This window comes from Candidatus Pantoea bituminis, assembly GCF_018842675.1.
Lineage (GTDB): Bacteria > Pseudomonadota > Gammaproteobacteria > Enterobacterales > Enterobacteriaceae > Pantoea > Pantoea phytostimulans.
In genome coordinates this window covers 115,343-230,685 of record NZ_JAGTWO010000004.1, presented here as the reverse complement: position 1 = coordinate 230,685, position 115,343 = coordinate 115,343, and the positions used below count along the sequence as shown (strand labels likewise).

Genomic DNA, 115,343 nt, shown 5'->3' with positions numbered 1-115,343 from the left:
GGTGCAGTGTTCGGAATTCGATCCGCTGATTCAGGCTTCTTCTGTCACCATCGATCATCTTGGTGCCGCACGTGACACCGTGCATTATCTGGCAGGCAAAGGGCGTAAACGCATCGGGCTGGTAAACGGCGATATGCGCTATCTCTACTCACATCATCGTGAAAAAGGGTATCGCCAGGCGATTGAAGAACTGGGTTTGGATTGGATGGGCGTGGCCTATGCCGAAAATATCTCCTGCGAAGCGGGTAGCAAAGCGTTACGCGAACTGATGACGAAGCCGGAACCACCGGATGCGGTGTTTGCCGTTTCTGACGTATTAGCGGTTGGCGTGATTCATACCGCGCTGGAAGCCGGGTTTCGGATACCCGAAGATTTAGCCGTTGTGGGCTTTGACGGTATTCCTTTTACCAGCAGCCTGAATCCGCCGTTGACCACTATCGAACAGCCGATGTATCAGCTCGGCGCGCGCAGCGTGCAGCTGCTGCTGGAAAAAATTCGCCATCCACGTGCGCCGATTATTCGGGAAGTGTTGCCCTGGAAGCGCGTTGAACGCGCTTCCAGTTAACTCAATGCCAGATCAACAGCACGCAGGCTGCGGTTAATGCGCCCATTGCCACGTTGAAAATTGTCCAAGCCCGGCGGCTGCGAAGGATGCGGCCAATCATCGCGCCAAACCCCATCCAGATTACCCCTGACAGCAAATTCACAATGAACATTCCAAGGCTAATTGCCATCACGGAATGGCGATACGCCTCGCCCGCCAGACTAAAGCTGGCTACCGCGCCCAACGCCATTAACCAGGCTTTGGGATTGATTAACTGTAATAATCCGCCCTGCCAAAATGGCATGGGTGCTGCGGGTGCATCATCGGTTTCCAGTTTTTCATAAGCTGCGGTCGCAATCTTCCACGCCAGCCACAAGAGATAGAGGCTACCGGCAATCTTAAGGAATAAATGCAGTGAAGGATAAAGCACGATCAGGCCGCCCACACCGAACGCCACCATCAGTAACATGACCTGCATGCCGATCATGATGCCAATCATCAGCGGAATGGTGCGCATAAAGCCAAAATTGGCGCCCGAGGCGGTGAGTAACATATTATTAGGGCCAGGCGTGATCGCGGCGACCCAGAGAAAACCCAACATCGATAAAAAAGGCTCAGTTCCATGAAAATCGGGTGCTCCTCACCCCATCAAGCAAAAACCTATCGAAGCTAACAGTGTGATATGGAACAGACAAGCCTTTACGACATGAAATTTACTGGCAGTGCAGATGAACGTTTTAACGCACCCGCGGGCTTACGCAACCCGCATCTGCAAACCGTGCTGCCGCGCCTGCTCAGACGCCATGTAACGTTGCAGCCACACTGGCAGCGGCTCGATCTGCCGGATGGCGATTTTGTTGATCTGGCGTGGAGTGAAGATCCGCAGCAAGCGCAGCACAAGCCGCGCGTGGTTCTGTTTCATGGCCTTGAGGGGAGTTTTACCAGCCCTTATGTACATGGTTTGATGCAGATGTGTCAGGCGCGCGGTTGGCTGGCGGTGGTCATGCATTTTCGCGGTTGCAGTGGCGAGCCAAATCGCCTGAACCGTATTTATCACTCCGGTGAAACCGGCGACGCCAGCTTTTTCCTGCACTGGTTACGCGCGCGCTGGGGCCATGTTCCCACCGTGGCGGTCGGTTTCTCGCTTGGCGGTAATATGCTGGGCTGTCTGCTGGGTCAACAAGGCAACGAGGCCGCACTGGATGCAGGCGTAATTGTTTCGGCCCCACTGATGCTTGAGCCCTGTAGCCTCCGGCTGGAGCGAGGTTTGTCACGCTTCTATCAATATTACCTGCTCGCTCAACTCAAGAAAAACGCTGAACGCAAGCTGCTTGCCTGGCCGGAAACGCTGCCGGTGGATTTAACTCAATTGAAGGCGTTGCGCCGTTTACGTGATTTTGATGATGCAATCACCGCACGCGCCCACGGCTTTACGGATGCCAGCGACTATTATCGTCGTGCCAGTGCTTTGCCTTTATTAAAGGCGGTGCGTAAACCGCTGCTGATCATTCATGCCAAAGACGATCCGTTTATGAGCGATGAAGTGATACCGCGCAAAGAACAATTATCTGCCACTATTACTTATCAGCTGACGTCACATGGCGGCCATGTTGGTTTTGTCGGTGGTACGCTGCGTCAACCGCAACTGTGGCTGGAACAGCGCGTGCCGCAATGGATTTCCCCTTTTTGGATTGCTAACCCGTGATTATTCCCTGGCAAGATGTTTCGCCCGAAACACTCGAAAATCTGATTGAAACCTTTGTCCTGCGAGAAGGTACCGACTACGGCGAGCATGAGCGCAGTCTGGAAGACAAAGTTGCTGATGTGCGCCGCCAGCTTGAGCGTGGCGATGTTGTGCTGGTGTGGTCTGAACTGCATGAAACGGTAAATATCATGCCGCGCAATGAATTTCGCAGCTAATGCGCTAACGAGAAATTCATGCTAACAATGCTCTTCGCCCGACCTCACAGGGAGTTTTTTATGTCTGCTCGGCATCCAATTATCGCGGTGACCGGCTCCAGCGGAGCCGGAACCACCACCACCAGCCTCGCCTTTCGTAAGATTTTTCAGCAGCTGGATCTGCACGCGGCAGAGCTTGAAGGCGACAGTTTTCACCGCTTTACCCGCCCGGAAATGGACATGGCGATCCGCAAAGCGCGCGATCTTGGACGTCATGTCAGCTATTTCGGTCCCGAAGCCAATGACTTCGGCCTGCTAGAACACTCTTTTATCGAATACGGTAAAAGTGGTCAGGGTGAGTCGCGCAAATATCTGCATACCTATGATGAAGCGGTGCCGTGGAATCAAGTGCCCGGCACGTTTACACCCTGGCAGCCGCTGCCGTCGAATACGGATATTTTATTTTACGAAGGCCTGCACGGCGGCGTGATGACAGCGCAACACAATGTGGCTGAAAACGTCGATTTACTGGTTGGCGTAGTGCCGATTGTGAATCTGGAATGGATTCAGAAGCTGGTGCGTGATACCAGCGAACGTGGGCATTCACGTGAAGCGGTGATGGATTCAGTGGTGCGTTCAATGGAGGATTACATCAATTTCATTACCCCACAGTTTTCCCGCACGCATATCAACTTCCAGCGCGTTCCTACCGTAGACACGTCAAACCCGTTTGCCGCACGCACCATTCCGTCGCTGGATGAGAGCTTTGTGGTGATCCATTTTCAGGCGTTGGAAGATATCGATTTTCCTTATCTGCTGGCGATGCTACAGGGATCGTTCATTTCGCACATTAATACGCTGGTGGTGCCGGGCGGCAAGATGGGATTAGCGATGGAATTGATTATGGGGCCATTGGTAAAACGATTAATGGAAGGTAAGCGGATTGAATAAATATCTACCCTAAATAATTCGAATCGCAGGGAGATGGCAACGAATCAATCCTGATGAGCTGATTAAAGTAGATGATACCGGTGAATGCGGGCAGTCAACGCACCAGCAATTTGAAAAATGATGAATAGAGAGGCCGAGAGTCGGCCTCCAGCAATTACCGTTCTTTCACTTCATAGCTGTGGGTCATTTCTACCCCTTTACCCAACATGATCGCGACTGAGCAATACTTCTCAGCCGAAAGATCGACAGCACGTGCAACCGCTTTGTCAGCCAGCGCTTTGCCGCTGACAATAAAGTGCAAATTAATATGCGTAAAAATACGCGGCGCTTCTTCGCGACGTTCGGACGTCAGCTTCACCTCGCAATCCACTACATCATTGCGGCCTTTCTGCAAAATGGTGACTACATCAATCGCGCTGCAACCGCCCGCTGCCATCAACACCATTTCCATTGGGCTAGGGGCTTTATCGCCGGCGTTGCCGTCCATCAAAACCTGATGACCAGAAGAGGATTCGCCAAGAAACGTTAGACCTTCAACCCATTTCACTCTTGCCTGCATGATTTAGCTCCCAGAATATGCTGATTTGCCGCCAGAGTACGCTTTCACCTGGTAAACAGCAATCCAGAGAAATCCGCACTTTGCTGAAGCGAGACAACACAAGACAGTCGGCAAAAGCTGTGCTACAAACAGAGCTGAAAATATTTTTCGTCACTCGATGACGGAGCCGGGAAGAATTAAGCGCACTGCGCCAAATGCAGCCCGAATAATTTCCAAAATGGAAAATGCTTTACGCTTTCATCGCCTGACAGGGAAACTGTCCCCTGTATTTTGGGCACGATTACAACAGAGGATAATAGCGAATGGTTCTCGGCAAACCGCAAACAGACCCTACACTCGAATGGTTCCTGTCCCATTGCCATATTCACAAATATCCATCCAAAAGTACGCTGATTCACCAAGGTGAAAAAGCTGAAACGCTTTACTACATCGTGAAAGGTTCCGTTGCGGTTCTGATCAAAGATGAAGAAGGCAAAGAGATGATTCTCTCCTATCTGAATCAAGGCGATTTTATCGGCGAGCTTGGCCTGTTTGAAGAAGGTCAGGAACGCAGCGCTTGGGTACGTGCGAAAACCGCGTGCGAAGTGGCGGAAATTTCTTACAAGAAATTCCGTCAGTTGATTCAGGTAAACCCGGATATTTTGATGCGACTGTCGTCGCAGATGGCGCGTCGCTTACAGGTAACGTCAGAAAAAGTGGGTAACCTCGCTTTCCTCGACGTGACTGGACGCATTGCACAAACACTGCTTAATCTGGCCAAACAGCCAGACGCCATGACGCATCCCGACGGCATGCAAATTAAAATTACTCGTCAGGAAATTGGCCAAATTGTTGGTTGTTCACGTGAAACCGTGGGCCGTATTTTGAAGATGCTGGAGGATCAGAACCTGATCTCAGCACACGGCAAAACCATCGTCGTTTACGGCACCCGCTAATTCCTGTCACTCCCGGCGTGATGGCAACATCACGCCGTTATTATTTGCGCTGAGCTGATGTGGCGTCGAATCATTTATCATCCTGAGATCAATTATGCCCTGCGGCAAACGCTGGTCCTTTGCGTGCCCGTTGCGCTCGGCTGGCTGTTTGGCGATCTGCAAAAAGGTCTGCTGTTCTCACTGGTTCCCGCTTGCTGCAATATTGCTGGCCTTGACACGCCCCACAAACGCTTCTTCAAACGCCTGATTGTTGGCGGCGGACTGTTTGCACTTGGCAGCTTTCTTATTCAGTGGCTTACGCTGAAAGGCATTCCCCTGCCCGCGATTCTGTTTGTCGTGCCGCTTTTGCTGGGTGTAACGGGTGAGATCAGTCCACTTCACGGGCGTTTACTGCCCGGCGCGCTGATCGCCTCAATCTTCACCTTAAGCCTGATGGGTCACATGCCTATCTGGGTTCCGCCGCTGCTCTACATTGGCGGTACGCTGTGGTATGGCCTGTTTAACTGGTTCTGGTTTTGGTTGTGGAAAGAGCAACCAATGCGTGAAAGCCTGAGTCTGGTCTATCGCGAGCTGGCAAATTATTGCGACGCGAAATACACCCTGCTGACACAACTCACCGATCCTGAAAAGGCGCTGCCACCTCTGCTGGCGCGTCAGCAAAAAGCGGTGGATTTGATTAATATCTGCTATCAGCAGATGCATATGCTGTCTGCCAACGGTGATGAAACCCATAAACGCCTGAAGCGGGCTTTTCAGGTTGCGTTGGATTTACAAGAGCATATTTCGGTCAGTCTGCATCAGCCGGAAGAAGTGCAAAAGCTGGTTGAGCAAAGCCATGCCGAAGCGGTGATCCGCTGGAACGCTAAAACCATTTCTGCACGGCTGCGCGTCTTAGCTGACAACATCCTTTATCACCAGCTTCCCGATCGTTTCTCAATGGATAAGCAACTGGGCGCACTGGAAAAAATTACGCGCCAGCATCCCGATAACCCGGTCGGCAATTTTTGCCTTTACCATTTCAACCGCATCGCCCGCGTGTTACGTACGCAAAAGCCGCTCTATCAACGTGACTTAATGGCCGATCGTCAACGTCGCCTTCCACTTCTGTCTGCGTTGCGTAGCTATCTAAGATTCAGATCCGCCGCACTGCGCACCGCCGGACGTTTTTCTGTGATGCTGATGTTTGGCAGCGCGTTGGCGATGTTTTTCAATATCCCCAAACCCTACTGGATTTTGATGACTATTATGTTCGTCAGCCAGAACAGTTACAGCGCCACGCGGGTTCGTATTCAGCACCGTGCGCTGGGTACTTTTGCTGGATTGGTGATTGCGGCCGCCACGCTGCGCTTCGCCGTCCCGGAATCGCTGGTGCTGTTGATCATGCTGGCCATTACTTTTATCAGTTATGTCTTCACTCGCCAGTTTTATGGCTGGGCAACAATTGGTTTTACCGTCACAGCGGTTTATTCGTTGCAGTTGCTGTCACTGAATGGCGCGCAATTTCTGCTGCCGCGCCTGATGGATACCATAATGGGCTGCCTGATCGCCTTTGGCGGTATGGTGTGGCTGTGGCCACAATGGCAGAGCGGTTTATTGCGTCAAAATGCGCATGATGCGCTGGAAACTTACCAGGATGCGCTGCGCATGTTGCTGGGGCCTGAACAATCGGCTGAAAAACTGGCTTATCAGCGGGTGCTGGTTAATCAGGCACATAACGCCTTGTTCAACTCGCTCAATCAGGCGATGCAGGAGCCGGGTTTTAATTCGCAATATTTAAAAGATATGCGCATGTGGGTGACACACAGTCAGTTCATCGTTGAACACATTAACGCCATGACCATTCTGGCGCGTGAACATACCATGTTGCCCCCTTCACTGGCGGAGAGCTATTTGCAGTCGTGTGAAATTGCCTTGCAGCGTTGTCAGCAGCGGCTGGAGTATGACGGGAACAGTTCTCAGACCAACGTGCTGGAAGCCGCAGAGAACATCAACGAAGGCCCGATTACGGTGTTAGAGCAGCATGTTAAACGCATTCAGGCCCATCTGAGCGTGATGCATACCATCTCGTCCCTGGCCTGGAGCCAGCGCCCGCAACACGGTCGCTGGCTGGTGAGGCATTTGCGGAAAAGCTAATTCACGGAAAAGGCGTTACGCGTTAAGTACCTTTTCTACCGCTTTGGCGAAACGCATCATGCCTTCTTCAATATCGGCGGGCTCGATCACCAGCGATGGCGCAAAACGAATCACGTCGGTGCCAGCCACCAAAATCATCAAACCTTCTGCCGCAGCAGCATTCAGGATGTCTCGCGCTTTGCCTGCGTGCTGCGGTTTCAGCGCCGCACCAATCAGCAAACCTTTACCGCGAATATCTGAGAACAGATCGTGCTTCGCATCAATAGCCTTCAGCGCTTCAACATATTGCTGACGGCGCGTTTCAACCCCGTCCAGGACTTCCGGCGTGTTGATGATGTCCAGCGCGGTTTCGGCAATGGCGCACGCCAGCGGATTACCGCCGTAAGTGGTGCCGTGCACGCCCGGTGCCATGGTCGACGCGATTTCATTGGTGGTCAGCATCGCGCTTACCGGAAAACCGCCGCCCAGCGCTTTGGCCGAGGTCAGAATATCTGGCGTCACGCCATAATGTTCATAGGCAAATAGCTTGCCGCTGCGGCCCATACCGCTTTGTACTTCGTCCAACACCAGCAGCGCCTGATGTTGATCGCACAATGCGCGTAGGCCTTGCATAAATTCCGGCGTGGCGGGCATCACGCCGCCCTCACCCTGGATCGGCTCAACCACGATGGCGCAGGTGTGATCGTCAATCACCGCTTTGACAGCGTCCAAATCGTTGAAAGGCACATGCACAATATCCGCCGGTTTTGGACCAAAGCCATCGGAATACTTCGGCTGCCCGCCAACCGATACGGTAAACAGCGTACGGCCATGAAAAGCATTGTGGAAAGCGATGATTTTGCTTTTGAAAGGACTATGACGCTTATAGGCATAATAACGCGCCAGCTTGAAGGCGGCTTCGTTAGCTTCTGCGCCAGAGTTGGCGAAAAAACGCGGTCAGCAAAGGTGGCGTTGATTAACTTGCTGGCAAGACGCAGCGCCGGTTCGTTAGTAAAAACATTGCTGGTATGCCACAGCGTTTCACCCTGGCTTTTCAGCGTTTCTACCAGCGCCGGATGGCAGTGGCCCAACGCGGTCACTGCGATGCCGCCTGAAAAGTCGATATACTCTTTGCCTTGCTGGTCCCATACGCGACTGCCTTTGCCTTTCACCGGCACAAACTGCGCTGGTGCATAAACAGGCAAAATAACGTTATCGAACGTTTCCCGCGTTACCGCAATTTTTTCCGCTGCCATTGACGACCTCATTTGATTGTTTGTTGAGCCAATGTGAAATAATAATCACAAAATATGCATAAAAAATCATTCAAAGGCAAACAGTGTTTTACTGATCAAGAAAATTGCGCAGCAGTTGATGCCCTTGTTCGCTAAGAATGCTTTCTGGATGGAACTGTACGCCTTCCAGTGCCAGGGTTTTGTGGCGGAACCCCATAATTTCATCGGGTTGCCCATCGCGCAGGCTCCAGGCGGTAATCTCAAATTCGTCTGGCAACGTATCACGCTGGACGATCAAAGAGTGATAACGCGTTACGGTAAGGGGATTATTCAGATGGCGGAACACGCCGCAGCTGGTGTGTTGAATGGCAGAGGTTTTCCCGTGCATCACCTGACGCGCGCGCACCACTTTGGCTCCATATGCTTGCGCGATAGCCTGATGACCCAGACAGACGCCCAGTATCGGTATACGTCCGGCAAAATGGCGAATCGCCGCCAGCGAAATCCCCGATTCATCCGGTGTACAAGGGCCGGGCGAAATCACCAGATGCGTCAAAGGCAGCGCCTCTATCTCTTCCAGCGTGATGGCGTCATTGCGCACCACGCTGACTTCTGCGCCGAGTTCGCAAAAGTATTGGTAGAGATTCCAGGTGAAAGAGTCGTAGTTGTCGATGAGCAGCAGCATGACCAATCCTGAGTGGTTAAAAGCGCCGCCATTCTACAGCTGTTACGCTATCTCACTCACCACTTTCGTAAAGACCTTCTCAAGCGGCTTGAGGTCGCCGGAAGCACCCGCCTGATTTGCAGCGTTCCATGCTTCAGACTCGATTTTTCCCCACTCCAGCAAATAACCTGCATGCAGCGCTAACTGTTCGAAGAAGATGCGTTGCGCGCGGCCATTTCCCTCACGGAAAGGATGCAGCACATTGATCTCGCAATAATAATGCGCCATACGCTGCACAAACGCTTCTGGGGAAAGATCGGCTAAACCATTCTCCTCCTCCAATGCGCTCATGAGGGTATTCCCCTCTTTTTCGATATATTCGAAATGGCAAAATGGCGTATCGCCGCGCCAGATATCGATAGTACGTAGCTCGCCTGCCCAGCTGTACACATCCTGGAAGAGGGTGCGGTGAATATAACAAAGATAGGGCAAACCCAGCGTATAGGTGCTGAGCTCTAACGTAGCAAGCCGCGCTGCGCTGAAGCTTAACTCCGCTTTGCGTAGCTGAGCGGCATCGTGAATATCAAGACGATTTTTCAGCACATCATCGTTATGCCACAGATAAGGATCGCGGGCGGCAGCAATATTATTGGCCATATTGCCTCCTCAACGATTCTAGTCGCGCCTGAGCATCTTCACCTTTCAAAGCCAGCTCATTTAACGTGAAGCCTTCCAGCCGACAGCTCGCCTGATAGCTGGCAGCACGCCGCTGTTGCCAGAGCGCAGATTTTTGTTTGTCTGTGAGTTTATGTGCCATGTCGCCTCCTGCTGGGATTTGCCCTAAGTATAAGAGCAAAATTTTCCTTTGCCGGAGGCGGATAGGGTTCGCCATCGGGAGATGGCGATATAAGTGCGTTAAGGCAGGACTTTCGCGGAAATGATAACTACCGGTTTTGACGGTACATTCTGGTATGGGCCTACATCTTTCGTTGGCACCTGAGAAATTTTATCGGCCACTTCAATGCCTTTCACAATTTTACCAAATACCGCATAACCAAAATCACGCTGGCCGTGATCGAGGAAGGCGTTATCTGCCACGTTCAGGAAGAACTGGCTGGTGGCGCTGTCTTTATCAGCCGTACGCGCCATTGAAATAGTGCCACGCAGGTTACGCAAGCCATTGTCCGCTTCATTTTTGATTGGCGCATTGGTCTGTTTCTGCTGCATATCCGTGGTGAAGCCGCCACCCTGAACCATAAAGCTCGGGATCACACGGTGGAAAATAGTATTGTTATAAAAACCGTTGTTCACATAATCGACAAAGTTTTTCACTGAAACCGGCGCTTTTTGGTCGTTCAGTTCGAGTTCGATATTGCCGGCAGAAGTAGTAAGCAGAACGTGTGTATCGCCTTTAGCGGCTAATGCCGAGGCGGAAACTGAGGAGAGCGCTAACAGGGCAACTGCCGCTGTCAAAGTACGTTTAAACATGAAAGATTCCTTACCTTGGAGAGCGAGCTCAAAACGTGATTGATTGTAAAGAGCATGTAATACAAGAGCCAGCGTTTTACCTTAATTTACGCTGAGCTCAACGAAACAGCGCAAACGTTAAACCCAACGTCTTACGTGACTAAAATCACACATTCAATGAAATATGGATCATGATTTTCACTGGTTGTTTATTAAGATCACAGTTGCGTTTACACTTTCTGACACTTTTGCCGACCTTCCGGTTCTTAACAGGTTCAGAACATGACAAACCGAAATCGACTAGGCCTTACCTGGATCAGCTTCTTTTCGTATGCGCTTACCGGCGCGCTGGTGATCGTCACCGGCATGGTAATGGGTGATATTGCGAAAGATTTCCAGATCCCTATTTCTAGCATGAGTAATACGTTTACCTTCCTTAATACCGGCATCCTGGCGGCAGTTTTTCTTAACGCCTGGTTGATGGTTATTATCCCGCTGAAGCGCCAGTTGATTTTCGGCTTCATATTAATGGTGTTTGCCATCATTGGCCTGATGACCAGCCGCGATCTCAGCATCTTCTCACTATGCATGTTCGTGCTGGGTGTGGTCAGCGGCATTACCATGTCGATTGGTACTTTCCTGATTACCCATATGTACGAAGGTCGTCAACGCGGTTCACGCCTGCTGTTTACCGACTCCTTTTTCAGCATGGCAGGCACGCTGTTTCCGGTGCTGGCAGGGATTCTGCTGGCGCGTCAGTTGCCATGGTACTGGGTTTATGTCTGCATCGGCGTTATCTATGTGGCTATTTTTGTTCTGGCGATGTTTATTGAATTCCCCGTGCTGCGCAAACCAGAAAACAGCCCAACCGTAGAAAAAGAGAAATGGGGCGTGGGCGTGCTGCTGCTTTCCGTTGCCGCGCTGTGCTACATCCTCGGCCAGCTTGGCTTTATCTCTTGGGTGCCAGAATACGCGACCAAAACCATGGGCATGGATATCGCCAGCGCAGGTCAGTTGGTCGGTAACTTCTGGACAGCCTACATGGTTGGCATGTGGGTGTTCAGCTTCCTGCTGCGTTTCTTCGACCTGCAACGCATTCTGATGGTATTAGCGGGCCTCGCCACGGTATTGATGTACTGGTTTGTCAGCAGCAACGACGCCAGCATGTTGAGTTGGATCATCATGATTCTGGGCTTCAGCTCCAGCGCAATTTACACCACCATCATCACGCTGGGTTCGCTGCAAACCAAAGTCGCTTCACCGAAGCTGGTGAACTTTATCCTGACCTGCGGCACCGTTGGCACCATGTTGACCTTTGTGGTTACCGGTCCGATTGTTGAAAAGAGTGGCGTACACACTGCGCTCTCTACCGCGAATGGCTTGTATGCTGTGGTGTTCGTCATGTGTGTGCTGCTGGGTTTTGTTACCAAGCATCGCCAGCATGGTCACGTTACGCATTAATCCCCGAGGGCGGCGTTACGGCGCCGCCCTGCCTCGTTCAGCGTTTAAAATCTACCCGCTCTGCTTCCCGTAAATAAATCTCGCTCTGCGCCGGTTGGGTCGCCGCAATCAGTGCGCCACCACGAATCGAATAGCGTACGGGAACCTGCCGCCTTACCGCATCAAAACCGTTCTCTGCCGGTAGAATAATCAGGTTGGCATCATTACCGACCTCAAGACCGTAACCGCTGAGATTCATGGTCTTTGCGCTGTTGTGAGTAATCAGCTTCAGTCCTGCATCAATCTGTTCATATCCCATTAGCTGACAAACATGCAGACCCATGTGCAGCACCTGCAGCATGTTGGCGGTGCCAAGCGGATACCAGGGATCAAACACATCATCATGGCCAAAGCAGACATTAATATCCGCTTCCAGCAGCTCTTTTACCCGCGTAATACCGCGTCTTTTGGGATAGGTGTCGAAGCGTCCTTGCAGATGAATATTCACCAGCGGATTTGCCACAAAGTTAATGCCTGAAAGGCTGAGCAAACGAAACAAGCGTGAAGCATAAGCGCCGTTATAAGAGTGCATTGCCGTGGTATGACTGGCGGTTACGCGCGCGCACATGCCATCTCGATGTGCCAGCGCCGCCACGGTTTCAACAAAGCGCGACTGCTCATCATCAATCTCATCGCAGTGCACATCCACCAGCTTGTCGTAACGATTAGCAAGGGCAAATGCCTTATGCAGCGACTCCACGCCATATTCGCGGGTAAATTCATAATGGGGGATCGCGCCGACCACATCCGCGCCCATGCGCATCGCCTCTTCCAGCAACGCTTCACCATTGGGATAAGAGAGAATCCCTCCTGTGGAAACGCCACAATCTGGATATCAATCCACGGCGCCATGTCCGCTTTCAACGCCAGCATGGCTTTCAGCGCGGTCAAGGTGGGATCAGAAACATCTACGTGGGTACGCACAAACTGAATGCCATTCGCGATTTGCCACTTCAGCGTTTGCATCGCGCGCTGCTTTACATCTTCATGGCTGAGCAACGCTTTGCGCTCAGCCCAGCGCTCAATGCCTTCAAACAGCGTGCCGGATTGATTCCACGCCGGTTCGCCCGCCGTTTGCGTGGTATCGAGGTGAATATGCGGCTCAATAAATGGCGCACTGGCTAATCCGCCTTCTGCATCCAGCACCGCATTCATCTGCTCGGTGTGCTGCGACTGCTGATGAATAGCGGCGATCTTGCCTTCAGCAATATCGATCTGCCACTCTCCATCACGCCCGGGCAGGCGCAAATTGATAATCGACTTCAGGGACGGTTTGGTCATAGCGATGCGTTCTCCATTCAGACGTATTCGCTTAAAGCTAGCACGATTCAGCTTCATGATGAGAGCGAGCCAGATAACGCTTTTTTCAGCAATATAAGCGGGTTAGATAAACTCTTTCAAAATCAGCCATATAACTCTAAATAGGTATATAAAGCCCTTATTGATATACATCAATAAGGGCTAAAAACGTCGCGCTATTGTAGCCGCAGATATCGCAAATTTGAGGCAACAATGAGCAAGCACAATGTCGTCATTATTGGTAACGGCATGGTCGGCCACCGCTTCATAGAAGAGCTGATCGACAAAGCTGATCCTGGCCAGTTTTCGTTGACCGTTTTTTGTGAAGAACCCCGCGTCGCCTATGATCGCGTTCACCTTTCTGCATACTTCTCCCACCACACCGCCGAAGAACTTTCCCTGGTTCGCGAAGGCTTTTACGAAAAACATCAGGTCAAGCTGCTGCTTGGTGAACGCGCCATTACCCTCAACCGGGAAGAGAAGCTGATTCACTCCAACACCGGTCGCGCCGTTCATTACGATACGCTGATTTTTGCCACCGGTTCTTATCCCTGGATTCCGCCCATCAAAGGGGCCGAGGGCAGCAACTGCTTTGTTTATCGCACGATTGAAGATCTCAACGCTATCGAAGCCTGTTCACGTCGCAGCAAACGTGGCGCGGTGATTGGCGGTGGATTACTGGGTTTAGAAGCCGCAGGTGCGCTGAAAAATCTGGGTATCGAGACGCACGTTATTGAGTTTGCGCCCGTCTTAATGGCGGAACAGCTCGACAAACAGGGCGGCGAACAGCTGCGTCGCAAGATTGAAGAGATGGGCGTGCAGGTACATACCGGCAAAAATACCCAACAGATTCTTCATCATGACAAAGGCGGCAAAACGCTGCAGTTTGCGGATGGCAGCGAGTTGCAGGTCGATTTTATTGTCTTCTCAACCGGTATTCGTCCGCAGGACAAACTGGCGAAGCAGTGCGGACTTTCAATCGGTACGCGCGGTGGCATTGCCATTAATAACCGCTGCCAAACCAGCGATCCCACCATTTACGCCATCGGTGAATGCGCCGCCTGGCAAGATCGTGTATTTGGCCTGGTTGCGCCGGGCTATAAAATGGCCCAGGTCGCCTGCGATACGCTATTGGGCCGTGATAACGCTTTTTCTGGCGCGGACATGAGCGCCAAATTAAAACTGCTGGGCGTAGATGTCGGCGGCATTGGCGATGCTCGTGGCAACACGCCGGGCGCGAAAAGTGTTGTCTGGCTGGATGAAAGCAAATCTATCTACAAGCGCCTGATCCTCAGCGAAGATCAGAAAACGCTGCTTGGCGCAGTGCTGGTCGGTGATACCAGCGATTATGGCAATCTACTGCAACTGGTCCTGAATGCGATTCCTTTACCTGGCAATCCTGAAGCGTTGATTCTTCCGACCGGCAGCGGCGAAAAGCCGTCAATTGGCGTGGATGCGCTGCCTGACAGCGCGCAGATTTGTTCCTGTTTTGACGTCACTAAAGGCGACATCATCACAGCAGTAAAAGGCGGATGTCACACCGTGGCGGCGTTAAAGGGGAAACCCGTGCCGGCACCGGATGTGGCGGCTGCATACCGCTGATTACGCAGGTGCTTAACAGCGAGCTTAGCCGTCAGGGCATTGAAGTGAATAATCATCTTTGCGCCCACTTCCCTTATTCGCGCCAGGAGTTGTATCACCTGATTCGGGTAGACGAAATTAAAAGCTTTGATGCGCTGTTGGCTAAATATGGTCAGGGTTACGGCTGCGAAGTGTGTAAACCCACGGTGGGATCGCTGCTGGCTTCTTGCTGGAATGATTATGTCCTGAAACCGCAACATACGCCGTTGCAGGACAGCAATGATGTTTTCCTTGGCAATATTCAGAAAGACGGCACTTATTCAGTGATCCCGCGTTCACCGGGCGGCGAAATCACCCCGCAAGGTCTGCAAGTGATTGGCGAAGTCGCACAGCAGTACAACCTCTACACCAAAATCACCGGTTCACAACGTATTGGCCTGTTTGGTGCCCAGAAAGATGATCTTCCAGCGATTTGGTCCAAGCTGGTTGCTGCGGGCTTTGAAACCGGTCACGCCTATGCGAAAGCATTGCGCATGGCGAAAACCTGCATTGGCAGCACCTGGTGCCGCTTTGGCGTCGGCGACAGCTTGGGCTTTGGCGTGATGCTGGAAAATCGTTACAAAGGTATTCGTACGCCTCACAAAATGAAATTTGGCGTGTCGGGTTGTACCCGTGAATGTGCTGAAGCTCAAGGCAAAGATGTCGGCGTGATTGCGACTGAGAAAGGCTGGAATCTCTATATCTGCGGCAATGGCGGCATGAAACCCCGCCATGCAGATCTGCTGGCAGCCGATCTCGATCAAGCCACCTTAGTGACCTACCTCGATCGTTTCATGATGTTTTACATCCGTACCGGCGATCGCCTTCAACGCACGTCGTTGTGGCTAGAGAGTCTGGAAGGCGGCGTTGAGTATCTGCGCAGCGTGATCGTTGACGACAAATTAGGCATCAATGCGCAGCTGGAAAGTGAATTGAATCGCCTGCGCGGCAGCGTGAGTTGTGAATGGACCGCCACGCTACAGGATCAACAAAGCCAGGCGCGCTTCGCCCACTTTATCAATTCGCCGCAACGCGATCCCAATGTACAAATCGTGACTGAACGCGATCAACATCGCCCGGCGCGCCCATCTGAACGTATTGCCGTCACGCTAATTGAGGAGAGTGAAGCATGAACCAGTGGACTGTCGTGTGTCAGTTGACACAAATCTTACCCGCGACCGGCGTCTGTGCGTTGGTCAATGGTCAGCAGATTGCCATTTTCCGTCCACGTGATGATGAGCAGCTGTTTGCCATCAGCAATATCGATCCTTTTGCCGATGCCAGCGTGCTGTCGCGCGGCATTATCGCCGAGCATCAGGATGCATTGTGGGTGGCGAGTCCGCTAAAAAAGCAGCGATTTCGCCTCTATGATGGCCACTGTATGGAAGATGAAGCACGCTCGGTCGCTGCGTATCCGGTGCGCGTTAGCGCGGGCCAGGTCGAAGTTTGCGCCTGAATTTCACTTTATGAGACAACACCATGTTTACTGACACACTGAATAAAAGCGCGGCCAACGCGGCGCGTATTGTCCGTACTGCGCAGGAGAGCCCGCTGGCTTTCTGGATTAGCTCGGCGATGGCGGGTGCTTACGTCGGTTTAGCGATCATTTTTATCTTCACGCTGGGTAATCTTGTCGATCCTGCCCTGCGGCCGTTGGTGATGGGCGCCACTTTTGGCATCGCGCTGACGCTGGTGATCGTTGCGGGTTCGGAACTTTTCACCGGCCATACGATGTTCCTGACGATCGGTGTTAAAGCAGGCAGCATCTCGCAAGGCCAGTTGTGGTGTGTTTTGCCGCAAACCTGGTTGGGTAATTTAGTCGGCTCCGTTGCGGTTGCCCTGATTTACTACTTTGCCGCTGGCCCGCTGCTGCCTAATGCTAATTCGCTTATCCACGCGGCTGCACTGGCGAAAACTGCCCAACCCGCCATGGCCCTGTTCTTCAAAGGCGCACTCTGTAACTGGTTAGTTTGCCTGGCGATTTGGATGGCATTGCGTACTGAAGGCGCAGCGAAAATGATTGCGATTTGGTGGTGCCTGCTGGCGTTTATTGCTTCCGGTTTCGAGCACTCCGTGGCTAACATGACGGTTTTTGCACTCTCCTGGTTCGGTCAGCATAATGAGAGCCTGACATTGGGCGGCATCGGCCACAATCTGCTTTGGGTGACGTTGGGTAACATGCTTTCCGGCATGGTGTTTATGGGGCTCGGTTACTGGTATGCCACACCGCGTGCACAGCGCCCACAACCTGATCTTTCAGTCGGATCGGTTAAAACAGCTTAATCCCCCTATTTCAGCCCGCTTAACGCGGGCTTTTTTCAGGAGTTTTCATGGAGTATTTCCCCTGTTTTGTCGTCTACAAGGTAAACGTTGTTTACTGGTGGGCGGCGGTGATGTCGCAGAACGCAAAGCGCGTTTGCTGCTGGCAGCGGGCGCAGACCTGTATGTCGGCGCGCTGGATTTCTCTCCGGCTTTCCAACATTGGGCGCAACAGGGAGAGCTGACTTTACTGGATGGCCATTTTGATCCCCGCTGGTTAAAAAATTGCTGGCTGGTTGTCGCAGCGACTAATGACAACAACATCAATCAGCAGGTGGCAGATACCGCTGAAGCCCAACAAATTTTCTGCAATCTGGTCGATGCCCCCGAACAGGCCAGCGCCATCATGCCATCAATTATTGATCGCTCACCGCTGATGGTTGCGGTGTCGTCGGGTGGATCTGCCCCGGTGTTGGCTCGCTTGTTGCGCGAAAAACTCGAAGCGATGCTGCCTCAGCACCTTGGTCAACTTGCGCAGTTCGCCGGTAAACTACGCGTTCGAGTAAAAACAGAATTTCATTCAATGGGTCAGCGCCGCCATTTTTGGGAGCGCTTTTTCAATAGCGATCGTCTGGCGCAAACCCTGGCGAATGGCGACAACCCGCGCGCTCAACAAATAACGGAAACGTTATTCAATGCCGCGCCCGAAGCGCTAGGTGAAGTCGCTTTGGTCGGTGCCGGACCGGGCGATGCGGGATTGTTAACGCTGAAAGGTTTGCAACAGATTCAGCAGGCCGATGTCATTGTTTATGATCGGCTGGTATCAGACGACATTCTCAATCTGGTACGCCGTGACGCTGAGCGGGTATTCGTGGGTAAGCGCGCCGGATATCACTGCGTTCCACAGGATCAGATCAATCAGCTGCTGTTGGAGCAGGCGCAGCGCGGTAAACGCGTGGTGCGATTAAAAGGCGGCGATCCGTTTATCTTTGGTCGAGGCGGTGAAGAGTTGGAAGTACTGGCGCAACATAAGATCCCGTTTAGCGTGGTGCCTGGTATCACGGCTGCGTCAGGCTGCGCAGCGTATAGCGGCATTCCACTTACCCATCGCGATCATGCGCAAAGCGTACGGCTGGTCACTGGACATCTACAAAAAGAGGGCAAACTCGGCTGGCAAAAACTGGCTGCCGAGCAACAGACGCTGGTGTTTTACATGGGGCTGGTGCAAGCCCCGGAAATTCAGCGGCAATTGTTAACGCACGGAATGCGCGCCGATATGCCTGTTGCCTTGGTGGAAAACGGCACCAGTGCTCGCCAACGCGTTGTGACCGGCACGCTGGCACAGTTGGGTGAACTGTCGCAGCAGGTGATCAGCCCGAGCCTGATTATTGTGGGCAGCGTAGTGAGTTTACGCGAAACATTGCGTTGGTTTTAAGCACGACAAAATGCTGTAAAGAAAGAGGATGATGCGCGCCTGTTCTGGCAGAGTGCTGAGTTTTCGCTGTATCGAATAAAATCGGAATAAATAAAAACGGCGGGCTATTTCAGCCCGCCGTTTCTGTTTTTACCGATGAACGCTTATGGCTGCGCAACAAACCCCACAGCCTGATACACCTTTTTCAATGTCTCTTGTGCCTGCGCGCGCGCTTTGCTCGCGCCATCACGCATGATCTGTTCAAGCAGCGCTTCATCATTACGGAAATGGTTATAACGCTCCTGCAACTCTGTAAGCATGCCAGAAACCGCATCAGCAACCGCGCCTTTCAGATGGCCATACATTTTGCCTTCGAACTCTTGTTCCAGCTCGGCGATGGTTTTGCCGGTGACGCCGGACAAGATATCCAGCAGGTTAGAAACGCCCGCTTTCTCTTTAATGTCATAACGCACCACTGGCGGTTCTGCTGAGTCGGTCATTGCACGTTTGATCTTTTTCACCACCGACTTAGGATCTTCCAGCAGACCGATAACGTTGTTACGGTTTTCGTCAGACTTGGACATTTTCTTGGTCGGCTCAAGCAGCGACATAACGCGCGCGCCCGATTTTGGAATAAACGGCTCAGGCACTTTGAAGATATCACCATACAGCGCGTTAAAGCGGCTCGCGATGTCGCGGCTCAGCTCAAGATGCTGTTTCTGATCTTCGCCTACTGGCACCTGATTAGTTTGATAAAGCAGAATGTCTGCTGCCATCAACACCGGATAATCGAACAAGCCCGCATTGATGTTTTCTTCGTAGCGCGCCGATTTATCTTTGAACTGCGTCATACGGCTGAGTTCGCCGAAGTAGGCATAGCAGTTCAGGATCCAGCTCAGCTGAGTGTGTTCTGGCACATGCGACTGAACAAAAATGGTGCTTTTCTCAGGATCAATACCGCAGGCGAGATAAAGCGCCAGCGTATCCAGCGTGGCTTTACGCAGCGCTGTAGGATCCTGACGAACGGTGATGGCGTGCAGATCGACGATGCAGTAAATGCAGTGGAAATCATCCTGCATCTGCACCCACTGACGCAGCGCACCCATATAGTTGCCAATGGTCAGTTCGCCGGACGGCTGTGCGCCGCTGAAAACAATGGGTTTGCTCATGCTTATGTCCTGATAATTACAGCCCGATAGCGGGCAAAAGTTCTTCGAAAGAGTCGAGTGTTAAATCGGGCTGGCTAGTGGCAATGGGTTCACCATAGTTGTAGCCAAACGTCATGCCGATATTCGGTACGCCAGCCGCCTGGGCAGCGAGAATATCATTGCGAGAATCGCCGACAAACAGCAATTGTCCGGGAAGTACACCGAATTTGCCCAGCACCAGGAAAATGGCTGCGGGATGCGGTTTTTTCACAATCACATCATCACCGCCAATCACCAGCGGAAACGCATCGGCAATACCCAGGGATGCCAGCAAAGGCGCAACAAAAGGCGTTGGCTTGTTAGTCACGATTGCCATCGGAATCCCTTTGGCTTGCAGCGCTTCCAGGGTCGCTTTTACTTGTGGAAACAGCGTACTGCCCGCTTCCACCGTGTCAGCATAATGCTTGTCAAACAGCGCACGCGCATCACGTTGTTCATCGGGTTGCGGCTCGCGGCCCAACGCATAGGTCAGCGCGCGCGACATCATCACGTCGGCCCCATTACCAATCCAGGTTGATACGCGCTCAATACCTGCGGCAGGCAATTTTAAATCGGCCAGCGCAAGATCGATGGCATCCGCCAGACCAGGCGCGCTGTGCACCAGAGTGCCGTCAAGATCAAAGGCCAGCGCACGAATATCAGTGAAATGAGCCATTGGCTTTCTCCAGTTCATTGCGCATGTCATCAATCACTTTTTGTAATCGGGATGACCAAAAATGGCAGAACCCGCGACAAACATGTCGGCACCCGCCGCAGCGATTTGTCCAATGTTATCAATCTTTACGCCACCATCAACTTCCAGGCGGATGTTGTAGCCGCTCTGGTCGATGCGTTTACGTGCTTCGCGCAGCTTGTCTAGCGTACCAGGAATAAAGGATTGCCCACCAAAGCCTGGATTCACTGACATCAACAGAATGATGTCTAGCTTATCCATTACATAATCGAGATAGCTAAGTGGCGTTGCCGGATTAAACACCAGACCCGCTTTACAGCCATGTTCTTTGATTATCTGTAGCGTACGGTCAACGTGCTCGCTGGCTTCCGGATGAAATGTGATGTAGGTAGCGCCGGCTTTGGCAAAGTCAGGGATCAGAGAATCGACCGGTTTCACCATCAGATGCACATCGATAGGTGCGGTGATGCCATAGTCGCGCAGCGCTTTTAGCACCATCGGCCCCATGGTCAGATTGGGAACGTAATGGTTATCCATGACGTCGAAGTGAACCACGTCGCCGCCAGCCGCCAGGGCTTTTGCGGTATCTTCACCCAGACGGGCAAAATCCGCCGAAAGGATTGAAGGGGCCAGCAAATATTGTTTCATCCGATTCTCCCACTGTTGTGGCCAACCATACGGTTGGCGTAATGCGTTGGTCGCGGACGAAACAGACTAGCTATAGAGCGCCAGCAGTTCGTCGACCTTCGTGCGACCGCTTATGCTTCGGCTAATAGAACGCCGGGCTTTAACCACATGTAACACTGCATCCTGATACCACAAACGCGTTAGCGCAGTATCGTGATTGGAAATCAATACAGGAATTTGGCTTTCAGTCGCCAGTTTGCCCGCCAACTCCGCCAGATGCTGCTGTTCACGCAGGCTAAAACTGTTGGTGTGATACGCCGTAAAATTAGCCGTTGTCGAGAGCGGTGCATACGGTGGATCACAATACACCACGGAGCCTTTAAGGGCATTGGTCAGGGTAACATCGTATGACTCACAGACAAATGTCGCTTTCTGTGAGCGTTCGGCAAACCATAACAGTTCCGCTTCAGGAAAGTAGGGTTTGCGATAACGACCAAAGGGCACGTTGAATTCGCCGCGCAGGTTATAACGGCACAAACCGTTGTAGCAGTGGCGATTCAGATAGAGGAACAGCAGCGCACGCTGATAGCTGTCAGTGCTGAGATTAAATTCGGTACGGCGCAGGTAATAACAGACTTCGCTGTTCCCTTCTGGGGTGAATAACAGCTGTGCATCACGAATAAATTCTGCCGTGCGGTTTTTGACAATGTTGTAGAGATTGATTAAGTCGTTGTTGATATCAGCAAGGATGTAGCGATCAAATTCAGTGTTAAGAAACACCGATCCGGCACCAACAAAGGGTTCAATCAGGCAGTCGCCTTGCGGCAAGTAGCGATGAATCTCTTCTACTAAGGGAAATTTTCCTCCCGCCCATTTCAGGAAAGCGCGATTTTTCTTCATGCTGTCGTGGTAATACATCTTATGGTAAGGCTGTGGCTGGACCGACAGCAGATCTGCGCTTAAAACGGGGCCAACATCGCTGGCCCCACATCTATTATTGGGCTTCTTTCTTAACCTGGCTCAGCGGTTTGACCCATGGATTCTGCGCACGCACACCGGCTGGCAGCGAGGCAACGGCACGTTTGGCATCGGCTGGTGTCGCATACGATCCACTCACCAGTACGAACCACGACTGACCGTTACGGGTAGTTTTGTATACGTGATAACTGCTTAAATTCTGCTTTTTCGCCCAGGCATTTAGGCTGTCAGCTCGCGATGCCCCGCTCAACTGCAAGGTGTAATTGCCGCCCGGCAGCGATGTGCTGCTCGCGCTATTTGCCGTGCTGCTGGTGCCCGAACCGCTGGTTACTGGACGCGCTGGCGTGGTGTGTGTTTTGCTTTCGCTGGTCGCAGGTTTCGAAGCAGTTCTGTGCGGCTGCTGCTGCTGAGCACGCGCTGGCGTGCTGTTTTTTACCGGTGCTGGACGGATAGCAGGCGCTGCTGTTCCACTATTTGCGTTACCGCTTACCGTCGCAGGCGCCGTTGGCAAAGAGCTGGTAGCGCTCTGGGTAGCATTATCAACTTGCTGCTGCTGATTGCTCAGCGCACTGTTGAGATCGCCTGGCAAAGTAACACGCTGCTGGTTCGCAGGCGCTTCTACCGGTGCGGCTTGCGTGGGTGTAGAGGAGACCGCTGGCATGGAGACATCACGTGGCGCGCTGCTGGCATTATCCGCCACAGGCGCGCTGTTTTCCGCGGGTGCCTCGGTCGCAGGCGTGTTTTGTCCGCCCGCCATGGAGGTTGATTCGGTAAGATCGATATTCCTGTCACCCGTAGCGTTAGAGCCGCCAGAAGATGCAGGATTGTTTCCAGTCGACGCCGGTTTGCTCTCGTCTGAACCGTTTAACGCCGAGCCAATGCCCAACACTAACAGCAGCAAAACCAAAATGCCGATACCCATCATCATGTGTTGACGGGAAACCGGCACTTTAGGTGCAGAAGACGACTTGCGTGGACGCGAGGGACGGCGGTCACTGGCGTCAGGTTTTAACTCATCTTCCGGTTTGAACTCATCCATTTTGCCTCCTCCGTAAAGCGGTTATCGCGTTACGCTTTTACGCGCCGCTTTACCGCTTAACTGCTAAATATCAAGATTTCTGGCAATCGTTAATTGCAGCCAGCACCCTATCATGTGTCACGCCACTACGCACTTCAGAGCGGCCGATCGACAAAGGCAACACCAGACGCAATTCGCCGGCGAGCACTTTCTTGTCGCGCATCATATGGGGCAAATAATCTTCCGCTTTCATCTCTTCTGGGCCGTGCACGGGTAAACCAGCGCGCTGCAGTAAAGCGATAACACGATCGACATCGTCTGTTTTGAACTGACCTAAACGTTCAGCAGTACGTGCGGCCATCACCATGCCTGCCGCAATCGCTTCGCCGTGTAGCCAGTTGCCGTAACCCATGTGCGCTTCAATCGCGTGGCCATAGGTATGGCCCAGATTCAACAGCGCACGCTGACCATTTTCACGTTCATCAGCCGCAACGACTTCTGCTTTTAACTCACAGCAGCGGCGAATACAGTAAGCCATAGCTTGCGTATCCAGCGTCAACAGCAAGTCAAGATTGCGCTCCAGCCACGTGAAAAATTCGCCATCAAGAATGATGCCGTACTTAATGACTTCCGCCAGACCCGACGCCAGTTCACGAGGCGGCAGTGAGTGCAAACAGTCGGTATCAATCACCACCGAAGCGGGCTGATAAAATGCCCCGATCATGTTTTTGCCGAGCGGATGATTAACAGCGGTTTTGCCGCCTACCGAGGAGTCAACCTGCGACAGCAAGGTGGTCGGCACCTGAATAAAGCGCACGCCACGTTGATAGCTGGCGGCGGCGAAACCGGTTAGATCGCCAATCACGCCGCCGCCTAAGGCGATGAGCGTGGTGTCGCGACCATGCGGTTTTTGCAGCAATGCTGTAAAGACTTGATCCATCACGGCGAGCGTTTTGTATTGCTCGCCGTCGGGTAAAATCACCTGATCCACTTTCACGCCCGCCGCTGTCAACAGCGTCGACAGTTTCTCAAGGTAGAGCGGTGCCAATGTCTGGTTAGTTACCAGCATGACATTATCGCCTGCCTTTAACGGCCAAAAGAAGCCGGATCGTTAAACAGTCCGGCGGCGATAGTGATGGGGTAACTACGTTCCCCCAATGAAACAGTGATCTTCTCCATGATGCTCAATACCTGTTACAGAGCTTTTGGGTGTTGGATCAACTTTTTCCAACATGTGGATAATCTGATTCGCCACCACTTTCGCACTCTGATCATCAGTACGGATGGTGACATCAGCGATCTCTTCATACAGCGGATTACGTTCGCCAGCCAGCGCTTCAAGCACTTCGCGTGGCGGTGAATCCACCTGCAACAGCGGACGTTTTTTGTCACGCTGCGTGCGCGCCAGTTGCTTCTCGATAGTGGTTTCTAAATACACCACGACACCGCGGGCGGAGAGACGATTACGGGTTTCTCGGGATTTAACGGAACCACCGCCCGTCGCCAGGACAATGCCTTGCTTCTCGGTCAGTTCATTAATGATTTTTTCTTCGCGATCGCGAAAGCCATCTTCGCCTTCGACATCAAAAACCCAGCCCACATCCGCTCCGGTGCGTCGCTCAATTTCCTGATCGGAATCGAAAAACTCCATATTGAGTTGCTGAGCCAACTGACGGCCAATAGTGCTTTTGCCGGCACCCATCGGCCCAACCAGAAAGATATTGCGTTTCTCTGCCATTTTGTCGGTATTACTAAGAATTCGTTAATGATACCCCGCGTTCAGCTTCTCGCTGGCGGGACAGGAACTGAGACCTCATGAGCATTAGCAAGAGTCAGATGGAAAATTATCTCAACACTCAAGGCTGTTTGGCAACCGATTATATTGCTTGCAGCACATCCATTTCTGAATTGGCCTGTCGTTCGCGAAACTGTAACGCGTCAGCACTGCGTTTTTACAACGCGGCTTTCAGAGGAGATTTCTGATTCCTTTGCTGGATTTTAACCAACATGGACGGTTACAACGTATTGAAAATCGCTAAACCTTGTATGCTAATTCCTGCGCTGCGTCAACGTAGATGGCATTTAGGGCGCTATTTTCCGGTTTATCCGGCGGTAAGCGCTGCTTCCCTGACCAATCGCGGTGTAATAAAGATAACCAGCTCCTTTTTTTACGCTCTTCCGTTTGTTGACGAAACAGCGCGCCTAATAGCGGTATATCACCGAGTAGTGGCAGCTGATTTTGCCCTCGGCTTCGCTGCTGCTGAAAAATACCACCGAGCGCTAGCGTCTGGCCATCTTTCAACGTCACTTGCGTTTCAATCTCTTGTTTATCAATGGAAAGCACCTCGGTTTCACCCGTTTTAATGCTGCGGCCCGGCACATTCTGACTGATGCGAATTTTCAGCTGAATGCGCCCATTGCCCAACACTGTCGGCGTGACTTCCATGCCCAGCACCGCTTCTTTGAACTCAATGCTGGTTGCACCGCTGTTTCCCGCTGATACTTCATAAGGAATTTCAGTGCCCTGCTTAATAGAAGCGGTTTGCTGATGAGACGTAAACAAACGTGGACTGGCAATGATTTCGATTTGATTCTCTTGTTCCAGCGCGCTTAGCTCCAGGTCAAGCAATTGTCCACCGATTCGTGCCAGCGTAACGCCGACGCTTACGCCAGCCGCATTGATAGCAAGGGGTATATTCAGTTGAGGATTGCGTAAGGCATTAATCACAGCACCTTCGGCAGTGTGCAAACCCCAGTTCACACCCAACTCATGCAAATGCTCCTCACTGATGGTCACAATATGCGCGGCCAGTTCTACCTGCTCCAGCGGCACATCCAGCGCTTGCAGCCAGCGCTCAGTTTCTTTCAACGCCGCCTCGGTATCGCGTAACAGCAACGTGTTAGTACGACTATCGACGGTGGCGCTGCCGCGCAGCGTCATCAATGACTGGCGTTCCCCCAGCAGGCTGCGATGCACATCGCTGGCGTTAGCGTAATGCAGCACGACACGACGCTGTTTCAAGGGTAGCTGATGTTGCTTCTCTTCCTGCTGCGCTTTTTCCTCTTTCTGCTGTTGCTGCTGCCAGCTTTCGGGATAAACCAGTAGGACGTTCTCCTCTTCAATCAGCGTCAGGCGCGCCATACGTGAAACCAGATCCAACGCCTGGGACCAAGGCATATCATCCAGCCGCAGCGTGAGAGCACCTTGTACGTCGGGTGCGATCAGCAGATTGATACCTTGATAATCAGCCAGCGCCTGTAAAATGCGCTCCACCGGCGTATCATCAAAGGCAAGGCTGAGTTTTTCATCATTGGCGAAGGCTGGCGTCAGACAACACAAGGCCAACGTTAAAATGATCGTCCTTATCACGTGCGCGTCCTTTTAATTGGAATGAGATTGTTTGCCTTGAGCAGCTGTTTTCAACGCTCAGCGAGACGCTATGCCGCGTTAATGTCTTCACTCTCCACGGCACAAGCGGAAAAGGATCATCTGTATGTACTTTGACGGCTTTTCCCTGTGGGGCGAGAAGCCATGCCTGGAAATGGTTGTCACGGCCAATGATGCCCTGCAAGCGCCAGCCCGCTAGCGGTTCAATGGGCTGAACACAGGCTGCACCAAGAACAGGTTGAAACGGATCGCGTGCCAACACGCTGCAACAACACAGCAGTAAAAGGAGCAGGCTACGGTGCATCTTCATGCTCCAGCCAAAGTTCAGCCACTAAGTGCGTCTGCTGCATAGCCAACTGAAAACGCTGAGGAAACGGCGCAGAAGATGTAGCCATTTCGGCGAACAGCGGCTGAAATTGCGCCCACTGAAGATGCAATGTTAACGCTCGCGGTTGAGCATCCGGCTGCCATTGTTCCAGTTGCTGACCCCGCGCCGCTAAAAGAGCTTCTAACGCGGGGACTGAAGAAGCGGAACGCAACTGCGCCGATGCTTGCACCCACTGTTGTTGCAATGTTTCCAGTGAGGGATTTTGCGCAAGCTGGTGTTGGCGCCGTTGCAAGCTATGTTGCTGCTGTTCCAGAGAAAGCAGCAATGCGCTCTGGGCTACTTTTAGCGGACGCAATATCGCTATCCAGCAAATGAGTAGCAAACTCAGCGCTGCCGCCATTAACAGGATATAGCGCGGCAATGTACTCAGATTTAACCAGCGCTGTATCCACTCATTCATCGGTTATCTCCTGCAGTTGCGCCCGCAATGAGAAACGATAATGTCCTTCTGACTGGCGCTTTACGCTGCCCTGCTGCACTAAAGTGAAAAGTGGATAATTCGCCAGTTGATGACGGAAAGCGCGAATTGCCTGCATATCCTGCGCATGCCCCTCTAAAAATAGCTGGAGGTCGCGCTTTTCCAGCCGTTGAAGCCAGAGCGTGTCAGGCAGTAAGGCCGGTAAATCGAGCCAAAATTGTTGCCAGCGGGCAAGCTGTTGAATCTGAATTTGCTGGTTATCCAGCCGCTTTTGCTGCGTAGCCAGCCGTTGCATCGCCTGTTTTTGCAGCGTCAGGCGTTGAGCGATCTCATCCAATGCCGTGCGTAGCGTCTCTTGTTGCTGAAGCGCGGCTTGCGAAATCGAATGCGTACGCCACGCCTGTAGCGCAACGAGTAACACAATGGCAGACAGCAGCAGCGAAACAATACTGAAGCTTTGTCGCCGCTGACGCTGCCAGTGCAACTGACGCCAGGGCAGAAGATTCACTGCGACCATCAGCGATCCTCCGCACGTAAAGCAAGTCCAGCAGCGAGCGTAAAATCGCTGGCGTATTCCGGCATTGGTGGCTGCTTATAGTGAAACAAATCGAAGGGGAAAACGGCTCTGCGCCAGCAGAAAGGGCATTTTCTCTGTTATCACATAATCGGATATTGATACCTTGCGGCAGTAACTGCTGTTGCAGTTCTGCCAGCGTGGCGAGTTCGCTAGTGCCGTGGCTTGCGGCGCCATCGCTCCACAGCCAGCGCGTCTCATGACGTAAAACCAGTACGCCATTTACAGGTAACCTGGCGGCTTTAGCTGTCACATTAAATGCCTGAGAAGTCAGTTCAAATACTGCGGGTTGTAACCCTGCCTGGTGTAACGGTGCATACCACTGTTCAACCACGGCTTGCCGCGCCGCCGTGACGCAGAGCTGGCCGCTCGCGGGATCGGCACGGTAATCCAGCGCCAGCGCCTCCGGCTCAATGGGAAACAGTTTTCGCGCCGCGGCCTGAACGTAACGCTGCATTGCGGGTTCTCGCAGCAATTGTGTTGGCAGCGGCAAAGGCCGTTGCAGTATCAGATGATCAGGCAGTGCAACGCGTAGCGAATAGCGCTGCGGTAAGCGCTTGCGCCATGTGGTTAACGCCGCGACTAATTCAGGCGAAGATTGCAGCACGCCGTTTCTTAACGTATCTTGCGGCAGCCGCTGCTGCCACCAGTGGCACAACTTCCAGCCTTCTCGATGAGGCTGGATGGCGAGGGCACAAAGCTGCCTATTCTGAATATCCAGTCCAATTTGCCATGTGTGAAAAGCCATGCGCGCGATCTCCTTATCGTCAGGGAAAATGGACATATCAAAGCGTCTGGCTTGCCTTTATACTACCGCGCGGTTGTTTATAAACTGCCCAATTGACAACAGATGGGAAATCTCAGGTGAAGTTCGTAAAGTATTTATTGATCCTTGCAGTGTGTTGCATTTTGCTGGGAGTCGGCTCGGTTTATGGTCTTTTTAAGTACATAGAGCCGCAGTTACCCGACGTAAACACACTGAAAGATGTGCGCCTGCAAACTCCAATGCAGGTTTACAGCGCAGACGGCGAATTGATGGCTCAATATGGTGAGATGCGCCGTATTCCACTGAGCTTGCAACAGGTGCCGCCTGAGATGGTAAAAGCGTTTATCGCGACCGAAGACAGCCGCTTTTATGAGCATCATGGCGTCGATCCGATCGGGATATTTCGTGCCGTCAGCATTGCGCTGGTCTCTGGCCACGCTTCGCAAGGTGCAAGTACCATTACTCAGCAGCTCGCCCGTAACTTTTTCCTTAGCCCTGAACGCACCTTGATGCGTAAAATCAAAGAAGCATTTCTGGCGATCCGCATTGAACAGCTGCTGACGAAAGATGAAATCCTTGAGCTTTACCTGAATAAGATCTACCTCGGCTATCGCGCGTATGGCGTGGGTGCTGCTGCACAGGTCTATTTCGGTAAGCCAGTGGATCAGCTTTCCTTGAGCGAAATGGCGATGATTGCCGGTTTGCCGAAAGCGCCCTCTACTTTTAACCCGCTCTACTCTCACAGCCGCGCGCTGTCGCGCCGCAACGTGGTGCTGGCCCGTATGCTGGATCAGCATTACATCACCCAGCAGCAGTATGATGAAGCGCACAACACACCGCTGGTGGCCAAATATCACGGACCGGAAATCGCCTTCTCCGCACCCTATCTCAGCGAAATGGTGCGTCAGGAAATGGTGAAGCGGTACGGCGAAAATGCCTATACCGAAGGATTCAAGGTTTACACCACCGTGACGCGTCGACTGCAGCAGGCTGCGCAGGAATCGGTGCGCAACAACGTGATGGCTTACGATATGCGTCATGGCTATCGCGGCCCAACCAATGTGTTGTGGCGAGTGGGTGAACCCGCACTGAACCAGACGGAAATCGAAAAAGCACTGAAAAAGTTGCCGGTTTACGGTCCGCTGATTCCGGCGGTGGTCACCAATGCGAACAGCGATGAAGCCACAGCCATAATGAAAGACGGCACCAACGTGTCGTTAACGCTGGCCAGCGTGCGCTGGGCGCGTCCTTATAAATCAGACACGCTGCAAGGGCCAACGCCGAAGAGCGTGACGCAAGTGTTACAGGCCGGGCAGCAAATCTGGGTACGCAAAGTCGGTGACAGCTGGTGGCTGGGACAGGTACCAGATGTGAACTCTGCGCTGGTTTCACTCGATCCGACGGACGGTTCAGTTCGCGCACTGGTGGGTGGATTTGACTTCAATCAGAGCATGTTTAACCGCGCAACTCAGGCGCTGCGTCAGGTCGGTTCAAACATCAAACCGTTCTTGTATACCGCAGCGATGGATCGCGGTTTAACGCTGGCTTCAATTCTGAATGACGTACCGATTTCGCGCTGGGATGCAGGCGCAGGTGCGGACTGGCGTCCGAAAAACTCACCGCCAACCTACGACGGCCCGATTCGTCTGCGTCAGGGTTTAGGTCAGTCGAAAAACGTCGTGATGGTGCGAGCAATGCGTGCAATGGGTGTTGATTATGCTGCTGAGTATTTACAGCGCTTCGGCTTCCCTGCACAAAACATTGTTCATACCGAATCGCTGGCGTTGGGTGCAGCCTCGTTTACGCCTCTGCAGGTGGTACGTGGATATTCAGTCATGGCGAACGGCGGCTTCCTGATCAATCCTTATTTCATCAAAAAGATTGAGGATGCACAGGGACAAACCCTGTTTGAAGAGAAGCCAAAAATTGCCTGTCCGCAGTGCAATCTGCCGGTGATTTATGGTGATACGAAGAAAGCCCTCGCGTTAAACGAGGAGAGCGTCGAAAACGTCGCGGCTTCCGACCAGAATCAAAACAGTGCAGTGCCGCAGCCGGAACTGGAGCAGGTTCCCACTCAGTCACAGCAAAATGGCGATCAGCAATATGCGCCACATGTGGTTAATACCCCGCTGTCGTTCCTGATCAAGAGCGCGCTCAACACCAATATATTTGGCGAACCGGGCTGGATGGGAACGGGCTGGCGCGCCTCACGCGATCTGAAGCGTAATGATATCGGCGGTAAAACGGGTACCACTAACAGCTCAAAAGATGCGTGGTTCTCAGGGTACGGCCCGGGCGTAGTCACGTCGGTGTGGATTGGCTTTGATGATGCACGTCGCGATTTGGGTCGTAGCACCTTGTCTGGTGCGATTCCCGATCAGATTTCTGGTTATGAAGGCGGCGCGAAGAGTGCGCAACCGGCGTGGGACGACTATATGAAAGCCGCGCTGGATGGCGTACCGGTGCAACCGTTAACACCTCCCGATGGCGTGGTTACGGTCACTATCGACCGTAACACCGGCAAACTGGCTAACGGCGGAAATACGCGTCAGGAATTCTTCATTAATGGCACGCAGCCTACTGAGTATTCTGTCCATGATGTTGGTACTACCATCATGGATAATGGTCAAAGTCATGAGCTGTTCTGATGTAAAAGGGACGACTAACGTCGTCCCTTCCGAATGCCGAGGCTGACGATGTCAGCCTTTTTTATGCCTTAGCTTTTTGAAGTTTCGTATTGAATACGGCCCTGCTTCACCAGCCATTCACGCACCATAAACAGTGCGCTGACGTTGCGTGCTTCGCGGAAGTCGGGCTCCTGCAACAGTGAAAGCATGTCGCTCAGAGGCCAGCGGCGCACGATTAACGGTTCCGGCTCATCCCCTTCCAGCTTCTCTTCATACAAGCCTTCCGCCACCACAATATTCATTTTGCTGGAGAAGTAAGAAGGTGCCATGGTGAGTTTGCCAAGCGACGTCAGCTCACCCGCGCCAAAGCCTACTTCTTCTTTCAACTCTCGATCGGCCGCTTCATTCACCGACTCGCCCGGATCAATTAAGCCTTTAGGAAAACCGAGCTCGTAGCTTTCCAGCCCGACGGCATATTCCTCAATCAAAATCAGATGATCATCCACGATGGGCACGATCATTACGGCTTCACGTTCCGAAGGTTTCATGCGTTCGTAAACACGATGAGCACCGTTACTGAAGGTTAAATTGACCGCTTCGATCGTGAATAGCCGCGAGCGCGCCACAGTTTCCACCTTGAGGATGTCAGGTTTTTTAACGTATTTTTCATATCAGCCTCAAACATTGCTGCACTAGCGGTCAGGAGCGGATCAGCATACCTAACCGCGTCCAAATGTGCGACAGTCAGTTAATCGGGGGAAGCAGGAAGCATCAGCACAATGCCATAAACCTCTTAGGTTACTACTGAACACTATTTTTAATTAGTCAATGCTCCACTTTAAAATTCAGATAATACCGATATTTAATTAAGCATTTGCCAGTTACCATTCCGACAAGGCATGTTGTAAAAACTTCTAATTAAATGATTTGCAGCAGTATTTCATCTGGTGTTTAACTTGTCAGCGTTGTTTATTCCCGCATAATTTGTCTTAACTTGTGGGAGCATCCAGGAGTGCGTATTTAACGTGAAGGCAGTATTTTGGCTGAATTGAGCAAAGCATGAGCACAATAATTACCCTATTGGCCGTAGTGCTAACCTGTTCAATTTTGGCAGGCATCGGATTTTGGTACGCTATGCGGCATCGCCCGCCGTTGGCGAAACCACTGCCATTTATCAGTCCGCCTTGCAGAAAACTCTCTGATGAAGAACGCATCGCCGTTGAAAAATATGTCGCGACGCTGGAAAAGCAGCCGCGCGATGCTTTGCCCGGCGAGAAACGCCCTAGCAATGGCAAAATCGCGCTAACCGCGCAAAGCAATAATGTCTATCCCGTTACCCGTGCAATTACGCGCTACGGTTTATCGACCGACGATCCGCACAAGTGGCGTTATTATCTGGATGAAGTCGAAGTTCATCTGCCGCCATTATGGGAACAATACATCGCCGACGAGAACTACGTTGAGCTGATTCGCACCCAATCCATTCCTTTGGTTATTTCGCTTAATGGCCACTCGCTGATTGATTACGCCTTAAATCAATCTGCCTTGCCGACGTTGATGCGGCCCATGTCCACCAACGCCTCCATTCGTAAAGCGGAAAGTGAGAACGTTGAGCTACTGCAGGTGCGCAAAGAGACGCCGGAAGAGTATCGCCTCTCCCGCCCGGATGGCACACGCGAAGCCGTGACTATCTCGTTGGCCTTTTTGCTGTTTTTTGTCAGTCTGCTGCTTCCCACGAGTTTGATGATCTGGCTGCTGCTGGCTGGATGCGCCATGATTGGCGTCAGCCTGTGGTTGTTGTATCGCTTTCCCGCTGAAAGTCGCCTGCGTGACATTCACTGTTTGCGTGGCGCACCTAAACGCTGGGGCTTGTTTGGCGAATCTAATCAAGAGCAGAGCAACATCACGCTAGGCATTATTGATTTAACCTATCCGCCACACTGGCAGCCTTACGTCGCCCACGATTTGGGCCAGGTTACTGATGTCGAGATCTACCTCAATCGACAAGTCGTGCGTCAGGGACGTTTTCTTTCTCTGCAGGACGAAGTCAAAAATTTTCCGATTCAACGCTGGCGTAAGAACGTGGTACTGGCATGCGGGTCTCTGCTGGTGCTGACGCTACTGGTAACCTGGGTTCCACTTAGCATGCCGATCAAGCTCAGCCTTGCCTGGGCGAAAGGCACCGATAGCCTGCAAGTCAGCAGCGTAGATAAACTTAATGGCGTTGCTCTCAATATTGGTGACAGCCTGAAGGTCAGCGGTACAGGCATGTGTTCAGTACCTGATAATTATCAAAGCAATCGCAGCTACGCTTACATGCCATTCGATTGCTCAGCCGTTTACTGGAACAACGCCACGCCGTTACCCCAGCCGCAATCAGATATTATTGATAAAGCGGCCGCGCTGCTGGATACCACTACCCGACAGTTGCACCCGGAAACCAATACCGATCCCAAACTCAACCCGCAACTGGCTTCAGCCATTCAAAAATCGGGCATGATTTTGTTAGACGATTTCTCAGATTTAGTCCTGAAAACACAAGATCTCTGCAGTCAGCAGCAAGATTGCGTACGTCTGAAAAATGCGCTGGTTAACCTGGGCAATGCAAAAGACTGGGAAGCGCTGGTACGTCGCGCGGACTCGGGTCAGTTGAATGGGATGAACGTGCTGCTGCGTCCGGTCAGCGCTGAAGCGCTGGAAAACCTGGTTAATACCGCCACATCGACTTTCTTCTTCCGTGAAACGCGTCGTGCGTCTGAAAATCTGAATAGCCCGCCGCCGGGTGGTTTCTTGATTGTCAGCGATGAAGGTCGTCAGTTAGTGAATCAGCCGCAGCCGGGTGTGTCACTGTTTGATCTGGATGCACCTTCGCAGTGGAATGAGCTGCAGCGTTTGTCCGCTATGTTGCTGCACACTCCCTTTAGCGCCAATGGTATTATTACCAGCATCACCACCGATGCGAACGGCACGCGTCACATTGCCCTGCATAACGAACCTGACGCGATGGCGCAGTGGCGCTATCTCGGCACCGCGCTGCTGCTGCTGGTGCTGGTGACTTGCGGGATCATTAACGGTTTGCTGGCGCTACGCCGCATGCACCTTAATCGACAGCGCATGACCGACATCCAGCACTATTACGATAAGTGCTTCAATCATAACCTCGGCTCTATACAGAGCGTGCGCTCGTTATTCTGAGCCCTCTCCTTCTGTGCTACCCTGTTGCCCAATTTTTTCGGGTAAAGCTTCGGGGTTAAACCAATGACGTTCGACTGGTCTGAAATTGATACCGTGCTGCTCGATATGGACGGCACGCTGCTTGATCTGGCGTTTGATCGCCATTTTTGGCTGGAGCATGTACCGGAAGCACTCAGCCTGCAACGCGGTATTACGCTGGCGCAGGCCGAGCAGATCATTGCGGAAAAGTATCAGGCCGTCGCGCATACGCTAAACTGGTATTGTCTGGATTATTGGGCGCAGGAGCTGGCGCTGGATATTCGTGCCATGACCTGGGAGAAGCGCAGCCGCGCTAAGATGCGCGAAGATACGCTGCCTTTTTTGCAGGCTCTTCGTCGCGCCGGCAAGCGCACCATTTTGCTCACCAATGCGCATCCTTACAATCTGGACGTCAAACTGGCTCAAACCGGTTTAGCGCCACACCTTGATTTATTACTTTCTACCCACACCTTTGGGTATCCGAAAGAAGACCAACGTTTATGGCAAGCGGTACAACAGCAAACCGGATTTATTAATCCGCGTACGCTGTTTATTGATGACAACGAAGCGATTCTGGATGCCGCAAAGGTTTGGGGCATTGGCTGGTGCTTAGGCGTGAGTAATCCCGATTCGGGTCGACCTGAGCAACTCTTTCAGCGTCATGTCGCAGTAAGCGATTACCGCACGCTGATTTGATTCAGGAGCAGCGATGAAAGAAAAAGTTAGCGAGGGCGTGCGCCTCGACAAATGGTTATGGGCCGCGCGCTTTTATAAAACCCGCTCAATCGCGCGTGAAATGATTGAAGGCGGCAAAGTGCATTACAACGGCCAGCGCAGCAAACCCAGCAAACTGGTTGAGCTGAATGCTGAATTGACGCTGCGCCAGGGCAATGACGAACGCACCGTGGTGATTATGGACGTAAGCGATCAGCGTCGTCCCGCCAGTGAAGCACAACAACTGTATCGTGAAACCGACGCCAGCATTGAGAAGCGCGAGAAAATGGCGCAGGCGCGCAAAATGAATGCACTCACGATGCCACATCCCGATCGCCGACCAGATAAAAAAGAGCGTCGCGATCTGATGAAATTTAAATTATCGGGCGATGAGTAGCGCTACACCTTTCAGGCGCTGAAACGCCTCGCCCTCACCGAGAGAAAACCTATGTCTGTACAAGATCAACTGCATCGTTACCTGTTTGAAAACGCGGCCGTGCGCGGCGAGTTGGTGAACGTCTCCAATACCTGGCATGAGACCGTTAAAAATCATGATTATCCTGCGCCAGTGCAGACGCTATTGGGCGAAATGCTGGTTGCAACCAGCCTGCTGACCGCAACGCTGAAATTTGACGGTGAAATTACCGTACAGCTGCAGGGCGATGGCCCGCTGTCGCTGGCGGTGATCAACGGCAACAATAACCAGGAACTGCGCGGCGTGGCACGTTTTAAAGGTGAAATCCCCGATGACAGCACACTGAAAAGCATGGTGGGCAACGGTTATCTGGTCATCACTATTTCGCCAGAAAAAGGCGAGCGTTATCAAGGCGTAGTGGGTCTGGAAGGTGAAACGCTGGCCGAGTGTCTGGAAGATTATTTCATGCGTTCTGAACAGCTGCCTACGCGTCTGTTTATTCGTACCAATGAAAAAGGCGCGGCAGGCATCCTGCTACAAGTCATGCCTGCACAAGAGACCAATAAAGACGATTTTGATCATCTTGCGGCGCTCACCGAAACCATCAAAACCGAAGAGCTGATTGACCTGCCAGCCAACGACGTGCTGTGGCGTTTATATCATCAGGAAGAAGCCACCGTTTATGAACCGCAGCCAGTCGTTTACAAATGTACCTGTTCGCGCGAGCGTTGTGGTGATGTGTTAAAAACGCTGCCACAGGAAGAAGTCGATGAGATCATTGAAGAAGATGGCAAAATCGACATGCACTGTGATTATTGCGGGTCGCATTACATTTTTGATGCAGTAGACATTGCGGCTATCCGCACCAATACGGTCGAAAACAGCGATCGTTTGCACTAATTTTTTGCGGGCGGCCTTGCCGCCCTTTTCAATTCCTGCCACCTATCCCCATAATTTTCAAAGCAAATTATCTTTTTTTACTTTCTTAACAACTTCAAAACGTTCGAAATATCGCCTTAACGCGCCCTGCGTCGCATTTCTGAGGAACAAGACTTTTACCGAGGTTTCAGAAGAGTAAACTGCGCGCGATCGTGCAGTTGCCTGAAAAATGACGGCATGAAAACTGCATGACTCCAACCTTTCTCTGCCTTTGCAGAACAGATACTGATTTGAGGAGCAGTAAAATGCGCGTTAACGGCCTGACCTCGCAAGACCTTGCCGACATGGGCATCATTGATACTACGGAAGTGGTTTATAACCCTGATTACGACACGCTATTTCAGGAAGAGACTCGCCCGGAACTCGAAGGTTTTGAACGTGGCACCCTGACGCACAGCGGCGCAATTGCGGTGGATACGGGTATTTTCACCGGTCGCTCGCCCAAGGATAAGTACATCGTTCGTGATGACACCACGCGCGATACCCTGTGGTGGAACGATCAGGGAACCGGCAAAAATGACAACCAGCCGCTTTCTCAGGAAACCTGGCAAGCGTTGAAAACCTGTGTCACGCAGCAGCTGTCCGGGAAACGTTTATTTGTCATTGATGCCTTTTGTGGTGCCAACCCCGATTCACGTTTAAGCGTACGCTTTATTACCGAAGTCGCGTGGCAAGCGCACTTTGTTAAGAACATGTTCATTCAGCCAAATGAAGAGGAATTGGCGACCTTTAAGCCCGATTTCGTGGTCATGAATGGCGCTAAATGTACCAATCCAAACTGGCAAGAACAGGGCCTGAACTCTGAGAATTTCATTGCTTTCAATCTCACTGAACGCATGCAACTGATTGGCGGAAGCTGGTACGGTGGCGAGATGAAGAAAGGCCTGTTTGCGGTAATGAACTATCTGCTGCCACTCAAGGGTATTGCTTCTATGCACTGTTCGGCAAACGTCGGCAAAGCGGGCGATGTAGCGGTGTTCTTTGGTCTTTCCGGTACCGGTAAAACGACGCTGTCGACCGATCCTGATCGCCAACTGATTGGTGATGATGAACATGGCTGGGATGATGACGGCGTGTTTAACTTCGAAGGGGTTGCTACGCCAAAACCATCAACCTTTCTGAGCAGGCCGAGCCGGAAATTTACCGTGCTATTCGCCGCAATGCCTTGCTGGAAAACGTGGTGGTACGCGCCGATGGCAGCGTGGACTATGCCGACGGCAGCAAAACGGAGAATACCCGCGTCTCCTACCCGATCAATCACATCGACAACATCGTTCAACCCGTATCTAAAGCGGGACACGCAAAGAAAGTGATCTTCCTGACGGCTGATGCCTTCGGCGTTCTGCCAGCCGTTTCGCGCTTAACGCCAGAGCAAACGCAGTATCACTTCCTTTCTGGCTTTACCGCTAAGCTGGCGGGTACGGAACGCGGCGTCACGCAGCCGACACCCACCTTCTCTGCTTGTTTTGGTGCCGCCTTTCTGATGTTGCATCCCACTCAGTACGCTGAGGTGCTGGTGAAGCGCATGGAAGCCGCGGGCGCCCAGGCTTATCTGGTCAATACCGGCTGGAACGGCAGCGGTAAACGCATCTCGCTGAAAGATACCCGCGCCATCATCAACGCGATTTTGGCCGGCGAGCTGGATGATGCACCCACTGAAACACTGCCGATTTTCAATCTGCAGATGCCGAAAAGCTTGGGTGATCTGGATGCCTCGAAGCTGGATCCCCGCAGCAGTTGGGAAAGCGAAGAGAAATGGCATGAAGCCGCGCAGGATCTGGCGCAGCGCTTTATTGTTAACTTCGAGAAATATACCGATAACGCGGCAGGCGCCGCATTGGTAAACGCGGGTCCACAACGCTAAAAGCAGAGGCGCGGCGATCATTGCCGCGCCTGATTTAGCTTGGTACGCTCAGGCTGGTGACGGCCGGAGCGGGTGTTTCGACTAACGGCAACCAGGCTCGAATGCGTAATCCCCCGCGTTCGCTTTCACCAATTTCCAGTGAACCCTGATGCGCATCAATAATGCGCTGTACAATCGCTAAGCCTAAACCGGTGCCGCTGGTGCTGCGTGCACTGTCACCGCGTACAAAGGGCTGGAACAGATGCGCAAGCTGATCGGGCTTAATGCCTGGACCATCATCTTCAACCTGAAACCACGCGCGATGCAGTTCATGGCCACTACTCACTTTTATCCAGCCGTTGCCATAGCGTGCCGCATTCACCACCAGATTCGCTAATGCACGCTTAATCGAAAGTGGGTTGATATTGAGCATCAGCTCTTCTGGCATCACCGCATTTTCAATCTCGCGCTCGTAGCCGCTTTCTGCTGCGACCACTTCACCTAACACGCTGTTCAAATCGGCGCGCTCGGTTTGCATCTCCTGACCCGTGCGAAGGTAGTCGATGAACTGTTCGATGATGGCATTACACTCTTCGATGTCTTTGTTAATCGACTCGGCAAGGTAACCATCCTGCTCGCTCATCATCTCGGTTGCGAGACGAATACGCGTCAGCGGCGTACGTAGATCGTGGCTGACACCCGCCATCAGTAATGTGCGATCGTCAGCCAGCTGCTTCACGCCCGCCGCCATTTGGTTAAAAGCACGCGTCACCGAACGCACTTCTGAAGCGCCATATTCGCGCAGCGGCGGCGGAATCATGCCTTTACCCACCTGCAACGCGGCGTGTTCCAAATCGACCAAGGGTCGGTTCTGAATACGAATAAACAGCCAGGCGCCGCCAATCGCCAGCAGCATGATGGCTAAGGTGTAACGGAACAGTGGCGAGAAGTCGCCTTGATGGATCTCGGTCAGCGGCACACGCACCCAGATATCGGGCGACAGCCAGGTTTTCAGCCACACGACCGGCGAATTTTTGTTAACTTCAACCCGCACATCGGTTGGACCACCGAGTTGCTGGCCCATTTGTTCACTGAGAAATTCATAGTGCTGCGCCCAACGCAATCCGCTCTCCTCTGCTGCCGCGTTGGTGTAGAGCGAAATACCCAGCTCGCGATAGATTTCCCGACGAAACGCCGGTGGCACTTCTAACTGCGTTCCATCTTCCAGCTGCAATCGGTCTGTCATCAACATACGAACTTCGTAAGCGAGGACTTTATTGAACTGCTGCAAACTTGGCAGAATGGCGAAGTTAAGCACCACCAGATAGGTCGTTACCAGGCTGACAAACAGCAAGGTAACGATCAACAGCAAAGTGCGGGCAAAAGAACTGCGGGGCGAGAAGCGCAGCCGCCTCATGCTTTACTGCCGTCCGGCACAAAGACGTAGCCCAAACCCCAAACGGTCTGGATATAGCGCGGGTGCGCCGGATCTTCTTCCACCATGCGGCGCAGGCGGGAGATTTGTACGTCGATAGAACGTTCCATGGCGCTGTATTCACGGCCACGCGCCAGGTTCATCAACTTATCACGCGATAGCGGTTCACGCGGGTGGCTCACCAGCGCTTTCAGTACTGCAAACTCACCGCTGGTTAATGGCATCGGCTCATCTTCACGGAACATTTCGCGCGTACCCAGGTTCAGCTTGAATTTACCAAAGGCGATAACGGCTTCTTCCTGCGAAGGCGCGCCCGGCAATTCGTTGGCCTGACGACGCAGCACAGCACGAATACGCGCCAGCAATTCACGTGGATTAAACGGTTTTGGAATGTAGTCATCCGCGCCAATTTCTAATCCAACGATGCGATCAACCTCTTCCCCTTTTGCCGTCACCATAATGATCGGCATTGGATTACTTTGGCTGCGCAAACGGCGGCAGATCGACAAACCATCTTCGCCCGGCAGCATTAAATCCAGCACCATCAGGTGAAAAGATTCGCGGGTTAACAAACGATCCATCTGTTCGGCGTTAGCGACACTGCGCACCTGAAAGCCCTGCTCGGTGAGATAGCGTTCGAGCAGCGCGCGCAAACGCATATCATCATCCACGACCAGAATTTTGTAGTTCTCTTGCATTTTTGTACTCCCAAAGGCGCTATTGCCTGAACCGATATTGTTAAAAAAACATGCCTTATAGTGACAGTCATTAATGGTTTATATTCTAGCCGAAATTGTTACAAAGCATATTAAACAGGAGGTTATATTTAAATTTACCGCTTCGCTGGAGCGTAAAAAGCTCGTTTAACAGCGGGTTGAGATGTTTCCAACAATTCCGAAATTTCGCCAAATTTTCTTTGATTCACTGGCGCCATAATGAAGCCGATTTTTATTCGAGCATGAAATTCAGCGAGTTAGCAGATAATTTGACTTAAACGCGAGCTTTCGATCCCTGTGAACTCCATTTAAGCCACTTCTGAAGCAAAATATCAGCATAAAATCCCGCTAATTAGCGCTTATTCACATTTCCCTCTCGGATTAATTTCAACGCCTTGCCCTTCAAGACCAATATCGGTTAAAGCCCAATAAATCAATCAGTAAAGCCATCTTTTCGCCCTGAATAATTTCACTCAGACTGCATTGGCATCACGCTTTGCGATGTCATTACGGGGATAAAACTATGAAAAAAATCGTATTACTGCTGAGTGCGCTGGCGCTGACCAGTGTTAACCCGGTTTTTGCCGCTACGGCAACAGGTGAAGCCGCAGGTGCACAAGCGTCGACCACGGCACAAGGGAACTCAAACGCTATTGGCGTGGGTGCAGTAGCCGCACTGTTTGGCGTTGCGCTCGCAACCGCGGGCGGCGGCGGTGATGGCCACGGTAATGGCACATCAACCACCACGTCGACTCAGGCCGGAAAATAATTTAACAACGTTTAGAATACCCTTTCTGTGTTAGCCAGTTTCGCCACCGGGGAAGTCAACGTGGGTTTTTAACCTTTAAAAACCCTTTCCCCGACTCTTTTTGCCAGCCCGCATTTGTTTTACACTGCGCTTCTTTAGACACTTTTGGCTGCTGCTGTATGAAAACCCGACTTATTACCCGCGAAGGCTTTAACCAGCTGAAAGCTGAACTCGATTATCTCTGGCGCGAAGAGCGACCCGAAGTTACTAAGAAAGTGACCTGGGCCGCCAGCTTGGGCGATCGCAGCGAAAACGCTGATTATCAATACAACAAAAAACGCCTGCGTGAAATTGATCGTCGAGTCCGTTATCTCACCAAAAGCATTGAGCAGTTACGCATCGTAGATTATTCACCGCAGCAGGATGGCAAAGTCTTTTTGGCGCGTGGGTAGAAGTTGAGAATGATGCCGGTGAGACGAAACGCTTTCGTATCGTCGGTTACGACGAGATTTTTGGCCGCAAAGATTACATCTCTATCGACTCCCCAATGGCGCGCGCGTTGCTGAAAAAAGAGGTCGGTGATGCCGCAACGGTAGAGACGCCAATCGGCCCCGCGTTGTGGTACGTCAACGAAATTAATTATCTGGAATAGCGATTCAGAATATCGCCTAAAGCCGCCCGCATCGCTGGCAATTTCAACCATCAATCCGTATAACTGTCCGCTATTTCTTAACCCTGTAAGCAAGACAGTTGATGATGATGAAAGATACGCTGAGCCACATAATTGCAAGTGAGCTGCAGGCGCGAGCAGAGCAAGTTGATGCCGCCGTTCGCCTGTTGGACGAAGGGAATACCGTGCCGTTTATTGCACGTTATCGTAAAGAGGTGACCGGCGGATTGGATGATACCCAACTGCGCCAGCTGGAAACCCGCCTCAGCTATCTGCGTGAACTGGAAGAGCGCCGCCAGTCGATTCTTAAATCGATTGATGAGCAGGGTAAACTCACCGACGACCTCGCTAAATCCATCAACACCACGCTCAGCAAAACCGAACTCGAAGACCTTTACCTGCCTTATAAACCCAAGCGCCGTACGCGTGGGCAGATAGCGATTGAAGCCGGGCTGACGCCGCTGGCTGAGACTTTATGGCAAGATCCTTCTCACGATCCTGAGCAGTTAGCCGCAGGTTACGTTGATGCCGACAAAGGCGTCGCAGATGTTCGTGCTGCGCTGGATGGCGCACGCTATATTTTGATGGAACGCTTCGCTGAAGACGCCACGCTGTTGGCTAAAGTGCGTAATTACCTGTGGAAAAATGCGCATCTGGTCTCACGCGTGGTCGAAGGTAAAGAAGAAGCGGGTGCAAAATTCCGTGACTATTTCGATCATCATGAAGCGCTAAACAGCGTACCTTCACACCGGGCACTGGCGATGCTGCGTGGACGTAATGAAGGCGTATTACAGCTGTCGCTGAATGCCGATCCACAGTTTGACGAAGCCCCACGTGAAAGCCACGGCGAAACGCTAATTGCTGAGCACCTAAACCTGCGATTGAATAACGCGCCAGCCGATACCTGGCGCAAAGCGGTGGTGAGCTGGACGTGGCGCATCAAAGTGATGCTGCACCTTGAAACAGAATTGATGGGCACGGTGCGCGAGCGCGCAGAAGACGAAGCCATCAATGTGTTTGCCCGCAACATGCATGACCTGCTGATGGCTGCGCCCGCAGGTATGCGTTCCACCATGGGCCTTGATCCAGGCCTGCGTACGGGTGTGAAAGTGGCGGTTGTTGATGCCACCGGCAAGCTGGTCGCGACTGATACGATTTATCCCCATACCGGCCAGACCGCGAAAGCCGCTGCCGCTGTTGCCGCGCTTTGTGCGAAACATCAGGTTGAACTGGTGGCGATTGGTAATGGCACCGCTTCACGTGAGACCGAACGCTTCTTCCTGGACGTACAAAAACAGTTTCCACACATCACCGCACAGAAAGTGATCGTCAGCGAAGCGGGTGCATCCGTCTATTCCGCATCAGAACTGGCGGCGTTGGAGTTCCTGATTTAGATGTGTCCATTCGTGGTGCGGTTTCCATCGCTCGCCGTTTGCAAGATCCGCTGGCTGAGTTGGTGAAGATTGATCCGAAATCGATTGGTGTCGGTCAGTATCAACATGACGTCAGCCAAAGTCAGTTAGCGAAAAAGCTGGACGCCGTAGTAGAAGATTGCGTGAACGCCGTAGGCGTTGACCTGAATACGGCTTCGGTGCCGCTGCTCACTCGTGTAGCGGGTTTGACACGCATGATGGCGCAAAACATTGTCAGCTGGCGTGATGAAAATGGCCGTTTCCAAAACCGTCAACAGCTGTTGAAAGTCAGCCGTTTAGGGCCGAAAGCCTTTGAGCAATGTGCAGGATTCTTGCGCATTAATCATGGCGACAATCCGCTTGATGCTTCAACGGTTCACCCGGAAGCCTATCCCGTGGTGGAGCGCATTCTGGCCGCCACTGAGCAAGCGCTGAGCGATCTGATGGGAAATCCATCTGGCCTGCGCGACATCAAAGCCGTGGATTTTACCGATGCGCGGTTTGGTCTGCCGACCGTCACTGACATCATTAAAGAGTTGGAAAAACCGGGCCGCGATCCCCGTCCAGAGTTTAAAACAGCGCAGTTTGCTGAGGGCGTTGAAACCCTGAACGATTTGATGCCAGGCATGGTGCTGGAAGGCGCAGTAACCAACGTGACCAACTTTGGCGCTTTCGTTGATATTGGCGTCCATCAGGATGGTTTAGTGCATATCTCTTCGCTTTCCGACAAGTTCGTGGACGATCCTCACAAGGTGGTCAAAGCCGGTGATATCGTTAAAGTGAAAGTGATGGAAGTGGATTTGCAGCGCAAACGTATCGCGCTGACCATGCGTCTTGATGAGCAGCCAGGTGAAAGCAATGCGCGCAGCAGTAACCGCAGCGCACCGCGTGAAAACGCTCGACCAGCGGCGGCAAAAGGACGCTCACGTCCTGCCAACTCGCCGGCGGGTAATAGCGCAATGGGTGATGCATTAGCGGCGGCTTTCGGTAAGAAGTAGTCGCATCGGAAGCCTTGTTAGATTAACGCCGTTTGTCCCCCATCCCCGCCTTCTCCCGCTTTACGGGGAAGGCGACGCTGCCACATGTTGACACCGAATTCGCATGTTGCAGCGTCTTCCTCCCCATGTATGGGGGAGGACCGAGGTGGGGACAAACGACCCCGCACAATAAAGGACCGAGGTGGGGGACAATTCCAACACCCAATCCAACCCAAATCTCATTGCCGAAGTGGAAAATCCTCGCTAGCACACTACGCTAAAAACACGCCTGTCATAAAAACAACACCTGCTGTGGCACCCAATTTGCGATGGAAACGATCACTGCTTTAATCGATAAGATTTATGCTGACACCTTTCCACAGGCCTCGCGTGAGCGCCTGCTTGCCAATATTGCCGAGGCGCGCGACGCAGTAAAGTTGCCGCGAAAAGCGCATTGGGATGAACAGGATGTGGTGTTAATTACCTACGCCGATCAGTTTCGCGAGCCGGATAAACCTACGCTCAGCAGTTTCTCACACTTTTATCAGCAGCATCTGCAATCCACTTTTCCGCTGGTGCATCTGCTGCCATTTTTTCCTTACTCTTCCGACGATGGTTTTTCAGTGATTGATTATCACCAGGTTAACCCGCTGTGTGGCGAATGGTCGGATGTCGCCACGCTGCATCAGGAAACCCGGTTGATGTTTGATTTCGTCTGCAACCATATGTCGGCGCACAGTGCGTGGTTTAAACACTTCCTGGCGCAGGATCCCGGTTGGGACAACTTCTTTATCAGCATGCCGCCCGCCACCGATCTCAGCGCCGTAACGCGGCCACGAACGTCACCATTGCTCACACCGTTTGAGATGGCGGATGGCGAAACACGCTACATTTGGACCACTTTCAGCGCCGACCAAATCGATCTCAATTTCGCCAATCCCGAAGTATTGATCCGTATGGTGAATGTCCTGCTCGATTATTTGGCGCGCGGTGCCGATTACGTGCGGCTGGACGCGGTGGGCTATATGTGGAAAACACCTGGCACCAACTGCATCCATCTGGAAAAAACGCATCAACTGGTTAAGCTGTTCCGTGCAATTTCCAATGTGGTCGCGCCAGGCACGGTGATCATCACTGAAACTAACGTGCCGCATAAAGATAACATCAGCTATCTCGGTAACGGCCAAGATGAAGCGCAGATGGTGTATCAATTTTCACTCCCGCCACTGGTGCTGCATGCGATCCATTCTGGCTCAGGTCGTGCGCTGCGTCAGTGGGCTGGCACGCTCGATTTAAGTCATCGCGGTACAACTTTTTTAACTTTCTGGCTTCGCATGATGGGATTGGTTTGAACCCAGCTCGTGGCATTTTGACGGAGATAGAGATCGTAGCGCTGGTGCGCGATCTGGCACTGGAAGGCGCCTTGGTCTCGTATAAAAACAATGCTGATGGCACCACCAGCCCCTATGAAATCAATGTTACCTATCTCGATGCGTTGAATCGTCAGGAAGATAACGACGAAACTCGCCTCAAACGCTTCCTGCTGGCACACGCTATTTTATTGGCATTTCCTGGCGTGCCGGCGATCTACATTCAAAGCATGTTGGGGTCGCGAAATGATTACGACGGCGTGCGGGCAGCAGGTCATAACCGCGCCATCAATCGTCAAAAGTATGATTTGCACGAGATCGAATCGGCGCTGGTGGGTGGCGACTGGTTGCGGCAGCAGGTTTATACCCAACTCAGCCAGCTGATTCAGTTGCGCCGACGCCAACCCGCCTTTCATCCCGATAACGCCATGACGCTGTTCGACAGTGAAAATGCTTTACTGGTGCTGAAACGCCATCTGCCTGATAGCGAAGCGGGTTTACTGTGCGTGTTCAATCTCAGCAGTCGAAAAGTAGAAACGCGTTTGCCAGAGGCACGTACATTGCAGGACGTAATCAGCGGGGAAAAATAGAAGGCACCCAGCCTTTAACGCTGGATGCCTGGCAGTTTATGTGGCTACGAGGTTAATTATTTATAGACGTCAGCAACGGCGCTGAATTTGCCATGTTCACGACCCGCAATCACCAGATAATAGCGACCACCCTTTTCGTCAGCCATTTTAGAGAGTTCTTTTTTGCATCCATCGGCGAAGTGGTTTCTGCCGTAGTGGTTACCGTAGCAATTTTCTCAAGATTCATTTTCTGCACATCTTCTTTGGTTACTTCTTTAGCCGCCAGAGCAGAAAACGAAACGGCACTCATCATCACTGAAGCCAAAACCCATTTCATAACCTTCATTTGTTTACCCTCATTCATTATCCATTGTTGAGATGTAAGCAGCCGCAAAATGCGATAAGGCAATATGGAACGGCATAGTCCAATCCATGACTATTCACATATAAATACTCTTCATATTTCGAACTGCAGGCGCGTTGGCTGTTCTCGCTCACCCGAATCACTGACTTTAGTCAGTGCATCGCGATTCACTTCATTGCCGCCTTCCTGCAATTCGAATTATTTAGGGTATAAGTGCAGCGGCTGTGCTCACGAATGAAGTATTGCCGCTACCTGCGATTTTGCCAGTTTTGTAACACGTTATGTCGGCAAATCTTTGATGAAACACAGGATATGTTGAACGAAAGTGTCGGGATGGGAAATAAAAGGAGCATGGGACGCCTTCTCCATCACGATAGAAGGTGACGCGGGCAGCGCGTCGTCTAGCGGCTGCGCAATACGGCGCGGCACCAGGCCATCCAGCGATCCGTAAAGGCGCAGGAACGGCACATTAATCTCAGGTAATGCGCTGCGCAGATCCACGTGATGCAGAATCTCCAGTCCACCTTCAAGCACCTCTACTGCGGGCATCGGTTGCGACAATACAATCTCTTTGAGCTGACGTGCGTCGGCGCGTGCGCTTTCACTTCCCAGCGTCTGCAGCGCTAAAAATCGTTCAACAGTGCGTTGAAAATTATGACTCAACTGCTGTTGAAAGCTCTGAAGCGTTTCTGGTTTGATGCCTGGCCATTCATCGTTGGCGGTAAAACAAGGTGAGGAGGCAACGGTAATCAACGCACGTAGCCGCTCCGGCGCAGTTAATGCTAGCTGCGTCGCTACTAAGCCGCCTAATGACCAACCCAGCACCACAGCGCGTGGCGGCAGCAACGGCAGCAGCTGTTGCACCATCTCATCCAACGTTAGCGCGGAAAAACCCTGACTGCGGCCATATCCCGGCAGATCCACCAGATGCAGGCGAAATTGTGCACTGAGCCGCGGAACAATGCTTTGCCACACTTCCGCATTCAGTCCCCAGCCGTGCAGCAGCACAAGATCTGCATCCCCTTCTCCGCAGGTGTGCCAGTAAAGCGACGTCATCAGTTACTATCCCAAAATTGATAAGGAGGTCGCTATGCTACCAATGCCCGCCCTTTGTTGGCTATGCGCATTACCGCTGCGTTTTGCCCATCACGGTATTTGCAGTTGCTGCTTACGCGGTTTACCGAAGCTGCCCATGCTTTGCCCGCGCTGTGGATTACCCGCTTCCTCCCTGCGTTCGCCTTGTGGCCGATGCCTGCGTGAGCCGCCCGCGTGGCAAGCCTTGGTGTGCGTTACCGGCTATCACGCGCCGCTGAGTCACTGGATACATCAGCTGAAATTTTCTCGCGTTACCGCACTCAAGGTGATGCTGGCGCGGCTGCTTTTGCTAAGCTGGTTGTATGCATACCGCACACGCTTACTCACGCGGCCCGATTTGCTGCTGTGCGTGCCGCTGCATCATCGACGTGGCTGGCAGCGTGGTTACAATCAAACTGCCCTGTTAGCTCAACCGCTGGCGCGCTGGCTGGGATGTGAATTTAGCCAAGGCTTGCGGCGTCATTATCAAGGCGCATTGCAGCATCAACTCAGCGCAAAGCAGCGCCGCACCAATTTGCGAGGTGCATTCGGTCTTGAAATTGCGGTACGCGGACGCCATATCGCCCTTATCGACGATGTGATCACCACAGGCAGCACGGTAGAAGAAATCAGCCGTTTTTTACTGGCGCAGGGCGCGGCCAGTGTGCAGGTTTGGTGCCTGTGCCGTACCTTGTAGAGCATCCGTGATGGGCGTATTATAACCAACTAAATTAGTCAACTATTGAGCAATCGACATGATCCGAATTACTGATTCTGCCCAAGAGCACTTTTCAAAACTGCTGTCCAAACAAGAAGACGGCACCCAGATTCGCGTATTCGTGATTAACCCGGGTACGCCAACAGCGGAGTGCGGTGTTTCCTACTGCCCGCCAGATGCCGTTGAATCTACTGATACCGAACTCAAGTTCGAAAAACTTTCTGCCTATGTAGACGAGCTGAGCAAACCTTATTTAGAAGATGCCGAAATTGACTTCGTTACCGATAACCTCGGTTCGCAGTTAACGCTGAAAGCGCCAAACGCCAAAATGCGTAAAGTCTCTGACGATGCGCCGATGATTGAGCGCGTTGAATACCTGCTGCAGGCGCAGATCAACCCGCAGCTCGCCGGTCACGGTGGCCAGGTTTCATTGATGGAAATTACTGAAGATGGTTATGCGATTCTGCAATTTGGCGGCGGCTGTAACGGCTGTTCAATGATCGACGTGACGCTGAAAGATGGCATTGAGAAAGAGCTGCTGGCGGCTTTCCCAGAGTTAAAAGGCGTGCGTGATCTGACCGAACACCAGCGTGGCGAACACTCTTATTACTGATCAGATTTAACGATCATTAAGCGCGACAGTTTAGCTGTCGCGCTTTCATTTTCAGTTCGCTTTACGTCGCTGACTCACCGTTTTCAGCAATTTCTGCACCTCTTTATCCGCAAAGATTTCCTCTAACGGCTGCGTCAATTTGCGTCGCCAGTTGGGATATTGCTCAACCGTGCCCGGCACATTGACCGGCGTGGTCATTCCCAACCAATCTTCCGGCTGCAATCCCAGTAATGCACTTTGGGTATCGGCCAAAAATCGATGAATCGCCTGATTAAGCTGCGGCGACATCGCTAATTTATCTGCCTGTTTTGCACTGCGTGCCGGCAGTGATCCCGCTTTATGCAGCGCATTCAGCAGCGCCTGTTTCTGCGCCGTTCGCTGTTCATGCAGCGGCTGCACCGCGTCAGCGGGATACAAACCTATCTTTTCGCCCAACTGCAAATCACCGGCATCCCAAAAACCGCTTAACGTCGGCAGATCGTGGGTGCTGGCGCTGGAGATCGACTGCCGTGGATATTCCTCGGGTGAGCGATACTCCCCGTCGCGCTGTTGTTCAAACCACAGTACCTTCCAGGAGAAAATACCGCTGTTGCGCAGCAGGCTGATAATCTCTTTCGGCACGGTGCCAAGATCTTCTCCAATCACCATGCAGCGCAAGCGCTGGCTTTCCAGCGCTAAAATGCCCAGCAAATCGTCTACGGGATAGGCGACGTAAGCGCCTTTATCCGCGGTTTCTCCAGCGGGCACCCACCAGAGCCGCAGTAGCGACATGACGTGATCAATACGCAGCGCCCCACAATCGCGCATATTAGCGCGCAGCATATCGATAAACGGCTGATAACCCCGCGCTTTCATCACATGCGGATCCATCGGCGGTAATCCCCAATATTGACCCAGCGGCCCCAGCCGATCGGGCGGCGCGCCGATGGAAGCTTTCAGGCGATAGAGCTCCGGGTCGTGCCAGGTTTCCGCGCTGCCTTCCGCCACGCCAACGGCTAAATCCCGGTACAGCCCAACGCTCATGCCCAATGTCTGACTGACTTGCCAGCATTGGGAAAACTGTTGCTGCGCCAAAAATTGCAGCCATTGCCAGAAAGCGATTTCATCTTCATTCTGTTCACACCAATGTTGCACGTCAGGAAGCTGGCTGTTGCGCCACCCTTCTGGCCAGGCCGGCCAGCCCCAATGCTGTGCATTGCCTGCACGACGCTCTGCCTGCACACCTTCGTATACCGCCTGATAACGTAGGCTATCTCCGCCTTCACGCACGAAAGCCGCAAAGGCGCGCTTCTCTTCATTTTCTTCATCACGTGGCTGAAATTCTGTCCACGCATGGCGCAGCGCCGTCAGTTTCAGCGCCATCACCGCCTCGTAATCAACCAAATCATTTTCACGGGCTTCAGCCAGCGCACGCTGTGTTTTGGCGCTTTTCCACCACTTTTGTGCCGCCGCGCTCTGCTGGAAATCCACCACTTGCGACACGTCGATATAGATGATGTTCAGCCAGCGTCGTGAAGAAGGACTGTAAGGGCTGGCGAAGTCGGGACTGGCGGGATAGAGCGCATGCAGTGGATTCAACCCTACAAAGTCGCCGCCGTTTGCAGCAAGCTGTTGCACCAACTGCTGTAAATCACCGAAATCGCCGATACCCCAGTTTTTAGCTGAGCGCACGGTATATAACTGCACCAGCGCGCCCCAACGCTTTTCACCGTCACGCAGTGCTGGCGGCAGATAACAACGGCGCGGCGTAACGATAATACGCGTTTGCCATTGCTGCTTGCCCTTGCTAAGTGTCAGCTGGTGATAACCCTGTCCGAGCGGCGAAGGCAGGGTAAAAAGTTCACCGCCAACAAGTGTTCCCTCAAACTTCTTCCCTGCTTCACTGCGCAGCTGCCAGTGATACTCGCCCCGCCCTTGCGGTGTCAGCTGACGTTTGCGACTACCACTGAATACCGCAACCGGCGGTAAGGGCGTTTTTTTGCCTTTATCGGGGTTATCCATCACCGCCAGTAAAGCGCGTTTGGTTTCATCGCTGATCGCTTCGGGTTGACCTTTGGCATTGATATATTCCAGCGAAATTCCAGCAGCACGCGCTGCCTTATCAAGTGCATTTTCTTTCATCGCCGCTCCTTAGCATTTAGCGTGCTTTGAGTGTTGCCATTGATGGATTAGAGCGGCTTCAAAATGTGCTTTTTCGAGATTTTGCAGCGACATATCACTCCCTTCTGAATCCGTTGGAGGTTACGCGAAACCGGCATGCGCACGAGCTGACCACAACGAGCCAGCGAAGAGTTAAGTAAAGACGCGAGTGCAAAAAAAGCGACAGTAATCAAAGAAAAACGCCAGCATTATGCTGGCGCTGAGGGGATTAGCAGAGTTCGAGGTGAACTTCGTGTTGTTCAATCACTTTTAATACGCTGGCAGGTGGCGCTTGGTCAGTGTAGAGATAATCGAGCAGGCTCATATTGCCCAGATTAACCATCGCGTTGCGACCGAATTTAGAGTGATCCACCACCAGCATGACGCAGCGTGAGTTCTCAATGATGGCACGCTTGGTACGGACTTCATGATAATCAAACTCCAGCAGCGAGCCATCCATATCAATGCCGCTGATACCGAGAATGCCGTAATCGAGGCGGAACTGCGAAATGAAGTCCAGCGTGGCTTCACCCATGACCGCACCGTCGCGGGTGCGCACTTCGCCACCCGCAATAATCACCCGGAAATCAGGTTTGCCCATTAACAGCATCGCTACGTTAAGGTTGTTGGTCACAACCCGCAAATCGTTATGGTTGAGTAGCGCATGCGCTACCGCTTCCGGCGTGGTACCGATGTCGATAAACAGCGTAGCGCCGTCCGGGATCTGGCTAGCAACACGCTGAGCAATACGCGCTTTTTCTTCCGACAACATCATTTTACGATCTTGCCAGGCGGTATTTTCAGAGCTGGAAGGCAGCGCCGCGCCACCATGATGGCGTTGAATTTTGTTTTGATCGGCAAGGTCGTTCAAATCGCGACGAATGGTTTGCGGGCTCACTTCGAAGTGATCGACCAGCTCTTCGGTACTGACATAACCCTGGCGCCGAACCAGATCGATAATGGCGTCATGACGTTGCGTCTGCTTCACATTGCTCTCCTGTTTTCGGCCAGTGGCCGCTGTTCTTTTTATTACGCCTGACGGCGCTTTGTTTTGCGCGTATCAACAAAAGCCATGGCTAATCCCACCACTAAACCGGCAACGTGCGCCGCGTTGGCAATGGCCAGACCCAATGCGCCAAACCAGCCAATCACTAGCCAGACAAGGGCGAATCCAATCAAACCTCGTTCGAGGTAAATACCGCTGTCGGGATCGCGTTCGCCGCGTAGCCAGCAATATCCCATCAAGGCGTAAACCACACCCGACAAACCACCAAACCAGATACCGCTGAATTTAGCCTGCATCCAGCCACTAAGCAGGGCGGAAATCAGCAGGATGACAAACAGCTTACCGCTGCCTAGCCGTTTTTCGACGGCGCCGCCGAGATACCACCACCACATCAGGTTGAACAAAATGTGCAGCAGCGAAAAATGCAAAAAGGCGTGGCTGAACCAACGCCACACTTCCAGATATTGATCCGGGCCATCTGGCCAGGCGAGCCAGTACATTACGGTACGGTCGCCAACGATCTGCATCAGAATAAACACCGCAATACAGACCACCATTCCAGTAAGCGTTAGCGGCCCCGCTCGCTCGCGGATATTCGCCCAGAAGTTAGTGCGCTCATAGCGCAAACCGCTGTCGGTTTTGCCGCTGTGCCAACTGGCTGCTCGATACCGTGGATGATTCGGATCGTGCACAAACTGTTGAAGTTCGTTTTCGACCATCGACAGTTTGCTTTCATCATCCAACATGATGACGTAATGGCTTTCGTGCTCAATACGCAGCGTAACGCCGCGCGTTGCCATGTAATCGACGAACGCCTGCGCCATGCGCGGCTGGTTGAATTGGGTAATGCGCATGATACGTAACTCTCCATGTGACGATGTGCTGTTTAAACGCTGCCGTTAGCGACCTGCATCGGGAAAGCAGCACGCCAGGCATCAAAACCGCCATCAATGCTATAAGCCGCCGCAAATCCCTGACTCAACAAATATTGTGCTGCGCTTTTGCTGCTGTTGCCGTGATAACACATCACCAACACCGGTAATGTTTGATCGGCATCCGCAATAAAGGCGTTGAGGTTGCTGTTTGACAGGTGCAAGGCTCCCGCAGCGTGGCCAAGCGCGAAACTTTGTGGATCGCGTATATCCACCAGCAGCGCGCCCTGCTCCAGCTGCGCCTGTGCCTGCTGAACATCAATACATTCGAAGGTTTCCATGGTGTCTCTCATTACTGCGTCACAATTAGCGCTTAGTGTAACCCGAGAATTAGCGCCAATAACCTGACAAACACTGCGGACTTGTATTTTTTTCACGTTCAGAATGTTAGCTATATCACGCAAAAATGTTTTTACCGGGTTAAAAGCTGGCATCAATGTTGGTTTACGATTATTATTATGCTCGAAAACGAACATTAATGAACTATTCCGAACATCGGAGGAGATGACGTGGAAACCAAAGACCTGATCGTGATCGGCGGCGGCATCAACGGTGCCGGCATTGCAGCGGATGCTGCAGGACGCGGACTGTCGGTGCTGATGCTGGAGGCGCGGGATCTGGCTTGCGCGACCTCTTCTGCCAGTTCAAAACTGATTCACGGTGGCCTGCGCTACCTTGAGCACTACGAGTTTCGCTTAGTGAGCGAAGCGCTGGCTGAGCGTGAAGTGCTATTGAAAATGGCGCCACACATTGCGTTTCCAATGCGCTTTCGTCTGCCGCATCGCCCGCACCTGCGTCCAGCATGGATGATTCGTACCGGCCTGTTTATGTACGATCACCTCGGTAAGCGCACCAGCTTACCCAGCAGCAAAAGCCTGCGTTTTGGCGCGGATTCCGCCCTGAAGCCTGAGATCACGCGCGGATTCGAATATTCCGACTGTTGGGTTGATGATGCGCGCATGGTTGTCTTAAATGCGCAGGAAGTGGTGAAGCACGGCGGTGAAGTTAAAACGCGTACTCGTGTGACGCGTGCCTGGCGTGAAGGCGGTTTGTGGATGGTAGAAGCTGAAGATGTCGACAGCGGAAAAACCTTCACCTGGCGCGCTAAAGGATTAGTGAACGCGGCGGGTCCGTGGGTGAAACAGTTCTTTGACGACGGCCTGAAGCTAAAATCGCCTTACGGTATTCGCTTAATCAAAGGCAGCCACATTGTGGTGCCGCGCGTTCATACTGAGAAACAGGCTTATATCCTGCAGAACGAAGATAACCGCATTGTGTTTGTCATTCCGTGGATGGATGAGTTCTCGATTGTCGGCACCACCGACGTCGAATACAAAGGCGATCCGAAAAACGTCAAGATCGATGATAACGAGATCGATTATCTGTTGAAGGTGTACAACGGTCACTTCAAAAACAGCTGGTTGCTGACGATATCGTTTGGACTTATTCCGGTGTGCGTCCGTTATGTGATGATGAATCTGATTCACCGCAGGCCATCACTCGCGACTATACGCTGGACGTGCGTGATGAAAATGGCCAGGCGCCGTTGCTGTCAGTGTTTGGTGGCAAGCTGACCACCTATCGCAAACTGGCGGAGCATGCGCTGGAAAAACTGACCAAGTATTTCCCGAATGCGGGTCCAGCCTGGACCAAAACCTGCGTATTGCCAGGCGGTAACATCGCGGGAACGCGTGAAGATTATGCAGCTAGCCTGCGTCGTCGTTATCCGTTTATCAGTGAAAACATGGCGCGTCATTATTCACGTACCTATGGCAGCAATACTGAAGTTTTGTTAGAAGGCGCGAAAAGCCGGGAAGATTTAGGTGAGAACTTTGGTCATGAGTTCTATGAAGCAGAGCTGCGTTATTTAGTGCAGAACGAATGGGTTCGCGAACTGGATGATGCAATCTGGCGCCGCACCAAGCAAGGCATGTGGCTGACCAAAGAGCAGCAGGCGCGTGTGGCTGAGTGGCTGGCGGCTAAACCGGCGTTGTCGCTGGCTTCATGATAATGTGAGTCGTCCACTCTTCGGTTAGCCGAAGAGTATTCAGACGATAAAAAAACGCAGAGGACGCTTTTTGTCCTCTGCGTTTTGCATTTTACGCTTCTGGATTCTCATCCACGCGGCAAGATTACAACCTTACCGGCGCAATGTGCCAAATCTCATCCGCATATTCCTGAATCGTTCTGTCCGACGAGAAGTAACCCATCCCAGCAATATTTAACGCGGCGCGACGTTGCCATTCATCCGGCTGACGATACAGCGCATCCACTTTGTCCTGCGTATCCACATAGCTACGATAATCGGCCAGGAGTTGATAGTGGTCGCCGAAATTCACTAACGAGTCGAACAGATTACGATAGCGACCCGGATCGGAAGGGCTAAATACACCCGAGGCAATTTGGGTCAGCACCTGATGCAGCTCCGCATCCTCTTCATAATATTTACGCGGGTTATAACCTCCCCGGCGCAACGCTTCGACCTGCGGTGTAGTGTTACCGAAAATAAAGATATTCTCTTCACCAACATGGTCGAGCATTTCAACATTGGCGCCATCCAGCGTCCCAATGGTCAGCGCGCCGTTGAGTGCGAACTTCATGTTACTGGTGCCCGAGGCTTCTGTTCCTGCGGTAGAGATCTGCTCAGAGAGATCGGCGGCGGGAATAATGATCTGCGCCAGACTCACGCTGTAGTTGGGAATAAACACCACTTTCAGCTTGTTCTTTACCTGCGGATCGTTGTTGATCACTTTCGCGACATCGTTGATCAAATGGATAATGTGCTTCGCGACGTAATAGGCCGACGCGGCTTTACCGGCGAAGATATTGACGCGCGGCACCCAATCTCCATCCGGCTCAGCTTTAATTCGGTTGTAACGGGTAATCACGTGCAACACGTTGAGCAACTGACGTTTGTATTCGTGAATACGCTTGATCTGCACATCAAACAGCGCATTAGGATCGAGCACCACATCAAGATTTTTGGCAACCCAATCCGCTAAGCGACGCTTGTTCTGGTATTTGGCATCAGCCACTTTTTTGATAAAGGCCGGGTAATCAATCTGCGCTTTCAACTCATTTAACTGGCTCAGTTCGGTACGCCAGTTACGACCAATCTCGTCATCTAACACGTCAGACAGCGCTGGGTTAGCCAACGCCAGCCAGCGACGCGGCGTCACACCATTGGTTTTATTGCAGAAACGGCCAGGGAACAGACGCGAGAAATCAGCAAACAGCGACTGCACCATCAGGTTAGAGTGCAATTCCGAGACGCCGTTAACCTTATGGCTCACTATCACCGCCAGCCACGCCATACGAATTCGTCGGCCATCTTTTTCATCGATAATGGAGATGCGCGACAGCAATTCCCAGTCATCCGGGTAATAGTCCTGAATGGTTTTCAGGAAGTAATCGTTGATCTCAAAGATGATGCCGAGATGGCGCGGCAGAATTTTGCCGATCATGTCCACTGGCCAGGTTTCCAGCGCTTCCGTCATCAACGTATGGTTGGTGTAGGAGAAGACCTGACAAATCACTTCAAACGCATTGTCCCACGTGAACTTGTGCTCATCAATTAACAGGCGCATCAGTTCAGGAATCGCTAACACGGGATGCGTGTCATTGAGGTGAATGGCGATTTTATCCGCGAGATTGTCCCACGTTTGATGCATGCGCCAGTGACGATTAAGAATATCCTGCACCGTTGCCGACACCAGGAAATACTCCTGACGTAAACGCAGCTCACGCCCAGAATAGGTTGAATCATCGGGATAGAGCACGCGCGAGACGTTTTCTGAATGGTTCTTATCTTCAACTGCCGCAAAGTAATCGCCCTGATTGAACTTACCCAGGTTGATTTCATTACTGGCCTGCGCTCCCCACAATCGCAGCGTGTTGGTCGCGTCGGTGTCAAAACCAGGAATGATTTGATCGTAAGCCATCGCCAGGATCTCTTCCGTTTCCAGCCAGCGCACCTTGGTGCCCTCATGCTGAATACGTCCACCGAAACGCACTTTGTATCGGGTGTTGAAACGTTGAAATTCCCACGGATTACCATATTCCAGCCAGTAATCGGGCGACTCTTTCTGCTCGCCATCCACAATGTTCTGTTTGAACATGCCGTAATCGTAGCGAATGCCATAACCGCGGCCTGGCATGCCCAAAGTGGCGAGAGAATCGAGGAAGCAAGCGGCCAAACGGCCTAACCCGCCATTACCTAAGCCCGGATCGTTCTCCTCTTCCATGAGTTCAGCCAGATCGAGACCCATTTCGTCTAATGCTTGGTTAAGATCGTCATAAATGCCCATCGACAACAGCGCATTCCCCAACGTGCGGCCCATCAGAAACTCCATCGACAGGTAATAAACCTGGCGCACATCCTGCGATAGCTGAGCACGGCTGGAACGCAGCCAGCGTTCAACCATGCGATCGCGTACCGCCAGCAGCGCGGCGTTGAGCCACTCATGCTTATTGGCAATGGAAGGATCTTTACCAATGGTGAACATCAGCTTATAGGCAATCGAGTGCTTTAAAGCATCAACCGTCAACGTCGGTGAGGCGTAAGTGAAAGGTGCATTCATATCCAGTATCCCATCCGTTACAACAAACGTTGGTAAAGGTCGCGGTAGGCTTGCGCTGCCACCTGCCAGCTAAAATCCATTCCCATCGCCTGACGCTGGACATAACGCCAGAGCGAGGGACGGGACCACAGTACAAAAGCGCGTCTAATCGCCCGTAAAAGTGACCAGGCGTTACTGTCTTCAAAACTAAAACCGCTGGCGATGCCGTCTGCCAGATTTTCCAGAGAACTGTCGTTAACCGTATCCGCCAAACCACCGGTTCTTCTTACCAGCGGCAAGGTGCCATATTTCAATCCATAAAGTTGCGTAAGTCCGCAGGGTTCGAAACGGCTTGGCACCATGATGACGTCTGCACCGCCAACAATGCGGTGGGAGAAGGCTTCGTGATAACCAATTTGTACCCCTACGCTGCCAGGATGCTCCGCTGCCGCCGCTAAAAAGCCCTGCTGCAATTCCGCATCGCCCTGACCAAGCAGCACCAGCTGTCCACCCTGCGCCAGCAGGCCGGGCAACGCTTCGAGCACTAAATCCAGCCCTTTCTGCCGCGTCAGGCGGCTGATGACGGCAAACACCGGGGCTTTTTCATCCACTTTCAACCCCATCGCGACCTGCAACTGGCGCTTGTTTTCCGCTTTGGCTTCCAGCGTGTCGCGGTTGTAGCGGGCACTGAGCAGCAGATCGTGCGCCGGATCCCAAATGGAGGGATCCACGCCATTTAAGATGCCACTCAACCGCCCTTCGAGCATACGCTGCGCCAGCAAGGTTTCCATGCCGTAACCAAACTCTGCCGAGGTAATCTCATGCGCATAAGTTGGACTCACTGCCGTAATATGATCGGCATAAAACAGCCCAGCTTTAAGAAAAGAAATTTGGCCAAAAAATTCAAGGCCGTGCATGTTGAAAAACGACTGCGGCAGCTGAATCTCAGCCATGTGATGCGCAGAGAACAAGCCTTGATACGCCAGGTTGTGCACCGTAAACACCGATTTTGCCGGACGCCCGCGCGCTTCCATGTAGGCGCAGGTGAGTCCCGCATGCCAGTCGTGCGCATGCACAATGTCAGGACGCCAGTAAGGATCAAGCCCACACGCCAGCTCGCACCCCATCCAACCCAGTAGCGCAAAACGCATATAGTTATCAACATAGGCGAACTGCGATTCGTCGTGATACGGACTTCCCGGTCGGTTATAAAGTCCGGGCGCATCGATTAAATAAATACCCACACCATCGAACTGTCCAAAAAGTAAGCTTACAGGACCCGCAAAGGTCTGTAGCTCGGCAACGACTTGTGTATCAGGAATGCCTTTACGCAATGCAGGAAACGCGGGAAGCAGCACCCGCGTATCCGTTCCACCTGCAATTTGTGCTTGAGGTAATGCCCCGACTACATCAGCCAACCCGCCAGTTTTTAGCAGCGGAAAAAGTTCTGAACAGACATGTAAAACCTGCATCCTCGACCTCATTAAGTTATCAGACACGATCCGCGTGCCGATTGCGTGTGCCGCTTATCGCTTACTGCCCCGCAGTAGCCAATTTGGCCAACATGGCGCGGGTAACCAGTACGATGCCCTCTTCCGAACGGTGAAACCGGCGGCTGTCTTCATCTGGATTTTCACCAATCACCATCCCTTCTGGCAGCACGCAGGCGCGGTCAATCACACAGCGGCGCAGACGACAGGATCGGCTCACTACCACATCAGGCAGCAGCACGGTGGAATCGATATTGCAAAAAGAATTAACGCGCACGCGTGGGAAAAGCACGGAGTTCACCACCACTGAGCCGGAGATAATGCAGCCGCCGGAGACCAACGAATTCATGGTCATGCCGTGGCTACCGGATCGATCCTGCACAAACTTGGCAGGCGGCAGCGGTTCCATATGCGTGCGTATTGGCCAGGTAGAGTCATACATATCCAACTCAGGTGTTACCGAAGCCAGGTCGAGGTTGGCACGCCAGTAAGCTTCCAGCGTCCCCACATCGCGCCAATAAGGCGGCGCGTTGTCATCGTTTTGCACACAGGAGAGCACAAACGAATGGGCATAACCTTCGCCGCTCGCCACGATTTTTGGCAAAATATCCTTACCAAAATCGTGATTCGAATTAGGTTCCTGTAAGTCTTCTTCTAGCAGTTGATAAAGATAATCTGCGTTAAAAACGTAGACACCCATGCTGGCCAGTGCCTTGGTGTCATCACCCGGCATGGTCGGCGGTTTTGGCGGTTTCTCAACAAAATCCACCACCATATTCTCTTCATCTACCGCCATCACGCCGAATGCCGTCGCTTCATGCACCGGCACCGGTAAACAGGCGATGGTGCATTTCGCCTCTTTGCCCACGTGATCCAACAGCATGCGTGAGTAATCCATTTTATAAATATGGTCCCCGGCAAGAATCACGATGTATTGCGCCTGATAGCGACGAATGACGTCAAGATTTTGGGTCACAGCATCGGCGGTGCCGCGATACCATTGGTCGGTGGCTAAACGCTGCTGCGCTGGCAGCAAATCCACAAACTCATTCATCTCTTCGTTGAAGATCGACCAGCCACGCTGAATATGCTGGGTTAGCGTATGCGACTGGTATTGAGTGATAACGCCAATGCGGCGGATGCCGGAGTTGACGCAGTTGGAAAGCGCAAAGTCGATGATGCGAAACTTGCCACCGAAATGCACTGCGGGTTTGGCACGTTTTGCCGTCAGATCGACCAGGCGCGTACCGCGTCCTCCCGCGAGGATCAGGGCCACCGTTTGTGAAGGGAGTTGGCGGGCCAACATCAGGTGTTCTGTTCTATCTAATTTAACCATGTCTGACTCCTTATGATTGCTTTTGGAACACGCACACACCGTGTGCGGGACCATGCCAGACAGTTAACAAAATGGGGTTATCGTCCCCGGCGAAAGGAGGAAGGGCACGCCATTCTCCGTCTGGTAAGGCGATATCACTCACCGATTCCGTGGCGTTTATTGTTATTAACCAGCGGCCGGAGAGCAGGATCTGCAATCTATGCGCCCCCTGCGTCCATTCTTCGTGCTGCAGTGGTTTGCCGCTGGCATTGAGCCACTGCACATTGTCGTCACCCGGCTGCCACCAGCGATCCTTGGTCAGCGCGGGAATGCGCTGGCGCAGATGGATCAATGCAGCGGTGAAATCGACCAAGCCGTTATCGCCTTCCTGCCAGTCAAGCCAACTGAGCGCGTTGTCCTGACAATAAGCGTTGTTGTTTCCGTGTTGGCTGTTGCCACGCTCATCGCCAGCCAACAGCATAGGTGTGCCTTGCGACAGCAGCAGCGTGGTGAGTAAGCCATGCACGCTGAGGCGTCGGCGCTCAATGACATCGAAGCTAACGCTAAGCCCTTCTTTGCCGTGATTGTTACTAAAGTTACTGCCATGACCGTCGCGGTTGTCTTCGCCGTTGGCTTCGTTATGTTTATTGTTGAAGCTCACCAGATCGCACAGCGTAAAACCGTCATGGGCGGTAATGAGATTAATCGTGGCATGAGGTTGCCTTGCCTCACGCTGATAAAGATCGCTGGAAGCCGCAAAGCGCCGGACAAAATCACTGTTGCTCATTTCGCCGCGTAGCCAATAGCGGCGCGCAGTATCACGAAACTGATCGTTCCATTCAGCAAAGGGCTGCGGATAGTTACCCACCTGATAACCGTGGGGACCGATATCCCAAGGCTCGGCAATCAATTTGCACGTCGACAGCAGCGGGCAAGCGCGTATCGCCTCGAATAGCGGCGCATCGCGCTGGTAATCGGGTGTGCGGCCCATTACCGTAGCGAGGTCAAAACGGAAACCATCAACGTGGCAAACGCGTACCCAATAGCGCAGCGCTTCCAGCGTCCATTCCATTACCCGCGGATGATTAAGGTTGACTGTGTTGCCACAGCCGGTCCAGTTTTCGTAATCGCCCTGCTCGTTGAGCCAGTAATAGCTGGCATTGTCGATACCACGCATCGAGATCGTTGGGCCCGCCTCGTGCAGTTCTGCGGTGTGGTTAAACACCACGTCCAGCAGCACTTCAATACCTGCGGCGTGCAGATTTTTCACCGCCTGTTGGAACTCCTGCAAAGGCGTTACACCATCCTGCCCAGCGGCGTAACGTGGGTCGACAGCCCAAAGTGCAAACGGGTTGTAGCCCCAATAATTGCTTAATCCAAGCCGCAGCAAACGCGGCTCGCTGGCAAAGTGGGCAATCGGCAGCAGTTCGATGGCGGAGATGCCAAGGTGGCTGAGATAATCCACCATAACAGGATGGCCTAGCGCCGCGTAAGTCCCGCGCAGCGTTTCCGGAATATCCGGGTGCTGGAGGGTTAACCCACGCACGTGAGCTTCATAAATAACCGTTTTTCCCCACGGCGTGCGCGGTGCAATATCATCTTCCCAGTCAAAATCTTCCGCCACCACCAGCGACTTAGGCGCTATCGCCGCGTTATCCAAGGGATCGGGTTCAACTTCACCACTTTGAAAACGCGGATCATCCGGTACATCGCCCACCACCTCGCGGGCACAAGGATCCACCAACAGCTTGGCCGGATTAAAGCGATGCCCTTTTTGCGGTGCCCAAGGGCCATGAACGCGATAGCCATAGCGCTGGCCTGGTTTAAGCGCAGGAAAATAGCCGTGCCAGATATCTTCAGTGCGGCCCGGCAAGTCAAAACGGTGTTCAACGCCATGATCATCAAACAGACAAAGTTCGACGCGTTCGGCATGCTGTGAAAACAGGGTAAAATTAACCCCTTTACCATCGTAAACAGCACCTAACGGTTCAGGCTGACCGGGTTTTAATGTCATTCGGCCTCCCGCACCAGCCACACAGTAGCAAGCGGTGGCAGACTCAGACTCAGCGATTGTGGTCGTCCATGGCTTTCAATCTGATCGGTATGCACTAAATGGTTACGTACATCGCTGCCATGATATTCGTGCTGGTCGGTGTTAAGCACCTCGCGCCAGTTGCCCGCTTGATTCACACCAAAACGGTAACCGGGACGCGTAACTGGCGTGAAGTTACTGGCAACAATCATCTCGTTGCCTTCACGATCGCGGCGGATAAACACAAATACCGAATTTTCAGCGTCATCAACCACTAGCCACTCAAAGCCTGCCGGATCGTAGTCAAGCTGATAGAGCTGCGTGTAGTGGCGATAAGTGAAGTTAAGGTCGCGCACCAGGCGATGTACGCCGTGGTGCCAGTTGTCTTCGCCTTCCAGCAGATGCCAGTCGAGGCTGGTATCGTGATTCCACTCTCTGCCTTGGGCAAATTCATTGCCCATGAACTGCAGCTTTTTACCGGGAAACGCCCACATCCAGCCGTAATAAGCCCGCAGATTGGCAAATTTTTGCCATGCATCGCCCGGCATGCGATCCAGAATAGAGCGCTTGCCATGTACCACTTCATCGTGCGACAGCGGCAACACAAAGTTTTCGGTGTAGTTGTACATCATGCCGAAACTCATCAGATTGTGATGAAAACGGCGATGCACCGGATCGAGTTTCATGTAGTCCAGCGTGTCGTGCATCCAACCGAGATTCCATTTGAACCAGAAGCCCAATCCGCCGCTTTCCGGTGGACGCGAAACGCCAGGGAAATCGGTGGACTCTTCCGCCATGGTGATCGTGCCTTCTGCCGCATGGCCCAAAGTACGGTTGGTGTAACGTAAGAAGGTAATGGCTTCGAGGTTTTCACGGCCGCCGAAATGATTGGGAACCCATTCACCTTCAGCGCGGCTGTAGTCGCGGTAAATCATTGATGCCACCGCATCTACACGCAATCCATCAATGCCAAACCGCTCCAGCCAGTACAGCGCGTTGCCAGAGAGGTAATTACTGACTTCTCGGCGACCGAAGTTATAAATCAGCGTGTTCCAGTCCTGATGATAGCCTTCACGCGGATCGCTGTGCTCGTAGAGTTCGGTGCCGTCAAATTTCGCTAAACCAAAATCATCGCTAGGGAAATGGCCCGGCACCCAATCCAGCAGCACGTTCAAGCCCGCCTCATGAGCGCTGGCGATGAAGTCACGGAATTCATCGCGCGCACCAAAGCGACGCGTGGGTGCGTACATACCCAGCGGCTGATAACCCCAACTTCCATCAAACGGATGTTCGTTAATCGGCAGCAATTCAAGGTGAGTAAAACCCATCTCTTTGACGTAAGGAATCAGCTGCTCAGAGAGCTCTTTGTAACTCAGCCAGAAATTGTTGTCGGTGTGACGACGCCAGGAGCCCAGATGCACTTCATAGATTGAGATAGGCTGGTCGAAAGCATTGGCGGCTTTGCGCTCGGCACTCATCTCCACTTTGTTGGGCAGGCCACAAATCATTGACGCGGTTTCTGGACGCATCTGCGCTTCAAAGGCAAAGGGATCAGCTTTGATGCGCAGCTTGTCGTTGGCATCGATGATTTCAAATTTGTAGAGCTGACCGTTAAACGCGCCGGGGACAAACAGTTCCCAGATGCCCATCTCCTGACGCAGGCGCATCGGGTGACGACGTCCATCCCAGAAGTTGAAATCGCCTACCACCGAAACGCGGCGTGCATTCGGCGCCCAGACGCAAAAGCGCGTACCGTTAACGCCATCTATCACCGCGCCGTGTGCGCCTAAGGTTTCATAAGGACGTAAATGCGTCCCTTCCGCCAGCAACCACGCATCCATCTCTTCCAGCAGCGGGCCAAAGCGATAAGCATCATCCAGTAAATTTTGCTGGCCGTGCCAGTTTACCGCCAGCTGATAGCGAAACGGCTTTTTACGACGCGGAATCACGCCGCTAAAAAAGCCACGCGAATCGACACATTTCAGTTGGGCCAGTTTGCGCCCGGTGTTGGTTTCAATAACCCAGACTTCCGAGGCTTCGGGTAGCAAGGCTCGCACTTCAAGTCCTTGCTCAGTCTGGTGCATCCCTAATAACGAAAAGGGATCGGCGTAATTACCCGCAAACAGGGCATTGATCGCCTGGCGATCGGGAAGCTCTGACATGACTTTCTTCCTGTGATATTTGGCAGGCGAAATGGATGCGACTTGTCTCGCGCAACAGATGCACTGCTCTTCATTGAGCCATGAGTACAACGGCAAGGGAGATAAGCCAGTCCGTGGGAAAGAGTCTTTGCCGTGTACAACAACCATTCAGTTCAAAAATCAAAACAGTTTACTAGCGGCACATCATTGTTAAATCATAGCTTGGCGAGAGAAGTTGCCAGGGAAGAAACCAAAAAAATTATTAACTAACAGACAAAAAGGGGAAGCGGATCACTTCCGGGAGGCAAGCTAATTGACTTATTACAGGATAAAAAGAGAAAAGGCCGAAGTTTTTCGGCCTTTGAAAGAGGTTTTCAGAATTAGTCGACCAGCAGGCGCAGCATACGACGCAGCGGCTCAGCAGCGCCCCACAACAGTTGATCGCCAACCGTAAAGGCGGAAAGGTATTCCGGCCCCATATTGAGCTTGCGCAAGCGACCCACTGGCGTAGTCAGCGTGCCGGTGACAGCGGCAGGCGTGAGTTCACGCATCGTTAATTCACGATCGTTTGGCACGACTTTTACCCATTCATTGTGCGAAGCCAGCAGTTGTTCAATGTCGGCCAGCGGCAGGTCTTTTTTCAGCTTCAGGGTAAATGCCTGACTGTGGCAGCGCAGCGCGCCTACGCGCACGCACAAGCCATCGACTGGAATAGTGTGCTGCGTACCCAGAATCTTGTTGGTTTCGGCCTGGCCTTTCCACTCTTCGCGGCTCTGACCATTGTCCAACTGCTTGTCGATCCATGGAATCAGGCTGCCCGCCAGCGGCACGCCGAAGTTATCGGTTGGCAGCGTGCCGGAGCGAGTGAAGTCAGTCACGCTGCGTTCGATATCAAGAATCGCTGAGGCGGGATTCTGCAGCGATTTCGCTACGTGATCGTGCAACATGCCCATTTGTGTCAGCAGTTCGCGCATGTGACGCGCACCGCCACCTGATGCAGCTTGATATGTCGCCACCGAGGCCCACTCAACCAGATTTTGCGTAAACAGACCGCCGAGCGACATTAGCATCAGGCTTACGGTACAGTTCCCGCCGACAAAGGTATTGAGACCACTGTCAATGCCCTGACGAATAACCTGTTGGTTTACCGGATCGAGGATGATGATGGCATCCTCTTTCATACGCAGCGTGGACGCCGCATCAATCCAGTAACCTTTCCAGCCGCTGGCGCGCAGCTTAGGATAAACTTCACTGGTATAGTCGCCGCCCTGGCAGGTAATAATGATATCCAGCGCCTTTAGTGCATCGATATCAAACGCATCCTGCAGCGTGCCATGGTGTTTACCGCCAAACTCTGGCGCCGCCTGACCATGCTGCGAGGTAGAGAAGAAGACCGGATTGATGACATCAAAATCGCGTTCTTCGATCATGCGGGACATCAGCACAGAGCCGACCATACCGCGCCAACCAACTAAACCTACATTCTTCATGTTGTGTCCGTCTCAGGCGGTGTTAACGACCTGACTTTTATCGATGGGAAGAGCGGAATGCCACTTTCACTCCACTCTGCGTAATAATGAGAATTACCGTTACTCTACAGACTTCGCGTTGCAGGAAGGCGGCAAGCTGATTCAGCCCCAAGCGCTTACTCTGGTAAGTAACTGGGGTGAAGTCGTGCAGCCAACGCACCGGCGGCGTGAAGTCTGTGGGGTATATGACGACCAACTCTACAAAATGCAGCACATCTGGCAAGTGAATTAATTCGATGGCGCTAACTTTTTCAGCAGCGCACCTAATAACAGTAATTTATCGACAATAAGATGATGTAAAACGAATGACTGAAATGATCTCTGCGACAATATTATTGTTGCTAATTATGGATCCGCTGGGCAATTTACCGATTTTTATGTCGGTTTTGAAGCATCTGGAACCCAAGCGGCGGCGTATTGTGTTGATCCGCGAAATGCTGATCGCCCTGGCAATTATGTTGCTGTTTCTGTTTGCGGGTGAACGCATCCTGGCGTTTTTGAATCTGCGTACGGAAACCGTTTCAATTTCGGGTGGCGTGATCCTGTTCCTGATCGCAATAAAAATGATTTTCCCTTCTCCTGAAAGCAGCAGTACCGGTTTGTCTGCGGGAGAAGAACCTTTTCTGGTACCGCTGGCGATTCCGCTGGTTGCAGGCCCTTCATTGCTGGCAACCTTGATGCTGTTATCGCATCAATATCCCCATCAAATGTCGTATCTGGTAGGCGCGCTGCTGATCGCCTGGGGCGCTACGGTGGTAATTCTGCTGCTGTCAGGCCTGTTTCTGCGGTTACTGGGTGATAAAGGCGTAAATGCGCTGGAACGTCTGATGGGATTAATTCTGATCATGCTGGCAACGCAGATGTTTTTGGATGGGATTCGGGTTTATTTAAAGTTGTAGTTTGGGTAGGTTTTGCTTACTGCGCGTTATTGGCCTCTGCGCGCTGTCCCCCACCTCAGTCCTCCCCCATAAATGGGGGAGGAAGATGCTGCTTTATGTTAGTGATGAGACGGCATGTGGCAGCGTCTCCTTCCCCGCGATGCGGGGAAGGCCGAGATGGGGGACAAACGACCTCGCACTTGAGAGGACAAACGACGCCTCACCAAAAAATTAAGACAACAACGTAAACGCGATCATACCGACAATGGCACCGACCGTGCCGAGGATGGTTTCCATCAACGTCCACGTTTTCAATGTTTCCGCTTCGCTGGCACCGGTAAAGCGCCCGAACAGCCAGAAACCCGCATCATTCACGTGGCTGATAATGATCGACCCGCCGCCAATACAAATCGACAACGCAGCCAGCTGCGCGCCACTGTAATGCAGCGGCTCAATCACCGGCATGATCAACCCCACCGTGGTTAAGCACGCGACGGTCGCCGAACCTTGAATCACACGTACCGCGCCAGAGAGAATAAAACAGGCCAGCGCGATCGGCAGACCAGCTCCGGTCAGCGCATTGCCCAACACCGGGCCCACGCCAGAATCGACCAGTACCTGCTTAAATACACCGCCCGCACCAATCACCAGCAGAATAATCCCCGCCGGTTGCAGCGCACTGCCGCATACCTGCATCACCTTCTCTTTGTCCATGCCCTGACGATAAGCCAGACCATAAATCGCCACCAGGCAAGCCAGTAAAATCGCAATAAACGGATGGCCAATAAACTCCAGCCATTGATACAGCGAAGTGCCTTCGGTGGTAAAGCGCGCGCCAATGGTTTTCAGGCCAACCAACACCAGCGGAAACAAAATCAGCGACAGGCTAAAACCAAAGGATGGTAGCTTGTTTTCATCAACATCAGGTTGATGATCTTCCGGCGGCGAACTGAAGGTTACGTGATTACCGATGAAGTTGCCGAACAGCGGACCAGCAATCAACATGCCCGGAATGGCGGCGCACAGGCCCAGCAAAATCATCCAGCCGAAATCGGCGTGCATCTGTGAAGCCAGCAACATTGGTGCAGGTCCCGGCAGTAGAAAAGCTGCCGCCGCCGCAACGCCCGCAAACAGCGGGATCACCAGTTTCACCAGATTACCTTGAGTGCGACGTGCCACCGCGAAAGCGATGCTGATCAGCAACACCACCGCGACTTCAAAAACAGCGGCAGCGCACAGATCAATCCTGCGATACCCATCGCGTAGTGCGCACGGCTTTCGCCAAAAGCTTTCAACATGCGAATGGCGATTTGGTCAACTGCGCCAGTTTCATGCAAAATTTTGCCGAACATTGCGCCCAACGCCACGACAATAGCCAAAAAACCGAGCGTACCGCCCATCCCTTTCTGCATGGTTTCAGCGATTTGATCCAGCGGCATGCCGGAAAACAAACCCGCCCCCACAGAGACAATCATCAAAGCAACAAAAGCATGCATGCGGGCTTTCATCACCAAAAACAGCAGCAGCAGGACTGAGCCTGCTGCCGTCAAAACGAGTGTTGCGGTATTCATTGCCTAGCCTTGATTGATTGCTTCCTTGATGGTCGCAACCGTAGCCGCTACAACCTCGTCGAGTGAATGATCAATATTCACTGATAGTACGTCCGGCTCGTCACTGCCCGGCTCTTCCAGCGTGGCGAACTGCGTCACCAGCATTTGCGGCTTGAAGAAGTGGCCTTTGCGCGCTTTCAGGCGTGACTCGATGGTGTCGAAATCCCCTTTCAGGTAGACAAAACTCAGGTTGGCATTGCCCTGACGCAGGATGTCACGGTAACGCTTTTTCAGCGCGGAGCAGACAATAATGGAGATCTCTTGGGTGCGCTGCATCGCAAACGCTGCATCATTAAGGGCTTGTAGCCACGGCTGGCGATCGTTGTCATCCAGCGGATGACCCTCTGCCATTTTCATGATGTTGGCACGCGGATGGAGAAAATCACCGTCGAGAAAGGCGGTATTCAGTTGATGCGAAACCTGGTTGGCGACGGCAGATTTGCCGCTGCCTGAAACGCCCATCAGGATAAAGACGTGATGCGACGGGGAGTGCGTTGTCATTTTTCTTCTCCGGCAGGTGGAATTGCCAATGTTACCGATAACAATGTCATTTCTCATTGTCTTGACCGCTTAACAGCCTGGCAACCCTTTTACCCGGAAAAGCACAAAAGTGTGAACTGACTCAAAGATTCGACAGAATCAGATGCTGCCGCCTTCCGCTATTTCAAAACCCACATCCAGCGGCTGGCTTACACTGTGATCGCCCGCAATACGCGCCAGTAACAGCGCGGCAGCTTCACGTCCCATACGGTCGCGTGGCGTCAGCACTGTCGCTAAAGGCGGCGTCACCACTAGCGCAATATCATGTCCGTGGAATCCAGCAATCGCCATTTGCGTCGGCACGTGTAATCCCTGACGCTGGCACTCAAACATCGCACCAACCGCCAGGTCATCATTGGTACAAAACAGGCTGTCTGTTTCAGGGTAAAGACGTTGCGCTTCACATAACAACTCACCACCGGCACTGAACGAAGAGGCATCTTCCATCATCACGCTGTGCGGCGTGAGCCCCGCTTCCTGCATCGCTTTTTCGTAGCCACGCTGCTTTTGCAACGTACGTTCATCAAGGCGAGCACCTAAATAGACGGTGTGTCGATGGCCTTTATTCAGGATAGCCTGTGTCATCTGACGTGCCGCTTCGACATTGTCAAAACCCACCGCCATATCCAAACAAGGCGTAACGCTGTCCATTACTTCTATGACCGGGATCCCCGCCACTTCAAGCATGCGCAGCGTGCCCGGCGTATGGCTGCGTTCCGTCAGGATCACCCCATCAATATTCCAGCCCAACAGCGATCGTAGCTGCAACTCCTCTTTTGCGGGTTATAGCCAAAGTGCGCCACCAGCGTCTGGTAGCCCGCTTCATCGGTAACGGCTTCGATGCCACGCAGTACATCGGCAAATACCTGATTGGTCAGCGAAGGCAGCAGCACGCCGATGGCGCGACTGGTGGCGTTAGAAAGCATATCGGGGGCGCGATTGGGGATATAACCGAGCTCATCCAGCGCCACGGCGATCTTCTCGCCCAGCGCAGCGGAGACCTGCTGGGGATTGCGCAGGTAGCGGCTGACGGTCATTTTAGTAATGCCGACGCGATCGGCAACGTCCTGTAATACCGGTCTTTTTTCTTCATCGTAAGCGCCTGGAGTCAGCTGAAAGCTAATTTACGATGAGTCTAACATTAAATTGTCATGGAATTGCCAACGGGGCACGACGATGCGCGCCCCTTAACGTTTTAGACTGGCGGCAGATCAAACAGCAGCACTTCGGCAGCGCTGTCCGCTTCAATTGTCAGTGTATTTTCATCCCAAATAGCAAACGCATCGCTGGTTCCAGCGGGCTGACCATTGACCTTTACATCGCCCTTCACCACTTGGATCCAGACGCGGCGACCCGCTTCAATCTCCACGCTGTCGCTATCCCCGGCGGCAAACAGCCAACGCGATAGCGTCATATCCTGATAAACCTTCAACGAGCCGTCACGCGCATCCGGTGTCAGGACAAATTGGCGACCTTTTATATCCGGGAACCGGCGCTGATCGTAGCGCGGTTCAATGCCGGTGCGCTCAGGGATAATCCAGATCTGATACAGGTGCAGCGCATCCGTTTTGCTGGCGTTGTATTCCGAATGACGCACACCGGTACCGGCGCTCATGATCTGGAATTCACCAGTGGGAATCTGCTCTTTATTGCCCATGCTGTCTTGGTGCTCAACGGTGCCGGACAACACATAAGTCAGAATTTCCATGTCTCTGTGCGGATGAGTGCCAAAACCCTGCCCTCCATCGATCACATCTTCGTTGATCACGCGCAGCGCCGAGAAGCCCATAAAGTTGGCATCGTAATAGTCGGCAAAGGAGAAAGTGTGCCAGCTATCCAGCCAACCGTGATTGGCATGGCCGCGTTCTTCAGCTTTACGTAAATAGATCATGTTCAAATCTCCTCAATGTTTTATGTAGTCTGTGCCTGAGGGGAAAAGATTGATAGCTGAAAAACTTCATTCCTCTGTTCAAAAAAAATGATGAAGATGGCGTCCCGTAGACGCGCTTTTTGTACGATACCGTCATTGGGGCTGGCGGGTGGGAACGAAGGTCAGAAACCGCTTATACGCAGTAAAAAAAGCCAGCACCCGGGCTGGCTAAATAATACTGGAAGCAATGTGAGCAATGTCGTGCTTTCTAAGGACGTCGTTGGAGTCCCGAGAACGCATGGCAATAATAATCATTATCATTCGCGTCTGTAAAGTGTTTTTGAGAATAATTTTCATTTAATTAATTCAAAAAACCCTTGATGTTAAAAGGGATTATTCGAATCCAAACGAAAACCTTTCTGTTATTCCCCATAAAAAAGGCACCTAACCGGTGCCTTAAAGACTTAATAACCTGCGCTGAGATCGTCCACGCTGCGCGGATCGGATGCGCCATATAATGTGCCATCTGGCCCAATCATAATGCTCTGGGTGCTGCCCATAGCGGGCAGAACTTTTACGTGCTGACCTTTATTCTCCAGCAGGCGCAGCGTATCCGGGCTAAAGCCTTTTTCAACGCGTAGCTGATCCGGCAACCATTGATGATGGAAGCGCGGCGCGTTAGTCGCTTCTGCCACATTCATGCCAAAATCGATACTGTTAACCACCATTTGCAGCACAGTTGTGATGATTCGACTACCGCCTGGACTACCAGTAACCAGCCAGGTTTTACCCTCTTTCGCCACAATGGTCGGAGACATCGACGAGAGCGGACGTTTTGCCGGTTGTACAGCATTCGCTTCTCCGCCAACCAATCCGTAAACGTTTGGCGTACCGGGTTTGGCAGAGAAATCATCCATTTCGTTGTTCATCAGGATGCCGCTGTTGCCCGCCACGATGCCGCTGCCGAAATAGGTGTTGAGCGTGTAGGTTACTGCGACCGCGTTGCCGTTCTTGTCCACCACCGAGAAATGGGTGGTCTGATTGCTTTCATAAGGCGCGAGTTTGCCGGGTTTGATCTCACTGGAAGGACGCGCTTTTGCCACATCAATCTGCTGCGCCAGCGACTTCGCATAGGCTTTGCTGGTCAATGCCTGCCAAGGAACTCTGACGAAATCTGGGTCGCCAAGATATTCAGAGCGGTCAGCGTAAGCGTATTTCTCCGCTTCAGCCATTACCTGCATCGCATCGGCGCTGCCAAAGCCCATCTTCGCTAAATCAAAGTTTTCCAAAATATTGAGGATTTGAACGATGTGAATGCCACCGGAAGAAGGAGGCGGCATCGAAAAGACCTCATAACCGCGATAGGTGCCACTAACGGGCTTGCGCTCAACCGCGCGGTAAGCCGCTAAATCCGCTTTGTTGATCAGACCACCGTGCTGCGCCATTTCTCCGGCGATTTCGTCGGCAATATTGCCTTTGTAAAATGCATCCGGTCCCTGCTGCGCAATTAACGTTAAGCTACGCGCCAGATTCTTCTGCACCAGACGATCGCCCTTCTGCCACGGCGTACCGTCCGGCTTGTAGAAAATAGCTTTGCTGTTGGCGTGGGTGATCAAGACTTCTTTGCCGTAGGTTTTCAGATCATCAGCCAGCGCATCGTTAACCACAATGCCGTCGCGCGCCAGTTTAATGGCCGGTGCCAGCAAGGTGCTCAGTGGCAATGTGCCATATTTTTGCGCAGCTAAGGCAAAACCGGCCACGGTGCCTGGCGTACCAGACGCGAGATGAGAAGTCAGTGAAAGCTTGCTATCAGCGTTGCCTTGCTTGTCGAGGAACATATCGCGTGAAGCGTGGCCCGGCGCCATTTCACGAAAATCGATGGCAGTGGTGCGGCCTGATGCAGTGCGCAGCAGCATAAAACCTCCGCCCCCAGGTTACCCGCCTGCGGATGCGTCACGGCTAAGGCGAATCCCACGGCAACGGCCGCATCAACGGCATTGCCGCCCTGACGCAGAATATCAACGCCGACGTTTGTCGCCATCGCATCTACTGAGGCCACCATGCCGTGCTGCGCTTTTACCGGGTGAAAGGTGTCACTGTCGACGCCATACGAAACCGGTGGCGTCGAACCAGGGGCTGCGCTGGCCCCACTCATCACCACAAAACTCATTAACAACGACCAGCCGAGCTGGCGCACCTTGCCTTGAATTTTCATCCTGCCACCATCCTCTGTTATTTACATTTTTTTATCATTTCTTCAAGTGATTACAAATACAGCAAATTATTGAGGGTTAAGTCAAATTCGGCACACTCTTAAATGTGGAGTTTGTGATATCTAATAAACTAGAAGAGGCAATCTAAAGGTTGATTTCAGCCTATTGCACACAGCAGCGATCGCGCTTACGGAGGGTTTTTTATGAAGAGATGGCTAATTGTTTTTGCGGCGCTCTTGCCGTTAACCAGCATGGCGAACACGCTGAACAGCACTAATGATCCGAACAAACCGGGCTACAATCCGAGCCAGCAGCGGATGCAGTCGCAGATGCAGAACCAGCAGCAACAGCAAAAAATGAAGTTGCAGCAGGAGCAGCAGCGGCAAAATCAGGACGTGCAGCGCAAAATGCAGGAACAGCGTGACAGTGCCCAGCAGCGTGTGATTAGAACGCAGCCGGGCCAGCAGCAGAATCAGAACTAAGTAAAATCGGGGCCAATGATGTCGATGCGATCGGTACAGATGGCATCGACGCCCCACTTCAGCAACGCCCGCGCCCGCTCTGGGTTATTTACGGTATAAGCCAAAATGCGTAAGCCTGCTGCTTTGAGTTCAGCAACGCGAGCTGCACTCAACACCTTGTGATTAAGGTGTATCGACACGCAATCCAGCGCGGTGGTCTTCTCCTGCCACTGTTTATCCCAACTGTGCAACAACAATCCGCGCGGCAGCTCAGGTTCAACCTGCATGGCGGCTTCCAGCGCTTCATAAGAGAAAGAAGAAAGTAACGGTGCGGTTTGACCTTGCCACAGTTGCGCCGCAGCCTGTGCGATAGCGCGACCGGTTTCAACTTCGCTGTTAGTTGTAGGTTTGATTTCGATATTCGCCATCATCTGATGCTGACGGCAGCGCGCGGCGACGTCGGCCAACAGCGCCAGCGGTTCACCGTTAAAGTCGCGGCTAAACCAGCTGCCCGCATCGAGTTTCGCCAGCTTGTCCCAGGACAACTCTCCGGCGATGCCCCAACCGTTACTGGTTCGATCAAGCGTGTCGTCGTGCAGCAGAAAAATTTGCGCATCGTTCGACAGTTTGGCATCGAACTCAATCATCAAATGACCATATTTCGCACCGATATCAATCGCCGCTAAGGTGTTTTCCGGTGCCAGTTTACCGCCACCGCGATGCGCGACGATGTGCGGGTAAGGCCAGTTTTTTGACTCATTCCAGACGCTTTCCATGGGTTGAATCGAAGAAGTGTAACGCATCTGCTGGCAGATGCAGCCACAGCGTGCTGCCCACCTTGGGACGTTCGCTGTAGGGCAAGCGCACCACTAAACGTGACTCGCCAATACGCCCATGTACCAGGTTGTCCGCGCCCAGCATCTCCAGCGTTTCGACCACCATCGGAATGCCTGCCTGCTCGCGGCTGCTGATCTGAATGTGTTCCGGGCGAATGCCGAGTACCATTGGCCGGTTTGCCCATTTCGCTTTATTTATGCCAAGCGGCAGCGCGCAGGAGGCATTAAGGGTGAAACGCGTGCCGTCGCTGTTGATGTCTCCTTTCAGCAGATTCATGGCCGGCGAACCGATAAACGCGGCAACGAATTGGCTGGCAGGCCGTTCATAGACATCAACCGGCGTGCCGATCTGCTCGACAATGCCTTTGTTCATCACCATTACTCTTTGCGCCAGCGTCATCGCTTCCACTTGATCGTGCGTGACATACAGGCTGGTGGTTTTCAGGCGGCGATGCAACTGTTGCAGTTCCAACCGCATCTGCACACGCAGCCGCGCATCTAAATTGGACAGCGGTTCATCAAACAAAAATACCGCCGGTTCGCGCACAATCGCCCGGCCCATCGCAACGCGCTGACGCTGCCCACCAGAAAGCTCACGCGGACGACGGCTTAAAAGCGGATCCAGCTCAAGACTGCGTGCGGCATCCAGTACGCGCTGACGGATCTGCTCTTTGCCCATACCGCGAATCTTTAAGCCATACGCCATGTTCTCTTCTACCGACATGTGCGGATAGAGCGCGTAATTCTGAAACACCATCGCGATGCCGCGATCTTTCGGTTCTTCGTGGGTGACACGTTTGCCATCGATATAAATATCGCCTGAGCTGACGCGCTCCAGCCCAGCGACCATGCGCAGCAGGGTTGATTTGCCGCAGCCGGACGGCCCCACCATTACCATAAATTCGCCCTCATTCACCGTGACATTCAGCGGTTGAATGACCTGATTTTTTCCATCGTAGGATTTTGTCACCGCCTGAAGCGTTACACCTGCCATCTCTTATTTCTCACTCTCAACCAGGCCACGCACAAAGGCGCGCTGCATGACGAATACCACCACCACCGGTGGGATCAGGGTTAATAACATTGCTGCCATGACTTCGTTCCACTGCGTGGGCGAACCGCTGCTGGAGATCATGCTTTTTATCCCGGCTACTGCTGTTCCCAGGCTGGCGTCGTTGATCACCAGCAACGGCCAAAGATATTGGTTCCAGCCGTAGATAAAGGTGATGACGAACAGCGCTGCCAGATTGGTTTTGGAGAGCGGCAGTACGATGTCCCAGAAAAAGCGCATCGGGCTGGCGCCATCAATGCGTGCCGCTTCAACCAGCTCATCGGGTAATGACATAAAAAACTGGCGAAACAGGAATGTCGCGGTAGCAGATGCCATCAGCGGCAGCGTTAAACCGCTGTAGCTGTCGAGCATGTTCAGATCCGCGATCACCTGCACAGTGGGGAAAATACGCACTTCAACCGGCAACATCAGGGTGATGAAAATCAGCCAGAAGAACAGCGTGCGCAGCGGAAAGCGAAACCACACCAGCGCAAAAGCGGAGAGAATCGACACCACGATTTTGCCGAAGGTGATGCCGAGCGCCATGATCATGCTGTTGAGCAACATCATGCCAAAAGCCGGACCGTTACCGTTGACGCCCTGTGTCCAGATGCGCGAGACGTTCTCCCATAAATGCGTGCCGGGAATCAGCGTCATTGGCACCTGATAAACTGCTTCGTTATCCAGCGTGGCGGCCACGAAAGCGACATACAGCGGAAACAGAATGGTCAGCACGCCAAGCACCAAAACGATGTGGCTAAAGATATCCAGCCCGCGTCGATTTTCAATCATTGGTATTGCACCTTACGCTCCACAAAGCGGAACTGAATCACCGTTAAGCCAATCACCAGCAGCATCAGCACCACGGATTGCGCCGCCGAGGACGACAGATCCAGGCCGGTAAATCCTTCGCGATAAATTTTGTAGATCAGCGTGGTAGTGGCCTGAACCGGACCGCCGCCGGTGGCGGCATCGATCACCGGGAAGGTATCGAAGAAGGCGTAAATCAGATTCACGACCAGCAGGAAGAAACTCACTGGTGTTATCAGCGGCAGCGATAAATTAAAGAAGCGGCGCACCGGACCTGCGCCATCGATTGCCGCCGCTTCCACCAGCGACTTAGGGATAGATTGCAGTGCAGCGAAGAAAAACAGGAAGTTATAGCTCATCTGCTGCCAGATAGAGGCCAGCACAATCAGGAACATCGCCTGTCCGCTGTTTTGCGCGTAGTTCCAGTTATAACCGACATGGTTCAGCAGGTAGCTGAACAGGCCAAGCCCAGGATTAAACAGGAACATCCACAATACCGCTGCGACAACCGGCGCGACGGCATAGGGCAGCAGCAGCAGCATTTGATAGAGCTTGCGCAGGCGAATGACGTAATCCACCAGCGCCGCCAGCAGCAGCGAAAAGGTCATGCCGCACACCGTGACCAATCCACTGAATTTTATCGTGGTCCAAAACGACGCCAGGTAATACGCATCAGCGAACAGGCGCTTGAAATTATCTAAACCGACAAAAGTGCTGGAGAGGCCAAAAGGATCGAGGTTTTGTAGCGAATACCACAGCGCTTCTCCGGCAGGCCAGAGAAAGAAAATAGCCGTAATCAGCAATTGCGGCAGCACCAGAAGATAGGGCAACGCGCTGGTGCGAAATACCGGACGAGATGAAGACATAGCGTGCTCTGCGTAAAGGAGAACAAGGGCCAGGATAAGCTGGCCCTGAAGGGCAATTACTTAACTTGCTGTTCGAAGCGACGCAGCAGATCGTTGCCACGTTTCACGGCGTTATCCAGCGCGTTTTGTGGTGACTGCTTGCCGGTCCAGACGCCTTCCAGCTCCTCGTCAATCACGGTACGGATCTGCGGCATGTTGCCCAGACGCATACCTTGGGTAAACGGCAATGGCGGTTTGTTCAGCATCTGACGTGTGGCGATATCGGCACCTGGATTTTTGTCATAAAAACCCTGCTGCTTGCTCAGTGTATAAGCCGCGGTGGTAATAGGCAGATAACCGGTTTTCTGATGCCATTCGGCTGCAATTTCTGGCTGCGCGAGGAACTGCATGAATTCCGCAACGCCTTTATAAGTGCCTGCATCTTTGCCCTTCATCACCCACAAACTCGCCCCGCCGATGATGGCATTTTGCGGCGCGTTCGCGACCGTTTCGTCATACGGCATCATGCCTACGCCGAAATTGAATTTCGCATAATGGCGGATGTCGGCCAGCGAGCCGGAAGAAGCGGTGGTGATAGCGCAATCGCCGTTATAAAACTTGGCGGTGGATTCGTCTTTACGACCAAAGTAGGTGAAGTCACCTTTTTGTTCATCTCTTCCAGCATCTGGATATGACGAACCTGAACCGGTTTGTTGAACTCCAGTACCGTGTCAGTGCCATCGAAACCGTTGTTTTTGGTTGCAACCGGCAACGCGTGCCAGGCGCTGAAGTTTTCAATTTGGATCCAGCCCTGCCAACCGCTGGCGTAGCCACAGCTCATGCCCGCTTTACGCAGCGCATCGGCGCTTTTCGCCAGTTCTTGCCAGGTTTTTGGCGGTTGATCGGGATTCAAACCCGCTTTTTTAAACGCGTCTTTGTTGTAGTAAAGCACCGGCGTAGAGCTGTTAAACGGTTGTGAGATCAGATGGCCGCTTGAGTCACTGTAATAGCCGGAAACGGTAGGAACGAACTGTTTTTCATCAAACGCGATGCCTGCATCCTGGAAGAGCTGATGCACGGGCACAATGGCTTTCGATGCCATCATGGTGGCAGTGCCGACTTCATAAACCTGCAAAATCGCCGGCGCTTTGCCGGTACGCACCGCCGCAATGCCAGCGGCCAGGCTCTGCTCGTAGTTACCTTTGTAGGTCGGAACAATTTTGTAATCGGGGTGCGCCTGGTTAAAACGCTGCGCCAAAGAGTCAACTTCTTTGCCCAACTCGCCCTCCATTGAGTGCCAGAAAGGAATTTCAGTGGCGGCGAGCGCATTGCCGCTGAGCGTCAGGCCCAGCACCGCACTCATCAGGCTACGACGAAAAGTAAACACGGACATATTGTTTTCCTGTGCAGGTAAGTACGCGCAAGATCGCGCATTTTTTTGTTCGCGACGTAACATGACACGGGAAAATGACGGATAAATAACGGCTTAATGACAGAGAGGTTACAGCGGGATTTCAGGATTTAAGCAGAGTGAAGTGGATCGAAGCGTTTTTTGATGGTGCGCGCTGTCCCCCATCCCGGCCTTCCCCGCAAAGCAGGGGAAGGAGACGCTGCCATATGCAATTTCAGAGCGAGCATATTGCAGCGTCTTCCTCCCCCATGTATGGGGGAGGACTGAGGTGGGGGGCAACGACCTCGCACCTGAGAGGATTGAGGTGGGGGGCCGGCGGCTCCGTACTTAGCTGACTGAGGTGCACGCTGCTTTGGTGAGGTACTCGCTGTCCCCCATCCCGGCCTTCCCCCGCAAAGCAGGGGAAGGAGACGCTGCCATATGCAGGTAAGGAGCTGCTACAGGCAATTTCAGAGCGAGCATATTGCAGCGTCTTCCTCCCCCATGTATGGGGGAGGACTGAGGTGGGGGGCAAACGACCTCGCACCTGAGAGGATTGAGGTGGGGGACAAACGACCTCATCTGCGCGCTGTCCCCCATCCCGGCCTTCCCCCGCGAAGCGGGGAAGGAGACGCTGCCATATGCCGCTTCCTCACTAACATAGAGCAGCGTCTTCCTCCCCCATGTATGGGGGAGGATTGAGGTGGGGGCAAACGACCTCGCACCTGAGAGGATTGAGGTGGGGGACAAACGACCTCATCTGCGCGCTGTCCCCCATCCCGGCCTTCCCCCGCAAAGCAGGGGAAGGAGACGCTGCCATATGCCGCTTCCTCACTAACATAGAGCAGCGTCTTCCTCCCCCATGTATGGGGGAGGACTGAGGTGGGGGCAACGACCTCGTACTTGAGTTAGAGCAACAGGAAAACTAGGCGCCTAAATAAGCACTGCGTACCGCTTCATTGGATAACAACGCAGCGCCGGTATCTTCCAGCACCACATGGCCGTTTTCCAACACGTAACCCCGATCGGCCAGTTTCAATGCCTGATTCGCATTCTGCTCCACAAGGAAAATGGTCATCCCTTCGCTACGCAGCTGCTCAATGGTATCGAAAATTTGCTGAATAATAATCGGAGCCAGACCGAGTGAAGGCTCATCCAGCAGTAACAGACGCGGCTGGCTCATCAATGCACGACCAATCGCTAACATCTGCTGTTCGCCACCGGACATGGTTCCTGCGCGCTGTAATCTGCGCTCATCCAGACGCGGAAACAGCGCATAAACGCGCTTGATGCGCTCCTGATACTGCTGACGGCTGGCAAAAAAACCACCCATCGCCAGATTTTCTTCCACCGTCATGCGTGAAAAGACGCGACGCCCTTCCGGCACAATCGCAATCGCTTCACGCATGATGCGTGCAGTTTGCCAGTCGGTTATGGCTTTACCGTCAAAGGTGATGGAGCCCTGCGTGGCGCGAGGTTCGCCACACAACGTGCCGAGCAGCGTGGTTTTACCTGCGCCGTTCGCGCCAATCAAGGTGACGATTTCGCCTTGGTTGATATACAGGCTGACATTGTGCAGCGCCTGGATTTTGCCGTAATGCGCGCTGACGTTCTCAATGGTTAACATCGTGTTGGCCATGTTACGCCTCTCCTAAATAGGCACGGATCACATCCGGGTTATTGCGAATCTCTTCCGGCGTGCCGTTGGCTAATGGCGTTCCTTGGTTCACCACGTAAATACGATCGGAAATACCCATTACCAGCTTCATATCGTGTTCAATCAACAACACGGAAACCTTGTGATCACCGCGCAGTTCAGCAATCAACTCATCCAGTTCGTGGGTTTCTTTGGGGTTCAAACCCGCCGCGGGTTCATCCAGCATCAGAATTTCTGGGCGTGTCACCATGCAGCGGGCGATTTCCAGACGACGCTGCTGACCATACGCCAGATTGCCCGCCTGCCGGTTTGCCATTTCCAGCAAGCCCACGCGATCCAGCCAGGTTGCGGCGCGATCCAACGCTTCACTTTCGCTGCGGCGAAACGCTGGCGTTTTCAATAATCCAGAGAACACGCCACTTTTCAGGTGCTGATGCTGCGCCACTAACAGGTTTTCAATCACCGTCATTTCGCGGAACAGACGCACATGTTGGAAGGTGCGAACGATGCCCATGCGCGCAATCTTTTGGCCCGGCAACCCTTCAAGATGCTGATCGCGCAACTTGATGCTGCCGCCGGTGGGTTTGTAGAAACCGGTCAGGCAGTTAAAAACGGTGGTTTTGCCGGCGCCATTTGGGCCAATCAAAGAAACGATCTCTTGCGGACGCAGTTCCAGCGCCACGTTATTCACGGCTAACAGGCCGCCGAAGCGCATCATCAGGCCTTCAACGGCTAACAAAGGCTGACTCATGCCTGCTCTCCTTTTTTACCCTGCTTGAGTTTCAGGTGTGGACGCTTCATCGGCAGCAGACCTTGCGGGCGCCAAATCATCATTAGCACCATTAATCCACCCAGCACCAACATGCTGTATTCATTGAGATCGCGCATAAGTTCACGCGAAACCACCAGCAGAATGGCGGCGAGAATCACGGCAAACTGCGAACCCATGCCGCCCAACACCACAATCGCCAGTACAAAGGCGGATTCAACAAAGGTAAAGGATTCGGGGCTAACAAAGCCCTGTCGTGCTGCAAACAGGCTACCGGCAAACCCGGCAAAGGCGGCGCTGATGGTAAAAGCGGTGAGCTTGATGCGCGTTGGGCTGAGGCCCAGCGAGCGGCAGGCAATTTCATCTTCACGCAGCGCTTCCCACGCACGGCCCAGCGGCATGCGCAGCAGACGATTGATCACAAACAGCGTGAGCACCACCAGCAGTAGCGCAACCAAATAGAGGAAAATGATGCGGTCGCTGGGATCGTATTTCAGGCCAAAGACGTTATGGAAGGTATCCCAGCCGCCATCACGCGGGGTGCGGTTAAACTCCAGCCCGAAAAAGGTGGGTTTGGGGATCTGGCTGATGCCGTTTGGACCACCGGTGATGTCGGTGTTATTGAGCAGCAAAATACGCACAATTTCGCCAAAGCCAAGCGTCACAATCGCCAAATAGTCGCCACGCAAGCGCAGCACCGGGAAACCCAGCAGTAGACCAAACATCGCTGCCACAATGCCCGCCAGCGGCAGACATTCCCAGAAACCTAAACCGAAATAGTGATTAAGCAGCGCGAAAGTGTAAGCGCCAATCGCATAGAAACCGCCGTAGCCCAATACTAACAGGCCAGAAAGGCCAACCACTACATTGAGGCCAAGGCCAAGCATGATGTAAATCAACGTCATGGTGGCGATATCGACGGTGCCGCGTGAGACCAAAAACGGCCAGGCAACAGCGGCCAGGATCATGATCCCCATCACCAGTTTCTGCTTTGGCGTGGAACCATCAATGCCGGGTAATACGAACGCGGGCAACGAAACTTTCTTCATGCCGCTCTGCCACACTGGGCGCATCAGCTGGAATAAGAATACCACCACGCAGGCGACAGCGATCCATTCCCACCGCAGACTACCGGCGTTCTGTACTATCAAATTCGTGCCATCCAGGTTCAGGCGCAACCCCATGAAAAAGGTGGCGAGAACCAGCAGCATCAGCGAGGAGATAAGTGCATTAACGAAGGAAGACTTCATACTTTTTCGACCTCCGGGCGCCCCAGAATTCCGGTCGGCATCACCAACAGCACCACAATCAGCAAGGCAAACGAAACCACATCTTTGTATTCAGTGCTGAGGTAGGCCGATGTCAGTGCTTCAGCAATACCCAATACTAATCCGCCAATCATCGCGCCGGGAATGCTGCCAATGCCGCCTAAAACCGCCGCGGTAAACGCTTTCATCCCCGCCATAAAGCCGATAAAGGGGTTGATTGAACCGTAGAACTGGCCTAACAGCACACCTGCAACTGCCGCCATCGCCGCACCGATCACAAAGGTTAGCGAAATCACGCGGTCAGTGTTGATCCCCAACAGGCTGGCCATTTTCAGGTCTTCAGCGCAGGCGCGACAGGCGCGGCCCATGCGGGAATAGCGGATAAACGTGGTCAACGCCAGCATCGCCAGGAAGGTCACAATCCAAATAACAATTTGCATGGTTGAAATGGTGGCGGCAAAGCCGTTGCTTTCGCCTACCGTCCATTGCCCGGTAATCAAGCTTGGCAGCGCGAGGTCGCGGGAACCTTGCGTCAGGCTGACGTAGTTTTGCAGAAAGATCGACATACCGATCGCGGAGATCAGCGCGATCAATCGCTTAGAAGAGCGCACCGGCTTATATGCCACGCGCTCAATGCTCCAGCCGTAAGCGCTGGAAATGATCACCGCCATCACGAAACCGGCGGCAATCATTAGCCACGTAGTGTCGATGCCCATCATCATCAGGGCGGCAATCACGATGAAGGAGACATAGCTACCGATCATGTAGACCTCGCCGTGGGCGAAGTTAATCATGCCGATAATGCCGTAAACCATGGTGTAACCGATGGCGATCAGCGCGTAGGTGCTGCCAAGGGTAACACCGTTGAACATTTGCTGAAGGAAATAGAGGAATTGCTCGGACATAGAATGTACCTTAAAAAAACGTCCGTGAACTGAATGCGTTAGCGTGAATCTTTGACAGCCAGGCGGAAAGTAAAGCCGTGTTGATAAAGGCGGCATTAAAGCCGCCCCTAAAACTTATTTCACCGCAGTAGACGTACCGTCGGCATGCCACTTGAACACACCAAATTCGAAGCCTTTCAGGTCGCCCTTCTCATCCCAGCTCAGGTCGCCCATCACGGTCGGCACGGCTGCGCCCTCTTTCAGGTTCTTCACAATATCTTCTGGCTCTGCGCTCTTGCTGCGCTCCATACCAGCCACCAGCGATTGCAATGCCGCGTAGGTGGTCCAGACAAAGGGGCCGGTTGGATCGAGCTTTTTGGCTTTCAGCGCATCAACAATGGTTTTGTTGGTTGGCACTTGATCGTAACGCTTCGGTAACGTCACCAGCATGCCTTCAGAGGCAGCACCAGCAATGTTCGACAGCGAGGCATTGCCCACGCCTTCTGGCCCCATAAACTGGGTTTTCAGGCCCGCTGCACGCGCCTGGCGTACGATCTGGCCCATTTCTGGGTAGTAACCGCCGAAGTAGACGAAATCGACGTTATCTTTTTTCAGGCGGGCCACCAGCGTAGAAAAATCTTTATCGCCTGCGGTGATACCTTCAAACATCACAATGTTAGCGCCTGCGTCTTTCAGACTTTTTTGTACCGAACGCGCCAGGCCTTCGCCATATTGCTGTTTGTCATGAACGATAGCGATACGCTGTGGTTTGATCTCGCTCATCGCATATTTTGCCGCCGTAGGGCCTTGGTCAGAATCGAGGCCGGTGGTACGCATAATCAGCTTGTATCCGCGAGAGGTTAAGTCTGGCGCGGTAGCGGCTGGCGTAATCATCAGTACGCCTTCGTCTTCATAGATGTCAGAAGCGGGCTGAGTTGAAGAGGAGCAAAGATGGCCAATCACATAGCGGATGCCATCGTTAATCACTTTGTTCGCCACGGCGACCGCTTGTTTTGGGTCACAGGCATCGTCATATTTTACCGCAACCAGCTTGTCACCGTTGATGCCGCCTTTCGCGTTGATGTCTTCAATGGCCTGCGTTGCGCCTGCGAACTGCATATCGCCATATTGTGCAACCGGACCTGACATCGCCCCAACGATGGCCACTTTAATGTCTTTTGCCAGCGCAGCATGGCTCATCGCCAGTGCAACGCATCCTGCCAGTAACGCGCGACCTTTCATCTTCATCCGAACTACCCCATCTGTTATGTCGTGTTTGTTGTGAGTTGCTTTATTTTCTGCCAGATAAAGTTGAAAACTGATTAAACAATAATGAGTTAGCACGCTTTTCTGGCATTTATTGGTAATAAGGCTTTATTTTTCAGCTCATTAAACAGGATGTTTCTTCGGTAAATCAACTGACATATTCAGTAACGGCAGGGTTACGCAGCATAATCTACTGGATGCAATGGCCGTATTTTCACCATTTCTCCAGCGCATTATGCTGGTTTATGCCTCAGGTTTACTTGTTTACAACTATCATTCTGGCATCCAGGCCAACTTTTGACCTGTTTTATTCAGGAAAATCTGCTGGCGCTGTGGTTGTATAATTTCGCTACACTTCCTCTTTTAAACCAACAGGTGTTTGCCATGAAACTCACTATCCTGCGCTTAACAGCGTTTACAACGCAGGACCGCATCGACTTAGGCAAAGTTTGGCCTGAACTGGACATAGAAAAGTTAGAGCAGTCGCTGAGCGAGAATCATCGGCTGTATGCGGCGCGTTTTAATGACCGCTTATTAGCTGCGCTGCAACTGGAAATTTCGGGGATACACGGAAAGGTACATCGCTTAAGGGTGCGAGATGCCACGCGGCGTCGCGGCGTTGGGCAATATCTGCTGGAAGAGACCATGGCGCAGAATCCGTCGCTGGCGGATTGGTGGATTGCGGATGATGGCAGTGATGATCAAAGGATTCGTGCGGCGTTTATGCAGGCCTGTGGATTCAGGGCGCAAACCGACGGCTGGGTGAAGTGAGTTTCAGACTATAAACCGCAGGCAACAAAAAGGGCGACATGTTGTCGCCCTCTTTCATTAACGCTTCGCGTTATTACGCTTCGATCGCCATACGCAGTTTTTTCATGGCATTCTTCTCGAGCTGTCGCACACGTTCTGCTGACACGCCGTACTGATCGGCTAACTCTTGCAGCGTGGTTTTGTTGTCTTCATCTAACCAACGTGCACGGATAATGTGCTGGCTGCGTTCGTCGAGGCCTTCCATCGCATAGCTCAGCTTGTCTGCCGCATGCGAATCCCAGTTATCCTCTTCGATGCCGTCCGCGAAGTCTGAGGTTTTATCCTGCAGATACAACACGGGTGCCATGGATTTACCTTCACCGCTTTCATCGTCTGCGGACATATCGAAGGTCATATCCTGTGCGGCCATACGTGATTCCATTTCACGCACGTCTTTACTGCTTACGCCCAGTTCACGCGCAACCATTTCAACTTCATCCTGGTTAAACCAGCCCAGACGCTGCTTGGTTTTACGCAGGTTAAAGAACAACTTACGTTGTGCTTTCGTGGTAGCGACTTTCACGATACGCCAGTTACGCAGCACGTATTCGTGAATCTCGGCTTTAATCCAGTGCACGGCAAAAGAAACCAGACGCACACCCACTTCAGGGTTGAAGCGACGCACGGCTTTCATTAAGCCGATGTTGCCCTCCTGAATCAGGTCCGCTTGCGGCAGGCCGTAACCGGAATAATTACGAGCGATATGAACTACAAAGCGTAGGTGAGACAGGATCAGCGTCTTTGCCGCATCCAGATCGCCCTGGTAATGCAGCCGTTCAGCCAACGCTTTTTCCTCTTCTGCCGACAGCATCGGCCAGACATTGGCAGCCCGAATGTATGATTCCAGGTTACCAAGAGGAGCAATAGCTAAAGTTTGCATTTCTTTGGTCATTCAAACCCTCACAAATCAAGTGGAATAGCTGCACAGTTCTTTGAACCGTCGTCCTTGAGCAGACGCTACAGTATGTCAACGCCGCTAAAAGTTCGAAAGCAATCTGTGCTACTTATTGGATGATAAAGTTATCCACAAGTTCAATATTAGCGGTGCATATTTTACACACAGATGACAAGAAGGAAAGCGGGGAAAAGATCCTCTGCTTTCCCTTGTCGATAGCAGAGGACCATTATAGCAAAAAATGTTGCAGGCGTTTACTGGGGCGTAAAACGACGTAAATGTTGAACTGTCGCCAGCCAGGCGGCGATCCAACCAATGATCGCGGCAATCAGTAATAGCAGCAACGCTTCATCCCAGGAAAAACCTTCCAGCAAGAATGTGGTGCCAAACACCGATGCAACGTTAGCCACTACCGATTGCAGCCTTAACACCAATACTTCCGACAGGATCAAGGATAATACCGCGCCGCTTAGGCCTAACAATGCGCCGCCGTATAAAAACGGACGCAGAATAAAGCCGTCGGTAGCGCCTATCAGTTTCTGCACATTGATGGTGTCGCGCCGGGCAAAGATGCTGAGCCGCACGCTGTTGCCTATCACAAGGAACACCGCGATGATCATCAGGATGCCAATCATCGACGCAATTTGACCGACTAATCCTGTTAATGCCGCTAACCTGGCAAACCAGCTGTCATCCATACGCACTTCATCCACGCCCTGCACTTTCGCCACGCTGTCGCGCAGATTTTGCATGGTGTCTGAATTTTGGAAATTAAGTTTCGGCGTGATGATAGCCACTGCCGGCAGCGGATTTTGCTCCAGCATATCCATTGCACCACCAAACCCAGACCAGTTGCGGAACTCGTTCAACGCTTCTTCGCGGGTCAGATAATTGACGTTATCCACACCATCGACTTGCTTAAGCTGTGCCACCACGTTTTCTGCTGCTGTATCATCCAACGTTTTGGAGAGATAAACCGTCAACTGCGGCGCGGGATACCATTGCGTCGCGGCCTGACTCACGTTTTTCCATACCATGTAACAGACGCTGGGCAAGGTAAGCGAAATCGCAATGACCATCACCGTTAACAGCGTTGCCAGCGGTTGACGCCACATATCTGACAGCGTGCCGCGCAGGGCATAACGCCACTGTTCCTGCCAGCCGCCTTTCAGCGCTTTGCTTTTTGACGGCTGCTTCGCTTTTGGCGCCGCTGGGCGTTTATTGCGTTTATTGACCATCGTGGCCTCCATGCAAACGTCCCTGATTCAGCGTCATGACACGATACTGACGACGCGCAATCAAGCCGCTGTCGTGCGTTGCCATCAACACCGTTACGCCAACGCGATTAAACTCCTCGAACAGCCGAAGAATATCTTCCGACAGTGCATCGTCAAGGTTACCGGTGGGCTCATCCGCCAGCAGTACAGCAGGTTTGTTAACCACTGCGCGCGCAATACCAACACGCTGCTGTTCACCACCAGAAAGCTGAATCGGAAAACTTTTCGCTTTGTCGAGTAAGCCGACTTTATCCAGTGCCGCTGACACGCGACGACGAATATCTTCGCCGCTGGCACCCGAAATGATCAGCGGAATCGCCACGTTTTCATAAACGGAACGATCCATCAGCAGATGGTGATCCTGGAAAATCATGCCGATTTGGCGACGCAGGAATGGCACCTCGCTGTTGCGCAGGCGAGAAATATCATGTCCGCTAAACCAAATTTGTCCGGCGCTTGGACGTTCAATGCCGCATATCAACTTCAGCAACGTACTTTTACCGGCACCAGAATGGCCGGTCAGGAACGCCATTTCGCCGGGACGCAGATGAAAATCCACGCCCTGCAACGCCTGACGTCCACCGAGATATGCCTTACTCACCTCTTGAAAGCGAATCATCCCAATTAGTCCTCTCGGGCAAACAGTGCCTCAATAAAATCTTCAGCCTTGAACGGCCGTAAATCCTCAATGCCTTCCCCAACACCGATATAGCGAATCGGAATACTGAACTGATCGGCTATCGAGAAGATCACGCCGCCTTTGGCCGTACCATCCAGCTTGGTGAGGGTAATACCGGTTAAACCCACCGCTTCATGGAACAGTTTGGCTTGGCTAACGGCGTTCTGCCCAGTGCTGGCGTCCAGCGTCAGCATCACTTCGTGCGGCGCAGAATCATCCAGCTTCTTCATGACGCGAGTGATTTTCTTTAGTTCTTCCATGAGATGCGCTTTATTCTGCAAGCGACCCGCAGTATCGGCAATCAACACATCTACGCCGCGTGATTTGGCAGCCTGAATCGCGTCAAAAATCACCGAGGCGGAATCAGCGCCGGTATGCTGAGCAATAACAGGAATGTTGTTGCGTTGGCCCCAAACCTGAAGCTGTTCAACAGCAGCGGCACGGAAGGTGTCACCCGCCGCCAGCATCACTGATTTGCCTTCGGCCTGATACTGGCGCGCCATCTTACCGATGGTGGTGGTTTTACCCACGCCGTTCACGCCAACCATCAGGATGACGAAAGGTGTTTGACCGGTCACATCCAGCGGCGCATCAACTTTAGCCAGAATATCGGCCATTTCAGTTTTCAGCAGACCGTATAGCGCTTCAGCGTCACGCAGCTGTTTGCGGTTTGCCTGTTGCGTCAGATTGGTGATGATGCGACGCGTGGTTTCCACGCCAACATCAGCGATCAGCAGTTGCTCTTCCAGTTCTTCAAACAGCTCGTCATCAATTTTCTTGCCGCGGAACAGACTGATAAAGCCCGAGCCAAGATTCTGACGGGTTTTAACCAGGCTACGCTTCAGGCGCGCAAAAAAGCCCTCTTTAGTAGGACGTTCCTGCTCGTGGGAAATGATGGGTGCGGCCGCTAACGGCAGATCGCTGACGGTATCTTCCGGCTCAACGACTTCCGCCTCTTCGATGATGCCTGCATCGGCGAGTGCCAGCGCTTCCAGCTCTTCGTCGCTGAGTGGCGCGTCGTCTTCGATGTCTTCCACGTCGATGTCGACAACTTCAGCCACGTCTGGCTCTGGCTCAAGTTCAACTTCTGGCTCAACTTCAAGCAGCGCTTCAGGATCGGCTTTAACCGCTTCTGGTGTCGCCAAAACGTCGGGTTCAGCGACGATCAGTTGAGGTTCTGGTTCAGATTCAGTTTCGAGTTCAGGTTCAGTTTCCGCTTCGCGTTGCTGTTCGGCCACCGCTTCGGTAATGGCGACAGTCTCTTCCGCGTCCGCTTCGGCCTCGTTGAGCGCCTGGGATGGATGTTCCGGCTGCTGAACCTCAGCTTCAGCAGGCTGTTGTTCCTGCTCCTGCTCTGGCGTCTCAACCGGTTTTTGCGTTTCTTCCTCTTTGCCAAATCCTAGCCAGGAAAAAAAGCCACGTTTTTTCTCTTTTGCCATTGTGTGACTACACTCCTCGATGGCTTTATCCCGGTCGCACACTGTTCCCAGGTGTAAAATCAGTAGTGGTATTAAACGCCAGACCGGCGCAAAACCGCAGAATTATGCATGACTTCAGCAACTCAGTAGTCTAACACTTTCCAGCCAGCTCACCACAGCACCCTTTTTTAACGTTTCTTCTCATCGTTTCGCCCGTTAAACTACGCAACAAATTATGACGAGTTGTGAGCAAGATGATAAAAAATCCCCGCAATACGGGCGGTGCCGGGCAGATCCGCATTATTGGCGGTCAATGGCGCGGACGTAAATTGCCGGTGCCAGACAGCGCCGGTCTGCGCCCCACCACCGATCGCGTGCGTGAAACGCTGTTCAACTGGCTGGCGCCCGTGATTCAACAGGCTAATTGCCTGGACTGTTTTGCCGGCAGCGGCGCACTGGGCCTTGAAGCGCTGTCGCGCTATGCAGGTGCGGCAACACTGCTTGAGCTAGAACGTCCGGTCGCGCAGCAGTTGGAAAAAACCTGCAAACGCTGCGTGCCACTCACGGCAAGGTGATTCAAACCAACGCGTTGACCTGGCTCGATCAGCCCGGCCAGCCTTTTGATGTGGTGTTTATCGATCCGCCGTTTCGTAAAGGCTTGCTGGAGCAAACATTACTGCTGCTGGAGCAAAACGGTTGGCTGGCAGAAGAGGCGCTGATTTACGTCGAAAGCGAAGTAGAAAATGGCACGCCGCCAGTACCGGCGAACTGGGATTTGCACCGCGAAAAAATTGCAGGTCAGGTAGCTTATCGTTTATATCAACGTCAACAGGAGACGCATGATGTTACTTAATTTAGGGCGCCTGTTGATGCTGTGCGTTTGGGGATTTCTACTGTTCAACGTGATACATCCGTATCCGAAGCCGTTGACCTATTTCATTAACGTCGCACTGTTTTTCATGATTATGATGCACGGCTTGCAGTTGGTGTTACTGCGCGCAACGCAAACCAAAGATGCGCCGCCCATTGACCGCTTAACGCAGGCAAAAGTTTTCCTGTTTGGCGTGTTTGAACTGGTGGCCTGGCAGAAGAAGCACTTTCCACGTAAAAAGTGACGGTAAGCGGGCGCAATGCCCGCTTTTTAATGCACAGGCGTAAAACTCACAAAACGCGAACCCTGCATTTTTAGCTCGCCTTTCGATCCTTTATCCATTTGATGATAATCATCTTCTTTTACCTGCACTTTTATATCACTTGCCCCGTTCAGTGGGTGAAACCAGGCTTCGTAACGCATCTCTTCACCAGCAATCACTTCTCGCTGACGTGAGCGGCGATTAGGTGCTGGAAATTCGCGTTTAGTCTTCACTTCAACCGTCAGACTGCGGATCGGTGAAACATCATTCACGGCAGCTTCACGCCGTTGCTTAATGAACTGACGGGTCGCCAACACGGCGATAATGGCCAGGACGATAAAAAGAGTAGCGGTGGTTTGCTCATATTTTCGCTCGTTCTTAATCGGTTACAGGAGAGATTTATTGCGCGGCAAGCATACAACCAGAGTTGCCTGATTGTCACATTGCTGAGGCGTAACCTAAACTGAGATCGACATTTTGGGAACATTCACCATTTTTGGTTAAAAGGGAGAAACAATGCTCTGGTCTTTCCTCGCTGTACTTTTCTCCGGTTGGCTGTATGTCGATGCCTCATATCGTGGTCCACAATGGCAACGCTGGCTGTTTAAACCGGTTACGCTTCTGCTGCTGGTTGGCCTGGCATGGCAAGCACCTACGCTTAACACCACCGATTATCTGATCCTTGCCGGGTTAATCGCTACCTTGGTTGGCGATGCTCTTACACTGCTGCCGCGTCAGAAAATGCTCTATGCGCTGGGTGCGTTCTTTCTTTCGCATCTGCTTTATACGCTGAGTTTTGCCGCTAACATGACGATGAGCTTCTTCTGGCCGATTCCCCTTACGCTGCTGATTATTGGCGTGGTGGTGATTGGTGTTCTTTGGAACAAGCTGGCCGATTTGCGGTGGCCAATCTGTACCTTTATTGGCATGACATTGGTCATGACCTGGATGGCGACCGAGCAATATTTCTTCCGTCCAACCGATTACAGCTTTTCGATCATGGTCGGTGCCGGCCTGTTGCTGTTAGCCAATATTATTTGGTTTATCTCTCATTATCGCCGCCGTTTCAGCGCCGATAGCGCCATCATCGCAGCCTGCTATTTCGCCGGTCACTTCATGATTGTGCGTTCACTGTGGCTCTACTGAAGAAAAAATGACCAAAGGCTTGACTCTGGAGTTGACTCCAGAGTGTAGGATATCAGAGCGGGCACTTCCGCCCGCTTCTGGAGGTCATATGCATCAACATCAATCCTGTGGCTGCGGTAAATCCCGCACCATGCATGCTGCATCAAAGCCCCTTTGCAACCTAAGCAACCTTCGCCCGACAACACTTTCTATTAGCGCTGCCACGCCGATTTCATCAGATACGCCTGCCTGCTGTTCTGGCGATAGCCCTTCCGGCCCCGCTAGCGAAGCTGAAGAGGAAAGCGACCGGCGAGTCGCCAGAACGCAGCAAAGTACGCAACAATTCAGCTGGCGCGTAAGCGGCATGGATTGTCCCAGCTGTGCCCGCACGATTGAAACCGCCGTTCGCCATTTACCTGACGTTGCCGCCGCCCGCATCCTTTTTCCAGTGAAAAGCTGGTGGTCGATGCCTATCGTGATGTGCAAATTACCGTTGAAAATGCAGTAAAAAAGCCGGTTTCACACTGACATCATCTCAAACCCAGACGTCTCCCCTTCGCACTGGCAAGCCAATCGCAGTTTCATTCTGCTTGGTGTATTGATGGTTGTCAGCGCGTTAGTTAGCCACTTTGACGCCGTTTGGGGCGATCGCCTGTTTGTTATCACCACACTGATTGGGCTAGGCCCAGTAGCATACAGCGCCTGGCTTCGACTGCGCAGCGGCTCTGCCTTTACGATTGAAATGTTAATGACGCTGGCCTCTGCGGGCGCATTAATCATTGGCGCGCATATAGAGGCAGCCATGGTACTGCTGCTGTTCCAGCTGGGTGAACGCCTGGAAGCTTATGCTGCCTCACGCGCGCGCAGCGGCGTCACTAGCCTGATGGCGCTGCGCCCAGAATTCGCCATGCGTATTCACGGCAGCACGCGCTCGCAGATTGCACTGGATGCGTTGCAACCCGGCGATGTGATTGAAGTTGCTGCGGGCGGGCGTTTACCGGTCGATGCGCGATTGTTAAGCGGCAGCGCCAGCTTTGATGAAAGCGCATTAACCGGAGAATCATTGCCGGTCTCGCACGAAAGGGGCGAAAAAATTATGGCGGGTGCCACCAGCGTAGATCGACTGGTGACAATGGAAGTCACGTCGAAACCCGGCGAAAGTGCCATTGACCGCATTCTGCAACTGATCGAAGAAGCCGAAAGCCATCGCGCGCCCGTGGAGCGTTTTATCGACGCTTTCAGCCGCATTTATACGCCCGCCATTATGTTGTTATCGCTACTGGTGATGGTGCTACCGCCGCTGCTGGGCTACGGCGACTGGCAACCCTGGATTTATAAAGGGCTTACGTTATTGCTGATTGGCTGTCCTTGCGCGCTGGTGATCTCAACGCCCGCCGCCATTACTTCTGGGTTAGCCGCTGCCGCTCGTCAGGGCGCGTTGATCAAAGGTGGCGCAGCGCTGGAACGGCTGAGTTCGCTACACATGCTGGCGTTTGATAAAACCGGTACGCTGACCGCCGGGAAACCGCAGGTTACGCGCATCTTACCGTTTATCGGGATCAGCGAAGCCCAGCTGTTAACACTCAGCGCCGCCGTGGAGCAAGGTTCCACGCATCCGCTGGCGACAGCGATTATTGCGGCTGCACAGGCACGTGATCTGCAGATTCCGCAGGCCAACTCACAACAGGCACTCGCGGGAAGTGGTATCGCCGCACAGGTCGCAGGCCAACGAATAGAATTACTTGCCCCGGCACGCGTGACGACACTGACGCCAGCGCAGCAGACGTTGATTGCCGAGCAGGAGGCGCACGGTCAGACGCTGGTGATTGTGCTGCGTGATGGCGAAGCGTTGGGTGCACTGGCGTTGCAGGATCAGCTGCGTAGCGATGCGATAGCAGCAATAGCCGCGTTGAAAAACTCGGCATTAAGAGCCTGATGTTAACCGGTGACAATCCGCGTGCCGCAGCGAGCATTGCTCAGCAGCTTGGCATCGATTACCGCGCCAGCCTGCTGCCCGCCGATAAAGTCGAGGCGGTTCGTCAGCTCAGTCAATACTCTTCATTGGCGATGGTCGGCGATGGCATCAACGACGCGCCTGCCATGAAAGCCGCAACGTTAGGCATCGCCATGGGCAGCGGCACAGACGTCGCACTGGAGGCTGCCGACGCCGCATTAACCCGTAACCAACTGACGAATCTGGCACCCATGATTGCATTAGCCCGCCGAACACGCAGCATCATCCGCCAAAACATCGCGCTGGCGCTGGGGCTGAAAGCGCTGTTTCTGGTGACAACGCTGTTGGGATTAACCGGATTATGGCTGGCGGTTTTAGCCGATTCCGGCGCTACCGCGCTGGTCACGGCAAACGCCTTGCGGCTTCTGCATTCACGAACGCGGTAAAATCGACGGCGGTCATCTGCCGCCGTTAACCTTCCAACCCTTTTTGCAGCAGAAACTGGTAAGGCAAGGTTTCCGTCTGCTGGGCTAAAAGCCGATGTTCCATAAAGCGGCAGAAGCCTGGAATATCACGTGTCGTCGCCGGATCATCGGCAATGATCAGCAGCGTTTCTCCATCCTGCAAATTGCGGACGGTTTTACGCACCATCATTACCGGCTCAGGACAGCGCAGGCCGCGCGCATCGAGCTGATGGTCGGCAGAAGTAAAAGCATCGCTCATAATGGACTCAGTTTTGATGTGGGTCGGCTATTCTAGCGCGTCAATAAACCGACGCAAGACGATAACGATTGCGTTAAAATTAGCCATTGCATAAATAGCACAACGCGGTAAGATGCCGCCGCTTTTTCATCCGTTTAATCGCAGGATATTGCTGGCAATCTTCTGCAATGGGTTCCCTCACCCCAACACTAAAAAGGCTTATTATGATCGCATTCTCATCGCGTCAGCGCATGCACGCGCTGTTTTGGTTGTCGTTGTTTCATTTGTTGGTGATCACCTCCAGCAATTATCTGGTGCAATTGCCGGTTTCCATTTTTGGCTTTCACACCACCTGGGGCGCTTTCAGCTTCCCGTTTATCTTTCTTGCTACCGATCTTACCGTGCGCATTTTTGGCGCGGCGCTGGCACGCCGCATTATTCTGGCGGTAATGATCCCTGCGCTGTTTATCTCTTACGCTGTTTCTAGCCTCTACTATCAAGGCGAATGGCAAGGCTGGCACGCGCTGAAAGAGGTAAATCTATTCGTCGCCCGCATCGCCTGCGCCAGCTTTATGGCTTACGCGCTGGGCCAAATCCTTGATGTGCATGTATTTAATCGCCTGCGTCGCTTGCCACAGTGGTGGATTGCGCCCGGCTGCGCGATGTTCCTCGGTAATATCAGCGACACGCTAGCCTTCTTTTCTATCGCCTTCTATCAAAGTCCCGATCCGTTTATGGCGCAGCATTGGGTTGAGATCGCTTTAGTGGATTACACTTTCAAAATGTTGATCTGCATGGTGTTCTTCCTGCCTGCTTACGGTGTCCTGTTGAATGCCACGTTAAAACGCCTGACCGAGCACGCCAACCGTGCGCACGTTAATTTCGGCTAAACGGAAATAGAGCTTTTTGCCACGACAGGCTAAGATTTCCTGACAATCATCGGGTTGCGTTTGCAACCTGATTACTGTTGTATACCCGTCATACTTCAAGCTGCAGGTGCGTTGGCAGCGCGCGTTCACCCAGTCACTTACCCGAGTAAGCTCTCTGGGATTCACGCGTTTGCCGCCTTACTGCAACGCGAAGGGTGTAAGGTATATAAACGGCTGTCTGGAAAGATAAAAGGGATTCTGATGCGTAACCTAGTGAAATATGCGGGAATGGGTTTACTGGTTTTAGGCTTAGCCGCCTGTGACCAGAAAAAGACGAAGCGGCGAACGACAACGGTGTGAGCGCCAGCCAATCCAGTCAAAACGTCACGCTGATGGATGGCAAGCTGAGCTTCTCGCTGCCGCCAGGCATGTCTGATAAGAGCGGCAAACTGGGCAATCAAACCACCAACATGCATGTTTATGCTGACGAAACAGGTGCACGCGCCATTATTGTTATTGCGGGTGACGAAACCACCGATAGTCTGGATGTGCTGTCGCAACGTATGGAGCAGCAGCAACGTAACCGCGATCCGCAGTTGCAGGTGGTATCGAACAAATCCGTTACCCTGAAAGACCAACCAGCACAGCAGTTGGATACGGTAATTTCTGCCAACAATCAGACCTCATGGTCCTCCGTGATTCTGGCAAAAGTGGACGGTAAGCTGATGACAATGCAGATTACGCTGCCAGGCGATAATCAGCAGCAAGCGCAAAGCGATGCCGACAATATCGTGAAGAGCGTAACGCTGAAGTGATTTGATGGGGAGTTCCGACTCACCGAAGGGCTTATCGGGCGCGATATCGCGCCCGATCCTCTCTTTAACCTCGCGCTTCGCGCCAGTAACCAATGAGGCGCAAATAATTACCTTTCACCGTATCAATCAGCGCCTGATCGTCCAGCTCACCTTGCAGCCACATGCGTGAAGGCTGACCAAAAATGGTCCGTCCGACAGCAAAGCCTTTCACCCACGGTGCCTTAGCGGCGGCGGCAAAGCCTGCTTTCAGCTTTTCTTCTGGCGCATCAAGTCCCAGTAACAGAATGCCGCGGCAGTATGGGTCTTGCTGCTCAATCAAGCCGCTTATCGCCTGCCAGGTTTCTGCTGACATCGGTGGCAGTTTCCACCAGTCTGGCTGAACGCCCAGGCTGTAGAAATGGCTCAGCATTTCCAGATAATAGGCTTCTTTATGGTCCGGGTTGCTCTCCGGCAAAATCACTTCCAGCAGCAGCTCATGCCCGCTTTTGTTACAACCTTTCCACACGTCGAGGATCAGATCATCCTGCTCTTTGCGCAGTTCGGCGCTGTCATGCGGATGATAAAACACCAGACATTTCACCACGTGTTCAGTAGGCCAGTCGATAAGCTGAGAACCGATGTTTCCATGCTCAAGACGTAGCGGCCGTGAACTTGGCAGCTCAATCGGGCGGCCAATCCACCAGTTTTTTCCGGTAATCGCATTCAGCGCTTTCTGCCCATATGTGGTGTCGGCCAAAATGCCGCTCTTGTTCTCCAGGCCCGCTTCTTGCGCCGCTTCTTCTGCTGCTCTTAACAGCAGGACTTTTAACTGCGGAATTTTGCTTTCATCAACACCGGCTTCACGCGCCATATCCGCGAGCTGCTTGCGATGGTCAAAGGCAAAAACATTCAGTTCTGGCCATTGCTGCTTACGTGTTGTAACGCGGTGCAGATGGTTCAGTCGGCTGTCGAGATCGGGGCGTTTAACGTCTTTGTCACGGCTGAGGAAATCATCCAGCTCCGCTTTGGTCGGCATGGCTGGCGCACAACCGTGACGTGACACCACCAGCGCGCCGCAGGCATTGGCGTAGCGGCAAGCTTGCTCCCAACCTTCATCATTCAACCAGCCGCGCAGCAGGCCAGACATAAAGGCATCGCCTGCGCCCAGTACATTTAGCACGTCTACGCGTACGCCAGTTTGCAGTTTGGTTTGTTCCCAGCTGTCAGGAATATCGCCTTCAAACACCACGCATCCCATTGGACCGCGCTTACAAACCAGCGTCGCCTGACTCGCCTGACGCACATTTTTCAACGCGGTTAACGTGTCAGTGCTGCCACCAGCGATATGAAACTCTTCTTCGGTTCCAACAATCAAATCGAAGTAATGCACCACTTCTTGTAGCTGCTGCGTGACCTGAGCCGATTCGATGAAACGCGTTTCACCGTCACCCAACGAGGTCAAACCCCATAAAACCGGGCGATAATCGATATCCAGCGCGGTACGTAGGCCATTGCGCTTGGCAATATCCAGCGCTTTCAGTACCGCTTCACGCGTTTGCGGATGCGATAAATGGGTTCCCGTAACCGCCACGGCGCGAGAAGCAGTGATAAATTCCTCTTTAATGTCTTCTGGCACCAGGCCCATATCGGCGCAGTTATCACGGTAGAAAATCAGCGGAAAGGTCTCTTCATCTTTAATGCCAAGGATCACCATGCCGGTAAGACGTTTCTCATCGGTAATCAATCCCTCGGTATTACAGCCCACGCGCTGTAACTCTTCACGCAGGAAGCGGCCATTATGCTCATCACCCACCCGCGCCAGCATGGCGGATTTCAAACCCTGAATGGCCGTACCGTAAGCCACGTTCCCTGAAGAACCGCCAAGGTATTTAGCAAACGAGGTGGCATCCTCCAGGCGAGCGCCAATTTGCTGACCATAAAAATCGACGGCGATGCGTCCGATACAAATCACATCAAGCCGCTTCTGTTGTGTACTCATACCTGTGGTTTCCTTCTGTGATAAGCAGACACTGTCGGCGAAAAGCCCGATAACGCGCGCTTTGCTTCCGGGGTCTCAAGGTGCCTGATTGGCTATTTCCGAAGTATGGGGAATAAAAATTCCAAATTCAATATGAAATGAAATATCCATCGCGATTTTGTGAACCAGGTAAAACTCTGGAAAGCGATCAATACTGGAAAGATTCAACCCCGCCAGTACCCGCTGTTGCAGGGTTGTGAGACAGATCGCAGGAAAAGCCTGATTAAAAGGGGAATCTACTGAAATGAAATGAAATTTTTCATATGGCAGTGAAGCCTACCGGGCGTTCCACTTTACGACGTGACAAAAACGATCAAAGCCCCGTTTTGGCGTTAAATTTGATCTCACTCGCAAAATGAAATGTTTCTTCTGTAATCGTATTTTATGAAAAATATATTTGTTTATAATCGCTTCACGTTTCAATTACCCCCGGTCGCCTTTTCCGAGGTTCTACATCGCCTACCGCGCTCGGATTTCAGGCACCACCAGCATGTAAAGGAAGAGCATATGGGCACAATCAGACTGACCACTGCACAGGCGCTGGTTAAATTTCTTGATAACCAATTCATTGATGTTGATGGCGTTGAGACGAAGTTTGTCAAAGGCATCTTCGCCATCTTCGGTCATGGCAACGTTCTGGGTTTGGGTCAGGCGCTGGAGCAGGATAGCGGCGATCTGGTAGTGCATCAGGGACGTAACGAACAAGGTATGGCGCATGCTGCGACGGGTTTTGCTAAGCAATCGCTGCGTCGTCAAATCATTGCTTGCACCTCTTCCGTTGGGCCGGGTGCGGCAAACATGATTACCGCCGCCGCTACCGCCACGGCAAACCGTATTCCTCTGCTGCTGCTGCCGGGCGACGTGTTCGCGACCCGCCAGCCCGATCCGGTGCTGCAACAAATTGAACAAGCGCACGATCTCAGCATCAGCACCAATGACGCCTTCCGCGCCGTCAGCAAATACTGGGACCGTGTCAGCCGCCCAGAACAGCTGATGACCGCCTGCATCAATGCAATGCGCGTGCTCACCGATCCGGCAGAAACCGGCGCGGTGACGATCTCTCTGCCACAAGATGTACAAGGCGAAGCCTGGGATTACCCGGAATATTTCTTCCAAAAACGTGTTCATCGTCTGGATCGCCGCTTACCCACCGCAGCCCAGTTAGAAGATGCCCTTTCGCTGATTGTGCGTAAACGCAAGCCAATCATTGTTTGTGGCGGTGGCGTGAAATACTCCGAAGCGGGCGAAGCGCTGCGTCAGTTTGCTGAACGCTATCAAATCCCTTTGCTGAAACCCAGGCGGGTAAAGGCACAATCATTTCCGATCATCCGCTCAACGTGGGCGGCGTCGGCGAAACCGGCTGTCTGGCCGCCAACTTGCTGGCGAAAGAGGCTGATTTGGTGATTGGCGTGGGGACGCGCTACACCGATTTCACCACCGCATCGAAATGGATTTTCCAGAACCCCGAGGTCAGCTTCCTCAACGTTAACGTCAGTAATTTCGACAGCTACAAGTTAGATGGCGTGCAGTTGCTAGCGGATGCGCGTGAAGGATTAACGGCGCTGAGCGCGGCGCTGGTTTCCCAAAATTACAGCAACGATTGGGGCAACCAAATCGAGCAGGCTCAAAGCAAACTGCTGAAAGAGACGCAGCGTGTTTATCAGGTTGAATACAGCGAAGGCTTTACCCCAGAAATTGCCGATCACATCGATCGCGAAGCGGTATTTGCTGAGTTCAACCGTTTGACACAATCCCTGCTCACGCAGAGCAGCGTGCTCGGCACCTTAAACGAGCAGCTCCCAAAGGATGCAGTGATTGTGGCAGCCGCGGGCAGCTTGCCGGGCGACCTGCAACGCGTGTGGCGCACCAAAGATTACAACGCGTACCACGTTGAGTACGGCTATTCCTGCATGGGTTATGAAGTGAATGCCGCACTGGGCGTCAAACTGGCGCAGCCGCAGCGTGAAGTTTACGCGCTGGTCGGTGATGGTTCATTCATGATGCTGCACTCCGAGCTGGTCACATCCATTCAGGAAGGCGCCAAAATCAACGTGGTGCTGTTGGATAACATGACCAACGGCTGCATCAATAACCTGCAAATGGAACACGGCATGGATAGCTTCACTACCGAATTCCGCTTCCGTAACCCGGAAGGTGGCAAGCTGGATGGGGGTTTTGTCCCGGTTGATTTTGCTTCTATTGCCGCCGGTTACGGCTGCAAAACCTATCGTGTGACCACGCTGGATCAGCTCAAAGCGGCGCTGGAAGATGCGAAGAAGCAGACGGTATCGACGCTCATTGATATTAAAGTCTTGCCAAAGACCATGATTCATAAGTACTTCAGCTGGTGGCACGTGGGCGTGGCGCAGACGTCGGATTCAGAACGCACCCAAAGCGTCGCCGACAGCCTAAACGCGCACCTGGATCAAGCCCGTAAGTATTAATCTCAGGGCCGGTTCCCGGCCCTTTCTCTTATCCGAATGAACCCTACAGGTATAATTATGACTTTGAAACTTGGCGTAATCGGTACAGGTGCAATTGGTCAGGAACACATTCGTCGCTGCAATAACGTGCTGCAGGGTGCGAAAGTGGTCGCCGTATCTGACATCAACGTTGATGGCGCACGCGCAGCGTTGCAACGCCTGAATATCGAAGCAGAAGTCTATCAAGATGGTCATCAGGTGATTCAATCGCCTGAAGTCGACGCCATATTAGTGACTTCATGGGATCCGACTCATGAAGAGTTTACCCTGGCTGCGATTGCTGCCGGTAAGCCGGTGTTCTGTGAAAAGCCGCTGGCAATGAGCGCTGAAGGCTGCCGTCACGTGGTAGAGGCGGAGATCAAACACGGCAAGCGTCTAGTGCAGGTGGGCTTTATGCGCCCTTACGATTCTGGTTATCGCGCCCTGAAAAAGGTGATTACCGACGGTGAAATTGGCGAACCGCTGATGCTGCATTGCGCCCATCGCAACCCAACGGTGCCGGAAAATTACACCACCGATATGGCGATTACTAACACCCTGATTCACGAACTGGATGTGCTGCGCTGGCTGACCAACGACGATTATAAAAGCGTGCAGGTGGTCTTCCCACGCGTGACGTCGAAGAGCCACGCCAAATTGAAAGATCCGCAAATTGTGCTGTTTGAAACGCAAAAAGGCGTGCGCATCGACGTGGAAATTTTTGTTAACTGCGCTTACGGCTACGACATTCAGTGTGAAGTGGTTGGCGAAACCGGTATTGCTAAACTGCCTGAGCCCTCTTCTGTTCAGCTGCGTAAAGACGCCAAACTTTCGAACACCATTTTGGTCGACTGGAAAGATCGTTTTATTGATGCCTATGACGTTGAGCTACAGGCGTTCATCAATGATGTGAAAGCGGGCCAGTTAACGGGCCCCTCAGCCTGGGATGGCTTTGCTGCTTCCGTTGCTGCCGATGCGTGCCTGAAGGCGCAAAACAGCGGCGCGATTGAGCCAGTAGAAATGCCGCCGCGTCCTGATTTTTATAACCACTGATCCCGCGCTTTTATTGTGGGCGGCACTGTTCCGCCCTTATCAAAAGGATTACAAAATGAACAAAGATAACGTGAAGCTGGCAATAGCGCCGATCGGTTGGACCAATGATGATATGCCTGATTTGGGCAGTGAAAATACTTTTCAACAGACGGTGAGTGAGATGGCGCTGGCAGGATTTACTGGCAGCGAAGTGGGCAGCAAATACCCGCGCGATCCGGCAATTTTAAAGCCGATGCTGGATATTCGTGGCATTGAGATCTGTAACGCCTGGTTCAGCACCTTTTTTGCCAACGGCGACAAAGCTAAAACCATCGACGAGTTTGTGAACCACATGAACTTCCTGCACGCGATGGGTGCACGTGTCATTGGCTGCTCTGAGCAGAGCAAAAGTATTCAGGGCACCACGCTGGCGGTGCTGGAAGAGAAGCCGGTTTTCACCGATGAAGAGTGGCGTTTAACGGCGGAAGGTTATAACGAGCTGGCGGCTATCGCAGCTGAAAAAGGCATGCGCGTTACGCTGCATCATCATATGGGAACCGGCATTCAGACCACTGAAGAGATTGACCGTTTCATGGCGCTGACCAACGAAAACGTCGGCCTGTTGTATGACACTGGCCATGTTTACTACTCAGAAGGCTCACAAGAGAAGATGCTGGCAGTGCTGAAAAAATACCTGCCGCGTATCTTCCACGTCCATCTGAAAGATGTGCGCGATGACGTAGTGGCAGAGGTGCGTCAAAATAAACTCTCTTTCCTCGATGGGGTGAAAAAAGGCACGTTTACCGTACCCGGCGACGGCGTGATTGACTTCAAACCGGTGTTCAAAATCCTCGACGATTACGGCTACAAAGGTTGGATGGTGGTGGAAGCGGAGCAAGATCCCGCGCTGGCTAATCCCTTTGAATATGCCGTGAAGGCGCGCAAATACATTCGCGAAAATGCAGGTTTGTAACGTTTAAACCTTCTTTAACCTGAAATCTGACCGTAATAAAATGGTGGGGATGTCGTGCTTCGTCACGCATCTCCACGGATTCTGTGAGGTATTTCATAAACCCATGAAATAAAGCCCTCATTACACGCAAAGAAATGAAATTTTCCATCCATCTGGTACTATAGCGCTCATTATCCAGCCATTATTCTTATTAAACGGGCAGAAGTAATGACCAATAATCCCACCCAACTTTCCTTGCTGCAGGACGATATTCGTCGCCGCTATGAAACACTGAGCAAGCGTCTAAAACAGGTCGCTCGTTATATCCTTGATAACAGTAACAGCATTGCTTTTGATACCGTGGCTTCCATCGCATCCCAAGCGGATGTACCGCCTTCCACACTGATTCGCTTTGCCAATGCGTTTGGCTTCAGCGGGTTCAACGAAATGAAACAAGTTTTCCGTCAGCATCTGATGGAAGAAACGGTGAACTATACCGAGCGCGCCCGCCTGTTTCGTCAAACCTCTACCGATGACAGCGCCAGCGCACCAGAAAGCCCAGCCGAAATCCTTAACGTTTTCACTATGGTAAACAGCCAGGCATTGCAGCAGCTGGCGATGCAGGTGAATCCGGACCAGTTAAATAAGGCCGTTAAGCTGCTTAATGAAGCTGAAAACATTTACGTTATTGGCCTGCGCCGCTCGTTTAGCGTGGCGTCCTATCTGGTTTATGCTCTGCGCCACCTTGAACGTCGTGCCTTCCTGATTGATGGTCTGGGTGGGATGTTCACCGAGCAGCTCAGCCTGGTAAATCCGAAAGATGTGGTGATCGCCATTAGCTATTCACCTTACGCACGTGAAGCCGTTGAAGTGGTTGAATTAGGGGCTAAACGCGGCGCGCATCAAATCGCCATTACCGACAGCCAGGTCAGTCCGCTGGCCGCTTTCAGCGATGTCTGCTTCGTGGTACGTGAAGCGCAGGTTGATGGCTTCCGTTCTCAGGTCGCTTCGTTGTGCCTGGCGCAGACGTTGGCCGTTTCGCTTGCCTTGAATAATGCGGATAAGAATGTCGAAAAAAGTCATAACTGATAGAGATCATTGCTGAGCAGGGTGTTTTATCAAACATTCGCGTTCAGGCATAAAAAAGGCAGCCATTTCAAGGCTGCCTTTTTGTTTTCCGCCATTATTTGCTGCGCGGATAGTCATCGCTGTTTACCCAGGCGTGATCTTTCTCCCAGGTAAACTTCCATAAACGTTCCGGGCCAGCCATCACGTTGAGGTAATAGTTGTTATACCCCGCCAGAGTCGCGACCGGATGATAACCGCGCGGCACAGTAACCACATCGCGGTTATAGGGCGCCATGCACTCATCCAGCGAGCGATCTTCGGTATAAACGCGCTGCATCGCAAATCCACGCTCTGGATCGAAACGGTGATAATAGGTCTCTTCCAGATAGGTTTCGTTTTCGCTGTTTTCCTGATCGTGCTTGTGGCTTGGATATGAGCTGGTGTCGCCCTCATCGGTATACACTTCCACGACCAGCAGGCTGTCGGCGGGTTCATTATCCGGCAGAATATTATGTACCAGGCGTTTATTGCGCCCTTTTCCGCGCTGTTCAACGCCGACGTCAGCGGGCGCAATCAGGCGAGCCGGTAAATTGCCCTGGCTTGGCGCATTACATACCGCCAGCTCAAGGTCGCTGTCCGCCTGAATCTCGACTTCATCGTTGTGCGGCACATACACCGAATAGGGTGGAACGCGTTCAAAGGGTGACATGCGTTTGCCGATGCCAGGAAACTCAGCGTGGCGCGTTTTCACTGATGCCAGCCCCGCCACTAACACTAAACAAAGCTCTTTTTCACCGCTGCTCAGACGCAGGATTTCTCCCTTTTTCAGCAGGTAAGCGTCAAAGCCAACATAACGCCAGCCTGCACTTTCCGGGGTGACATGCTGAATACGTCCCTGGCTGTCAGGCTGTTGTGCTTTAGAAAGTAAAGACATCCTAATCCTCCTTCTCCGTCATCATTCAAGCGACAACTGCGTTAATAGCATCTGTTTACCTCTATCAAGGATTGAGGATGCAAACGCATGTTCCACTGCTGTCGCCTGAAGGCTTTCGGGTATAAAAATGAATTAGCCCAGCGTCGGCATGCTGAATTCAGAAACGGTTTGCTGACCACTCGGCCAACGGGCGGTTGCGGTTTTCATGCGGGTATAGAAGCGGACGCCATCTGGGCCGTGCACGTTCAATGCACCAAAGACCGAACGTTTCCAGCCGCCAAAGCTGTGGAAGGCCATCGGCACAGGAACCGGTACGTTAACACCCACCATGCCCGCTTCAACATCCTGCACAAATTCGCGCGCGGTATTGCCGTTGCTGGTAAAGATAGCGCTGCCGTTGCCAAATTCGTGGCTGTTAACCAGTTTCAATGCGCTGTCGTAATCAGGCGCGCGCATAATGCTCAGCACCGGTCCAAAAATCTCTTCACGCCAGATCACCATGTCAGACGTCACGTTGTCGAACAGCGTGCCGCCAACGTAATAACCTTCAGCATGGCCAGGCACCTGGAAGTTACGGCCATCCACCACCAGTTTTGCACCTTCCTGCTCGCCTTTATCTATGTAGCCAAGCACTTTTTCTGATGTGCCGCGGAAACCACCGGCCCCATCTCATTCTCTTCTGAACCTTTGTTGATGCCAGGGCCGACACGCAGCGCTTTCACCAGCGGAGTCAGGCTCGCAATTAACTTATCAGCCGTATCATCGCCAACAGCAACCACAACTGGCAACGCCATGCAGCGTTCGCCTGCGGATCCAAACGCGCCGCCCATGATGGCGTTCACGGTGGCATCCAGATCGGCATCCGGCATCACAATGGCGTGGTTTTTCGCTGCACCAAACGCCTGAACGCGTTTGCCGTGGGCGCTGGCTGTTTTATAGATATGTTCTGCGACGCCGGAAGAACCCACAAAGCTAACAGCAGCGATGCGTGGATCTTTATACAACTGCTCTGCATCGTCGTTGGAACTGTGAACCACATTAAAGACACCGTCCGGCAGACCCGCTTCGGTCAGCAGTTCTGCCATGCGAACAGCGGCAGAAGGGTCGAGTGCAGGCGGCTTAAGAATGAAGGTATTACCGCACGCCAGCGCGATAGGGAACATCCATAATGGCACCATCGCCGGGAAGTTGAACGGGTAATACCCGCCACAACACCCACCGGCTGCATCAGCGAGAAGCTGTCAACGCCAGTGCCGACGTTAGCCGAATATTCGCCTTTAATCAGGTGTGGAATACCGCAGGCAAATTCAATCACTTCGATGCCGCGCGTCAGTTCGCCCAGCGCATCTGACCAGACTTTACCGTGTTCAGAGACGATCAATGCCGCCAGCTCATCGCGATGTTGTTCCATCAATGCTTTAAAATTGAACAGCACGCGCGCACGACGTAGCGGAGAGGTTTTTGACCAGGCTGGAAAGGCATTGTGTGCAACTTCAATCGCCTGAGCGACTTCATCAGCGGTACTTTGCGTCAGTTCGCGGACCACTTTGCCGGTTGCCGGATCATAAACAGGAATGGTTTCGTTGCTGGCGCTGTGGGTGGTTTTACCGCCAATAAAGTTTCCTACGATATTCATGTTGTTGCCTCTTTGAATGTTTACGTTCCCTGCAGACTGCGCGTGCTGGAAGTCACGTTGCCTGATCAGGCGAAGCCTAAAGCGTGTTATGAAGCTATTACAGTGGAACAAATTTTTCAAATAGTTCTTTTTGGAAAATTTCTTTTAGCGGCACAGATCGCATTTTTCTTCGCGGCTTTGCGTGTTGGCATCAAAATGCATTTTAGCCAGTGATAATGCGCCTCCAGCAGCGGCAGCAGTGCCATAAAATCTTATGCGTTTTTTCAAAGAAACAGGGTGGAGGAGCTGTGCTATGGAACGAAATATGAAATTATTGCGAAGCAGATCTAATAATACGCATTCCATTATTCACTATTAATGAAATAAATGTTTTCTTTGCTGCATCTTATCTCCCCTAACAGGAGCCGCAGCATGGCCATTGATCCCACTCGTTTCTGTATTAACCGAAAAATTGCCCCCGCCCTTTCGCTGGAAGCCTTCTTCCAGTTAGTACAGCGCCTGGGATTAAGCAAAGTAGAGCTGCGTAATGACATGCCGAGCGGCAAAGTGACAGATGATTTATCACCTGAACAACTGCGCGCGCTTACCGAGAAATATCACATTGAAATTGTCACTATTAATGCGCTTTATCCCTTTAACCGTGCCGACGATGCGCTGTTGGAAAAAGCGGAGGCGCTGTTAAAAGAGGCAAAAAGTATCGGTGCGAAAGCCTTAGTGATGTGCCCACTGAACGAAGGCGTTGCCATCTCACCTCAGCAGACGCTGGAAGCGATGCAGAAACTCGCGCCGCGTTTTGAACATTATGGCGTGCAGGGTTTAGTTGAGCCGCTGGGTTTCCCGATCAGTTCGCTGCGTTCTGCCGTACAGGCACAGCAGTTGATTCGTGATGCCAACGTACCGTTTAAACTGCTGCTGGATACTTTCCACCACCATCTGTATGAAAATGCCGAACAAGAATTTCCGGCAGAGATTGATGTTAACCAGATTGGCCTGGTGCACTTGTCCGGCGTGGAAGATACCCGCCCAACGGCTGAGTTGACCGACGAAGAACGCATCATGTTGAGTGATCACGATGTGTTGAACAGCGTGGCGCAGGTGAAGCGCCTGGAGATGCTTGGTTATAAAGGTGTCTACGCGTTTGAGCCTTTCTCATCCGAACTAAACCGCTGGACGCCAACCGAAATAGAACGCCAAATTCGTTTCAGTATCGAACTGCTACAAGCCTAATCCCCTGCGCGGCGCTGACGTCTTTGCGCCGCGTGACCTTACCCTTATCTGTGTCTTGTGACACATTTTTTGGCCTCGGTCGGAGGCCGCTTTTTTACTTTTCCTCTCTTTCACTCTTCAGCGCGGTGGGCTGATGACGAATCATGCGTAATGTGCAAAACAGCGCAAAGCAGACCAACAGCGCGGTGAGCAGATAGACCAGCGGCACACCTGCGTAGCTCATGATAAACCCGGCAATTGGCCCGGTGATCCCCAGAGATAAATCCATAAACGCCGTGTAGGTTGCTAACGCGCTGCCCTGATTTTGCTGCGGCACCACTTTTACCGCCACCACGCCAATTGCCGGGAATACCAGCGAGAAGCCTGCGCCGGTGAGAAATGCCCCCGCTTTTGCCATCCAGGGCTCGAACGCGCCCGCCACCAGAAACAGACCAACCGCTTCCACTGCCAGGCAAACGCTGGCAACGCGCAGTCCACCGTGACGAGTAATCGCATTGGGAAACAGCAAGCGTGCACCGACAAAAGCGGCACTAAACAGCGTGAGCGCAAAGGCGGCACCTTCCCAGCCTTTCGCCTTGTAGAACAGTGTAATAAAGGTCGCAATAACGCCGAAGCCCGCCGATCCCATCGCCAGGATCAGGCCAAATCCATACACTTTTCCCAACACGGCGCGAAACGGCAGTGGTCTGCCTTTGCTCGCTTTTACCGCTGGGCGCGGTATTGCCAAAGCAATGGCGACCACAGAAATAGTGATAATAATGGCGGAGAGCCACAATAAGCCGCCCATACGAAAAATCATGACGCCGAGCGGCGCACCAATCGCCATCGCGCCATAGGTGACGATGCCATTCCAGGATATTACCCGACCAATATGCAGCGAGCCGACGCGCGCCACGCCCCATAGCGAGGTGCCCGTTCCCGAGAAACTTTGGCCCACGCCAAGAATTAATCGTCCCACACACAGCAACACCAGGCTCAACGTTGGTGTGCTGAGCGTCAATGCTGCCGCCAAAATGCATAACCCGCTGATCAAACACCCCACCAACCCCCAAACCACCACTTTTTTGGTCCCCAGAGATCGGCGTATCGTCCAGCATGCGGACGACTCAGCAGCGTGGCGAGATACTGCAAGCTGATGACTAATCCCGCCCAAAAAGCGCTGTAGCCGAGCGTGTCGTTGACTAAACCCGGCAGCACCGCCAACGGTAAACCGATAGTGAGATAAGTAGCAAAGTTGTACATCACAATGGAGATAATCAGGAGGGTAATCTGGGAATGACGGGGTGCAGATTGCGCTGCGGGTTGGTCTGGCATGAGTGATTGCGCTCGTCTTTAGCTGAATTTTTTAGGCTCAAGAAATGACTATACCTTAAATAATTCGGATTGCGGCAAGGCGGTGGCTGATCGGCCCCGCTTACAGACAACAATAGAGAGGAGGTTCGCTATTGTGCTCTGCAAGCGGTTTACCGTACCGATTTGCGTCAGCGGCAACGCAAACCATCACGATTTTATCTGGCGACAGTGTGAACAGGGTGTGGTGGGACAATAGCGGCAGTCGCATTGCTTTCCCGTCTGACATTGATATTAGGCGCGCAGGCATGACTGCGTCGCCACGTGAGTGAGCTCTTACCGTTTCTCTGATAAATCAGTTTGTTAATCCGGCTTAGGCTACACTTCTCTCAGCCAATTTTATTTCAGGAGAGGGAATGAGCGAGCTACAGCAGGAAAAAATTGGGCAAAATATTCTGATTAAACTGGCGATGCTGGTCATCGTTCTGGCGGGTATCCGCGCAGCTTCCGATATTCTGGTTCCGCTGTTACTCGCGGCCTTCTTCGCTATTGTGCTTAATCCGTTGGTGACGATGTTGATGCGCCGCGGGTTACGTCGTGGAGTGGCGATCACCTTGGTTATTACGGTGATTATGTTGGTGATGTTGCTGCTCATCGCGGTAATAGCCAGTTCGGTGAGTGAATTTTCGGATATCTATCCGCAATTACGCGCCACCCTGGAACAGAAAATGACGGTTGTGCAGCATTTAGCAGCGCAGTTTCACCTTAATATCTCCACCGAGTCTCTGGTACAACGCTTCGATCCCAGCATGATGATGAATCTGGCCACCAGTGCGCTAACCCGTTTTTCCGGTGCCATGACCAATATTGTGCTGCTGGTTCTGACGGTGGTTTTCATGCTGTTTGAAGTTCACCATCTGCCTTACAAAATGCGTAACGCACTGGTCAATCCCAAAATACGCATCGCGGGATTGCACAAAGCATTGAAAGGCGTCACACATTATCTGGCATTAAAAACGCTGGTTAGCTTAGTGACCGGCGTTGCCGTCTGGCTCAGCTTAGTGTTGCTGGGCGTGAAGTTCGCGCTGCTGTGGGGCGTGGTGGCGTTTATTCTCAACTTCATTCCTAACATCGGTCCAATCCTTGCGGGTATTCCACCGTTTATTCAGGCGCTGCTGCTGAATAGCCTCTTTGATGCCGTGATGGTGGCGGCGCTGTTCTCTGCCATTCACATGGTGTTCGGCAATATGCTGGAACCGCGCCTGATGGGGCGTGGACTGGGTTTATCAACGCTGGTGGTCTTTTTGTCGTTGATTTTTGGGGCTGGTTGCTGGGGCCGGTCGGTATGCTGCTATCGGTGCCGCTGACCAGCATTACGAAAATATTGATGGAGACCACGCCGGGCGGTAGCCGTCTGGCGATCATGCTGGGCACCGGACGTCCCAAACGCGCGAAAGGATTAACCAAGTAAACGCTGCTGCACGTGTTGTAGATGCTTTTCCATCGAAGCACGTGCAGCGGTTTCATCACCCGCGACAATCGCCTCGGCAATGTGCTGATGATCCTCATTCATTTCTTGGGCAAATGCGTTATCTGCGTAGTGCCGCTCCAACCGTTTAAAATGCGGACTTTGACGCTTGTTCCAGAGATATTCCATCATGTCGCGCAGCAGATCGTTGCCGCTCATTTCGCTGATTAACAGATGAAATTGTTTATCTTGCTCCAGAAACGCGGCGTCATTTTCATTAAACTGCTGCAATTCTGCTGTCAACGCCAGCAAGGCGGCGCGCTGTTGTGCAGTGCCATGACGCGCTGCAAAGGCAGCTAACATCCCTTCAAAAGCTTCACGCGCCTGAAGCAGGTCGTGCAGACTGAAGCTTTCTGTTTCTCTGATGTCATTTTTTACGCCGCCCTGCGGCAGCGCTTGCGCCACATAAATGCCATTTCCGGTACGGATATCCACCCAGCCCGTCATTTCCAAAACAATTAAGGCTTCGCGTACCGATGAGCGACTCACACCAAGTTGCTTCGCCAGCTCACGTTCCGCAGGCAATAATCCGCCCGGCACAAATTCGCCCTTTTTAATGCTGTCCATAATCGCGTTAGCGATTTGACGATATAAACGTTCTGCTTTCAGTACAGGTAGCGCCATCTCTTTCTCCTTTGCGTGCGCAGAAGACCGACGTGTCGCAGCGCTCACATTTTTTCATGCTGCGATCCCGATCACGGCCTTTTATAACGCACTATCTTACTCTTGGTCCAGCGGCCTGACCACTGGGCCAAATCACAAAGGGAGTGAAAATGGAACACACTTGGCGTTGGTATGGCCCGAACGATCCGGTTTCTCTGGATGATGCACGTCAGGCGGGTGCAACAGGCATTGTGACCGCGCTGCATCACATTGCGAATGGCGAAGTCTGGCCGGTGGAAGAGATCAAAGCGCGTCAGGCGTTACTGGCGGAAAAAGGCTTGATCTGGTCGGTGGTCGAAAGCATTCCGGTGCACGAATCCATTAAAACCCAGCGCGGCGATTATGCGCGTTACATCGCTAACTATCAGCAATCGATCCGCAATCTGGCGACCTGTGGCATTGATACGGTGTGCTACAACTTCATGCCGGTACTCGACTGGACGCGAACCGATCTGGCGTGGGAATTGCCCGATGGCGCAAAAGCCCTGCGCTTTGATGCGGATGCTTTTGCCGCCTTTGAACTGTTTCTGCTGCAACGTCCCGGTGCCGAAAAAGATTACAGTGCTGAAGAGCAGCAAGCTGCTGCTAACCGCTTCGCCGCCATGAGCGAAGAGGAAAAAACCACGCTGGTACGTAATATTATTGCCGGTTTGCCAGGCGCCGAAGAGGGTTATACGCTGGAACAGTTCCAGGTGCAGCTGGCGCAATATGACGGTATTGATAAAGCCAAACTGCGTGAACACATGGCGACTTTCCTGCGTGCCATCGTGCCGGTGGCGGAAGAAGTGGGTATTAAACTGGCGGTGCATCCTGATGATCCCCCGCGCCCTATTCTCGGTTTGCCGCGCATTATTTCGACGCAGGAGGATATGCAATGGCTCAAAGAAACTGTCGACAGCCTGCATAACGGCTTCTGCTTCTGCACCGGTTCATATGGCGTGCGGGCAGACAATGCGCTGGTCGAGATGGCGGAAACGTACGCTGACCGCATCAACTTTATCCATCTGCGCGCCACCAAGCGCGAAGAAAATCCCAACAGTTTCCATGAGGCGGCGCACCTGGCCGGTGACGTCGATATGGTCGGCGTGATCAAAGCGATTCTGACAGAAGAACAACGTCGCCGCCGGGCGGGGAACCAACGCGCGATTCCGATGCGTCCCGATCATGGTCATCAAATGTTAGACGATCTGCACAAGCGTACCAATCCCGGCTATTCAGCCATTGGCCGTCTGAAAGGATTAGCGGAATTGCGAGGCGTTGAAGTGGCGCTGCGCCAAACGTTTTTTCAGGATTAAAGGCCATAAAAAAGCCCCGAACAGGTTGCGCTGTTCGGGGCTTTCTTTCAGCGATTAAGGGGCTGCGTTAAATACGGTTCTATCCGTAATCGCCTGCACGTTCACGGCGTTTGGCAAAATCTTCAATTCGCTAAAGAGATTCGAGACTTCCTGCACTTTGGCAATATCGTCCGGCGTCACAGGGCGAATACCGTGGGAAATACGGGCGGTAATTTTCTGCGCATCCTGTGGTTTCAGGCGCGTTAGCTGTGCATAAACGTTGTTGTACGCTTCTGGATGGCTGATCGCCCATTTACGGGCTTTTTCGAGTCGCTGGGTGAAATCAGCAATCGCCGCACGCTTACCCGGATCGTCGAGCGATGCTTGCGTAGCAGTCACAAATGACAACGCTGTGGTAAGCCCTTTTCCATCACGCAACACGCGTCCACCCTGTTGTTCCGCAATACCTAAATAGGGATCAAACGTTGCCCAAACGCCGATTTGACCGGAGTTAAAGGCTGCACTGGCATCGGTAGGCAACACAAAACGTACCGGCACGCTGTCGCGTTTTACCCCCGCTTCATCCAACGCCTGATACAGCAAATACTGCGAGATACTGCCGCGTGCCGATGAGACCACCACTTCTTTACCCGTTAAATCTTTTACGCTGTGGATCGGCGAGTCGGCGGGAACCACCAAGCCATTTGAGCCGCCATCACCAACATTGGTGGCAATTATTTTCAGCGGCACGCCGCCGGAGGCGGCCATCAATACCGGTAGGTCGCCCGCGTAAGAGGTATCAACCGCGCCCGCCCGCTGTGCTTCAAACAAAGGTGCAGCACCCTGAAAATTCGCCCAGCGGTAGTGATAAGGCGCATCTTTCATTACGTCTGCCGCTTCCACCAGCGAGCGCAGATTGCGAGCTTGATCGCCCAACACCAGCGTCACCTTACTCAAATCCTCTGCTGCCTGCGCACTGAGATTCACACTGACTAACAGGGCGACGAGCGCCACTCTGATGATTTTCATCTTTATCCCTTACAGCGCGTTACGGTTGAGCTGGCGGATGTAGGCATCCCAATGCAGTAGATATTTTTTATTGGTAATGCTGTTCTCAAACGTCTGCGCGGCTTTCTTTGCCACCGCATCCGGCAGAATCAGTAATTCAGCGCCGCCAGACTGCGCCGCAAGCTGCGCCTGGCACGCTCGCTCAAGGTAATAAAGGTTGTAGAAAGCTTCTTCGATGCTGCCACCGCTGGTCAGCAAGCCATGATTGCGCAGGATCAGCGCATTGAGAGAACCGAGGTCGGCGACGATGCGCTGCTGTTCATCCAGATCGAGGGCGATACCTTCGTAATCGTGGTAACCCACGCGCTGGTGAAACCGGGTACTGTGCTGAGAAATCATCAGCAAACCCTGTTTTTGTGCCGATACGCCAATTCCTGCGGCGGTGTGGGTATGCATTACCGCATGTGCATCTGGGCGCGCACGATGAATAGCACTGTGAATAACAAATCCCGCAGGGTTAATTCCCAGCCCTGTTGGGTCGTCAATAATATTGCCGTCAATATCAATCTTCACCAACGTTTCAGGCCGAATTTCATCAAACGTTTGCCCATAAGCATTGATAAGAAAGTGGGGTTGATCGCCCGGCACACGCAGCGAAAAATGGGTGTAGATGTGATCGGTCCAACGGAGTTTTGCGGCTAATACGTAGGCTTGTGAGAGCTTAACGCGTGCCTGCCATTCGGCATCACTTACGCGCTGTTGTAAGGAAGTTGAGGTCAGAATTGCCGTGCTCATGTCCGCTCCTTGTTGCTGAATATGTGCTTGCGGTCATCGTGACACAGCCTTTTCACGTCAGGGAAATGCCAAAAACGGCAAAACATTGTCAATATTTGCAATGAACGGTCGATAATTGACCTTAATCAGTTTTGATCTTAATCAAAACGCTACCCTGCATCGCCCGAGGACATGCTATGCTGCGCTGACTCATTAGCACCTCCTCAATACGGATCACTTTTAGAGGATTTTGCGGTGCCGCCACTGAAACGAAAACGTGATTACGCCAGGCTCATCATTCTCCTCGCCGGCGCATTGCCATTGATTCTTGGCACTATTTTTACCGTTATCGATGCCCACCATACGGTTCGCCAGCAACAGGTGAGCGCCGCAAAAACACTTTTGTCTCAGGCCGAAAAAATGAGCGACAGCGGCTGGGATATGATCACTTCTCTGCGTAAATACCATTACCAACCTTGCAACCAAATCGAAGATAAATTACAGCTTGCAGGCACGCTAAATGCCTATTTCAGGGCCATTGGGAAGTTACAGGATGACAGGGTGGCCTGCTCATCCGCGTATGGCTTAAACCCGGGTTCGCTCAAAGAGATGATCAGGCGCGATCCGCCGGTAACAGGCCGCGCCTGGTGGAGTTTGTCGATTGCCGGCACCGCAGGCGTGCCCAATCGCCCTGCGGTGATCTTTGTGCGCCAATTGCCAGACGGTGAAGGTTTTTGGGCGGTGATTGATGGTCAATACCTGATGGACTTCATGGAGGCCATTGGTGAATCGCGCGGTTATCAGCTCTCAATGCGTTTCAACGACGGCGCGCCTATTTCTGTCGGTAAAGTTGAGACGGTGAAAAATCGTTTTTTTGATGCTCAAACCTATCAGACGACCTCATTGCGCTACCCGATTAGCGTCAATATCGTGGCACCAGGCTCTGAATTAGCCCGTGCCTGGCGTCAGGTTCTGTTTGTCTTTCTGCCGATGGCTGCCATTTTTTCAATTCTGTTGATGATCCTTACCGCTAACTGGCTGCAACGGCGGATCTCATGGCGCGATGAGATACGCCGCGCCATTAATGGCCGCCAGTTTACCGTGCATTATCAACCGGTTTACAACGACCAACTGCAGCGCTGCTCCGGTGCCGAAGCATTAATGCGCTGGACGTTGCCTAACGGCACCGTGATCCGTCCCGACATTTTTATCAGCGCGGCTGAAGCCGAAGGCATGATTGTGCCGCTAACACGCCACTTAATGGAGTTGATCGCTGAGGATGTGCAGGATTGGGAAGTTGAGCCGGGTTTTCATTTAGCCATTAACGTGGCCGCTGAACATTTACAGCATCCTGAATTCGTCAGCGATATGCTGCAATTTGTCGAAAAAGTGAAGCA

General features: G+C 52.6%; 81 protein-coding genes and 25 pseudogenes (2 of these 106 running past the window's edge). 43 read left to right on the top strand and 63 right to left on the bottom strand.

Translation table 11 applies throughout. The features are described 5' to 3' along the window. A protein-coding gene (locus tag KQP84_RS04690; RefSeq protein WP_215845409.1) for a LacI family DNA-binding transcriptional regulator crosses the window boundary here: on the top strand, positions 1–565 show its 3' portion. The gene continues 416 nt to the left of window position 1, outside the view; the window shows 565 of its 981 coding nt (coding positions 417–981); the start codon falls outside the window, past its left edge; it ends in the stop codon at positions 563–565. 1 nt (position 566) lies between these two features. Here KQP84_RS04690 and KQP84_RS04685 read toward each other — a convergent pair whose 3' ends face one another. Further along, entirely contained in the window at positions 567–1,145 is a 579-nt protein-coding gene (locus KQP84_RS04685; protein ID WP_215845408.1) for a LysE family translocator, read from the bottom strand. Positions 1,146–1,226: 81 nt separating this feature from the next. Here KQP84_RS04685 and KQP84_RS04680 point away from each other — a divergent pair, with 81 nt between their 5' ends. The 3 genes from KQP84_RS04680 to KQP84_RS04670 are packed head-to-tail and all read left to right on the top strand — an operon-like array spanning position 1,227 to position 3,394. Beyond that, the gene (locus KQP84_RS04680) at positions 1,227–2,249 is read left to right on the top strand and encodes a hydrolase (RefSeq protein ID WP_215845407.1); all 1,023 of its coding nucleotides are present in this window, start codon (positions 1,227–1,229) and stop codon (positions 2,247–2,249) included. Beyond that, a complete protein-coding gene (locus tag KQP84_RS04675) occupies positions 2,246–2,464 on the top strand; it encodes a YheU family protein (protein WP_215845406.1) in 219 nt (72 codons plus the stop codon). Before KQP84_RS04680 ends, KQP84_RS04675 begins: the two co-directional genes overlap by 4 nt. Positions 2,465–2,524: 60 nt before the next feature. Further along, a complete protein-coding gene (locus tag KQP84_RS04670; protein ID WP_215845405.1) occupies positions 2,525–3,394 on the top strand; it encodes a phosphoribulokinase in 870 nt (289 codons plus the stop codon). 154 nt (positions 3,395–3,548) lie between these two features. Here KQP84_RS04670 and KQP84_RS04665 read toward each other — a convergent pair whose 3' ends face one another. Beyond that, positions 3,549–3,953 carry an OsmC family protein gene (locus KQP84_RS04665; RefSeq protein ID WP_215845404.1) on the bottom strand — a complete coding sequence of 135 codons (405 nt, stop codon included), beginning with the start codon at positions 3,951–3,953 and terminating at the stop codon, positions 3,549–3,551. 302 nt (positions 3,954–4,255) lie between these two features. On the opposite strand from KQP84_RS04665, the gene crp reads away from it, so the two are divergent. Both crp and KQP84_RS04655 read left to right on the top strand, forming a co-directional pair. After that, positions 4,256–4,888, top strand: a complete 633-nt coding sequence (gene crp / locus KQP84_RS04660; protein WP_000242758.1) for a cAMP-activated global transcriptional regulator CRP — start codon at positions 4,256–4,258, stop codon at positions 4,886–4,888. 57 nt (positions 4,889–4,945) lie between these two features. Further along, complete coding sequence (locus KQP84_RS04655) at positions 4,946–7,021, top strand: YccS/YhfK family putative transporter (RefSeq protein ID WP_215845403.1); 2,076 nt, start codon at positions 4,946–4,948, stop codon at positions 7,019–7,021. 15 nt (positions 7,022–7,036) lie between these two features. Here KQP84_RS04655 and argD read toward each other — a convergent pair. The 5 genes and pseudogenes from argD to ppiA form a co-directional block, all read right to left on the bottom strand. Further along, positions 7,037–8,256 (bottom strand): annotated as a pseudogene (gene argD / locus KQP84_RS04650) (bifunctional acetylornithine/succinyldiaminopimelate transaminase). 88 nt (positions 8,257–8,344) lie between these two features. Further along, the gene (locus KQP84_RS04645; RefSeq protein ID WP_215845402.1) at positions 8,345–8,920 is read right to left on the bottom strand and encodes an aminodeoxychorismate synthase component II; all 576 of its coding nucleotides are present in this window, start codon (positions 8,918–8,920) and stop codon (positions 8,345–8,347) included. Between the two features lie 42 nt (positions 8,921–8,962). Then, a complete protein-coding gene (locus tag KQP84_RS04640; RefSeq protein WP_215845401.1) occupies positions 8,963–9,556 on the bottom strand; it encodes a putative adenosine monophosphate-protein transferase Fic in 594 nt (197 codons plus the stop codon). Then, positions 9,546–9,716 (bottom strand): FicA/YhfG family antitoxin, encoded by a 171-nt coding sequence (gene ficA / locus KQP84_RS04635; RefSeq protein WP_215845400.1) that lies wholly within the window; start codon positions 9,714–9,716, stop codon positions 9,546–9,548. Before ficA ends, KQP84_RS04640 begins: the two co-directional genes overlap by 11 nt. 98 nt (positions 9,717–9,814) lie before the next feature. After that, positions 9,815–10,387 (bottom strand): peptidylprolyl isomerase A, encoded by a 573-nt coding sequence (gene ppiA, locus KQP84_RS04630; protein ID WP_215845399.1) that lies wholly within the window; start codon positions 10,385–10,387, stop codon positions 9,815–9,817. Positions 10,388–10,648: 261 nt separating this feature from the next. Here ppiA and tsgA point away from each other — a divergent pair, with 261 nt between their 5' ends. Beyond that, positions 10,649–11,827 carry an MFS transporter TsgA gene (gene tsgA / locus KQP84_RS04625; RefSeq protein ID WP_215845398.1) on the top strand — a complete coding sequence of 393 codons (1,179 nt, stop codon included), beginning with the start codon at positions 10,649–10,651 and terminating at the stop codon, positions 11,825–11,827. 37 nt (positions 11,828–11,864) lie between these two features. Here tsgA and KQP84_RS04620 read toward each other — a convergent pair. After that, positions 11,865–13,147: pseudogene (locus tag KQP84_RS04620) on the bottom strand (cytosine deaminase). A 231-nt stretch (positions 13,148–13,378) separates the two neighbouring features. Here KQP84_RS04620 and nirB point away from each other — a divergent pair. The 4 genes and pseudogenes from nirB (at position 13,379) to cysG (ending at position 18,479) form a co-directional block, all read left to right on the top strand. After that, positions 13,379–15,918: pseudogene (gene nirB / locus KQP84_RS04615) on the top strand (nitrite reductase large subunit NirB). Further along, a complete protein-coding gene (gene nirD, locus KQP84_RS04610; protein ID WP_215845397.1) occupies positions 15,915–16,241 on the top strand; it encodes a nitrite reductase small subunit NirD in 327 nt (108 codons plus the stop codon). The pseudogene nirB and the gene nirD overlap by 4 nt, the downstream one beginning before the upstream one ends. 23 nt (positions 16,242–16,264) lie before the next feature. Beyond that, complete coding sequence (gene nirC, locus KQP84_RS04605) at positions 16,265–17,068, top strand: nitrite transporter NirC (RefSeq protein WP_215845396.1); 804 nt, start codon at positions 16,265–16,267, stop codon at positions 17,066–17,068. Next, the gene (gene cysG / locus KQP84_RS04600) at positions 17,004–18,479 is read left to right on the top strand and encodes a siroheme synthase CysG (RefSeq protein WP_215845395.1); all 1,476 of its coding nucleotides are present in this window, start codon (positions 17,004–17,006) and stop codon (positions 18,477–18,479) included. The genes nirC and cysG overlap by 65 nt, the downstream gene beginning before the upstream one ends. Positions 18,480–18,622: 143 nt before the next feature. On the opposite strand, the gene trpS is transcribed toward cysG, so the two are convergent. The 12 genes and pseudogenes from trpS to pilM all read right to left on the bottom strand — a co-directional run bounded on the left by trpS (position 18,623) and on the right by pilM (position 28,478). Next, positions 18,623–19,627: a tryptophan--tRNA ligase gene (trpS, locus tag KQP84_RS04595; RefSeq protein WP_215845394.1), complete on the bottom strand. Its 1,005-nt coding sequence runs from the start codon at positions 19,625–19,627 to the stop codon at positions 18,623–18,625. Positions 19,628–19,643: 16 nt separating this feature from the next. Continuing rightward, entirely contained in the window at positions 19,644–20,321 is a 678-nt protein-coding gene (locus KQP84_RS04590; protein WP_215845393.1) for a phosphoglycolate phosphatase, read from the bottom strand. Beyond that, a pseudogene (rpe, locus tag KQP84_RS04585) lies at positions 20,305–20,987 on the bottom strand (ribulose-phosphate 3-epimerase). Before rpe ends, KQP84_RS04590 begins: the two are co-directional and overlap by 17 nt. Before the next feature lie 66 nt (positions 20,988–21,053). Continuing rightward, positions 21,054–21,866: an adenine-specific DNA-methyltransferase gene (dam, locus tag KQP84_RS04580; RefSeq protein WP_215845392.1), complete on the bottom strand. Its 813-nt coding sequence runs from the start codon at positions 21,864–21,866 to the stop codon at positions 21,054–21,056. 94 nt (positions 21,867–21,960) lie between these two features. After that, complete coding sequence (locus tag KQP84_RS04575; protein ID WP_215845391.1) at positions 21,961–22,983, bottom strand: SPOR domain-containing protein; 1,023 nt, start codon at positions 22,981–22,983, stop codon at positions 21,961–21,963. Positions 22,984–23,053: 70 nt separating this feature from the next. Then, positions 23,054–24,141 (bottom strand): annotated as a pseudogene (gene aroB, locus KQP84_RS04570) (3-dehydroquinate synthase). A gap of 46 nt (positions 24,142–24,187) precedes the next feature. Beyond that, positions 24,188–24,700: pseudogene (gene aroK / locus KQP84_RS25220) on the bottom strand (shikimate kinase AroK); the annotation flags it as partial. A gap of 364 nt (positions 24,701–25,064) precedes the next feature. After that, positions 25,065–26,332, bottom strand: a pseudogene (gene hofQ, locus KQP84_RS04565) (DNA uptake porin HofQ). Beyond that, entirely contained in the window at positions 26,271–26,654 is a 384-nt protein-coding gene (locus tag KQP84_RS04560) for a HofP DNA utilization family protein (protein ID WP_252515224.1), read from the bottom strand. Before KQP84_RS04560 ends, hofQ begins: the two are co-directional and overlap by 62 nt. Then, positions 26,644–27,138, bottom strand: coding sequence for a HofO family protein (locus tag KQP84_RS04555; RefSeq protein WP_215845389.1), 495 nt, complete (start codon positions 27,136–27,138; stop codon positions 26,644–26,646). The genes KQP84_RS04560 and KQP84_RS04555 overlap by 11 nt, the downstream gene beginning before the upstream one ends. After that, a complete protein-coding gene (locus KQP84_RS04550) occupies positions 27,131–27,493 on the bottom strand; it encodes a PilN domain-containing protein (protein ID WP_252515223.1) in 363 nt (120 codons plus the stop codon). The genes KQP84_RS04555 and KQP84_RS04550 overlap by 8 nt, the downstream gene beginning before the upstream one ends. Next, positions 27,486–28,478, bottom strand: coding sequence for a pilus assembly protein PilM (pilM, locus tag KQP84_RS04545; protein WP_252515222.1), 993 nt, complete (start codon positions 28,476–28,478; stop codon positions 27,486–27,488). The genes KQP84_RS04550 and pilM overlap by 8 nt, the downstream gene beginning before the upstream one ends. A 116-nt stretch (positions 28,479–28,594) precedes the next feature. Here pilM and mrcA point away from each other — a divergent pair, with 116 nt between their 5' ends. Beyond that, positions 28,595–31,144 carry a peptidoglycan glycosyltransferase/peptidoglycan DD-transpeptidase MrcA gene (gene mrcA, locus KQP84_RS04540; RefSeq protein ID WP_215845387.1) on the top strand — a complete coding sequence of 850 codons (2,550 nt, stop codon included), beginning with the start codon at positions 28,595–28,597 and terminating at the stop codon, positions 31,142–31,144. Positions 31,145–31,212: 68 nt separating this feature from the next. Here the strand turns inward: mrcA and nudE are convergent, their stop codons facing one another. Continuing rightward, positions 31,213–31,758, bottom strand: a complete 546-nt coding sequence (gene nudE / locus KQP84_RS04535) for an ADP compounds hydrolase NudE (protein ID WP_370661478.1) — start codon at positions 31,756–31,758, stop codon at positions 31,213–31,215. Between the two features lie 424 nt (positions 31,759–32,182). On the opposite strand from nudE, the gene KQP84_RS04530 reads away from it, so the two are divergent. The 5 genes and pseudogenes from KQP84_RS04530 (at position 32,183) to pckA (ending at position 38,268) form a co-directional block, all read left to right on the top strand. Beyond that, entirely contained in the window at positions 32,183–34,318 is a 2,136-nt protein-coding gene (locus KQP84_RS04530; RefSeq protein WP_215845386.1) for an intracellular growth attenuator family protein, read from the top strand. Positions 34,319–34,381: 63 nt separating this feature from the next. Further along, positions 34,382–35,032 (top strand): GMP/IMP nucleotidase, encoded by a 651-nt coding sequence (gene yrfG / locus KQP84_RS04525; protein ID WP_215845385.1) that lies wholly within the window; start codon positions 34,382–34,384, stop codon positions 35,030–35,032. A 13-nt stretch (positions 35,033–35,045) separates the two neighbouring features. After that, a complete protein-coding gene (gene hslR / locus KQP84_RS04520) occupies positions 35,046–35,447 on the top strand; it encodes a ribosome-associated heat shock protein Hsp15 (protein ID WP_215845384.1) in 402 nt (133 codons plus the stop codon). Positions 35,448–35,498: 51 nt separating this feature from the next. Continuing rightward, complete coding sequence (hslO, locus tag KQP84_RS04515; RefSeq protein WP_215845383.1) at positions 35,499–36,365, top strand: Hsp33 family molecular chaperone HslO; 867 nt, start codon at positions 35,499–35,501, stop codon at positions 36,363–36,365. 284 nt (positions 36,366–36,649) lie between these two features. Continuing rightward, a pseudogene (gene pckA / locus KQP84_RS04510) lies at positions 36,650–38,268 on the top strand (phosphoenolpyruvate carboxykinase (ATP)). A gap of 34 nt (positions 38,269–38,302) precedes the next feature. On the opposite strand, the gene envZ reads toward pckA, so the two are convergent. Both envZ and ompR read right to left on the bottom strand, forming a co-directional pair. Beyond that, entirely contained in the window at positions 38,303–39,664 is a 1,362-nt protein-coding gene (envZ, locus tag KQP84_RS04505; RefSeq protein WP_215845382.1) for a two-component system sensor histidine kinase EnvZ, read from the bottom strand. Beyond that, positions 39,661–40,380 carry an osmolarity response regulator transcription factor OmpR gene (ompR, locus tag KQP84_RS04500; protein ID WP_001157751.1) on the bottom strand — a complete coding sequence of 240 codons (720 nt, stop codon included), beginning with the start codon at positions 40,378–40,380 and terminating at the stop codon, positions 39,661–39,663. Before ompR ends, envZ begins: the two co-directional genes overlap by 4 nt. A 541-nt stretch (positions 40,381–40,921) precedes the next feature. Here ompR and yjbE point away from each other — a divergent pair. The 4 genes and pseudogenes from yjbE to KQP84_RS04480 all read left to right on the top strand — a co-directional run bounded on the left by yjbE (position 40,922) and on the right by KQP84_RS04480 (position 46,221). After that, positions 40,922–41,167, top strand: coding sequence for an exopolysaccharide production protein YjbE (yjbE, locus tag KQP84_RS04495; protein ID WP_215845381.1), 246 nt, complete (start codon positions 40,922–40,924; stop codon positions 41,165–41,167). 158 nt (positions 41,168–41,325) lie between these two features. After that, positions 41,326–41,798 (top strand): annotated as a pseudogene (gene greB, locus KQP84_RS04490) (transcription elongation factor GreB). Positions 41,799–41,905: 107 nt separating this feature from the next. After that, positions 41,906–44,226 (top strand): annotated as a pseudogene (locus KQP84_RS04485) (Tex family protein). 308 nt (positions 44,227–44,534) lie between these two features. Beyond that, positions 44,535–46,221 (top strand): annotated as a pseudogene (locus KQP84_RS04480) (alpha-amylase family glycosyl hydrolase). Here KQP84_RS04480 and KQP84_RS04475 read toward each other — a convergent pair. Both KQP84_RS04475 and bioH read right to left on the bottom strand, forming a co-directional pair. Continuing rightward, positions 46,222–46,490: pseudogene (locus KQP84_RS04475) on the bottom strand (YdgH/BhsA/McbA family protein). 297 nt (positions 46,491–46,787) lie between these two features. After that, on the bottom strand, positions 46,788–47,564 hold the full coding sequence (gene bioH / locus KQP84_RS04470) for a pimeloyl-ACP methyl ester esterase BioH (protein WP_215845380.1): 777 nt from the start codon (positions 47,562–47,564) through the stop codon (positions 46,788–46,790). A gap of 34 nt (positions 47,565–47,598) precedes the next feature. On the opposite strand from bioH, the gene gntX reads away from it, so the two are divergent. Together gntX and nfuA are read left to right on the top strand one after the other, a co-directional pair. Further along, the gene (gntX, locus tag KQP84_RS04465; protein ID WP_215845379.1) at positions 47,599–48,279 is read left to right on the top strand and encodes a DNA utilization protein GntX; all 681 of its coding nucleotides are present in this window, start codon (positions 47,599–47,601) and stop codon (positions 48,277–48,279) included. A gap of 58 nt (positions 48,280–48,337) precedes the next feature. Further along, positions 48,338–48,913 carry a Fe-S biogenesis protein NfuA gene (gene nfuA, locus KQP84_RS04460; protein ID WP_215845378.1) on the top strand — a complete coding sequence of 192 codons (576 nt, stop codon included), beginning with the start codon at positions 48,338–48,340 and terminating at the stop codon, positions 48,911–48,913. A 51-nt stretch (positions 48,914–48,964) separates the two neighbouring features. Here nfuA and malQ read toward each other — a convergent pair whose 3' ends face one another. The 4 genes from malQ to glpE all read right to left on the bottom strand — a co-directional run bounded on the left by malQ (position 48,965) and on the right by glpE (position 53,271). Continuing rightward, entirely contained in the window at positions 48,965–51,034 is a 2,070-nt protein-coding gene (gene malQ, locus KQP84_RS04455) for a 4-alpha-glucanotransferase (protein ID WP_215845377.1), read from the bottom strand. Between the two features lie 247 nt (positions 51,035–51,281). Then, positions 51,282–52,040: a DeoR/GlpR family transcriptional regulator gene (locus tag KQP84_RS04450; protein WP_215845376.1), complete on the bottom strand. Its 759-nt coding sequence runs from the start codon at positions 52,038–52,040 to the stop codon at positions 51,282–51,284. A gap of 41 nt (positions 52,041–52,081) precedes the next feature. Next, complete coding sequence (gene glpG / locus KQP84_RS04445) at positions 52,082–52,912, bottom strand: rhomboid family intramembrane serine protease GlpG (RefSeq protein WP_215845375.1); 831 nt, start codon at positions 52,910–52,912, stop codon at positions 52,082–52,084. Between the two features lie 32 nt (positions 52,913–52,944). Beyond that, positions 52,945–53,271 carry a thiosulfate sulfurtransferase GlpE gene (gene glpE / locus KQP84_RS04440; RefSeq protein ID WP_215845374.1) on the bottom strand — a complete coding sequence of 109 codons (327 nt, stop codon included), beginning with the start codon at positions 53,269–53,271 and terminating at the stop codon, positions 52,945–52,947. A gap of 228 nt (positions 53,272–53,499) precedes the next feature. On the opposite strand from glpE, the pseudogene glpD reads away from it, so the two are divergent. Continuing rightward, positions 53,500–54,998 (top strand): annotated as a pseudogene (gene glpD, locus KQP84_RS04435) (glycerol-3-phosphate dehydrogenase). Positions 54,999–55,122: 124 nt separating this feature from the next. Here the strand turns inward: glpD and glgP are convergent. The 6 genes from glgP to asd form a co-directional block, all read right to left on the bottom strand. Further along, positions 55,123–57,570, bottom strand: coding sequence for a glycogen phosphorylase (gene glgP / locus KQP84_RS04430; RefSeq protein WP_215845373.1), 2,448 nt, complete (start codon positions 57,568–57,570; stop codon positions 55,123–55,125). 17 nt (positions 57,571–57,587) lie between these two features. Next, positions 57,588–59,021 carry a glycogen synthase GlgA gene (gene glgA, locus KQP84_RS04425; protein ID WP_215845372.1) on the bottom strand — a complete coding sequence of 478 codons (1,434 nt, stop codon included), beginning with the start codon at positions 59,019–59,021 and terminating at the stop codon, positions 57,588–57,590. Between the two features lie 61 nt (positions 59,022–59,082). Continuing rightward, positions 59,083–60,375, bottom strand: coding sequence for a glucose-1-phosphate adenylyltransferase (gene glgC / locus KQP84_RS04420; RefSeq protein ID WP_215845371.1), 1,293 nt, complete (start codon positions 60,373–60,375; stop codon positions 59,083–59,085). Between the two features lie 10 nt (positions 60,376–60,385). Further along, positions 60,386–62,368 (bottom strand): glycogen debranching protein GlgX, encoded by a 1,983-nt coding sequence (gene glgX, locus KQP84_RS04415; protein WP_215845370.1) that lies wholly within the window; start codon positions 62,366–62,368, stop codon positions 60,386–60,388. Further along, positions 62,365–64,548: a 1,4-alpha-glucan branching enzyme gene (glgB, locus tag KQP84_RS04410; RefSeq protein ID WP_215845369.1), complete on the bottom strand. Its 2,184-nt coding sequence runs from the start codon at positions 64,546–64,548 to the stop codon at positions 62,365–62,367. Before glgB ends, glgX begins: the two co-directional genes overlap by 4 nt. Before the next feature lie 359 nt (positions 64,549–64,907). Further along, positions 64,908–66,017, bottom strand: coding sequence for an aspartate-semialdehyde dehydrogenase (gene asd / locus KQP84_RS04405; RefSeq protein WP_215845368.1), 1,110 nt, complete (start codon positions 66,015–66,017; stop codon positions 64,908–64,910). A 43-nt stretch (positions 66,018–66,060) separates the two neighbouring features. On the opposite strand from asd, the gene KQP84_RS04400 reads away from it, so the two are divergent. Both KQP84_RS04400 and KQP84_RS04395 read left to right on the top strand, forming a co-directional pair. Next, the gene (locus KQP84_RS04400) at positions 66,061–66,288 is read left to right on the top strand and encodes a hypothetical protein (protein ID WP_215845367.1); all 228 of its coding nucleotides are present in this window, start codon (positions 66,061–66,063) and stop codon (positions 66,286–66,288) included. 73 nt (positions 66,289–66,361) lie between these two features. Further along, positions 66,362–66,955: a YhgN family NAAT transporter gene (locus KQP84_RS04395; RefSeq protein ID WP_215845366.1), complete on the top strand. Its 594-nt coding sequence runs from the start codon at positions 66,362–66,364 to the stop codon at positions 66,953–66,955. Between the two features lie 210 nt (positions 66,956–67,165). Here KQP84_RS04395 and gntU read toward each other — a convergent pair. The 5 genes and pseudogenes from gntU to ggt all read right to left on the bottom strand — a co-directional run bounded on the left by gntU (position 67,166) and on the right by ggt (position 73,169). After that, positions 67,166–68,505, bottom strand: a pseudogene (gntU, locus tag KQP84_RS04390) (gluconate transporter). Between the two features lie 3 nt (positions 68,506–68,508). Beyond that, positions 68,509–69,045 (bottom strand): gluconokinase, encoded by a 537-nt coding sequence (gene gntK / locus KQP84_RS04385; RefSeq protein WP_215845365.1) that lies wholly within the window; start codon positions 69,043–69,045, stop codon positions 68,509–68,511. Between the two features lie 138 nt (positions 69,046–69,183). Beyond that, positions 69,184–70,121 (bottom strand): annotated as a pseudogene (gntR, locus tag KQP84_RS04380) (gluconate operon transcriptional repressor GntR). Between the two features lie 158 nt (positions 70,122–70,279). Further along, positions 70,280–70,975, bottom strand: coding sequence for a pirin family protein (locus KQP84_RS04375; RefSeq protein ID WP_215845364.1), 696 nt, complete (start codon positions 70,973–70,975; stop codon positions 70,280–70,282). A gap of 443 nt (positions 70,976–71,418) precedes the next feature. Next, a pseudogene (ggt, locus tag KQP84_RS04370) lies at positions 71,419–73,169 on the bottom strand (gamma-glutamyltransferase). A 201-nt stretch (positions 73,170–73,370) separates the two neighbouring features. Here ggt and KQP84_RS04365 point away from each other — a divergent pair. After that, positions 73,371–73,649 carry a DUF2756 domain-containing protein gene (locus KQP84_RS04365; protein WP_215845363.1) on the top strand — a complete coding sequence of 93 codons (279 nt, stop codon included), beginning with the start codon at positions 73,371–73,373 and terminating at the stop codon, positions 73,647–73,649. Here KQP84_RS04365 and ugpQ read toward each other — a convergent pair. The 10 genes and pseudogenes from ugpQ to KQP84_RS04315 all read right to left on the bottom strand — a co-directional run bounded on the left by ugpQ (position 73,646) and on the right by KQP84_RS04315 (position 84,386). Further along, positions 73,646–74,431 (bottom strand): glycerophosphodiester phosphodiesterase, encoded by a 786-nt coding sequence (ugpQ, locus tag KQP84_RS04360; RefSeq protein ID WP_252515221.1) that lies wholly within the window; start codon positions 74,429–74,431, stop codon positions 73,646–73,648. The genes KQP84_RS04365 and ugpQ overlap by 4 nt on opposite strands. Then, complete coding sequence (locus KQP84_RS04355) at positions 74,385–75,458, bottom strand: sn-glycerol-3-phosphate import ATP-binding protein UgpC (RefSeq protein ID WP_215845362.1); 1,074 nt, start codon at positions 75,456–75,458, stop codon at positions 74,385–74,387. The genes ugpQ and KQP84_RS04355 overlap by 47 nt, the downstream gene beginning before the upstream one ends. 3 nt (positions 75,459–75,461) lie before the next feature. After that, positions 75,462–76,307: a sn-glycerol-3-phosphate ABC transporter permease UgpE gene (ugpE, locus tag KQP84_RS04350; protein WP_215845361.1), complete on the bottom strand. Its 846-nt coding sequence runs from the start codon at positions 76,305–76,307 to the stop codon at positions 75,462–75,464. Then, positions 76,304–77,191 (bottom strand): sn-glycerol-3-phosphate ABC transporter permease UgpA, encoded by an 888-nt coding sequence (gene ugpA, locus KQP84_RS04345; protein WP_215845360.1) that lies wholly within the window; start codon positions 77,189–77,191, stop codon positions 76,304–76,306. Before ugpA ends, ugpE begins: the two co-directional genes overlap by 4 nt. Before the next feature lie 56 nt (positions 77,192–77,247). Beyond that, positions 77,248–78,563, bottom strand: a pseudogene (gene ugpB, locus KQP84_RS04340) (sn-glycerol-3-phosphate ABC transporter substrate-binding protein UgpB). 922 nt (positions 78,564–79,485) lie between these two features. Further along, positions 79,486–80,199 (bottom strand): high-affinity branched-chain amino acid ABC transporter ATP-binding protein LivF, encoded by a 714-nt coding sequence (gene livF / locus KQP84_RS04335; RefSeq protein WP_215845359.1) that lies wholly within the window; start codon positions 80,197–80,199, stop codon positions 79,486–79,488. A 1-nt stretch (position 80,200) separates the two neighbouring features. Next, entirely contained in the window at positions 80,201–80,968 is a 768-nt protein-coding gene (livG, locus tag KQP84_RS04330) for a high-affinity branched-chain amino acid ABC transporter ATP-binding protein LivG (RefSeq protein ID WP_215845358.1), read from the bottom strand. Continuing rightward, positions 80,965–82,236, bottom strand: coding sequence for a high-affinity branched-chain amino acid ABC transporter permease LivM (locus KQP84_RS04325; protein ID WP_215845357.1), 1,272 nt, complete (start codon positions 82,234–82,236; stop codon positions 80,965–80,967). The genes livG and KQP84_RS04325 overlap by 4 nt, the downstream gene beginning before the upstream one ends. Beyond that, complete coding sequence (gene livH, locus KQP84_RS04320; protein WP_215845356.1) at positions 82,233–83,159, bottom strand: high-affinity branched-chain amino acid ABC transporter permease LivH; 927 nt, start codon at positions 83,157–83,159, stop codon at positions 82,233–82,235. Before livH ends, KQP84_RS04325 begins: the two co-directional genes overlap by 4 nt. A 114-nt stretch (positions 83,160–83,273) precedes the next feature. Further along, the gene (locus KQP84_RS04315; protein ID WP_215845355.1) at positions 83,274–84,386 is read right to left on the bottom strand and encodes a branched-chain amino acid ABC transporter substrate-binding protein; all 1,113 of its coding nucleotides are present in this window, start codon (positions 84,384–84,386) and stop codon (positions 83,274–83,276) included. Positions 84,387–84,788: 402 nt separating this feature from the next. On the opposite strand from KQP84_RS04315, the gene panM reads away from it, so the two are divergent. Then, positions 84,789–85,175, top strand: coding sequence for an aspartate 1-decarboxylase autocleavage activator PanM (gene panM / locus KQP84_RS04310; protein WP_215845354.1), 387 nt, complete (start codon positions 84,789–84,791; stop codon positions 85,173–85,175). 73 nt (positions 85,176–85,248) lie between these two features. Here panM and rpoH read toward each other — a convergent pair whose 3' ends face one another. From rpoH to ftsY, 4 genes are all read right to left on the bottom strand, one after another. Beyond that, the gene (rpoH, locus tag KQP84_RS04305; protein WP_215845353.1) at positions 85,249–86,106 is read right to left on the bottom strand and encodes an RNA polymerase sigma factor RpoH; all 858 of its coding nucleotides are present in this window, start codon (positions 86,104–86,106) and stop codon (positions 85,249–85,251) included. 257 nt (positions 86,107–86,363) lie between these two features. Beyond that, positions 86,364–87,347, bottom strand: coding sequence for a permease-like cell division protein FtsX (gene ftsX, locus KQP84_RS04300; RefSeq protein WP_215845352.1), 984 nt, complete (start codon positions 87,345–87,347; stop codon positions 86,364–86,366). Continuing rightward, positions 87,337–88,005, bottom strand: coding sequence for a cell division ATP-binding protein FtsE (gene ftsE, locus KQP84_RS04295; RefSeq protein ID WP_215845351.1), 669 nt, complete (start codon positions 88,003–88,005; stop codon positions 87,337–87,339). Before ftsE ends, ftsX begins: the two co-directional genes overlap by 11 nt. A 5-nt stretch (positions 88,006–88,010) precedes the next feature. Beyond that, complete coding sequence (ftsY, locus tag KQP84_RS04290) at positions 88,011–89,504, bottom strand: signal recognition particle-docking protein FtsY (RefSeq protein WP_215845350.1); 1,494 nt, start codon at positions 89,502–89,504, stop codon at positions 88,011–88,013. 233 nt (positions 89,505–89,737) lie between these two features. On the opposite strand from ftsY, the pseudogene rsmD reads away from it, so the two are divergent. Both rsmD and KQP84_RS04280 read left to right on the top strand, forming a co-directional pair. Beyond that, positions 89,738–90,336: pseudogene (gene rsmD / locus KQP84_RS04285) on the top strand (16S rRNA (guanine(966)-N(2))-methyltransferase). After that, positions 90,326–90,598, top strand: coding sequence for a DUF1145 family protein (locus tag KQP84_RS04280; RefSeq protein WP_215848207.1), 273 nt, complete (start codon positions 90,326–90,328; stop codon positions 90,596–90,598). The pseudogene rsmD and the gene KQP84_RS04280 overlap by 11 nt, the downstream one beginning before the upstream one ends. Before the next feature lie 26 nt (positions 90,599–90,624). On the opposite strand, the pseudogene KQP84_RS04275 reads toward KQP84_RS04280, so the two are convergent. Beyond that, positions 90,625–90,980: pseudogene (locus KQP84_RS04275) on the bottom strand (DUF2500 domain-containing protein). Between the two features lie 152 nt (positions 90,981–91,132). Here KQP84_RS04275 and KQP84_RS04270 point away from each other — a divergent pair. Beyond that, the gene (locus KQP84_RS04270) at positions 91,133–91,762 is read left to right on the top strand and encodes a lysoplasmalogenase (RefSeq protein WP_215845349.1); all 630 of its coding nucleotides are present in this window, start codon (positions 91,133–91,135) and stop codon (positions 91,760–91,762) included. Between the two features lie 88 nt (positions 91,763–91,850). Continuing rightward, positions 91,851–94,141 (top strand): annotated as a pseudogene (locus KQP84_RS04265) (zinc/cadmium/mercury/lead-transporting ATPase). Positions 94,142–94,166: 25 nt separating this feature from the next. On the opposite strand, the gene tusA reads toward KQP84_RS04265, so the two are convergent. Then, complete coding sequence (gene tusA / locus KQP84_RS04260) at positions 94,167–94,418, bottom strand: sulfurtransferase TusA (protein ID WP_215845348.1); 252 nt, start codon at positions 94,416–94,418, stop codon at positions 94,167–94,169. A gap of 203 nt (positions 94,419–94,621) precedes the next feature. Here tusA and KQP84_RS04255 point away from each other — a divergent pair, with 203 nt between their 5' ends. Together KQP84_RS04255 and KQP84_RS04250 are read left to right on the top strand one after the other, a co-directional pair. After that, positions 94,622–95,287 carry a 7-cyano-7-deazaguanine/7-aminomethyl-7-deazaguanine transporter gene (locus KQP84_RS04255; protein WP_215845347.1) on the top strand — a complete coding sequence of 222 codons (666 nt, stop codon included), beginning with the start codon at positions 94,622–94,624 and terminating at the stop codon, positions 95,285–95,287. Positions 95,288–95,527: 240 nt separating this feature from the next. Next, positions 95,528–96,081 (top strand): annotated as a pseudogene (locus KQP84_RS04250) (DcrB family lipoprotein). A 64-nt stretch (positions 96,082–96,145) separates the two neighbouring features. Here KQP84_RS04250 and KQP84_RS04245 read toward each other — a convergent pair. Next, positions 96,146–98,059 (bottom strand): bifunctional 5-dehydro-2-deoxygluconokinase/5-dehydro-2-deoxyphosphogluconate aldolase, encoded by a 1,914-nt coding sequence (locus KQP84_RS04245; RefSeq protein ID WP_215845346.1) that lies wholly within the window; start codon positions 98,057–98,059, stop codon positions 96,146–96,148. A 546-nt stretch (positions 98,060–98,605) separates the two neighbouring features. Between KQP84_RS04245 and iolD the strand changes: the two are divergent. The 4 genes and pseudogenes from iolD (at position 98,606) to KQP84_RS04225 (ending at position 103,633) form a co-directional block, all read left to right on the top strand. Beyond that, positions 98,606–100,542 (top strand): annotated as a pseudogene (gene iolD / locus KQP84_RS04240) (3D-(3,5/4)-trihydroxycyclohexane-1,2-dione acylhydrolase (decyclizing)). A gap of 57 nt (positions 100,543–100,599) precedes the next feature. After that, positions 100,600–101,613 carry a bifunctional inositol 2-dehydrogenase/D-chiro-inositol 1-dehydrogenase gene (iolG, locus tag KQP84_RS04235; protein ID WP_215845345.1) on the top strand — a complete coding sequence of 338 codons (1,014 nt, stop codon included), beginning with the start codon at positions 100,600–100,602 and terminating at the stop codon, positions 101,611–101,613. A gap of 55 nt (positions 101,614–101,668) precedes the next feature. Then, positions 101,669–102,565 (top strand): myo-inosose-2 dehydratase, encoded by an 897-nt coding sequence (gene iolE, locus KQP84_RS04230; RefSeq protein WP_215845344.1) that lies wholly within the window; start codon positions 101,669–101,671, stop codon positions 102,563–102,565. A gap of 207 nt (positions 102,566–102,772) precedes the next feature. Next, positions 102,773–103,633 (top strand): MurR/RpiR family transcriptional regulator, encoded by an 861-nt coding sequence (locus KQP84_RS04225; protein WP_215845343.1) that lies wholly within the window; start codon positions 102,773–102,775, stop codon positions 103,631–103,633. Between the two features lie 94 nt (positions 103,634–103,727). On the opposite strand, the gene iolB is transcribed toward KQP84_RS04225, so the two are convergent. Both iolB and KQP84_RS04215 read right to left on the bottom strand, forming a co-directional pair. Beyond that, entirely contained in the window at positions 103,728–104,546 is an 819-nt protein-coding gene (iolB, locus tag KQP84_RS04220) for a 5-deoxy-glucuronate isomerase (protein ID WP_215845342.1), read from the bottom strand. A 132-nt stretch (positions 104,547–104,678) separates the two neighbouring features. Further along, a pseudogene (locus KQP84_RS04215) lies at positions 104,679–106,092 on the bottom strand (CoA-acylating methylmalonate-semialdehyde dehydrogenase). A 132-nt stretch (positions 106,093–106,224) separates the two neighbouring features. Here KQP84_RS04215 and KQP84_RS04210 point away from each other — a divergent pair. Together KQP84_RS04210 and KQP84_RS04205 are read left to right on the top strand one after the other, a co-directional pair. After that, positions 106,225–106,395, top strand: a complete 171-nt coding sequence (locus KQP84_RS04210) for a hypothetical protein (RefSeq protein WP_215845341.1) — start codon at positions 106,225–106,227, stop codon at positions 106,393–106,395. A gap of 198 nt (positions 106,396–106,593) precedes the next feature. Then, a complete protein-coding gene (locus KQP84_RS04205) occupies positions 106,594–107,409 on the top strand; it encodes a TIM barrel protein (RefSeq protein ID WP_215845340.1) in 816 nt (271 codons plus the stop codon). A gap of 94 nt (positions 107,410–107,503) precedes the next feature. Here KQP84_RS04205 and KQP84_RS04200 read toward each other — a convergent pair. Then, positions 107,504–108,723, bottom strand: a pseudogene (locus tag KQP84_RS04200) (MFS transporter). 392 nt (positions 108,724–109,115) lie between these two features. Between KQP84_RS04200 and KQP84_RS04195 the strand changes: the two are divergent. Beyond that, positions 109,116–110,170 (top strand): annotated as a pseudogene (locus KQP84_RS04195) (AI-2E family transporter). Here the strand turns inward: KQP84_RS04195 and KQP84_RS04190 are convergent. Continuing rightward, positions 110,159–110,851 (bottom strand): FadR/GntR family transcriptional regulator, encoded by a 693-nt coding sequence (locus KQP84_RS04190; RefSeq protein WP_215845339.1) that lies wholly within the window; start codon positions 110,849–110,851, stop codon positions 110,159–110,161. The pseudogene KQP84_RS04195 and the gene KQP84_RS04190 sit on opposite strands and share 12 nt — an antisense overlap. Positions 110,852–111,000: 149 nt before the next feature. Between KQP84_RS04190 and uxuA the strand changes: the two genes are divergently transcribed. Further along, positions 111,001–112,185: a mannonate dehydratase gene (gene uxuA / locus KQP84_RS04185; protein ID WP_215845338.1), complete on the top strand. Its 1,185-nt coding sequence runs from the start codon at positions 111,001–111,003 to the stop codon at positions 112,183–112,185. A gap of 54 nt (positions 112,186–112,239) precedes the next feature. Here uxuA and KQP84_RS04180 read toward each other — a convergent pair whose 3' ends face one another. Together KQP84_RS04180 and KQP84_RS04175 are read right to left on the bottom strand one after the other, a co-directional pair. Continuing rightward, a complete protein-coding gene (locus KQP84_RS04180) occupies positions 112,240–113,193 on the bottom strand; it encodes an ABC transporter substrate-binding protein (protein ID WP_215845337.1) in 954 nt (317 codons plus the stop codon). A 9-nt stretch (positions 113,194–113,202) separates the two neighbouring features. Next, complete coding sequence (locus KQP84_RS04175) at positions 113,203–113,967, bottom strand: class II aldolase/adducin family protein (protein WP_215845336.1); 765 nt, start codon at positions 113,965–113,967, stop codon at positions 113,203–113,205. 234 nt (positions 113,968–114,201) lie between these two features. Between KQP84_RS04175 and KQP84_RS04170 the strand changes: the two genes are divergently transcribed. Then, positions 114,202–115,343: the 5' portion of an EAL domain-containing protein gene (locus KQP84_RS04170; protein ID WP_215845335.1), read on the top strand. Its footprint extends 463 nt past the window's final position; the window shows 1,142 of its 1,605 coding nt (coding positions 1–1,142); it begins with the start codon at positions 114,202–114,204; its stop codon lies off the right edge, out of view.

Bases quoted from the DNA above. Each gene is read 5' to 3' on its own strand.
- KQP84_RS04685 (WP_215845408.1), bottom strand. From the start codon at position 1,145: ATGTTGGGTTTTCTCTGGGTCGCCGCGATCACGCCTGGCCCTAATAAT.
- KQP84_RS04680 (WP_215845407.1), top strand. From the start codon at position 1,227: ATGGAACAGACAAGCCTTTACGACATGAAATTTACTGGCAGTGCAGAT.
- KQP84_RS04670 (WP_215845405.1), top strand. From the start codon at position 2,525: ATGTCTGCTCGGCATCCAATTATCGCGGTGACCGGCTCCAGCGGAGCC.
- KQP84_RS04665 (WP_215845404.1), bottom strand. From the start codon at position 3,953: ATGCAGGCAAGAGTGAAATGGGTTGAAGGTCTAACGTTTCTTGGCGAA.
- crp (WP_000242758.1), top strand. From the start codon at position 4,256: ATGGTTCTCGGCAAACCGCAAACAGACCCTACACTCGAATGGTTCCTG.
- KQP84_RS04655 (WP_215845403.1), top strand. From the start codon at position 4,946: ATGTGGCGTCGAATCATTTATCATCCTGAGATCAATTATGCCCTGCGG.
- KQP84_RS04645 (WP_215845402.1), bottom strand. From the start codon at position 8,920: ATGCTGCTGCTCATCGACAACTACGACTCTTTCACCTGGAATCTCTAC.
- KQP84_RS04640 (WP_215845401.1), bottom strand. From the start codon at position 9,556: ATGGCCAATAATATTGCTGCCGCCCGCGATCCTTATCTGTGGCATAAC.
- ficA (WP_215845400.1), bottom strand. From the start codon at position 9,716: ATGGCACATAAACTCACAGACAAACAAAAATCTGCGCTCTGGCAACAG.
- ppiA (WP_215845399.1), bottom strand. From the start codon at position 10,387: ATGTTTAAACGTACTTTGACAGCGGCAGTTGCCCTGTTAGCGCTCTCC.
- tsgA (WP_215845398.1), top strand. From the start codon at position 10,649: ATGACAAACCGAAATCGACTAGGCCTTACCTGGATCAGCTTCTTTTCG.
- nirD (WP_215845397.1), top strand. From the start codon at position 15,915: ATGAACCAGTGGACTGTCGTGTGTCAGTTGACACAAATCTTACCCGCG.
- nirC (WP_215845396.1), top strand. From the start codon at position 16,265: ATGTTTACTGACACACTGAATAAAAGCGCGGCCAACGCGGCGCGTATT.
- cysG (WP_215845395.1), top strand. From the start codon at position 17,004: ATGCCACACCGCGTGCACAGCGCCCACAACCTGATCTTTCAGTCGGAT.
- trpS (WP_215845394.1), bottom strand. From the start codon at position 19,627: ATGAGCAAACCCATTGTTTTCAGCGGCGCACAGCCGTCCGGCGAACTG.
- KQP84_RS04590 (WP_215845393.1), bottom strand. From the start codon at position 20,321: ATGGCTCATTTCACTGATATTCGTGCGCTGGCCTTTGATCTTGACGGC.
- dam (WP_215845392.1), bottom strand. From the start codon at position 21,866: ATGAAGAAAAATCGCGCTTTCCTGAAATGGGCGGGAGGAAAATTTCCC.
- KQP84_RS04575 (WP_215845391.1), bottom strand. From the start codon at position 22,983: ATGGATGAGTTCAAACCGGAAGATGAGTTAAAACCTGACGCCAGTGAC.
- KQP84_RS04560 (WP_252515224.1), bottom strand. From the start codon at position 26,654: ATGCACCGTAGCCTGCTCCTTTTACTGCTGTGTTGTTGCAGCGTGTTG.
- KQP84_RS04555 (WP_215845389.1), bottom strand. From the start codon at position 27,138: ATGAATGAGTGGATACAGCGCTGGTTAAATCTGAGTACATTGCCGCGC.
- pilM (WP_252515222.1), bottom strand. From the start codon at position 28,478: ATGGCTTTTCACACATGGCAAATTGGACTGGATATTCAGAATAGGCAG.
- KQP84_RS04530 (WP_215845386.1), top strand. From the start codon at position 32,183: ATGAGCACAATAATTACCCTATTGGCCGTAGTGCTAACCTGTTCAATT.
- yrfG (WP_215845385.1), top strand. From the start codon at position 34,382: ATGACGTTCGACTGGTCTGAAATTGATACCGTGCTGCTCGATATGGAC.
- hslR (WP_215845384.1), top strand. From the start codon at position 35,046: ATGAAAGAAAAAGTTAGCGAGGGCGTGCGCCTCGACAAATGGTTATGG.
- hslO (WP_215845383.1), top strand. From the start codon at position 35,499: ATGTCTGTACAAGATCAACTGCATCGTTACCTGTTTGAAAACGCGGCC.
- envZ (WP_215845382.1), bottom strand. From the start codon at position 39,664: ATGAGGCGGCTGCGCTTCTCGCCCCGCAGTTCTTTTGCCCGCACTTTG.
- ompR (WP_001157751.1), bottom strand. From the start codon at position 40,380: ATGCAAGAGAACTACAAAATTCTGGTCGTGGATGATGATATGCGTTTG.
- yjbE (WP_215845381.1), top strand. From the start codon at position 40,922: ATGAAAAAAATCGTATTACTGCTGAGTGCGCTGGCGCTGACCAGTGTT.
- bioH (WP_215845380.1), bottom strand. From the start codon at position 47,564: ATGACGTCGCTTTACTGGCACACCTGCGGAGAAGGGGATGCAGATCTT.
- gntX (WP_215845379.1), top strand. From the start codon at position 47,599: ATGCTACCAATGCCCGCCCTTTGTTGGCTATGCGCATTACCGCTGCGT.
- nfuA (WP_215845378.1), top strand. From the start codon at position 48,338: ATGATCCGAATTACTGATTCTGCCCAAGAGCACTTTTCAAAACTGCTG.
- malQ (WP_215845377.1), bottom strand. From the start codon at position 51,034: ATGAAAGAAAATGCACTTGATAAGGCAGCGCGTGCTGCTGGAATTTCG.
- glpG (WP_215845375.1), bottom strand. From the start codon at position 52,912: ATGCGCATTACCCAATTCAACCAGCCGCGCATGGCGCAGGCGTTCGTC.
- glpE (WP_215845374.1), bottom strand. From the start codon at position 53,271: ATGGAAACCTTCGAATGTATTGATGTTCAGCAGGCACAGGCGCAGCTG.
- glgP (WP_215845373.1), bottom strand. From the start codon at position 57,570: ATGAATGCACCTTTCACTTACGCCTCACCGACGTTGACGGTTGATGCT.
- glgA (WP_215845372.1), bottom strand. From the start codon at position 59,021: ATGCAGGTTTTACATGTCTGTTCAGAACTTTTTCCGCTGCTAAAAACT.
- glgC (WP_215845371.1), bottom strand. From the start codon at position 60,375: ATGGTTAAATTAGATAGAACAGAACACCTGATGTTGGCCCGCCAACTC.
- glgX (WP_215845370.1), bottom strand. From the start codon at position 62,368: ATGACATTAAAACCCGGTCAGCCTGAACCGTTAGGTGCTGTTTACGAT.
- glgB (WP_215845369.1), bottom strand. From the start codon at position 64,548: ATGTCAGAGCTTCCCGATCGCCAGGCGATCAATGCCCTGTTTGCGGGT.
- asd (WP_215845368.1), bottom strand. From the start codon at position 66,017: ATGAAGAATGTAGGTTTAGTTGGTTGGCGCGGTATGGTCGGCTCTGTG.
- KQP84_RS04400 (WP_215845367.1), top strand. From the start codon at position 66,061: ATGGGAAGAGCGGAATGCCACTTTCACTCCACTCTGCGTAATAATGAG.
- KQP84_RS04395 (WP_215845366.1), top strand. From the start codon at position 66,362: ATGACTGAAATGATCTCTGCGACAATATTATTGTTGCTAATTATGGAT.
- gntK (WP_215845365.1), bottom strand. From the start codon at position 69,045: ATGACAACGCACTCCCCGTCGCATCACGTCTTTATCCTGATGGGCGTT.
- KQP84_RS04375 (WP_215845364.1), bottom strand. From the start codon at position 70,975: ATGATCTATTTACGTAAAGCTGAAGAACGCGGCCATGCCAATCACGGT.
- KQP84_RS04365 (WP_215845363.1), top strand. From the start codon at position 73,371: ATGAAGAGATGGCTAATTGTTTTTGCGGCGCTCTTGCCGTTAACCAGC.
- ugpQ (WP_252515221.1), bottom strand. From the start codon at position 74,431: ATGCGTTACACTTCTTCGATTCAACCCATGGAAAGCGTCTGGAATGAG.
- KQP84_RS04355 (WP_215845362.1), bottom strand. From the start codon at position 75,458: ATGGCAGGTGTAACGCTTCAGGCGGTGACAAAATCCTACGATGGAAAA.
- ugpE (WP_215845361.1), bottom strand. From the start codon at position 76,307: ATGATTGAAAATCGACGCGGGCTGGATATCTTTAGCCACATCGTTTTG.
- ugpA (WP_215845360.1), bottom strand. From the start codon at position 77,191: ATGTCTTCATCTCGTCCGGTATTTCGCACCAGCGCGTTGCCCTATCTT.
- livF (WP_215845359.1), bottom strand. From the start codon at position 80,199: ATGGCCAACACGATGTTAACCATTGAGAACGTCAGCGCGCATTACGGC.
- livG (WP_215845358.1), bottom strand. From the start codon at position 80,968: ATGAGTCAGCCTTTGTTAGCCGTTGAAGGCCTGATGATGCGCTTCGGC.
- KQP84_RS04325 (WP_215845357.1), bottom strand. From the start codon at position 82,236: ATGAAGTCTTCCTTCGTTAATGCACTTATCTCCTCGCTGATGCTGCTG.
- livH (WP_215845356.1), bottom strand. From the start codon at position 83,159: ATGTCCGAGCAATTCCTCTATTTCCTTCAGCAAATGTTCAACGGTGTT.
- KQP84_RS04315 (WP_215845355.1), bottom strand. From the start codon at position 84,386: ATGAAGATGAAAGGTCGCGCGTTACTGGCAGGATGCGTTGCACTGGCG.
- panM (WP_215845354.1), top strand. From the start codon at position 84,789: ATGAAACTCACTATCCTGCGCTTAACAGCGTTTACAACGCAGGACCGC.
- rpoH (WP_215845353.1), bottom strand. From the start codon at position 86,106: ATGACCAAAGAAATGCAAACTTTAGCTATTGCTCCTCTTGGTAACCTG.
- ftsX (WP_215845352.1), bottom strand. From the start codon at position 87,347: ATGGTCAATAAACGCAATAAACGCCCAGCGGCGCCAAAAGCGAAGCAG.
- ftsE (WP_215845351.1), bottom strand. From the start codon at position 88,005: ATGATTCGCTTTCAAGAGGTGAGTAAGGCATATCTCGGTGGACGTCAG.
- ftsY (WP_215845350.1), bottom strand. From the start codon at position 89,504: ATGGCAAAAGAGAAAAAACGTGGCTTTTTTTCCTGGCTAGGATTTGGC.
- KQP84_RS04280 (WP_215848207.1), top strand. From the start codon at position 90,326: ATGTTACTTAATTTAGGGCGCCTGTTGATGCTGTGCGTTTGGGGATTT.
- KQP84_RS04270 (WP_215845349.1), top strand. From the start codon at position 91,133: ATGCTCTGGTCTTTCCTCGCTGTACTTTTCTCCGGTTGGCTGTATGTC.
- tusA (WP_215845348.1), bottom strand. From the start codon at position 94,418: ATGAGCGATGCTTTTACTTCTGCCGACCATCAGCTCGATGCGCGCGGC.
- KQP84_RS04255 (WP_215845347.1), top strand. From the start codon at position 94,622: ATGATCGCATTCTCATCGCGTCAGCGCATGCACGCGCTGTTTTGGTTG.
- KQP84_RS04245 (WP_215845346.1), bottom strand. From the start codon at position 98,059: ATGAGTACACAACAGAAGCGGCTTGATGTGATTTGTATCGGACGCATC.
- iolG (WP_215845345.1), top strand. From the start codon at position 100,600: ATGACTTTGAAACTTGGCGTAATCGGTACAGGTGCAATTGGTCAGGAA.
- iolE (WP_215845344.1), top strand. From the start codon at position 101,669: ATGAACAAAGATAACGTGAAGCTGGCAATAGCGCCGATCGGTTGGACC.
- KQP84_RS04225 (WP_215845343.1), top strand. From the start codon at position 102,773: ATGACCAATAATCCCACCCAACTTTCCTTGCTGCAGGACGATATTCGT.
- iolB (WP_215845342.1), bottom strand. From the start codon at position 104,546: ATGTCTTTACTTTCTAAAGCACAACAGCCTGACAGCCAGGGACGTATT.
- KQP84_RS04205 (WP_215845340.1), top strand. From the start codon at position 106,594: ATGGCCATTGATCCCACTCGTTTCTGTATTAACCGAAAAATTGCCCCC.
- KQP84_RS04190 (WP_215845339.1), bottom strand. From the start codon at position 110,851: ATGGCGCTACCTGTACTGAAAGCAGAACGTTTATATCGTCAAATCGCT.
- uxuA (WP_215845338.1), top strand. From the start codon at position 111,001: ATGGAACACACTTGGCGTTGGTATGGCCCGAACGATCCGGTTTCTCTG.
- KQP84_RS04180 (WP_215845337.1), bottom strand. From the start codon at position 113,193: ATGAAAATCATCAGAGTGGCGCTCGTCGCCCTGTTAGTCAGTGTGAAT.
- KQP84_RS04175 (WP_215845336.1), bottom strand. From the start codon at position 113,967: ATGAGCACGGCAATTCTGACCTCAACTTCCTTACAACAGCGCGTAAGT.